At 56.0% G+C, this 112892-nt stretch carries 110 protein-coding genes, 1 tRNA gene and 1 rRNA gene (2 of these 112 running past the window's edge); 63 read left to right on the top strand and 49 right to left on the bottom strand.

Going from position 1 to position 112892, the window contains the following annotated elements; genetic code table 11:
* Positions 1–315, top strand: the 3' end of a protein-coding gene (locus ACZ5AM_RS05185) for an AI-2E family transporter (protein WP_464915789.1). It extends 693 nt beyond the left edge of the window; 315 of the gene's 1008 nt are visible here — the last part of the coding sequence; its start codon lies off the left edge, out of view; it ends in the stop codon at positions 313–315.
* On the opposite strand, the gene folP is transcribed toward ACZ5AM_RS05185, so the two are convergent.
* Positions 296–1114 (bottom strand): dihydropteroate synthase, encoded by an 819-nt coding sequence (gene folP / locus ACZ5AM_RS05180; protein ID WP_464915788.1) that lies wholly within the window; start codon positions 1112–1114, stop codon positions 296–298. The two genes, ACZ5AM_RS05185 and folP, sit on opposite strands and share 20 nt — an antisense overlap.
* Before the next feature lie 77 nt (positions 1115–1191).
* On the opposite strand from folP, the gene ACZ5AM_RS05175 reads away from it, so the two are divergent.
* The 5 genes from ACZ5AM_RS05175 to ACZ5AM_RS05155 all read left to right on the top strand — a co-directional run bounded on the left by ACZ5AM_RS05175 (position 1192) and on the right by ACZ5AM_RS05155 (position 5769).
* Positions 1192–2163, top strand: coding sequence for a beta-ribofuranosylaminobenzene 5'-phosphate synthase family protein (locus ACZ5AM_RS05175; protein ID WP_464915985.1), 972 nt, complete (start codon positions 1192–1194; stop codon positions 2161–2163).
* A 5-nt stretch (positions 2164–2168) separates the two neighbouring features.
* On the top strand, positions 2169–2963 hold the full coding sequence (locus ACZ5AM_RS05170; protein ID WP_464915787.1) for an N-glycosylase/DNA lyase: 795 nt from the start codon (positions 2169–2171) through the stop codon (positions 2961–2963).
* A 6-nt stretch (positions 2964–2969) separates the two neighbouring features.
* Complete coding sequence (locus ACZ5AM_RS05165) at positions 2970–3791, top strand: ABC-2 transporter permease (RefSeq protein ID WP_464915786.1); 822 nt, start codon at positions 2970–2972, stop codon at positions 3789–3791.
* 89 nt (positions 3792–3880) lie between these two features.
* Positions 3881–4843: an ABC transporter permease subunit gene (locus tag ACZ5AM_RS05160; RefSeq protein WP_464915785.1), complete on the top strand. Its 963-nt coding sequence runs from the start codon at positions 3881–3883 to the stop codon at positions 4841–4843.
* A 5-nt stretch (positions 4844–4848) separates the two neighbouring features.
* Complete coding sequence (locus ACZ5AM_RS05155; protein WP_464915984.1) at positions 4849–5769, top strand: ABC transporter ATP-binding protein; 921 nt, start codon at positions 4849–4851, stop codon at positions 5767–5769.
* On the opposite strand, the gene ACZ5AM_RS05150 is transcribed toward ACZ5AM_RS05155, so the two are convergent.
* Complete coding sequence (locus ACZ5AM_RS05150; RefSeq protein WP_464915784.1) at positions 5766–7034, bottom strand: UbiD family decarboxylase; 1269 nt, start codon at positions 7032–7034, stop codon at positions 5766–5768. The two genes, ACZ5AM_RS05155 and ACZ5AM_RS05150, sit on opposite strands and share 4 nt — an antisense overlap.
* Before the next feature lie 74 nt (positions 7035–7108).
* Here ACZ5AM_RS05150 and ACZ5AM_RS05145 point away from each other — a divergent pair, with 74 nt between their 5' ends.
* Positions 7109–8497: a DEAD/DEAH box helicase gene (locus tag ACZ5AM_RS05145; RefSeq protein WP_464915983.1), complete on the top strand. Its 1389-nt coding sequence runs from the start codon at positions 7109–7111 to the stop codon at positions 8495–8497.
* On the opposite strand, the gene truA is transcribed toward ACZ5AM_RS05145, so the two are convergent.
* A complete protein-coding gene (truA, locus tag ACZ5AM_RS05140) occupies positions 8446–9252 on the bottom strand; it encodes a tRNA pseudouridine(38-40) synthase TruA (RefSeq protein WP_464915783.1) in 807 nt (268 codons plus the stop codon). The two genes, ACZ5AM_RS05145 and truA, sit on opposite strands and share 52 nt — an antisense overlap.
* Before the next feature lie 18 nt (positions 9253–9270).
* A tRNA-Pro gene (locus ACZ5AM_RS05135) sits at positions 9271–9348 on the bottom strand.
* 73 nt (positions 9349–9421) lie between these two features.
* Here ACZ5AM_RS05135 and ACZ5AM_RS05130 point away from each other — a divergent pair.
* Complete coding sequence (locus ACZ5AM_RS05130; RefSeq protein WP_464915782.1) at positions 9422–10507, top strand: glycosyltransferase; 1086 nt, start codon at positions 9422–9424, stop codon at positions 10505–10507.
* Between the two features lie 10 nt (positions 10508–10517).
* Here the strand turns inward: ACZ5AM_RS05130 and pyrG are convergent, their stop codons facing one another.
* From pyrG to ACZ5AM_RS05115, 3 genes are all read right to left on the bottom strand, one after another.
* Complete coding sequence (gene pyrG / locus ACZ5AM_RS05125) at positions 10518–12119, bottom strand: glutamine hydrolyzing CTP synthase (protein WP_464915982.1); 1602 nt, start codon at positions 12117–12119, stop codon at positions 10518–10520.
* A 90-nt stretch (positions 12120–12209) separates the two neighbouring features.
* Positions 12210–12590, bottom strand: a complete 381-nt coding sequence (locus ACZ5AM_RS05120) for a DUF555 domain-containing protein (protein ID WP_464915781.1) — start codon at positions 12588–12590, stop codon at positions 12210–12212.
* 10 nt (positions 12591–12600) lie between these two features.
* Positions 12601–12888 (bottom strand): DUF357 domain-containing protein, encoded by a 288-nt coding sequence (locus ACZ5AM_RS05115; RefSeq protein ID WP_464915780.1) that lies wholly within the window; start codon positions 12886–12888, stop codon positions 12601–12603.
* A gap of 96 nt (positions 12889–12984) precedes the next feature.
* On the opposite strand from ACZ5AM_RS05115, the gene ACZ5AM_RS05110 reads away from it, so the two are divergent.
* From ACZ5AM_RS05110 to ACZ5AM_RS05090, 5 genes are all read left to right on the top strand, one after another.
* On the top strand, positions 12985–13716 hold the full coding sequence (locus ACZ5AM_RS05110; protein ID WP_464915779.1) for a TIGR02253 family HAD-type hydrolase: 732 nt from the start codon (positions 12985–12987) through the stop codon (positions 13714–13716).
* Positions 13670–14254 carry an ASCH domain-containing protein gene (locus tag ACZ5AM_RS05105; RefSeq protein ID WP_464915778.1) on the top strand — a complete coding sequence of 195 codons (585 nt, stop codon included), beginning with the start codon at positions 13670–13672 and terminating at the stop codon, positions 14252–14254. The genes ACZ5AM_RS05110 and ACZ5AM_RS05105 overlap by 47 nt, the downstream gene beginning before the upstream one ends.
* 74 nt (positions 14255–14328) lie before the next feature.
* Positions 14329–14901, top strand: a complete 573-nt coding sequence (locus ACZ5AM_RS05100; RefSeq protein ID WP_464915777.1) for a phosphatase PAP2 family protein — start codon at positions 14329–14331, stop codon at positions 14899–14901.
* Positions 14898–15359, top strand: coding sequence for a COG2426 family protein (locus ACZ5AM_RS05095; RefSeq protein ID WP_464915776.1), 462 nt, complete (start codon positions 14898–14900; stop codon positions 15357–15359). The genes ACZ5AM_RS05100 and ACZ5AM_RS05095 overlap by 4 nt, the downstream gene beginning before the upstream one ends.
* 19 nt (positions 15360–15378) lie before the next feature.
* A complete protein-coding gene (locus ACZ5AM_RS05090) occupies positions 15379–17271 on the top strand; it encodes a molybdopterin-dependent oxidoreductase (protein ID WP_464915775.1) in 1893 nt (630 codons plus the stop codon).
* 73 nt (positions 17272–17344) lie between these two features.
* On the opposite strand, the gene ACZ5AM_RS05085 is transcribed toward ACZ5AM_RS05090, so the two are convergent.
* The 4 genes from ACZ5AM_RS05085 to ACZ5AM_RS05070 all read right to left on the bottom strand — a co-directional run bounded on the left by ACZ5AM_RS05085 (position 17345) and on the right by ACZ5AM_RS05070 (position 21779).
* Positions 17345–17494, bottom strand: a complete 150-nt coding sequence (locus ACZ5AM_RS05085; RefSeq protein WP_464915774.1) for a DUF835 domain-containing protein — start codon at positions 17492–17494, stop codon at positions 17345–17347.
* 147 nt (positions 17495–17641) lie between these two features.
* Positions 17642–18922 (bottom strand): MFS transporter, encoded by a 1281-nt coding sequence (locus ACZ5AM_RS05080; RefSeq protein WP_464915773.1) that lies wholly within the window; start codon positions 18920–18922, stop codon positions 17642–17644.
* Positions 18923–19027: 105 nt separating this feature from the next.
* Positions 19028–20350, bottom strand: a complete 1323-nt coding sequence (locus ACZ5AM_RS05075; RefSeq protein ID WP_464915981.1) for a TldD/PmbA family protein — start codon at positions 20348–20350, stop codon at positions 19028–19030.
* Between the two features lie 10 nt (positions 20351–20360).
* On the bottom strand, positions 20361–21779 hold the full coding sequence (locus tag ACZ5AM_RS05070) for a TldD/PmbA family protein (protein WP_464915772.1): 1419 nt from the start codon (positions 21777–21779) through the stop codon (positions 20361–20363).
* Positions 21780–21956: 177 nt separating this feature from the next.
* Here ACZ5AM_RS05070 and ACZ5AM_RS05065 point away from each other — a divergent pair, with 177 nt between their 5' ends.
* Positions 21957–22472, top strand: coding sequence for a cob(I)yrinic acid a,c-diamide adenosyltransferase (locus ACZ5AM_RS05065; RefSeq protein ID WP_464915980.1), 516 nt, complete (start codon positions 21957–21959; stop codon positions 22470–22472).
* On the opposite strand, the gene ACZ5AM_RS05060 is transcribed toward ACZ5AM_RS05065, so the two are convergent.
* From ACZ5AM_RS05060 to ACZ5AM_RS05030, 7 genes are all read right to left on the bottom strand, one after another.
* Positions 22465–23727 (bottom strand): MFS transporter, encoded by a 1263-nt coding sequence (locus tag ACZ5AM_RS05060; protein WP_464915771.1) that lies wholly within the window; start codon positions 23725–23727, stop codon positions 22465–22467. The two genes, ACZ5AM_RS05065 and ACZ5AM_RS05060, sit on opposite strands and share 8 nt — an antisense overlap.
* The gene (locus tag ACZ5AM_RS05055) at positions 23724–24971 is read right to left on the bottom strand and encodes an MFS transporter (protein WP_464915770.1); all 1248 of its coding nucleotides are present in this window, start codon (positions 24969–24971) and stop codon (positions 23724–23726) included. The genes ACZ5AM_RS05060 and ACZ5AM_RS05055 overlap by 4 nt, the downstream gene beginning before the upstream one ends.
* A gap of 65 nt (positions 24972–25036) precedes the next feature.
* A complete protein-coding gene (locus tag ACZ5AM_RS05050; RefSeq protein WP_464915769.1) occupies positions 25037–25690 on the bottom strand; it encodes a DUF4097 family beta strand repeat-containing protein in 654 nt (217 codons plus the stop codon).
* The gene (locus ACZ5AM_RS05045; RefSeq protein ID WP_464915768.1) at positions 25680–26357 is read right to left on the bottom strand and encodes a DUF4097 family beta strand repeat-containing protein; all 678 of its coding nucleotides are present in this window, start codon (positions 26355–26357) and stop codon (positions 25680–25682) included. The genes ACZ5AM_RS05050 and ACZ5AM_RS05045 overlap by 11 nt, the downstream gene beginning before the upstream one ends.
* 106 nt (positions 26358–26463) lie before the next feature.
* Positions 26464–27792 (bottom strand): hypothetical protein, encoded by a 1329-nt coding sequence (locus ACZ5AM_RS05040; protein WP_464915767.1) that lies wholly within the window; start codon positions 27790–27792, stop codon positions 26464–26466.
* Positions 27789–28199, bottom strand: a complete 411-nt coding sequence (locus tag ACZ5AM_RS05035) for an ArsR/SmtB family transcription factor (protein ID WP_464915766.1) — start codon at positions 28197–28199, stop codon at positions 27789–27791. Before ACZ5AM_RS05035 ends, ACZ5AM_RS05040 begins: the two co-directional genes overlap by 4 nt.
* 168 nt (positions 28200–28367) lie before the next feature.
* Entirely contained in the window at positions 28368–28847 is a 480-nt protein-coding gene (locus tag ACZ5AM_RS05030) for a helix-turn-helix transcriptional regulator (RefSeq protein WP_464915765.1), read from the bottom strand.
* A gap of 118 nt (positions 28848–28965) precedes the next feature.
* Between ACZ5AM_RS05030 and ACZ5AM_RS05025 the strand changes: the two genes are divergently transcribed.
* From ACZ5AM_RS05025 to ACZ5AM_RS04965, 13 genes are all read left to right on the top strand, one after another.
* Positions 28966–33009 (top strand): MMPL family transporter, encoded by a 4044-nt coding sequence (locus ACZ5AM_RS05025; protein ID WP_464915764.1) that lies wholly within the window; start codon positions 28966–28968, stop codon positions 33007–33009.
* Between the two features lie 98 nt (positions 33010–33107).
* Positions 33108–33281: a hypothetical protein gene (locus ACZ5AM_RS05020; protein WP_464915763.1), complete on the top strand. Its 174-nt coding sequence runs from the start codon at positions 33108–33110 to the stop codon at positions 33279–33281.
* Positions 33269–33721: a PIN domain-containing protein gene (locus ACZ5AM_RS05015; protein WP_464915762.1), complete on the top strand. Its 453-nt coding sequence runs from the start codon at positions 33269–33271 to the stop codon at positions 33719–33721. The genes ACZ5AM_RS05020 and ACZ5AM_RS05015 overlap by 13 nt, the downstream gene beginning before the upstream one ends.
* 89 nt (positions 33722–33810) lie before the next feature.
* Positions 33811–34692: an AEC family transporter gene (locus tag ACZ5AM_RS05010; RefSeq protein WP_464915761.1), complete on the top strand. Its 882-nt coding sequence runs from the start codon at positions 33811–33813 to the stop codon at positions 34690–34692.
* Positions 34693–34774: 82 nt separating this feature from the next.
* Entirely contained in the window at positions 34775–35143 is a 369-nt protein-coding gene (locus ACZ5AM_RS05005; RefSeq protein ID WP_464915760.1) for a hypothetical protein, read from the top strand.
* Positions 35144–35158: 15 nt separating this feature from the next.
* The gene (locus tag ACZ5AM_RS05000) at positions 35159–37618 is read left to right on the top strand and encodes a hypothetical protein (RefSeq protein WP_464915759.1); all 2460 of its coding nucleotides are present in this window, start codon (positions 35159–35161) and stop codon (positions 37616–37618) included.
* Between the two features lie 63 nt (positions 37619–37681).
* Positions 37682–38269: a hypothetical protein gene (locus ACZ5AM_RS04995; RefSeq protein WP_464915758.1), complete on the top strand. Its 588-nt coding sequence runs from the start codon at positions 37682–37684 to the stop codon at positions 38267–38269.
* Positions 38266–40932, top strand: a complete 2667-nt coding sequence (locus tag ACZ5AM_RS04990) for a calcium-binding protein (protein WP_464915757.1) — start codon at positions 38266–38268, stop codon at positions 40930–40932. Before ACZ5AM_RS04995 ends, ACZ5AM_RS04990 begins: the two co-directional genes overlap by 4 nt.
* Before the next feature lie 39 nt (positions 40933–40971).
* Positions 40972–41988, top strand: a complete 1017-nt coding sequence (locus ACZ5AM_RS04985) for a M42 family metallopeptidase (RefSeq protein ID WP_464915756.1) — start codon at positions 40972–40974, stop codon at positions 41986–41988.
* Between the two features lie 264 nt (positions 41989–42252).
* A complete protein-coding gene (locus ACZ5AM_RS04980; protein ID WP_464915755.1) occupies positions 42253–42561 on the top strand; it encodes a hypothetical protein in 309 nt (102 codons plus the stop codon).
* A complete protein-coding gene (locus ACZ5AM_RS04975) occupies positions 42558–43352 on the top strand; it encodes a hypothetical protein (RefSeq protein WP_464915754.1) in 795 nt (264 codons plus the stop codon). The genes ACZ5AM_RS04980 and ACZ5AM_RS04975 overlap by 4 nt, the downstream gene beginning before the upstream one ends.
* Positions 43353–44126 carry an oxygen-binding di-iron domain-containing protein gene (locus ACZ5AM_RS04970; RefSeq protein ID WP_464915753.1) on the top strand — a complete coding sequence of 258 codons (774 nt, stop codon included), beginning with the start codon at positions 43353–43355 and terminating at the stop codon, positions 44124–44126. It abuts the gene before it with no gap.
* A 40-nt stretch (positions 44127–44166) separates the two neighbouring features.
* Positions 44167–45426: an ATP-binding protein gene (locus tag ACZ5AM_RS04965; protein WP_464915752.1), complete on the top strand. Its 1260-nt coding sequence runs from the start codon at positions 44167–44169 to the stop codon at positions 45424–45426.
* On the opposite strand, the gene ACZ5AM_RS04960 is transcribed toward ACZ5AM_RS04965, so the two are convergent.
* Genes ACZ5AM_RS04960 through ACZ5AM_RS04950 form a run of 3 tightly spaced genes read right to left on the bottom strand, consistent with a single transcriptional unit; the run spans position 45413 to position 48025 of the window.
* Complete coding sequence (locus tag ACZ5AM_RS04960; protein ID WP_464915751.1) at positions 45413–46069, bottom strand: HAD family hydrolase; 657 nt, start codon at positions 46067–46069, stop codon at positions 45413–45415. The genes ACZ5AM_RS04965 and ACZ5AM_RS04960 overlap by 14 nt on opposite strands.
* Entirely contained in the window at positions 46063–46719 is a 657-nt protein-coding gene (tsaA, locus tag ACZ5AM_RS04955; protein ID WP_464915750.1) for a tRNA (N6-threonylcarbamoyladenosine(37)-N6)-methyltransferase TrmO, read from the bottom strand. The genes ACZ5AM_RS04960 and tsaA overlap by 7 nt, the downstream gene beginning before the upstream one ends.
* Before the next feature lie 40 nt (positions 46720–46759).
* A complete protein-coding gene (locus ACZ5AM_RS04950) occupies positions 46760–48025 on the bottom strand; it encodes an adenosylhomocysteinase (protein ID WP_464915979.1) in 1266 nt (421 codons plus the stop codon).
* Positions 48026–48124: 99 nt separating this feature from the next.
* Here ACZ5AM_RS04950 and ACZ5AM_RS04945 point away from each other — a divergent pair, with 99 nt between their 5' ends.
* Positions 48125–48691, top strand: coding sequence for a cyclase family protein (locus tag ACZ5AM_RS04945; RefSeq protein ID WP_464915749.1), 567 nt, complete (start codon positions 48125–48127; stop codon positions 48689–48691).
* Here ACZ5AM_RS04945 and ACZ5AM_RS04940 read toward each other — a convergent pair.
* Positions 48688–49689, bottom strand: coding sequence for a hypothetical protein (locus ACZ5AM_RS04940; RefSeq protein ID WP_464915748.1), 1002 nt, complete (start codon positions 49687–49689; stop codon positions 48688–48690). The genes ACZ5AM_RS04945 and ACZ5AM_RS04940 overlap by 4 nt on opposite strands.
* Positions 49690–49799: 110 nt before the next feature.
* Positions 49800–49921, bottom strand: a 5S ribosomal RNA gene (rrf, locus tag ACZ5AM_RS04935).
* Between the two features lie 86 nt (positions 49922–50007).
* Here rrf and ACZ5AM_RS04930 point away from each other — a divergent pair.
* Together ACZ5AM_RS04930 and ACZ5AM_RS04925 are read left to right on the top strand one after the other, a co-directional pair.
* Complete coding sequence (locus tag ACZ5AM_RS04930) at positions 50008–51534, top strand: hypothetical protein (protein WP_464915747.1); 1527 nt, start codon at positions 50008–50010, stop codon at positions 51532–51534.
* Between the two features lie 5 nt (positions 51535–51539).
* Positions 51540–51899: a ribonuclease P protein component 4 gene (locus ACZ5AM_RS04925; RefSeq protein ID WP_464915746.1), complete on the top strand. Its 360-nt coding sequence runs from the start codon at positions 51540–51542 to the stop codon at positions 51897–51899.
* Here the strand turns inward: ACZ5AM_RS04925 and ACZ5AM_RS04920 are convergent.
* From ACZ5AM_RS04920 to ACZ5AM_RS04885, 8 genes are all read right to left on the bottom strand, one after another.
* Positions 51896–52615: a PH0542 domain-containing protein gene (locus ACZ5AM_RS04920; protein WP_464915978.1), complete on the bottom strand. Its 720-nt coding sequence runs from the start codon at positions 52613–52615 to the stop codon at positions 51896–51898. The two genes, ACZ5AM_RS04925 and ACZ5AM_RS04920, sit on opposite strands and share 4 nt — an antisense overlap.
* A 55-nt stretch (positions 52616–52670) precedes the next feature.
* Entirely contained in the window at positions 52671–53972 is a 1302-nt protein-coding gene (locus ACZ5AM_RS04915; RefSeq protein ID WP_464915745.1) for an outer membrane protein assembly factor BamB family protein, read from the bottom strand.
* Positions 53969–54877, bottom strand: coding sequence for a hypothetical protein (locus tag ACZ5AM_RS04910; protein ID WP_464915744.1), 909 nt, complete (start codon positions 54875–54877; stop codon positions 53969–53971). Before ACZ5AM_RS04910 ends, ACZ5AM_RS04915 begins: the two co-directional genes overlap by 4 nt.
* Positions 54867–55484, bottom strand: a complete 618-nt coding sequence (locus ACZ5AM_RS04905) for a chemotaxis protein CheC (RefSeq protein ID WP_464915743.1) — start codon at positions 55482–55484, stop codon at positions 54867–54869. Before ACZ5AM_RS04905 ends, ACZ5AM_RS04910 begins: the two co-directional genes overlap by 11 nt.
* Positions 55462–57621, bottom strand: a complete 2160-nt coding sequence (locus tag ACZ5AM_RS04900) for an ATP-binding protein (RefSeq protein ID WP_464915742.1) — start codon at positions 57619–57621, stop codon at positions 55462–55464. Before ACZ5AM_RS04900 ends, ACZ5AM_RS04905 begins: the two co-directional genes overlap by 23 nt.
* 160 nt (positions 57622–57781) lie before the next feature.
* A complete protein-coding gene (locus tag ACZ5AM_RS04895) occupies positions 57782–58153 on the bottom strand; it encodes a response regulator (RefSeq protein ID WP_464915741.1) in 372 nt (123 codons plus the stop codon).
* Between the two features lie 154 nt (positions 58154–58307).
* Positions 58308–59282, bottom strand: a complete 975-nt coding sequence (locus ACZ5AM_RS04890) for a class I SAM-dependent methyltransferase (RefSeq protein ID WP_464915740.1) — start codon at positions 59280–59282, stop codon at positions 58308–58310.
* Between the two features lie 10 nt (positions 59283–59292).
* On the bottom strand, positions 59293–59628 hold the full coding sequence (locus ACZ5AM_RS04885; protein ID WP_464915739.1) for a helix-turn-helix domain-containing protein: 336 nt from the start codon (positions 59626–59628) through the stop codon (positions 59293–59295).
* A 337-nt stretch (positions 59629–59965) separates the two neighbouring features.
* Between ACZ5AM_RS04885 and ACZ5AM_RS04880 the strand changes: the two genes are divergently transcribed.
* The 13 genes from ACZ5AM_RS04880 (at position 59966) to ACZ5AM_RS04820 (ending at position 71815) form a co-directional block, all read left to right on the top strand.
* Positions 59966–60610 carry a flagellin gene (locus tag ACZ5AM_RS04880; RefSeq protein WP_464915738.1) on the top strand — a complete coding sequence of 215 codons (645 nt, stop codon included), beginning with the start codon at positions 59966–59968 and terminating at the stop codon, positions 60608–60610.
* Positions 60611–60623: 13 nt separating this feature from the next.
* On the top strand, positions 60624–61247 hold the full coding sequence (locus ACZ5AM_RS04875) for a flagellin (RefSeq protein WP_464915737.1): 624 nt from the start codon (positions 60624–60626) through the stop codon (positions 61245–61247).
* A gap of 57 nt (positions 61248–61304) precedes the next feature.
* On the top strand, positions 61305–61961 hold the full coding sequence (locus tag ACZ5AM_RS04870; RefSeq protein ID WP_464915736.1) for a flagellin: 657 nt from the start codon (positions 61305–61307) through the stop codon (positions 61959–61961).
* A gap of 11 nt (positions 61962–61972) precedes the next feature.
* Entirely contained in the window at positions 61973–62620 is a 648-nt protein-coding gene (locus ACZ5AM_RS04865; protein ID WP_464915735.1) for a flagellin, read from the top strand.
* Positions 62621–62633: 13 nt separating this feature from the next.
* The gene (locus ACZ5AM_RS04860) at positions 62634–63113 is read left to right on the top strand and encodes a flagella accessory protein C (protein WP_464915734.1); all 480 of its coding nucleotides are present in this window, start codon (positions 62634–62636) and stop codon (positions 63111–63113) included.
* Positions 63114–63116: 3 nt separating this feature from the next.
* Positions 63117–64502 carry a FlaD/FlaE family flagellar protein gene (locus tag ACZ5AM_RS04855; protein WP_464915733.1) on the top strand — a complete coding sequence of 462 codons (1386 nt, stop codon included), beginning with the start codon at positions 63117–63119 and terminating at the stop codon, positions 64500–64502.
* 35 nt (positions 64503–64537) lie between these two features.
* A complete protein-coding gene (locus ACZ5AM_RS04850) occupies positions 64538–65029 on the top strand; it encodes a flagellar protein (RefSeq protein WP_464915732.1) in 492 nt (163 codons plus the stop codon).
* Complete coding sequence (gene arlG / locus ACZ5AM_RS04845; RefSeq protein WP_464915731.1) at positions 65029–65502, top strand: archaellum stator protein ArlG; 474 nt, start codon at positions 65029–65031, stop codon at positions 65500–65502. Before ACZ5AM_RS04850 ends, arlG begins: the two co-directional genes overlap by 1 nt.
* 41 nt (positions 65503–65543) lie before the next feature.
* Positions 65544–66242, top strand: a complete 699-nt coding sequence (arlH, locus tag ACZ5AM_RS04840; protein ID WP_464915977.1) for an archaellum protein ArlH — start codon at positions 65544–65546, stop codon at positions 66240–66242.
* Position 66243: 1 nt separating this feature from the next.
* A complete protein-coding gene (locus ACZ5AM_RS04835) occupies positions 66244–67884 on the top strand; it encodes a type II/IV secretion system ATPase subunit (protein WP_464915730.1) in 1641 nt (546 codons plus the stop codon).
* Positions 67885–67896: 12 nt separating this feature from the next.
* Entirely contained in the window at positions 67897–69633 is a 1737-nt protein-coding gene (flaJ, locus tag ACZ5AM_RS04830; protein WP_464915729.1) for an archaellar assembly protein FlaJ, read from the top strand.
* A gap of 45 nt (positions 69634–69678) precedes the next feature.
* Positions 69679–70338 (top strand): protein-L-isoaspartate(D-aspartate) O-methyltransferase, encoded by a 660-nt coding sequence (locus ACZ5AM_RS04825; RefSeq protein ID WP_464915728.1) that lies wholly within the window; start codon positions 69679–69681, stop codon positions 70336–70338.
* Positions 70339–70492: 154 nt separating this feature from the next.
* Positions 70493–71815: a RuvB-like helicase gene (locus ACZ5AM_RS04820; protein ID WP_464915727.1), complete on the top strand. Its 1323-nt coding sequence runs from the start codon at positions 70493–70495 to the stop codon at positions 71813–71815.
* A 22-nt stretch (positions 71816–71837) separates the two neighbouring features.
* Here ACZ5AM_RS04820 and mrtA read toward each other — a convergent pair whose 3' ends face one another.
* From mrtA to ACZ5AM_RS04805, 3 genes are all read right to left on the bottom strand, one after another.
* Positions 71838–72461, bottom strand: coding sequence for a CPBP family archaeomyxosortase MrtA (gene mrtA / locus ACZ5AM_RS04815; RefSeq protein ID WP_464915726.1), 624 nt, complete (start codon positions 72459–72461; stop codon positions 71838–71840).
* A gap of 3 nt (positions 72462–72464) precedes the next feature.
* Positions 72465–73379, bottom strand: coding sequence for a hypothetical protein (locus tag ACZ5AM_RS04810; protein WP_464915725.1), 915 nt, complete (start codon positions 73377–73379; stop codon positions 72465–72467).
* Positions 73380–73460: 81 nt separating this feature from the next.
* Positions 73461–74303, bottom strand: coding sequence for an FKBP-type peptidyl-prolyl cis-trans isomerase (locus tag ACZ5AM_RS04805; protein ID WP_464915976.1), 843 nt, complete (start codon positions 74301–74303; stop codon positions 73461–73463).
* Between the two features lie 153 nt (positions 74304–74456).
* Here ACZ5AM_RS04805 and cysS point away from each other — a divergent pair, with 153 nt between their 5' ends.
* Positions 74457–75887, top strand: a complete 1431-nt coding sequence (gene cysS, locus ACZ5AM_RS04800) for a cysteine--tRNA ligase (protein ID WP_464915724.1) — start codon at positions 74457–74459, stop codon at positions 75885–75887.
* A gap of 48 nt (positions 75888–75935) precedes the next feature.
* Here the strand turns inward: cysS and pyk are convergent, their stop codons facing one another.
* Both pyk and purB read right to left on the bottom strand, forming a co-directional pair.
* On the bottom strand, positions 75936–77360 hold the full coding sequence (gene pyk / locus ACZ5AM_RS04795; RefSeq protein ID WP_464915723.1) for a pyruvate kinase: 1425 nt from the start codon (positions 77358–77360) through the stop codon (positions 75936–75938).
* A 1690-nt stretch (positions 77361–79050) separates the two neighbouring features.
* On the bottom strand, positions 79051–80406 hold the full coding sequence (gene purB / locus ACZ5AM_RS04790) for an adenylosuccinate lyase (RefSeq protein ID WP_464915722.1): 1356 nt from the start codon (positions 80404–80406) through the stop codon (positions 79051–79053).
* Positions 80407–80599: 193 nt separating this feature from the next.
* Here purB and albA point away from each other — a divergent pair, with 193 nt between their 5' ends.
* The 3 genes from albA to ACZ5AM_RS04775 all read left to right on the top strand — a co-directional run bounded on the left by albA (position 80600) and on the right by ACZ5AM_RS04775 (position 82243).
* Positions 80600–80875 carry a DNA-binding protein Alba gene (gene albA / locus ACZ5AM_RS04785; RefSeq protein WP_010477671.1) on the top strand — a complete coding sequence of 92 codons (276 nt, stop codon included), beginning with the start codon at positions 80600–80602 and terminating at the stop codon, positions 80873–80875.
* A 99-nt stretch (positions 80876–80974) separates the two neighbouring features.
* The gene (locus ACZ5AM_RS04780) at positions 80975–81688 is read left to right on the top strand and encodes an ArsR/SmtB family transcription factor (protein WP_464915721.1); all 714 of its coding nucleotides are present in this window, start codon (positions 80975–80977) and stop codon (positions 81686–81688) included.
* A gap of 24 nt (positions 81689–81712) precedes the next feature.
* On the top strand, positions 81713–82243 hold the full coding sequence (locus ACZ5AM_RS04775) for a CBS domain-containing protein (protein ID WP_464915975.1): 531 nt from the start codon (positions 81713–81715) through the stop codon (positions 82241–82243).
* Here the strand turns inward: ACZ5AM_RS04775 and ACZ5AM_RS04770 are convergent.
* Positions 82240–82773, bottom strand: coding sequence for an NTPase (locus ACZ5AM_RS04770; protein WP_464915974.1), 534 nt, complete (start codon positions 82771–82773; stop codon positions 82240–82242). The genes ACZ5AM_RS04775 and ACZ5AM_RS04770 overlap by 4 nt on opposite strands.
* A gap of 55 nt (positions 82774–82828) precedes the next feature.
* Here ACZ5AM_RS04770 and mtnA point away from each other — a divergent pair, with 55 nt between their 5' ends.
* Entirely contained in the window at positions 82829–83899 is a 1071-nt protein-coding gene (gene mtnA, locus ACZ5AM_RS04765) for an S-methyl-5-thioribose-1-phosphate isomerase (RefSeq protein ID WP_464915720.1), read from the top strand.
* On the opposite strand, the gene ACZ5AM_RS04760 is transcribed toward mtnA, so the two are convergent.
* Positions 83839–84147 carry a hypothetical protein gene (locus ACZ5AM_RS04760; protein ID WP_464915719.1) on the bottom strand — a complete coding sequence of 103 codons (309 nt, stop codon included), beginning with the start codon at positions 84145–84147 and terminating at the stop codon, positions 83839–83841. The genes mtnA and ACZ5AM_RS04760 overlap by 61 nt on opposite strands.
* Positions 84148–84266: 119 nt before the next feature.
* On the opposite strand from ACZ5AM_RS04760, the gene ACZ5AM_RS04755 reads away from it, so the two are divergent.
* Positions 84267–85406 carry an iron-containing alcohol dehydrogenase gene (locus tag ACZ5AM_RS04755; protein ID WP_464915973.1) on the top strand — a complete coding sequence of 380 codons (1140 nt, stop codon included), beginning with the start codon at positions 84267–84269 and terminating at the stop codon, positions 85404–85406.
* Between the two features lie 38 nt (positions 85407–85444).
* Here ACZ5AM_RS04755 and ACZ5AM_RS04750 read toward each other — a convergent pair whose 3' ends face one another.
* Complete coding sequence (locus tag ACZ5AM_RS04750) at positions 85445–86929, bottom strand: MFS transporter (protein ID WP_464915972.1); 1485 nt, start codon at positions 86927–86929, stop codon at positions 85445–85447.
* Positions 86930–87022: 93 nt separating this feature from the next.
* Between ACZ5AM_RS04750 and ACZ5AM_RS04745 the strand changes: the two genes are divergently transcribed.
* The 3 genes from ACZ5AM_RS04745 to ACZ5AM_RS04735 are packed head-to-tail and all read left to right on the top strand — an operon-like array spanning position 87023 to position 90446.
* Complete coding sequence (locus ACZ5AM_RS04745) at positions 87023–87226, top strand: antitoxin family protein (protein ID WP_464915718.1); 204 nt, start codon at positions 87023–87025, stop codon at positions 87224–87226.
* A complete protein-coding gene (locus ACZ5AM_RS04740) occupies positions 87210–87659 on the top strand; it encodes a PIN domain-containing protein (RefSeq protein ID WP_464915717.1) in 450 nt (149 codons plus the stop codon). The genes ACZ5AM_RS04745 and ACZ5AM_RS04740 overlap by 17 nt, the downstream gene beginning before the upstream one ends.
* Before the next feature lie 3 nt (positions 87660–87662).
* The gene (locus ACZ5AM_RS04735; RefSeq protein ID WP_464915716.1) at positions 87663–90446 is read left to right on the top strand and encodes a DEAD/DEAH box helicase; all 2784 of its coding nucleotides are present in this window, start codon (positions 87663–87665) and stop codon (positions 90444–90446) included.
* A gap of 38 nt (positions 90447–90484) precedes the next feature.
* Here ACZ5AM_RS04735 and ACZ5AM_RS04730 read toward each other — a convergent pair whose 3' ends face one another.
* Complete coding sequence (locus ACZ5AM_RS04730) at positions 90485–91549, bottom strand: AAA family ATPase (RefSeq protein WP_464915971.1); 1065 nt, start codon at positions 91547–91549, stop codon at positions 90485–90487.
* A gap of 48 nt (positions 91550–91597) precedes the next feature.
* Complete coding sequence (locus ACZ5AM_RS04725) at positions 91598–92650, bottom strand: M20/M25/M40 family metallo-hydrolase (protein WP_464915715.1); 1053 nt, start codon at positions 92648–92650, stop codon at positions 91598–91600.
* A 91-nt stretch (positions 92651–92741) separates the two neighbouring features.
* Between ACZ5AM_RS04725 and rqcH the strand changes: the two genes are divergently transcribed.
* The 4 genes from rqcH (at position 92742) to ACZ5AM_RS04705 (ending at position 97818) form a co-directional block, all read left to right on the top strand.
* Positions 92742–94700: a ribosome rescue protein RqcH gene (gene rqcH, locus ACZ5AM_RS04720; protein WP_464915714.1), complete on the top strand. Its 1959-nt coding sequence runs from the start codon at positions 92742–92744 to the stop codon at positions 94698–94700.
* A complete protein-coding gene (locus ACZ5AM_RS04715; protein WP_464915713.1) occupies positions 94701–95606 on the top strand; it encodes a pantoate kinase in 906 nt (301 codons plus the stop codon).
* Positions 95607–95611: 5 nt separating this feature from the next.
* Positions 95612–95824, top strand: a complete 213-nt coding sequence (locus ACZ5AM_RS04710; RefSeq protein WP_464915712.1) for a hypothetical protein — start codon at positions 95612–95614, stop codon at positions 95822–95824.
* 314 nt (positions 95825–96138) lie between these two features.
* Positions 96139–97818 carry an ATP-dependent DNA ligase gene (locus ACZ5AM_RS04705; RefSeq protein ID WP_464915970.1) on the top strand — a complete coding sequence of 560 codons (1680 nt, stop codon included), beginning with the start codon at positions 96139–96141 and terminating at the stop codon, positions 97816–97818.
* Between the two features lie 2 nt (positions 97819–97820).
* Here ACZ5AM_RS04705 and ACZ5AM_RS04700 read toward each other — a convergent pair whose 3' ends face one another.
* From ACZ5AM_RS04700 to ACZ5AM_RS04675, 6 genes are all read right to left on the bottom strand, one after another.
* Positions 97821–99314: a hypothetical protein gene (locus tag ACZ5AM_RS04700; protein WP_464915711.1), complete on the bottom strand. Its 1494-nt coding sequence runs from the start codon at positions 99312–99314 to the stop codon at positions 97821–97823.
* 96 nt (positions 99315–99410) lie between these two features.
* Positions 99411–100148 (bottom strand): hypothetical protein, encoded by a 738-nt coding sequence (locus ACZ5AM_RS04695; RefSeq protein ID WP_464915710.1) that lies wholly within the window; start codon positions 100146–100148, stop codon positions 99411–99413.
* Between the two features lie 47 nt (positions 100149–100195).
* Positions 100196–102142 (bottom strand): beta-CASP ribonuclease aCPSF1, encoded by a 1947-nt coding sequence (locus ACZ5AM_RS04690; protein WP_464915709.1) that lies wholly within the window; start codon positions 102140–102142, stop codon positions 100196–100198.
* 10 nt (positions 102143–102152) lie between these two features.
* Complete coding sequence (gene psmB / locus ACZ5AM_RS04685; RefSeq protein ID WP_464915708.1) at positions 102153–102773, bottom strand: archaeal proteasome endopeptidase complex subunit beta; 621 nt, start codon at positions 102771–102773, stop codon at positions 102153–102155.
* A 91-nt stretch (positions 102774–102864) separates the two neighbouring features.
* The gene (locus ACZ5AM_RS04680; protein WP_464915707.1) at positions 102865–105381 is read right to left on the bottom strand and encodes a CDC48 family AAA ATPase; all 2517 of its coding nucleotides are present in this window, start codon (positions 105379–105381) and stop codon (positions 102865–102867) included.
* Between the two features lie 66 nt (positions 105382–105447).
* The gene (locus ACZ5AM_RS04675) at positions 105448–106209 is read right to left on the bottom strand and encodes a hypothetical protein (RefSeq protein WP_464915706.1); all 762 of its coding nucleotides are present in this window, start codon (positions 106207–106209) and stop codon (positions 105448–105450) included.
* Between the two features lie 88 nt (positions 106210–106297).
* On the opposite strand from ACZ5AM_RS04675, the gene ACZ5AM_RS04670 reads away from it, so the two are divergent.
* Positions 106298–106447 (top strand): hypothetical protein, encoded by a 150-nt coding sequence (locus ACZ5AM_RS04670; RefSeq protein WP_464915705.1) that lies wholly within the window; start codon positions 106298–106300, stop codon positions 106445–106447.
* Here the strand turns inward: ACZ5AM_RS04670 and ACZ5AM_RS04665 are convergent, their stop codons facing one another.
* Entirely contained in the window at positions 106448–107542 is a 1095-nt protein-coding gene (locus ACZ5AM_RS04665; RefSeq protein WP_464915704.1) for a hypothetical protein, read from the bottom strand.
* A gap of 5 nt (positions 107543–107547) precedes the next feature.
* On the bottom strand, positions 107548–108393 hold the full coding sequence (gene udp / locus ACZ5AM_RS04660; RefSeq protein WP_464915703.1) for a uridine phosphorylase: 846 nt from the start codon (positions 108391–108393) through the stop codon (positions 107548–107550).
* Positions 108394–108463: 70 nt separating this feature from the next.
* On the opposite strand from udp, the gene ACZ5AM_RS04655 reads away from it, so the two are divergent.
* The 6 genes in view from ACZ5AM_RS04655 to ACZ5AM_RS04630 are tightly spaced (at most 37 nt apart) and all read left to right on the top strand, a layout consistent with a single transcriptional unit that may run on beyond the window.
* A complete protein-coding gene (locus tag ACZ5AM_RS04655; protein WP_464915702.1) occupies positions 108464–109528 on the top strand; it encodes a pyridoxal-phosphate dependent enzyme in 1065 nt (354 codons plus the stop codon).
* A gap of 36 nt (positions 109529–109564) precedes the next feature.
* A complete protein-coding gene (locus ACZ5AM_RS04650) occupies positions 109565–110440 on the top strand; it encodes an MEMO1 family protein (RefSeq protein ID WP_464915701.1) in 876 nt (291 codons plus the stop codon).
* Between the two features lie 37 nt (positions 110441–110477).
* A complete protein-coding gene (mntA, locus tag ACZ5AM_RS04645) occupies positions 110478–110852 on the top strand; it encodes a type VII toxin-antitoxin system MntA family adenylyltransferase antitoxin (protein WP_464915700.1) in 375 nt (124 codons plus the stop codon).
* Complete coding sequence (gene hepT / locus ACZ5AM_RS04640; RefSeq protein ID WP_464915699.1) at positions 110849–111271, top strand: type VII toxin-antitoxin system HepT family RNase toxin; 423 nt, start codon at positions 110849–110851, stop codon at positions 111269–111271. The genes mntA and hepT overlap by 4 nt, the downstream gene beginning before the upstream one ends.
* Positions 111268–112272, top strand: coding sequence for a mevalonate kinase (locus ACZ5AM_RS04635; protein WP_464915698.1), 1005 nt, complete (start codon positions 111268–111270; stop codon positions 112270–112272). The genes hepT and ACZ5AM_RS04635 overlap by 4 nt, the downstream gene beginning before the upstream one ends.
* Positions 112269–112892, top strand: the 5' portion of a protein-coding gene (locus ACZ5AM_RS04630; protein ID WP_464915697.1) for an isopentenyl phosphate kinase. Its footprint extends 168 nt past the window's final position; 624 of the gene's 792 nt are visible here — the first part of the coding sequence; its start codon is at positions 112269–112271; the stop codon falls past the right edge of the window. Before ACZ5AM_RS04635 ends, ACZ5AM_RS04630 begins: the two co-directional genes overlap by 4 nt.

Raw genomic sequence — 112892 nt, 5'->3', positions numbered from 1 at the left:
TTTCTCGGAGGCTGGATGGTGTGGGTCCCAGGGGTCGTGTACCTGGTTCACACGTCACACTGGGGGATGGCCCTTTTCTTCGCGATCTACTCGGTGACCTTCATCTCGCCCCTCCCCGACTTCTTCCTCGCCCCGAGGATGACCCTGCGGAGGAGGGGGCTGAACGCGCTTATATCGCTCCTCGGGATTTTTGGAGGACTGTGGGCCTTCGGCCTCGTCGGCATAATAGTGGGGCCCGTCTCGCTTGGCCTCCTGGCTACGGTAATCGAGGAGTGGAAGAACGCGATAGAAAAGACTAAGGCCGAAAACGCCTGATGAAAGATGCCATCTTCACGGCGTCGAGGGTCTCCCTAACGTCGTGGGTTCTGATGATGTGAGCGCCGTTGAAGACCGCTATTGCTGTAGCCGAGAGACTCCCTGGCAGTCTTTCAGCGGGATCCTTTCTCCCGGTTATCGCGCCGATGAAGGACTTCCGCGAGACGCCTACTAGGATCGGCCTCCCGAGGATCTTGAGGACGTTGAGGTTCGCTAAGATCTTGGAGTCCCACTCGTACCAAGGCGGCCACTCCGGCCGGAGGAAGCCGATGGCAGGGTCAACGGCGAGCTCTTCGATACCGTGCTCCCCGGCGATGACGAGGCTCTCCTGGAGGAGGTCGATGACGGTGTGAACCGGGTCGCTGAAGTCCCCCACTTCGCCGTGGGCGCAGACGACGACGGGGGCACCGTACTCTGAAGCCACCTTTGCCATGTCCACGTCTCCCTTGAGGCCGGTGACGTCGTTTATGATGTCGGCTCCGGCTTTCAGAGCCTCCTCCGCAACTTTTGCGCTAGTGGTGTCGATGCTTATGGGAACGTCAACCTGTTCCCGTATCGCCCTTACCGCCCAGACCGCCCTCCTAACCTCCTCCTCGACCGGGATCTGGGTCTCGAGGTAAGGGGCCGTTGATTTGGCGCCGATGTCGATGAAGGAGGCACCTTCCTCCACCATCTTAACGGCCGTCTCAACGAGCCTCTCCTCGTCGTTCCTGACGCTCCCCTTGTAGAAGCTCTCTGGAGAGACGTTGATGACGCCCATTATCCTTGGCTCGTTTAAGTCAACTCCGGCGAACTTCATTCTTCCACCTCCCTGCGGTGAAGGGTACACCGCCAACCGTTAAAAAGGGAGATGCCCACCTACAGGGGGTGAGCGCTGTGATAATCCGGACACCGAAGAGGCTTCACCTGGGACTCATAGACCCATCCGGGGAACTGGGAAGGCGCTTTGGGGCTATAGGTGTTGCGCTGGAGGAAGGGTACGAGATAAAGATCTCCCCAGCCGATGAGCTCAAGATAAGGGCCAGCGGTGAGGACGTTGAGACCATAAGGGAGGCAGTCATCAGAATGAACCACGCCTTCGAGACGGGCACGGGCTACTCGATCGAGGTCGTGAAAGCCGTTCCAAGGCACGTCGGGCTGGGCTCAACTACCCAGCTCAGCCTGGCAGTTGGAACCGCGATAGCAAAGCTGAACGGCCTCAACACCAGCGTTGAGGAGCTCGCGAGGGTCCTGGGTAGGGGGAAGAACAGCGGGGCTGGGATATACACCTTCAAGCTTGGGGGCCTGGTCGTGGACGGGGGCGTTAGGGACGGCATCCCACCGCTCGTGGTCAGGCACGAGTTCCCGGAGAGCTGGGCCTTCCTCCTGATAACCCCGGACCTTAAGCCCGGCCTCGACGAGAGGGAGGAGGGGCCGGTGATGGAATCAACCCGGGGTGATCCGAAAGCCGCGAGAGAGATAAGCCACCACCTGATTCTCGGCCTCCTGCCAGCATTAGCCGAGAGGAACGTGGTGGAGTTCGGGAGGCACCTCACCGCGATCCAGAGGCTCGTTGGACGGCACTTCGGGGGCCAGCAGGGAGGAGAGTTCAGGGAGGACGTAAGGACAATAATCGACTTTCTGGCTGAGAAAACCTACGGCTACGGCCAGAGCAGCTGGGGGCCAACTGTCTACGGGCTAATCCTCAGGGATGAGGGTGAAAGGCTCATCGGGGAGGCGGAGGACTACCTCAGGGAGCACGGACTGAGGGGAAAGGTCGAATTGGGGATACCAAGGAACAGCGGGGCTGAGGTCGTTAACGAGAACGCCTTCCTCGAAAGACTGATAAAGTCGGTCTCCTCGGGGTGATTCACTTGACCCTCGACCGCTTCATCAACTTCACACCCAAGGAGAACGCGGAGAAGGTCTCCCGATTGATTGGGATACTCTCCGAGCTGGGCATAGAATGCGCGAGAACTGTGGAGGAGCGCGTTGACCTACAGTTCGATGCACTCAGGAGCCTCCAGGAGAGCCTGGGGGACGACGAGACGTTCCTCAAACTCGTCACGGCAAACGCGGTGGTCAGCTACCAGCTGAGCGGAAAGGGCGAGGACTGGTGGTGGGAGTTCTCGAGGTACTTCTCAGCCAACCCTCCATCCGGGGAAATCTGGAGGGCCTACGAAGCGTTCCTACCGGCGTCTAGGACGAACCGAAGGCTCGCCGGCGGCAAAATCGCCAGACTCAAAAAGCTTGAACCCTTTCTCAGAGCCCTGACCCCGAGGGATCTGGAGAGATACTACTTCGGGGGCATGGTGGAGCTGAGGAACGACCTCGCAGGGGCCCTCGGGTCGAGCAAGACCGCCAAGACGATCGTCTTCGCCGTCAAGATGTTCGGCTACGCCGGGAGGATAACGTTCGGTGAGTTCGTTCCGTACCCGATGGAAATAGAGATCCCGGAGGACGTCAGGATAAAAGCCTACACGAAGGTGTTCACCTCCGAGAAGCCCTCCCTGTTCTGGAACAGGGTAGCGGAGAAAACCGGAATCTCTCCCCTCCACATAGACTCGATCCTGTGGCCCGTCCTTGGGGGGAAGGCGGAGGTGCTCGAGAGGCTGAAGAAGCACTGCGGTGAAAGGGCCGAGAAGATATTGGAGCTGAGGGATCTCTGAGGGGTGGTGGCATTGCTTTCCAGCTTTGCCCTCGGGTTTAAGAGGAGCATTAGGAGGAGAAAGATCCTCCCGATGGTGGCGTTTCTTGCTCCAAACGCGTCCGTCTTTGCCATGGGGAAAGGGCTTCCGCTCTGGGATCCCGGGGAGGTCGTGAAGATAATCCACGGGGCCGTAAACCCCGTAGTCCCCACGGAACCACGGGACGTACTCGGTCTCCTGCCGCTCTTCCTCGCCCTCCTCATCGGAGCGTACGCCCTCGGGAACAAACCAGCGAACGTCCCCTCCCGCTTCGCCTACCTGCTGGGCAATTTCACGGGACACGCCGTCATAATCTCGACGGCTTCGTTCGTCTCGGTCATCCTCGGGTTCCTGATCCTCGTACACCTCGGGGCCCCGCTCAATGGAGGCCTGTTCAGGACGGTTCTAATGATTGGGGCGCTCTTTTCCCTGGTTGCGGTTCAGTTCCTAGCCCTCGGCTACCTAATCTTCACCCTTATCGAGGACAAGTCCGACCGTCTAGCGCTTGTGGTGTTCGCCGGCTCGGCGCTCCTGGTAGCTATACCCATGGTGGCCGCGTTCATGTTCATGCTGGCGTACGCGCCGATGGGGGAGCTCGTGAAGGATCCGGCGGTAATCAGGGAGGAAACGTGGAGGTACATGACCTTCTCGCTCCCCTTCGAGCCAACGCTGCAGATGAGCGGGACGCTCATTGAGAGGGGCACGCAGAAAAGCCTGCTGAACGTTTTAAACTTGGTCGCTTTCTCGATGGCTTACCTCTTTCTTGCCGCCATCCGTTTTTCTAGGGCCGGACGTTTCCGCTCCCCTTAACTCACTGAGTTCCTTTCAAACCACTACTTTGAAGGCAAAGATTTTTATACCTTCAGTGATAGTTCAAGGTGAAACAGGGGGTGTTGGCGTTGCTGTGGGGGTTCAAGCTGGAGTTCAAACAGAGCTTCAGAAGTAAGAAGTTCATAGCCACGATCGTCATAATGATGCTCCTCTACGTCCCCTTCTTCTACATCCTAAAGCAGGAGGAGGACCTAGCCCACATCAGCATGGGGGAGTTCATGGGGGGACTCGTACAGTTCCTCGGCGGGATGGCGACGTTCTTCATAGCAATCCTGGCCCTGCTCATGGGTGCCACCGCGATAAACTCGGAGATAGAGAAGGGAACGCTGAGGGTGGCGATGAGCAAACCAGTTTCTAGGCTAGGCTACATAGGCGGCAAAATGCTGGCGCAGATAACAGTCATCCTAGTCGCGCTCCTGATCTCGGCGCTCGTGGCGATCGTGGGGTTCCTGTGGCTCGGTGCCCCGGTTAACGGCACCGTTGTCAAGGAGGTGGTGCTCCTCAACCTCCTGCTCCTCGTCGGGCTCAGCCAGCTCCTGCTCCTGGGCTACCTCATCTCAACGGTCGTGAAGTCATCCACCAACGCCCTCGGCCTAGCGCTGGTTCTCTTCTTCGTCATGACCCTCATAGTCCCCGCGGTGGTGCAGTACATGGCCTTTACGGCCGCCGAGCAGCCCGGAAAGGACTACGAGAGCGTTTACAAGGAATACGCGACCAAGTACCTCTTCTTCGAACCGACGACCCAGCTGAAGCTGACCCTCACCAACGTTGAGGAGAGGGAATGCTACCTGGTGGCCAGGAAGTACGACCCCCAAACTGGGGAGATGAAGGTCGTCAACAAGACCAAGACCGAGGACTGTAGCTACGTATCGCATGGAAACACCTACTACGACTGTGACTGCGACTCAACCTACGCCGGAATAACCCACTCCGTGGGCAAGAACATGAAGAACTTCCTGATAATAGTGGGACTGGCCGTCTTCTACACCGGTGCGGCCATTCTGCGCTTCCTCCGTATGGACCTGAGGTGATGGTGATGATCGAGGTTGAGAACCTTGTGAAGAGGTACGGGGACGTAACGGCCCTGGACGGACTCACTCTCACCGTGAAGGAGGGGCAGGTTTACGGCTTCCTCGGCCCAAACGGCGCTGGGAAGAGCACGACGATACTCAGCACCCTAGGCCTCATCCGCCCCCAGAAAGGTAGGATAAAGCTCTTCGGAGAGGAGGTCTTCAGGGACGGGAAGTACATGGAAGGGGCCCTCGTCAGGGCCAAGGCGAAGATAGGCTACATGCCAGAGCACGCCACGCTCTGGGACTTCCTGACCCCGATGCAGACCCTCGACATAGTCGGCGAGTCCTTCGGGCTCTCCAAAGCTGAAAGGGCGAAGCGCGCCAGGGAGCTCCTGGAGCTCGTCAACCTCTGGGAGGTCAGGGACAAGAAGGTAGGGAAGTTCTCCAAGGGAATGAGGCAGAGGCTCCTCCTGGCTCAGGCACTCATAAACGACCCCGACCTCCTCATCTTGGACGAGCCCATGACGGGCCTTGATCCAAGGGGCATAGCGGAGTTCAAGGACATCATCCGGGAGCAGAGGAAGGCCGGGAAGACCGTTTTCTTCTCCAGCCACATACTGGCCCACGTTGAGGAGGTCTGTGACACCGTCGGGGTCATAGTCAGGGGCAAGCTCCGCGTTGAGGACAGCATAGAGAACATAAAGAACGACTTCCTAAGGAGGGCCGGCTACCTGATCCTCCTTGAGACGGACAGGCCCGTGAGCTTCGACTCAGTCGACTGGCATGTTGAGAGGGTCAGCCCGACGAAGTACAAGATAAAGGCCCCAGGGGACGTTAGGCCTGAGATAAACGAGATCGTCTGGGGGCAGGGGGCGAAGATCCTGCAGCTGATGGTCAGGGTGCCCAGTTTGGAGGAGATCTTCCTAAAAATGGTGGAGGACTAAAGCTTTGCCCTCTCGAACTCCTCCTTTCTTTCGAGCGGCTTTGTTGCGTCTATCCCCCACTTGGCGGTTAAGCTTTTCGTCGCCGAGGGGTCAAGGGAGCTTCCCCTCGCGTTGGGGACAACGACGAGGTCTCTGTCGGCCTGGAAGCGCGTCGCTATCGCCCACTCCACATCACGGTCGTCGTAGATGTCGATGTCCTCATCAACCACAACGACGTGCTTTAGGCTCGGGTGGCCTGCAAAAGCGGCTAGAATCGCGTTCTTGCCGTCTCCATCGTGCTGTTTTGTTATTGAAACGACCGCATGGAGCCACATGGCTCCGCCCTCGGTCAGCCTTACGCCGTGAACCTTCGGAACGACGCGTTTCACACTAGCGTATATCTGCGGCTCCTTGGGCAGGCCCATCAGCATGAAGTGCTCGTAGCCGCCCGGCAGGAGCGCGTGGAAAATCGGCTCGTCGACGTGGTACATCCTCTCGAAGACCACCAGCGGCTGCTTCCTCACGTAGTCGTAGGTGCCGGTTATGTCCACGAAGGGCCCCTCATCCACCAGCTCAGGCGTTATCTTCGCCTCGAAGACGAACTCCGTCTCCACCGGAACGGGGATGCCCTTAAGGTAGACCACCTCTAGCGGTTTCCCAAAGGCCCTCTCGCTCATCCTGCTGGCTATCTCGAGCTCGCTGATCCCGTAGGCGGTGCTCGTCGCCCCAGCTAAAAGAAGGTGGACCGGGTTGCCGATGACGATCCTGACGTCAAGCTCTTCCCCGCGATCGGCCTTGTCCTTCCACATCGAGTAGAGGTGCCTCGGAACGAGCCTTATCGCGGCTGTTTTCTCGTCGCGTACCATTATTCTGTGGAACGAAACGTTGACGAACCCCGTTTCGTCTTTGGCTATAACCATCGCCGAGGTGAAGTACTGGCCGCCGTCCTTGGGGTAGTACTTAGGAACCGGCAGCTCCGGGAGGGAGAAGTCGGAGGTGGAGTTCTTCAGGAACGGGGCACTCTCGACCGTTCTGTACGGCGAGGGGTTCTCCATCGCGTCGGCCATGAAGTGGAGTATCTCCTCCTTTCCGATGCCGAGGTAGCCCGCTATCCTCTCGCGGGTGCTCCAGACGTTCCCTGCAACGCGCCAGCCGTTGACGTCCTCAAAGAGGATCGGCCTGCCCCTGTACTTCAGGAGGTAGCGGGTTATCTCGAGCTCCTTGTCAACGGGCTCATAAACCACAACGAGTTCATCTTCAAACGACCTCAGGATCTCCTCGAGCATCTCATCACCGCTCTAACTATCCAAAAAGCCTATAAATCCCTTTTTATCTACCTCCAGTTTGACTGGCCATGTCCATGGTAACCGTGAGGATCCCAAAGGGCTCCACGAGGGCCTACGTTGAAAAAGCCGAGCCTAAGGTTTACTTCAAAATCTACGACCTCCTGACCTACAAAAAGGACTACGGAAAATGGGAGAAGCCCGAAAGCCTCTACGACCCCTACACTAACAGCTTTCCGGTCGGCCTCGTCCCCAGAGTGAAGAAGTTCCTGAACTCAAAGGGCTACCGAGTGAGGGTGAAGGACGAGAGAGAACCTGGGGGGGAGAAACTGGAGGTCAGCTGGAACCCCAGTTACAAGCTCAGGAGGTACCAGCAGAGGGCAATCAACAAGGCGCTGAAGGAGAAAATGGGGGTTCTGGCCCTTCCCGTCGGCAGCGGGAAGACCATAGTTGGCCTGGGGATAATAGGGAAGCTGGGCCTCTCGGCCATAATAGTCGTCCACACGAAGGAACTGCTCTACCAGTGGGCGGACAAAGTTAGGGAAGTCCTGGGTGTCGATGCAGGCATCATCGGGGACAACAAGTGGAGGGAAGGCCCAGTAACCGTGGCCATGATACAGACCCTCCTGTCGAGGGGCACGGAGAAGCTCCAGCGCGAGTACGGGATAGTCATCTTCGACGAGTGCCACAGGACTTCAGCCGCCGAGAAGTTCTACAAGCTCGGGCTGAGCCTTCCGCAGGTCTATCGCTTCGGGCTCTCGGCCACGCCCTGGAGGCGCGTCAGGGGGGAGGAGATAAAGATAGAGGCCGTTGTGGGGCCCATAATCTACGAAGTCCGCGCCGAGGACTTAATAAAGGAAAAGTTCCTCTCAAAGCCCCGCTTCGAGGTGATAAAGTACAACTCCGAGATGCCCTCCTTCAGCGAGCGCTACAAGGAGCTCTATGAGGACATGGTCATGAACAACGACGCGAGGAACAGGGCGATAGTCGAGAAGGCCGTAGAGCTAGCCAGAAAAGGCCACAGGGTCCTCATAGACGTTAAGAGGCTTGAACACGGCAAGATACTGAAGGAGATGCTTGAGAAGAGGGGCGTAAGAGCTGAGTTCCTGAGTTCGCAGAGCCCAAACAGGTGGGAGATCCTAGAGGAGTTCAGGGAAGGCAGGATCCCCGTACTCGTCTCAACGCTCCTAAAGGAAGGAGTAGACATACCCGAGATCTCGGCCATAATCCTGGCAGGCGGAGGGAAGAGCGACATAATGACGATACAGACCATAGGGAGAGCATTGAGACCAAAGAAGGGCATGAAGGCCGTCATAGTCGACGTTCAGGACGATGACCCGCTGCTCTTCACGCACTTCATCGAGCGCCAGAAGGCCCTGAAGCAGTACTACGGCAAATACTACGACAGCGAAGTTTACACTGAGATCAGCCAGTCCCCGAGGAGAGCCGCCCGGGCTAGGGCGTAGGAATAGCGGGAGAAAACCGCTTTTTTGAACCCTTTTACGGCGTTCTCATCGACCTTAAATTCAACCCCCTCGTAGTCTATACGCCACAGGACGAGGTTCTCAGGCGGGGCGGGTGGGATCTTCTTCCGGAAGCTGCCTGAGAGTATCTCCGAAACCTCATCCGGCGTGAGCAGGTTGAGGCCGCACGAGACGAGGGCGTTCACCATCCTGCGGACCATCTCCCAGAGGAAGGACTTCCCCCTGACTTCGATTACGAAGTACCCAGTCCTCGCGATTATCTCGACCGATTCCACCTCCCTGAAGGGATCCTTCCCGGGTTCGAGCTTTGAAAAAGCGGAGAAGTCGTGGACTCCCTCAAACCTTTCCGCGCACTCCCTCATCGACTCGACGTTGAAGCCCCTGTCAACGAGGTAGTAGCGGTAGGTCTTCCCCCGGGCCCAAAACCTTGGGTGGAAGTCGTCGGGAATCTCTGCCCAGCCGAGGGCCCAGACGTCGCGCAGGTGGTGGTTGAGGATCTCGGGTCGGGCGAGGTAGGCCTTCTCGGGGACGGGGTCAAAGGAGACGACGTTGAAGAACGCCGAAACACCCCTGTCCGTCCTTGAGGCACCTTTAAAGTTGGAAGAGGCTGGATCCTCGATTATACCGAGCCTCTCAAGAACCCTTATCAGTTCGCCCTCGACAGTTCTCAGGCCGGGCTGTCTCTGGAAGCCGTAGAAGGCGGTGCCGTCGTAGGCTATGCGGAGGGCAAGCCTCATCCTACCACCCGCAGAAGCTGGTGGGGCCGCCGGGATTTGAACCCGGGTCACGGGCTCCCAAAGCCCGCAGGATGGACCAAGCTACCCCACGGCCCCATGTCCGGGGATAAGGGCCCTGCAAAGCTTATAAAGTTTGCGGGTTTTAATTTCCTGGCCGGGAGGGAATGGAATGCGGGAGAAAGCCTTCAAACCAAAGGTGTCGGTTATAATCCCAACCTACAACGAGCGGGACAACCTGGAGGAGCTCTTTGAGAGGATCTCAAATTCCATGAGCAAAGCCGGCTACGAGTTCGAGATTGTTATAGTTGACGATGATTCCCCGGACAGGACGTGGGAGCGCGCGATGGAGCTCGGCGAGAGGTACCCCGTGAAGGTCATCAGGAGGACTGACGAGAAGGGCCTGTCCTCAGCCGTCATCAGAGGCTTTAAGGAGGCCTCCGGGGACGTCCTCGTGGTCATGGACGCGGATTTACAGCACCCGCCCGAGAAGATCCCGGAGCTCGTTGAAGCGATAGAGAACGGGGCGGACATAGCGGTGGCCAGCAGGTACATCCCGGGCGGGGCGGTTAAGAACTGGTACTGGTACAGGAAGCTCATCTCGAAGGGCGCCATAATGATAGGCCGCCTGGCCCTCCCGAGGATAAGGAACGTCAAAGACCCCGTGAGCGGCTTCTTCGCCCTCAAGAGGGAGGTCGTGGAGGGTACCGAGCTCAACCCGATAGGCTTCAAGATCCTCATGGAGATCCTCATAAAGGGGCGCTATAGCAAGGTCGTTGAAGTACCCTTCACCTTCGGCCTCAGGAAGGCCGGGGAGAGCAAGCTCAGCGGGAAGACGATGGTGAAGTACCTAAAGCACGTCTACAGGCTCATGCGCTGGGAGGGCGAACTGGACAGGATAATAAAGTTCAGCATCGTGGGGGCCTCGGGCATCGTTGTCAACGAGGGCTTCCTCTGGTTCTTTGTGTCCGAACTCGGGATGAGCAAGTACATCGCCAACATCCCGGCCACGGAGCTCGCAATCCTCAACAACTTCACATGGAACGACCTCTGGACCTTCAGGGATCTGCGGAGGTACCCCTTCTGGAGGAGGCTCTTCAGCTTCCACGTCGCGGCACTTATGGGGGCCATCGTGCAGTGGCTGGTCTACGCACCCCTGGTGTACATGGGGATGCACTACCTCCTCGCGAACCTCTTCGGCATAGGCGTCTCGTTCGTGGTGAGGTTCCTCTTCAACAGAAACGTGACTTGGGGATAAAGAAGAGAAGTCACTCCCCGTACTTCCTCTCTTTTGCGGCCTTTACAAGTCCCCTGAAGACCGGCGCGGGGTTCATGGGCCTGGACTTGAACTCCGGATGGAACTGGGTCGCTATGAAGTAGCTGTGCTCCGGGAGCTCAAGTATCTCCATCCTCCTGCTGTCGTCGCCGGCTATGCCGCTGAAAACCAGTCCGGCCTTCTCGAACTGCTCAATGTAGTCCGGATTAACCTCCCAGCGGTGCCTGTGGCGCTCGTAGACTATCTCCCTGCCGTAGAGCTTCCTCGCGAGGGTGTTGGGCTTTATGTGGACTGGATAGGCACCGAGACGCATCGTTCCGCCGAGCCTGTCCAGATCGCGCTGCTCCGGCATGAGGTCGACGACGGGATAAGGAGTCTGCGGGTCTATCTCGGTTGAGTGGGCCCCTTTGAGTCCGAGGACGTTGCGGGCGAACTCGACGACGGTTAGCTGGAAGCCGAAGCAGATCCCGAGGAACGGGATGTCGTTCTCGCGGGCGTAGCGAGCGGCAAGCATCTTGCCCTCAGTACCGCGCGCACCGAAGCCGCCCGGGACGATGATTCCATCGACGCCCTCGAGGAGCTTTGTTCCAGCTTTCTCAAGGTCCTCGGCTTCTATCCATCTGATCTTGACCTTAACGCCGTTGGCGACGCTGGAGTGTTTGAGAGCCTCCTTTATGCTCAGGTAGGAGTCAGCCAACTTGACGTACTTGCCAACGATGGCTATCTCTACCGTCTCCTCGAGGGACTTGTAAGTTTCAACCATCTCGCGCCATGCTTCGAGCTCAGGCTCCCTTTCCGGAAGGCCGAGCCTCTTGGTGAGGTACCTGGCGAGGCCCTCCTTCTCCAGCATCAGCGGAACCTCGTAGGTGTCCTCGACGTCGTAGGCGCTTATTACCGCCTCGTCCGGGACGTTCGTGAAGAGGCTTATCTTGAGCCTCGCGGACTCTTCAAGCGGCTCTTCCGAGCGCGCTACTATCGCATCGGGCTGGATTCCAAGGGAGCGGAGCTCCTTCACGCTGTGCTGGGTCGGCTTGGTCTTCTGCTCGCCGACAACGCGGAGCTTGGGCACGTAGGTGACGTGGACGAAGGCGACGTTCTCTCTCCCTTCCTCTATCTGCATCTGCCTCGCCGCCTCGAGGAAGGGCATGCTCTCGATATCTCCTACCGTTCCGCCTATCTCTACGATGACGACGTCGTAGTCCCTAGCGATACGCCTTATGCGCTCCTTTATCTCGTTGGTGATGTGGGGGATGACCTGGACGGTTGCTCCAAGGTATTCACCCTTCCTCTCCTTCTCTATGACGGCCGAGTAGACCTTGCCAGTGGTTATGTTGTGGTCGAAGCTGAGGCTCGTGTCGAGGAAGCGCTCGTAGTTCCCGAGGTCGAGGTCAACTTCTCCCCCGTCGTCGAGCACAAAAACTTCCCCGTGCTGGTAGGGGTTCATCGTCCCAGCGTCGTAGTTGAGGTAGGGGTCGATCTTGATGTTCGTCGTTCTGAATCCCCTCGCCTTCATGAGCATTCCGAGGGAGGCGCTCGTTATTCCCTTTCCAAGGCCGCTGACGACACCACCCGTGACGAATATGAACTTTGTCATGGCAAAACCTCCATCTGTTATGTCGTCCATTGATTGGTGGATGTTTAAAAGCTTTGCCGGGAAAGAAGTTCAGGGGTAAGAAAGAAGTCCTCACTCCTCCAGCTCGACCCCGTCTCCCTCTTCCTCCTCGGTCAGCTCGCGGATCTCGTAGACCTTGAGGGGAACCTTCTTCAGGGCCTTTCCAACGACGGCCTTCGCTATCCTCTCGGCGTGCTCAACGCTCTGGGCGTTGAAGACCTTGAGTGTGAGGTACATCCCGACAAGTCCAACGGAGCCTATGACGAAGGCGCTCTCGAAGTGGGCCCCGCAGACGGGACACTGGGAGTAGCCTATCTCGACCCTCACGAAATCGAGGTTCTCCTTGTTGAGCGCCTTAGCAACCTTGCTCACCGCGACGTTTATCGCGTCCTCACTCGTCTCGACGTCCCTAACAATAATCGGAGCCTCAAGAACCACGACGTAGTCCCCCATCGTCCTCACCTCAGCCGAAGGCGAACAGCCTGTCGTCCTCACCCCTGAAAACCCCGAGCCTTACGCCGGCGTCGATAAAACCGTGCGCGTAGTTCAGGGCGGCAAACGCTGTGACGTAGTCGCCCCTCTCGTAGTAGTATTTAGCGTCCTCAAAATAGCTCTTCGCCATTGTCAGAAAATCGTCCGCAACGGCTTTCAGGAGGCTCTTTTCGTGGACAACAACTTCGAGGGTTTTAAGGGCCTCCTCAGTTATTCTAAAATACTTCTGGAGCTTCTCCTCCGTTATCTCCCGCCCCACCTGTCTCGCCTCGGAAAGGGTTGAGCCCCGGTTTTATAAATCTTGCCCACCATCACCATTAAATACCATCCCGCCCAAGATCAGGCGGTGGAGAAAATGATAAAGGTCGTCCTCTTCGACCTTGACGACACCCTCATCGACACGACGAAGCTCGCGGAGATAGCGAGGCGGAACGCGATAGAGGGCATGATACGGGCCGGAATGCCCGTTGACTTCGGGATAGCCTATCACGAGCTCATCGAGCTGATAAACGAGTACGGGAGCAACTTCTCCCACCACTTCGACTACCTCCTGAGGCGCCTCGACCTCCCGTACAACCCGAAGTGGGTGGCCGCTGGGGTCATCAACTACCACAACACGAAGATTTCCCACCTCAAGACGGTGAAGGGCGCGAAGAGAACCCTCCTCCGCCTCAAGGAGATGGGGCTCAAACTCGGCGTGATCACAGACGGGAACCCGATAAAGCAGTGGGAGAAGATCCTGAGAACGGAGATCGAGGACTACTTCGACGACGTCCTCATATCTGACTTCGTCGGGGTCAAAAAGCCCCACAGAAAGATATTCGAGAAGGCCCTGGCGCGGTTCGGGGTGAGGCCAGAGGAGGCGGTGATGGTTGGGGACAGGCTGTACTCTGACATCTACGGCGCGAAGCAGGTCGGGATGAGGACGGTCTGGTTTAAATACGGCAAGTACGCCAGCAGGGAGCTGGACTACCTTGAATACGCGGACTTCGTAATCAGGTCTCTTGAGGAAGTGGTGGAGGTAATCAGGGGGATCGAGAGTGAGGAGAGGGAAGAGCGTTCAGATAAGGAAGTTCATCCTGATTGATTCCGCCTACAAGTCGAGGATCCTGCGCGGCGATAAGGTCACGACGATACGCTACGGAGACTACGAAGCAAAGCCTGGGAGCGAGGTCTACCTAGTCGTGACCCCAAGCGACACCGCCATAGCAAAGGTCAGGATAACCCGCGTGGAGAGGAAAAAGGTCAGAGAGCTCACCAACGAGGACGCTAAGCTAGACGGATTCTCCGACGTCAGGGAACTCCTCAGGGAGCTCGGCAAGATCTACGGCGAGCTCTACGGGGACGACGAAGTTACCATCATCGGCTTCGAAGTCATAAAGCGCTTCGACGACGGGATACCGCTCAAATGGCTCAAAGGCCTCAACTACCGCGAGCCGGCCGAGATAGCGAGGCTCTACCTAGAGAATCAGGAAAAGCTGAACCTCAACCGCGAAACGGACTTCATAATGCGCCGCATTTACAACGAGGGGCTCGGAAGGGTCGTCAGGACGTTCGGGCCAAAGAGGGTCCAGCAGGCACTCCTAAAGACCTACCACGCCCTCTACGCAGCAGGTGTCATCTAACCCGTTTTAATCCCTATTGTACCCTCTCCCCCACGGAAAAGCTTTTTACCGCTCGCGCTTTTCCATGGAGTGCCATGAAGCGGTTCAAACTTGGAAACGATTTCATCGCCCTCACAGTGATCCTCTTTATGATCCTTTCCCTCCAAGCACTCGGGACCTTCAGGGGAATAAACGAGTGGGTCAACTCGACCCTCCCGCTGATAGACGCCCCCCTTATGCACTTCCTGACGGCGTTCGGAGGGGATCTATTCCTGATACCTTTCATCATCACCATCCTCTACCTTGACTGGAGAGGGGGCTCGATCTCTCGGAGAACGGTGGCCTTCATTCTCGCCACTACCCTCGGCCTTGCCGCCGTTGGTGCGCTTAAGTTTCTCTTTGCAGAAACCCGTCCTAGGCCATACGGATCCGGGATAGGCGGCTATGCCTTTCCATCTGGCCACACCTTCAGGGCGGCAATAGTAGCAACCTATGTCTCAGACCGCTGGAAGAAGTACGCATTCTTCGCCTGGATCTACGCCGTAGGCATAGCCCTCACGAGGCTATTCCTTCACTACCACTGGCTTAGTGACGTGCTCTTCAGTCTGGCCTTCGCTCCATGGCTCTACCTCCTGCTAAAATCGCTACTCGGGGTGGGGAAAGAATGAACGGCTTTCTCGAAGTCCTAACCATATCCCTACTCCCAACTCTGGAGGGGCGATACGCGGTAGTTTACGGCGTTGGAAGGGGTTACCCCCTCTGGGAGACGTTGATAGCCTCCAGCTTGGGTGTTTTAGCCCTGTCCGTGGTCCTTCCCCTCCTCCTGCCCTACATAGACCGGCTCATGCTCTGGCTTGAGAAAACCCCTCTGGAGAGGATAGTGCGCCTCTACCTCCACTACATCGAGAGGGTGAGGAAGAAAGCCCACCCGTACGTGGAAAGGTGGGGCTTCTGGGGCCTCCTCGTCTTCGTCGCGATCCCCCTCCCCGGAACCGGCATCTGGACCGGTGCCCTAGCGGCCTACCTCCTCGGCATCGAAAAGAGGAGATCCTTCCCGGCGCTCCTCCTCGGGGGCTTCATGAGCATGGCCATAACCCTGCCCCCAAGCCTCGGCATCTGGGGGTGATACCATCTTCTCGGTCTGCATGAGGGACTGCTACGACACGTGCTCCATGATAAGCGAGTTCAAGAACGGAAGGCTGACCGTCAGGGGTAACCCAGAACATCCAGTGACTGCTGGTTTTCTCTGTCCGAAGGGGGCGCTTTTGCCAAGGTGGTTCCACTCCAAGGACAGGCTCAAAAACCCGCTCGTGAGAGCCGGCGACAGGGGAAGCGGTGAGTTTAAAGAGGTGAGCTGGGAGGAGGCGATAAAGCTAGTCGCAGATAAGCTGAGGGAGACTATTGAAGAGTACGGAAGCGAGAGCGTTCTCGTTTATCAATACGCCGGTGACAGGGGAGTAGTGAACTACGCCTTCCCGCTGAGGCTCTTCCACTACCTCAACGCGGCAATGCTCGACTACGGCATCTGCGACAGGGCCGGGCAGGAGGCTTTGAAGGACGTTTATGGAACAGCGGTTGGCATGGATCCCGAGGAGCTCAGAAATCACCGCTTGCTCGTCTACTGGGGGATAAACGCCTTTTGGACGAATCTACACGGCTTCATACTGGCCGAGAGGAACAACCTCGAGATCTGGACGGTTGACGTTGTGAGAACTGAAACTGCTAAGAGGAGCGACAAGTTCTTTCAGATAAGGCCCGACACGGACGTTCTCTTCGCTTTAGGAATTGCCAAGGTCATCATTGAGGAGAACCTCTACGACAAGGCCTTTGTTAGGGAGAACGTTTACGGCTTTGAAGAATTCAAGAATTATGTAAAAACGTTATCGCTTGATTATGTGAGCCAAGAGACGGGCCTGAGCGTTGGAGAGATTGAGGAGTTCGCGGGAGAATACGCCGAGAAGAGAGGAATAATCCACATCGGCTACGGCTTCCAGCGTTCCTTAGCTGGGGGCGAGGCGGTGAGGACGATAGCGATTCTCCCGGCTTTGGTCGGCCACCGCTTCGGCTTCATCTACGACATGAAGGCGATAGACAAGTCCTACGCCGAGGGAGCCTTTCTGCGAACCAAGCCGGCCAAGAGGGTTCCGCAGATGAAGCTCGCCGAGTACATCGAGAGGGGCGAGATTAAGTTCATCTACGTCTACAACTCCAACCCGCTCGCGAGCCTGCCGAACCAGAACCGACTGAGGAAAGCGCTGATCGAAAGTGATGTCTTCGTAGTTACGCACGATATCTTCCTCACAGATACGGCGCTCTACTCGGACGTCGTTCTCCCGGCCAATACCTTCTTCGAGCGGTTGGATATAGCGGACAGCTACTACCACCGCTACGTTGCCCTAAACGAGCCTGTTGCAAAGCTCTACGGGAAGAGCAACAGCGAGGTTACGCGTCTGCTCGCGAAGGCCCTGGGAATAGAGAGCCCATACCTCTATGAGAGTGACGAGGAAGTGATAAGGAAAGTTCTCGAGCTTAACGGCCTGAGCTGGGAGGAACTTAAGGGGAAGGGCTTCGTCAAAGTGCCGGAAGGGCCGAGAAGATGGGAAACACCGAGCGGAAAGATAGAGTTCTACTCCCAAAGGGCCTTGGAGCGCGGTCTGAGCCCGTTCCCTGAGTACAGGAAGTTCGAGGGCAAATACCCCCTAAGGCTCCTCACGCCGACCCACAGGATGACGATAACGAGTCAGTACCACAACACGCACGGCATGGTAGACCCGAGCCTATACATCAACCCATCCGACGCACGCGAGAGGGGGATTAACGAGGGCGACGCCGTTGAGGTCTTCAACGACTACGGAAGGATAAGAACCCATGCAAGGATCAGCGACGACATCCCTAGGGGCGTCGTCCTCCTCTACAAGGCCTTCTGGCCCAGACTGCTCGGCTGGAACGCCAACTTCCTGACCACCGACGAAACCGTCGAGGACTACGGGAACGGCTCGGCTTACCATTCAACCTGGGTGGATGTACGCAAGGCCTGACCTCCCCCTCCAAAAGAACGGAGCTCAGTCAGCGCTTCATCTCGAGCTTTGCCAGCTCCCTTACGATCAGTGTTCACTGGGTCTCGGAGTGCACCGAGAAATCCGTGGCCACGATGAGCGTGCCGCTGAAGCTCACGACGTTGTCTTTGAGGGAGAGCAGAAACTTAAAGGCGTTCTCAAAACCGTTCTCAACGACAAGGTACTCGAAGCCGTCAACGACCACCAGGGAGTGCCCTTTCTCAAACAGCTGAGAAGGAAGTCGATCATAACAGACTGTTACCGAGGGAACATACTCTATTTAGTGGCCGTTTGAACCTCTAGACGGAGAGATTAGCCAGGGAGAGGAAAAGTGACCGCAGGATTATGAGTTTTAGGCGAGCTCCTTTCCCATCGTCTCCTCTCCCAGCGCCAGGACGTCCAGAGCGCCGATTATCGCAACAACCGCTATAACCAGAACCGCCAGGGCGGCGCTCCCGACTTCCATTATCCTTCCCGCGAGTATCGGCGCTATTCCGCCGCCTATCCTGGCCATCGCCCCGGCCCAGCCCGTGCCGGTGCCCCTGACGGCCGTCGGATATAGCTCCGGCGTGTAGGCGTATATCGCCCCCCAGGCTCCAAGGTTGAAGAAGCTGAATGCTATAGCGCTCGCGATTATCGCCGTCTCGTTGCCTGAGTTGGCCGCGAAGTAGAAGCCGACACCCGCTATTCCAGAGAGGAGCAGGTAGTATGAGAGCGTCTTCTTCCTGCCTATCCTTTCGAGTAGGTAGGCGGCGCTCCAGTAACCCGGGAGCTGGGCTATTGCCGTTACTATGAAGTACTGGAAGCTCCTGAAGACCGTTATGCCAAGCGTCGCGGAGAGGAACCTCGGCAGCCAGATGAAGAAGCCGTAGTAGGCGAAGGCTATGCTGAACCACGCGATGGTGAGCATGAGCGTCGTTTTACCGTAGCGCCTCCAGAGGTCCCCAACCGATACCTTCCCGGCCGCTCTGGGCATTTCGAGCTTTACGCTCACTCCGAATATCTTCCTGAGGGTCTCCTCCGCCTCTTTAACGCGCCCCTTAGTTAGGAGGAAGCGCGGCGACTCGGGGAGGGTGAGAAGGAGCGGCAGGATCAGGATTACCGCCCCGCCGAAGAGGAGTATGCTCCTCCAGTCCGCCTTCACCAGCAGGGCCACGATTCCGATTATTATCGTCCCAACAGCCCAGAAGCTCTCGAGGATTGAGATCATAGCCCCCCTTATCGAGCGGGGCATGAACTCGGCGAAGTAGGAGCTGGCGACCGGCAATGAGCCGCCGAGGCCGAGGCCGACGATGAAGCGCAGGACTATGAGCTGGTCGAGGTTGCCGGCGAACGAGCTTATTATCGAGCCGAGAGAGAAGGTCGAGACCGCCAGGACCAGCGTCCTCTTCCTCCCAATCCTGTCCGCTAGATAGCCGAAGAGCCACGCTCCAAAGAGCATTCCAAAGAGCGCCGCTGAGCCGAGAGAGCCGAGCTTCGTCAGGCTGCCCTGGAAGGCCGGGTCGTTCTTGAGCAGGGCTATGACGAACCCCGCCGAGATGGTGTTCACCGCTATGAAGGCCCATACGGTTCCAAGAATGGCCAAAAGCCTGTAGTGGAACTTATTCAAGCGGGAGTTTTCGATGGCCTCCACTCTCCCACCTCCATGGAGGAATAAGTATGAAGGAAGTTTTAAGTGTTTTTCAGGGTCTATTCCACAACATCTGGCCGGGAAAACAGATTAAAAAAAGGGTAAGGCTCACTTCGTCGCCCTCGTTATTCCAACATCCTTGACGAGCACGTAGGGCGTTGAAACCGGTGTATTGACCTCCCACCAGTGGATGTGATAGGAGTCCTTTCCGAGGGCAGCTATGCTCTCGAGTATGTGCTGGAGGTTATCGCTGACGCGGATGTTCCTTATTGGCTTCAGCTCGCCGTTCTCAACGAGGAATATTCCGTCACGCGGTATCGTGGAGAAGTCGCCGGCGACGTAGTTCTGGAAGCGGGTGTACCAGACGTTTGTTATGTAGATTCCACGCTTGACCTCGCCGAAGAGCTCCTCCCTGGAGTAGTCGCCCGGCTCGAGGACGATGTTCCACGCGTGCGGCATTATTAGACCCGCGTTGGCCGTCGTCTCAACCCCATACTTCCTCGCCATGCTCGTGTTGAGGAGGAAGGTCTTGAAGGTTCCGTTTTCTATGATGGTAGTTTCCCTCGTGGGAACACCCTCGTCGTCGAACTTCCTGCTTCCGTAGCCGTTCGGCATGTTGCCGACGTCCTTTATCGTTACTATCTCGTTCGCGACTTTCTGGCCGAGTTTATTAACTAAGAAGCTGAATCCGGCCTCGGCGGCATAGGCGGAGGTCATGAAGCTCATGTAGCTGAGCAGGTTGGCAAATGCCAGAGGGTCAAAGATGACGTCGAACTTCCCTTCCGGCCCCTGCTCTGGGTTCTGAGCAAGCTTTGCGATTTCTCCAGCCTTTCTCCCCGCACTCTCGGGGTCGAACTTCTTGAGAACGCGAACCGAGTTCGTCCCGTGGCCGCTCTCGAGGTCGCCGATGAAGGCTCTAACGCTTATCTCTATCCCCGTTCCCTCGTCGAAGGCCTCCACACCGTTGCTCGTGGTGAGGTAAATCCTGTCGTGGTCGGTGTAGAGAACTCCCGCTACCCTCTTCGCACCCTCCTCAAGGGTCGCGTTTATGGCCCTCTCGACGTACTCGTTCGGCTCGTTGAGCTCGACGATGGCTTTATCGAAGGTCTCCGGGATGTCCTTGTACTCAAACGGACCCTCAGCGATGCCGTAGTAGTCCTCCTTCGGCGCCATGCCCTTCATGTTGCTCAGGAGCGCCTTCAGAGTGCGCTCGATGTTCTCCTCGCTCAGCTCGGTTATCGTCGTTCCGGCAACGCGCTTCTCCAGCTCGACGAAGAGCTCGACCTTCCTCTCGTGCCAGTTTTTAGCCACGGTAATCTCGTTGTTCGCGAATCTAACCTGCCTCCTGTCCCTCTCGTAGCCGAGGACGACGACGTCGCCGAAGCCGAGCTCTTTAGCCTTCTTCAAAATGAACTCATTAACGTCAAACATCTCCATCACCTCAGTACCTCAGCGGTATGTCCCTGAGCCTTGCATGTGCTCCACCCATCCAGACAGGGACGCCCTGACCGGGTTCGCCCTTGCCGCAGGTTCCGGGGAACATCTCGACCTCTCTTCCTACTGCATCTACACTGCTCCATAGCGCTCTCGTCGTTATCTCAAGGATCGGCCTCCTGACCGGGTGCTTAATCTCGCCGTTCTCGATGAGATATGCCTCCCTGCCTATGTACCTTTGCTGGTATCTGCGGTCATCGATGTTCCACTCGTTGAAGCTCACCATGTAGACGCCGAGTTTCACATCTTCGATCAGTTCCTCGAAGGAGTAGTCGCCGGGTGCCAGGTAGGTGTTGGCCATTCTCACTATTGGCTCGCGGTTGTAGTTGATGGCACGAGCTGCTGCGTTCGACTTCTGGCCGAGCTTGGCCGCATATTCGCGGTTCGTGAGGAACTCGGTGATGATTCCGTCCTTGATGAGGTACCTCGGCCTCGCCTTCACTCCCTCGTCGTCGTAGAGGTAGAAGCCCCAGCTGTTCGGCAGGGTTGGATCCTCGATGACGGTGACAGCTTCGCTCCCTATCCTCTCGCCGAGCATGTCCGGCTTGACGAAGCTCTCTCCGGCCTGGGCCGCTTCCCTTCCGAATATCCTGTCGGACTCGTAGGGGTGCCCCACGCTCTCGTGGACGGCTATTCCCGCTACCTCAGGGCTTATGACCAGGTCAACTTTCCCTTCAGGCGGCTTCTTGCCTTCGTAGATGAGTTTTTTCAGTGCCTGAACGTCCTTGACCGCCCAGTTCCAGGGCTCGTCCTTTTCGATTAGCTCCAGGCCGCCGGAAAAGGCCCTTTGGACGAAGGGGGCCTGCTCCATCTGGCCGTTCTCGAAGACGACGAGGTTGTAGGTGGTGGAGACGCGCGGAATAACGCTCTCGATGAACGCTCCATCGCTGTTGGCTATTATCTTGTGCCACACCTGGTCGGAATATCTCAGGAAGCGCATCGGCACGTTCACGCCAGTTCCTTTTACCTCCTCCTCGATTTTCTTCAGGAGCTCAAGCTTTTCCTCTGGCGAAACATCGCGGAAGTCCTTGCGCATTTTGACCTCATAGTAGACCTCGTGGAAGTCCTCGTCGGAAAAGCGAATCGGCTCGTTCCTCACCTTCGATGCCGCCTTTGCGAGCTTTACTGCCTTCTTAACGGCCTCGACGACGCTCTCCTTTGTGAGAACGTTGGTGCTTGCGAAGCCCATTCCCCCGTCCACGAGGACGCGAATGCCAATGCCCTTATCTGCCAGAATCTCAAGCCCCTCTGGGTTTCCGTTCTTCATCGCCAGAGAAGTGCCGTTCTTCTCCTCGAACCGCGCCTCGGCGTAGGAAGCCCCCAGTTCGAGGGCCTTCTCGACGGCGAACTCTACAAGTTCATGCATGCACACCACCTCGGTTTACTGCATAGAATGGTGCCTGCCAAAGTATAAAAATCTTTTCGTTTAGATGGTGGTCGAAAAAGAACGCGGAGTTTAGCGCGGAAAAGTGTACAGTGATCTCACAACGTTGCCCCACAAACCCTAAAAAACAGGGGGCACGTGTTATAGGTGGTGGTCAAAATGTCCATTACTACCAAAACTGGAGACAAGGGTTTGACGGGCCTCTTCACCGGCGACCGCGTCGCGAAGTATTCGCCGATAATGGAAGCGAATGGGACGATAGACGAGCTCGACAGCTTTCTGGGGGAAGCCAAGCACTACGTTCCGGAGGAGATGGCTGAGATACTGGAGAGGGTACAGGTCCAGCTCTACGGCATCATGGGCGAGCTGGCGAGCAAGGGGAAGTACGTGAAGGTCGGTGAGGAGGAAGTCAGGTGGATGGAGGAGCTGATAGCTAAGTACGAGGAAGAGTTCCAGATGAGGGCCTTTGTTCTTCCGGGTTCGACGATAGCGAGCGCAAAGCTTGACGTCTGCAGGACAGTCGCGAGAAGGGCCGAGAGGAAAGTGGCCAAACTCGTCCTCGACTACGGCTTCGGCAAGAACGCCCTCGTCTACCTCAACAGGCTCAGCGATTTACTCTTCATAATGGCGCGCGTTATAGAGAAGAGGGAGGGAAAGGTCAAGGAGGTCAAGTGATCTTCATTCCGTTTCCCTTATTTCCCATTGCATCAGTTTCGCCCTCCCCCACAAGGGTCTCCCGATGTTTGGCCCAGTAGTAGAGCACCACCGCCCCCATCCCAGCCCAGAGACTGAGAGAGACTATCCACGCGGGAAACCTGTCGAGGAGCGGACCAACCGCGAGGAGGCCGAACGGCCCGGCGGCATGCATCAGAACTGCCATGGCTGAGAAGACCCTTCCTCGAACCTCGCTGGGAACGGCGCGCTGTATTTTGGCGTTTATCGGCACGTTGAGGAAGGCCTCAACCGCGCCCCAAAGAACGTTAACGCCAGCCAGGAGAAGGAACGCTGAGCTTGTTGAGAGTTGGGAGAACGGGCTTATAAGCCACGTGAAGATTAGTATCATAACGCCGTCGAAGAGGAGGGCGTGGAAGAGGTATCTTCCGGCCTTCTTGCCAAACTTCGCCGCTATCAGCGCGTTTCCAATCAAGGCTCCAACCATGAAAGCGCTCTCCTGAAGGCCGAACTGGTAGCTTGAGAACTTCAGGATTTCCCTCATGGCGTAGGGCATCAGAACGGCCCCAAATGGCTGTGCAAAGGCTATCATGAATATGGCAAAGCCGAGGAGCGTTTTAAGATAGCGGTTCGAGCGGATGAAGGTCAGACCCTCCCTTATATCGGAAACGACCTGACCGAGACTCTCAAGCTCTTTGGCCTTCCATTCGTATTTGATGAGAATCTCAAAGAGGCCGGAGCCGAAGAAGCTCACCGCATTGACAAGGAGAGCCAAGGCGATGCCCCCGACCGCGTAGATAAAGCCGCCGAGGGCAGGACCGACGAGGCGGGCGAAGATGTTGAAGGAGCTCGTTATGGAGTTGGCCCTCTCAAGCTCGTCCGGGTCAACGAGGTCTGGAAACATCGCGCTCGTTGATGCCCCAAAGAACGCCCCCATCGTGGCCATAACAACCTGGACGACGAGGAGTTGCTTGATTGAGAGCAGGTTGAAGGCCAGAACGCCGAAGAGCAGGATTCCACGCGCGAGATCAAAACCGACCATGAGATGCTTCCTGTTGTAGCGGTCCCCTATCACACCGGCGAAGGGCATGACGAGTAAAGCAGGTACCATCTCCGCAAGGATGAACGCCGTCATCGCCGAGCCGCTGTGAGTCTTGTCCAGAACGTAGAGCGGCAGAGCTACGTCCTGAACAGCCCAGCCGAGCTGGGAGACGAACCTTCCAACAGCGAAAAGCCAGAAGTTCCTGCTGAAGGTCAACCTACCACCTCCGGAACCTTCTTACCGACCCTCATAATGGTTTCGCCGAACCTCAGGTAGAAAGCGAGCGCTATGGCGAAGCTCACAGCCAGAAGAACCCCCACCAGCTCGTAAACCGGAACGACGTTGAGGATTGGGCCGACGATGGCCATTCCGAGCGGGGTCGTCGCCATGACAGCGGTCTCAAACGCCGTGAAGAAGCGGGAGCGCACCTCCCCCGGCACCGCCTTCTGGAGCTTCGTGAAGAGCGGGACGTTCACGAGGGTGTTGAAGGCCCCGAAGAGGACGAAGGTGACTACGAGAAGCGGATAGGCCACGTCCCTGAAAGCTGGATGGGCCGCGAGGACGAGGAGGAAGAGGATGCCGAGCTGTACGAAGGCGGCTTTGAAGAAGACCCCCTCCGAGTTCTCTTTGAGCTTCCCGGCTATCAGGAGGTTTCCAGCCAAGGCCCCGAGGGTTGCGGCCGTCTCAATGCTCCCGAATTTGACGGAGGAAAGGCCCAGCGTTACCCTGGCAAGGTACGGAAGCACAACGGCAAAAACGGGGTTGAGGAGGGTGTTCAGTATTACGGCAAGGCTGACGAGAATCAGCAGGGGCTTTGAGTCCCCAATAAAACGGAAGCCCTCGACCATGTCCTCCCAGACTTCCCTAACCGAGCTCAGCTTTCTCGTCTCCCACTCGTACTCGATGAGTATCTCAAAGAGGCCCGAACCGAAGAAGCTGACCGCGTTTATGAGTATCGCCAGCCTTATCCCACCCAGCGCGTATATCAGCCCTCCGAGAACCGGGCCGACTATCCTGATAACCTGCCCGCCCATTTGGAGTATCGAGTTTGCCTGGGCAAGACGCTCTTTATCCACCAAGTCCGGGAACATCCCGCTTATCCCCGCGGAGAAGAACGTCCCGAGGACGCTCATTAACACCTGCACGATGAGGAGTTCCCTGATTCCAAGGAGGTTGAATGCCAGAACGCCGAAGAGCAAAACGCCCCGCGCGATATCGAGGCCGTACATGAGCTTCTTCCTGTTGTAGCGGTCGCCTATGACGCCGGCTATTGGATTCAGGAGCAACCTCGGAATCAGCTCGGCCATCACGAAGGCGCTCATCATCGCGCCGCTTCCCGTCTTGTCCAGCACGTAGAGAGGAACCGCAACGTCCTGAACCACCCAGCCGGCCTGCGAGATCCACCTACCAGCGGTGTAGAGCCAGTAGTTCCTTCCCAGGTTCTTCAGCTCGTCGAGCATCCCGGCTAACCCCCTCAGCTTGGCCAAATAATTCAACAATCATGTAATTCTGCAAAAATTGAAAATCAGACCAGCTCCACCCTCACGCTCCCGTTCACTGTGCTCACCTTGACCTCGTAGTCGCCGGTTCCGACCACAGGGTTTCCGGGATCGATCCCAACGAAGTGGACTCCACCGTTTACTGCCTTTGCCGTTATCCTAGCATCGCAGAAGTCGGTGAGGCGGAGTGTTATGCTCCCGTTGACGGTACTCAGCTCAACGTCATCTTCGAGCTCATCTATGGCAACGGTCAGTCTCCCGTTCACCGTCGAAGCTTTCATTGGGCCTGCAATCCTCAGATGCGCCCTTATCGTCCCGTTAACCGAGGACAGCTTCTGGGCCTCGCAGTCCTCAATATCAATTCGTCCGTTAACCGTCGTTATCTCATCAAAGCGCACGTTCCTGGCTCTAAGCTCGCCGTTGACGTTCTTGGCGTTTATAACGACGCCCTTCGGCACCTTCAGGTTTATCTCGGCCCAGCCGCTCTCCCCCAGCAGGTTGAGGAACCTCTTCTTCGGCTCCTCCTTTATGACGAGCTTGTCCCCGTTCTGCTCGATCTTGACGTCCACCTCACCGTGTTTGGTGTAGTCAACCTCCACGTGGCTTTGCTCCCAGCCCTCGATATCCAAATGGCCGTTAACGGCCTTTATCTCGACTTCCCTAATGCCTTCAAACTCCATCCCCTTCACCCTCACAAATGTTTAACTCCACCACACCGCCCATGTCCGCCCTGAGCGTCACGGTGTTTCTTCCGTCGCCGAGGAAGCCTTCCGAACCGACCCCCTTCATCCTAACTACCCCGCCGTTGTTCTCGGTCGTTATCGAGGCATCGCAGTCCCTGGGAAGGCAGACCTTAACGAGCCCCATGTTGCTCGCGATTTTCAGATCTCCGTCAAGCCTCTCAACCGCAAGCTCGACTGTCCCGGCCATTGCCATTACCGAGGCCCTCTCCTCCACCGCGACCGAGCCTCGAACGGTTGAAACCGCCGAGACGAGCTCGCCAATGGTGCATCCCTTCAGTGAAACCCTGCACTCACCAACGGAGAGGTTCCCAAAGTGCACCCCATCGGCCGTAATATGACCCCTCTTAATGCCAACGGAGACCGGAACTTCGGCAGGAACGCGCAGTTCCAGCGGCTCCAGGGTCCTGTCGCGCTTTATCGCCTTCCCGAGCTTCCACAGGGCCTTGTAGTCCACGGAAAGCCTGCCGTCCCCGGCCCGGATCTTTATGCCCCTTTCCGAGCCTGGAATGAGCTCCACGTAGGACCTCCTCCAGGAACTCACCTTCAGATCAACGTCGACGAGCTTCATCCAGACCTCCTCGATGCCCTCGAACCTCACAGCCATCCCTCCGGGAGGAAATCGAAAAGGGGCCGCTCGTGCCCACCGCTCCTCGCTTCGGCGACGGAATTCTCGACGGGGCTTTTTGGTTGGGCCATCGCTTCCATTTCCCTCACCCGAGGTAGGCCATCAGCTCGTCTATCAGCTCCTTGACGCGGGCGCTGAGGGTGGACTTGTTAACGCCGAAGCCCTCGATCAGCTCGGCGCTCTGCTCCTCAACGATCTCCTTCGCCTTCCTTATGACCAGCTGGCAGGCTTCTTGGTCTGTTATCGTGTAGCTCTTATCGCCGACCCTTATCCTGACCTTCCCCTCGGAGGCTGTGATAACGGTGTCGTCTATCCTGAGCTTCGCCCTCTTTTTGCCAACGGTTATCGAGATCCTGCCAGACCTGAGGGAGACGTGGTCTCTGGAGAGCCTCAGCGTGTCTTCCCCGCTCCTGTAGGTGACTGACTCTCCTACCACCTCAATGCTGTACTCCTCCGTCTCTATTGCCAGCCTGTCACCGGTTTTTGTGAGCTGGAAACCGTTTCCCAGTTCCCTGACGGTCACCATCTCCTCCAGAGCCACAGGTTTGCCATCGTGGACGTGGATCGGGCCGACCTTCACCCTCTCGCCGTGGGGCGTCTCAACGACCTCTACGAAAGGCAACTTGACGTACTGGAAGCCGTCCCCCTCGTAGACCTTGATGATGCCCAGGTCAACGATCTTGGTCCGCTCCTTGTTCCTGTAGAGTCTGTCCGGGTCGAGCATGGCCTGAACCCTTCCGACGAAGGCAGGATCTGCCTTCTCCTTCGCACCGCCGAGCTTTCTCGAAGTCCACACCACGACCGGCGGGCTTAGGAGCTTCCGGACCCTTCCGAGGGGAGTTTCGGCCTCGACCTCAACCTCCCCGTCCACGACCCAGCCGACGGTCTTCCTTCCAACCTTGACGGGGTAGACCTTCCCGCTCCCGCTAAGCCGGACGTCCCCGAAGTCGGCCCCGCCGAAGGAGTAGGCCTTCTTCTCGACCGTGAACCACCTCTTCGAGCCCAGCCTTCGGAAGGGGCCGGTGCCGATGAGCAGACCGGCTATGGCCAGGACTATCGAGTAGGCGAAGGCCGTGCCGGCGGTAAGGCGCGCCCCCTCACCGCTCAGGCTCTCGGGCAATCCTATCCACCTGCCGACGAAGAGCAGGATAGAAACCCAGAAGAAGGCCTTGGCAAGGGCGAAGATGACCCCCGACACGGTAACACCAATCCACTTCCCGACGCTCAGCAGTTCGTAGGCGAATATCAGCCCTATTATCCCCCAGACCACGTACCCAGTGTAGGGCTCAAGCCTGAGGGGACCCTTAAAGATCCACAGGATTATCAGCACCGCGGCTACCTTCTTAAGGGCCTCCGCCAGCCTAAACCTGAGGTCTTCCTCCCCGGGAAAGCCGTAACCCCACCAGTAGCTCATTCTTCCACCTCCTCAAGGGCAGTGATTATCTCGAGCAAACGCAAAAACAAACGTCCGTTGGGCGAGATCTCGTACTTGTTGCCCTTCCTGACCATGCCCGTCCGGGTTAGGAGCTTCAAATGATGAGAGACGGTTGGGCTCTCAACGCCGAGGGCCTCTTTTATCTCCTTGAAGCCCAGGGGCCCGTTGGACAGCATTTTCATGATCCTAATCCTGTCCGGATTAGCCAAGGCCTTGAGGGTTTTCGCAGCTTTCTCCTCGTCCAGTTCGGGAAGAGGACCGCCCTCAAGCTTCCTCCTCAGGCGGGCTTTTATCGACAGCATTATCTCGTCCACGGGATCTATGCTCTCCTCAAGGAGTTCCAGCCTCTTCTTCAGCTCTTCGAGCTGGGCTTTGAGATCCTCCATGCTACCACCAGGTACAGATTTTTGTAGTACAATTTTCTGTACCTAACTTGGGCTGTAGGTATATATAAGTTTATCGGCTGTGCTCGGAAGAAGATGGCCGAGCACCGACCAGAGCCGAAGTCCCGGAAAGAGAAAACAAGGGCAAACGCGATCAAAGCGAGTACAAAATCAGGAAAGTTCAGCCTCTATGGTCTTTATCTCCTCGTCCAGGATGTCCCGTATCCTCTTCAGAAGCTCCAGGTACTCCCTGACGGCCTCCCTGTCCATCTCCCTCCTCTCGCCCAGGGTCTCAAGCTTCTTCTTCAGCGCCTCGTGGTAGTTCGCGGCGGTGTAGAGGACGCGCAAGGCTAAGTCGTTCGAGATCTTGAGGTACTCTATTCCCTTCGGCGTCAGCCTGTACTTCACCCTCCGAACCCTTCCGCGGTACTCCTCCCTCGGCTCGAGGAGGCCCTCCTCGACCATCTTGTTGAGGAGTGTATAGAGGTTGCTGTGGCTCGGCTTCCAGAGGCCTATGGCGAGCTTCTCCAGCTCCTTGAGTATCTCGTAGCCGTGGGCTTCGCCTTTAAGTCCGACTATGACCAGGATTATGTCCTTCAGGGGGACTGTGAAGAGTCCCTTGATTATCCTCCGCTCTACGTCTTCGCTCATCACTCATCACCTTTGTTCCATATTTTGGGCAAAATGTTTATAAAGGCTTCTCCAAACGACATGTCGAAATCAGACATGTCTTAAAATTTCATGTTGAGGAGCGGAATAGGTGATGGCTATGGCCTGGAACGATTGGATTGTGAAGCACGCGAAGGGCATCGTAATCGCGTGGATAATCGTGATACTGCTCGCAACGCCCCTAGCGATAAAGCTCAAAGAAGTTACCAACTACAGCATGGACCAGTTCCTCCCAAAGGACGTTGAGTCGGTCAAGGTGCAGGACACTCTCGAGAAGGAGTTCCCGAGCTTCGCCAACAGCACGAACCAGACGTACATGATAATCAGCGGCATCGACGTGAACAGCCCGGAGGCGAGAAAAGCCTACGAGCGGCTGAAAGAGGGAGCAAAGCCCTACGGAAGCAACTTCGTTTCTTACTACGACGCTATCAGCTTGCTCCAGAACAAGTCCGATGACATAGCGCTCAACCTGACCAAAACCGCGGCAAACCTCACGGGGATTCTCTACGAAACGGCCCTGAACTCGAGCGAAGCCTACGGCGAGGCCTTGGTAGGAATCGAACGCCTCGACAACCAGGTTGGGGAGCTTAACTCAACCCTGCCCCAGCTTGCGAGGGCCTACATCGAGCTTAACGAGAACCTCACCGAGCTTTACAACCAGAGCATGGCACTCAGCGCGGCCCTCAACGAGACCGACGGCTCATATGTAGTTCTCCACAAAAACCTCACAGAGGCCTCCAAAAAACTCAGGGCGCTCAACTCGACGCTCTCGTCACTCAACACGGAACTCTACAACCTGAGCGACGGCTACGAGAAAGCTTATCTCGGCGTCATGGGCACCTACGGGGCGCTTCTCAAGGCAGGGGCCTACACGAAGGGAAGCCTTGATAGCACTACCGCGGAAGCGGTATCAGGGGCACTCGGAGTCCCGGTCGATTTCGTCTACGCGACCTTCAACGCCACCTACCCGGTTTACGCCGCCAAAGGTCCGGCCGGAATCACGGATACCCTTCTCGCCAACGTCACAGAGGGCATAGTTTTGGGAAGCGCCAAGAACCCACTGGAGGAGTCATTCATCAGGGCCTACGGGATAGCCTTCTACCGCGGCGTTGAGGCCTTCGACGGGAAGGCCGGAAGCGACTACGCCCTCCTCAACCTCGGTGAGAACGCGGCAAAACCGGTCCACGAGATAGCGGAAGGGACACTCTCGGCCCTTCCCGACGTTATAAAGGCCGCAGGCGGAACCTTCGAGGTTCCCGGCTTCGGCAGGGTTCCCGCTGAGACCCTTTCGGAGGTAGTTAAGGCCGCCATAAGCCTTGGAAGGAATCCATCTCCAGCCGAAGTTGAGAACGCCACGGTGAGCACGGCGGAACAACTCTTCGGCGGAAGCTACCCGAGGAGCCTTCTCACCGCCCTCCTCAAAGAGGGACCGACGGAGAAGCTCGAGAAGAGCATTCTGACGGAGGGTCTCGAAAAGAGGCTCCCGGCGGAGCAGAAGGGCCTCGCGCCGACAATAGCCGGAACCGTAATCAAATTCGACCCCCACGCCGGGGGAACCCTATCAAAGAACCCAGCCCTCCTCGAAAACGCGACCGTCGAGGTTCTCTCTGGACTCCTCAAGAGCAGGGGCGTTGAGCTTCCGGAGGACGTTATCAAGAAGGTCTACGAATCGGGCGGAAACGTTGAGCCAATAGCGGTCGAGATACTGACTGAGAAGACGGCGGAGAAAGTCAAGGACGAGAAGACCGCCGAGATGATCGTGGACGCTGTCAGAAAGAACGCTGAGGAGCTTGCCGAGGGCAGGGGCGTCAAGGACGCGGTCAAGGAGACCGTCACGAACCTCGCGGGGGAGACGGAGTTCGACCTAAGCAGGGTCATTGACGAACTCTACTCCGGAAAGACGCCGCGGGAGATAGCCCTTGAACTGTTCAGGGAGGGGATAGACGAGAAGCTCTCAAACGTCTCCGCTCCCGGGGATGTTAAGGAAGCGATAAGAAAGGTTGCCCTCACGGCCGCCGAGAAGTACCCGATGGGCGAGGTGGAGATGGAAAAGCTGGCCAAGAGCGAGGCAGCGGAAATCATAGCGAAACACCTGAACGACAACGACCTCGGCGTGGAGCTTCACATCGACACGGCCAAACTCGTTGACATAGCCTTCAAGTTCAGGGAAGATCCAGACACGATAACGAAGGACGACGTGAAGCCCATCTCGGCAGAAATCTACCCGACCCTCTACGATACGGCCAAAGACTACATCGAGATGCTCAAGGGCAGGGACAACAGGACCATGCTCGTCCTCTTCACCCCAAAGGGCCTGGAGGGCGTGAGCGACCTCGAAAAGCAGAGCAGAGCACAGTATGAGAACTCACTGAAGGTCAAGGAGCTGGCCCTTAAAGAGTTCGGGAAGTCATTCAAAGGTGTTGAAGCCTACATCACCGGAACGCCGGTGCAGACCTACGAGATGATAAAGTACGGCAAAGAAGACAACGACAAGACGACGAAGTTCAGCATCATCGGTGCTCTGATAGTGCTCCTCATCCTCATGGGAGTTGCCTTACTGGCAACCCTCCTGCCATTCACCGGCGTCGCGACGGCAACGCTGACGGCCTTGGGGATACTCTACCTCCTCGCCAAGGGGGACGTCGTTAACGTCGGCAGCTGGGCGCAGATGCTCACCGTTACAACCGCCTTAGGCCTCGGTATCGACTACTCCACCTACTACCTGCACCGCTTTAGAGAGTACCTCGCGGAAGGCTACGACCACGACGGGGCGGCGAGCGAGGCTCTGAAGAGGGCGAAGGACGCCGTTCTAGCCAGTGCATCAACCGACATCATAGCCTTTGCCAGCTTCATCCTCGCCTGGGAGTTCCCGATATTCAAGACGATGGGCATAATCGCTCCCTTAGCGGTAATCACGGTACTGGTAGCTAGCCTCACCTTCATCCCGGCAATAACCGTCTTAATCGGCGACAAGCCTATATTCTGGTGGCCGAGACACATCGAGCACCACCTCAGGGGCGTTGACCTCCACGAGAGGAGCAGAATCGCTGAATGGGCCGTCAGGCACGCGAAGGTCGCCGTGCTGATAGCGCTCCTCGTGGCGGTTCCCGCTGCCTACAACTTCGCAAACTTCCACGGAACGCACGACATCAAGCTCTTCATCCCGAAGGACAGCGAGACCTACCACTTCCTCCAGCTCAGCGATAAGACCGTTGGAGCAGGCGTCAGTTCACCGACTTACGTGATCATAGACCTCGGACACAAGGTTACACCCGCTGACCTCGCCAGGATAAACGCGATAGCGGGGGAGATAAGCAGGGTAAATGGTGTAGAGCACGTCTACACCCTGACCCAGCCCTACGGAAAGAGGGTGAACACCAACGACATCGACGTTCTTAAATCCCTTGGAGGCGACCGCTACCTCTCGAAGGACAGCAGGAAGGTGCTCATCCAGGTCACCGGGAAGTACGAAGCAACGGATGAGCGCTCCAAGAGGATGGTCAGGGAAATAAGAAGCATCGTGAAGAGCGAGGAGAAGAAGGGCACCATCGAGAGCGGAATGGTCGGAGGGAACACAGCTCTAGCGCTCGACCTCAGCAACCTCATCAACGACGTCTTCTGGCACAGGATCTTCCCGGTCGCTTTAGTGCTGATGTTCCTCTCACTCATACCGACGCTCAAGGGAATTCCAGCGGTCATAGCGACGATGGGCACAATAGCGGTCGGAGTTCTGCTCAGCATCAGCGTCTCCAGCTGGCTCTTCGAGAGGGTCTTCGGGCAGGAGGTCATGTGGTTCCTGCCGCTGATGGTGTTCATCGTGCTCATGGGAGTCGGCATAGACTACAACAGCTTCTACCTCGTCAAAGCCAGGGACGAGTTCGAGAGAAGAAAACCGGAGGACGCATTGGTGGTCGCGGCAGGGACGATGGACAAGCTGGTCGTTGGCTTAGCTGCTGTACTCGCGGCCACCTACGGGTCGCTGATGACTGGAGCAACGTGGGGCATAAGGGAGATAGGCTTTGCCCTCGCCCTCGGTGTGCTCCTGACGGCGACGCTGGCAGTCTACTTCATAGGCCCATCCACCATGGCCCTCTTCGGCGAGAAGGCCTGGTGGCCACTGCACAGGGTGGAAAAGAAGAAGTGATACCCCAACCCCTTTCCTTACTCTTAATTTTTTCGGAGTGAGGCTTTTGGCGAGATTCCCTCGAAAGGTTTATTATTATCTGGGAACTACTCCCTCACATGAGTGAGATAGTTGTGAAAGTTCCCGACGGGGTAGACGAAAGGCTCGCAAGGCTCGTTATAGAACGGGCGCTCAAAAGGCTGAAGGTGGCCAGCGAGACCTTTGGGACGCTCAAGCCGAAGAAGAACGTCGATGAGCTTATCGCCGAGGCCGATGAGGCATGGACCGCGTGATGCTCGATTCAAACGTTATACTGAAGCACCTCTTCGGTGAGTGGGACATCTCCGAGCTTCTCGCCCTCACGGAGCCGTACTACAACGACATCGTTTATTCCGAGGTTCTGTACGTGATCATCCGGAATGAAACCGGCGAAGGGTCGTTCACCCTCAAGAAGAAGCCAAAACTCGTTGTTAAGTCCTCGAACGCCCTAAGGCCTGCCCTTAAACTGTTTGAGGTCCTCAATTACTCGCCAGTAAGCGAACACACGTTGTGGGAAGCGGAAAAGCTGATTGAGCTCAACGGCCTTCTTCCGGGCGATGCCATAATACTAGCCAACTGCATTGAAACCGAACTGAATGCACTTTTGACCTGGGACTCGGATCTCCTCCGGCTGAAGGACGCTATCCCCAAATGCAGGATAAGCACTCCCTCCAAATACCTTCAGCTTCTGTAGGAGGGATTTAAGGCCATTGCATATCCCGTCAAGGATCTCTGGGAACTTTCCTCGACACACTTTTAAACGCTGAGACCATTAGTTAAACCATGAACATCGCCGAAATGCTCGCGCTCATAGCCATTGGCTACGTTCTAAAGCTGGCCCTAAAGGACGATAAACCCTTCGACTACCTCCGGATTCTCGTGAACGATGTCCTTCTCGCCCTGTTTATCTTCGGAAACGTCGCGAGCAAGGATTTAGCTTACCTGCTCAGCATAAAGACCGTTTTCCTCTACGTCTTTCTGATAATCGGCATAAGCCTGGGCTTTTCCTATCTCTACGGCAGGTTCGTCCTCAAGAACGACCCCTGGGCCGGGGCTCTGATGGTCCTCTCGGTCTATCCAAACACAGCAGCACTCGGCTTTCCGATAGCGAGCCTCTTCCTGAACGACATAACGCCGGCGATACTCTACTCAACGACCAACTCGATGATAGTCATTCCGATAGTTACTTTTATTGCCGCCCACTACTCGAGCGGCGGCGCGAGCATCAAGGAGAGCTTTCTCAAGGCTCTAAAGTTCCCACCGACACTGGCGAACCTCCTCGCGCTTGGCCTCGTCGTCGCGGGAATTCAGCTTCCGGGCTGGTTCATTGGGCCGATTAAAACCATCGGCTGGCTCAGCATTCCGCTCCTCCTGATCTACTTCGGCTCGAGGATAACGCTGAGGGCTTTCGAGCTTAGAAAGCTCCTCGAGGTTGGAGCCTTTAGGATAGCAATCCCCTTCGTTTTCGTCTTCCTCACCCTTCGATGGGCAGGCAGGGATGTGTTCTACTCCGTCTTGGTGGAGGCAAGCATGCCGCCGGCCATAGCGGCCAACGCGATTTTAGCGCAGTACAGGCTCAAAGCAGATGAAGCCATAAGCGTCACCTTCGTGCTTACCCTGCTCGTCATCGGGCTTTTCGTGGCCCTGAGAACTTTTTGGGCTTGATAAATTCTTTAGACTTTCCAAAAGAAAAGGTAATAAGGCTCCACGCCCTATTCTATGGTTAACACTCCCGCGGGGTGTTGGCATGGGGCTGTTTGGAAAGCTGAAGTCCGGACTTAGTTCAGCTTCAAAACACCTCAAAAAGAGGCACTTCAAGATGACCGCGGCGGAGCTTGCGGACAACTGGGATAAGCTAAAGGACGCTGGAAGTGTGTACTTCAGCTTCAAACGGGAAAGCCAGGCGTACGAGATCGACAAAGTCCGCAGGGACGGCGAGGGGAAGTGGGAGAAGATTGAAATCTGGTACTACGAGGAGAGAGGAGACGAGGGGGTCTACGAGAGGGAAAAGGAACGGGTTGACCCAACGTTTGAGGTGTGGATCCACCTGAGCGAGGCGCAGTACGAGAAGCTGGTCGAGAAGCACGGTGATTTTCTCAGGAAGTTCGAGAGGTAGGCAAAGGTGTTGCGTATGGGAAAAAGGGTGGTAACCTTCCTCGTGGTCTTCGCCATAGCATTCATGGTGGTGACCGGTGGGTGTATAGGGCAAACTGAGAGCAACAGCCCAACTTCCTCCCAATCAGAGGAGAGCTCCTCAGTCGGGAGTTACACAACATCATCCGAAAGTCGTCCAACACAGTCGACGTCTCCCGGAAACGGAGTCGGGGGAATCGAGGGACTGTACGGACTCACCCACGTGAAGTACTCGTCTGATGGAACAAAATGGATCTCTGTATGGGTTGATAATGCTCAATGGAGGTCTAATTCACCGGAATTCCACTTCATAACGCCGGAGTCGTCGTGGTTCTACTCCTCTGGGCATCTCTATGCATTTGATTACGGTGGAGAAACCCTCTACAGATACTCAAAAGAAGGCAACCAAACACCATACCCCTGGTTCCTTCTGAAGATGCCTTACGACGGCATTGCCTTCCACAGGGCAGGCCCCGAGGGCGCCATACTGGTTCTCGACAGGGAGGGAAAGCTCCACCTGATAGTTTACGACCAGGATAAGACCGAGAAATGGCCATCCAATGGGTATCCCAAGGTCATCTACTATCCAGAGATCAAACAAGAATTTTCGTGGGATGTTGGTGGCAACCATCTAGCGGCCGGCTGGAACTACGATGAGAACTACATCTACTACGTCACATGGGGTGGAAATAAGGTCTGGATGGTCAGTTTCACCAACTCGGAGCTGGCGGATCTTCTGGATGGGACGGGTGAAAAACCGAAGCTGAAAGCATTTACCTTTGACTCCAATGTAAATGGAGTCATCGTCGGCAATCACGGCATCTACGTATGGGCAGGGGGGAAGCTCCACGCCTTTGATATGGAGGCTGGAAAAGAAGTCTCAGCAACAGATGTTCCCGGTGATGGGAAATACTACCTCGACATCGAACCCAACGAGGATGTCCTCTGCTTCTACGACGGGACTAATGCTGTCATACTCTACCTCTCGAACGGAGAGCTGAACGGCAAGGAAACTGTTAGCATTTCCGGCTACGACTTCGTTGGATACGATAAATACGGAGGGATTATCTTCGCCTTTAAGGGGGTCCAGGTGGACTTCTACGACTATGATCCGGGCCTCTCCGATCTTGAGTATAGGGGGAGCCTGGCCCTTCCGGCAGTAGTTGATACTGGAGATGCTTTCATCTCAACCGATGGAGACGCCTACGCCTACTTCTGGGGCACCGACGGGAGGTATTACGCCGTAAACGGGGAGCTAAGGGAGATAACCGAAACCCAGACGTCCACCCAAACTCCAGGTACGGAGACCAAAACCCAGACTTCTACGAGCACGACTACTCCAGGAACCGGGTCGAGCGTTCTGGAAAATCCCTTCAACGCGGAGGGAATCAACTTCACAAAGAACGGTTACCAGTACTTTGGACTCAAAATGACTCCAAAAGAAGGATACTTTGAGTATTTCCCCTACGGGGATGAGGCCTATCTGTATCAAGTAATCGGGAAGTACGTGCTCAGGATATACCCCTGGGATTCAAACTACTGGGGCGGGCGTTCCTCGACTCCGGAAATAAAGGTCCCCACACCTGACCTTCTTCCGGTGGAGCCAAAAGCATTCTACGGCGTTCCAAACGGGGACGACTACCTGCTCGCCGGTAAGGACGGGAAGCTTCATGTTCTCGTTGGTTACGGGGGCGAGACTGGGGTCAACGGGGTAACCGTTGATACTTTCAAAGCTCACATAGCCTACGATTTCGATGCCGATGGCGTTGTCATCGACAAGACCTATAATGAGTACATAGCCTGGAAAGGCAAAACGCTCAGGGTCTACGCCTATACGGACGATGAACACTATGCCATGGTGGACGAGGGCAAAGAAATCTACGTTACTCCAGCTGTGTACGAACTCCCCGAGAGCATCGTTGAGGTCAACCCATACCTGGACGATGACTTTCTCGTCGTCAGAACGGAGGGAGGGCTCTACCTAATCCCCAAGCCCAACGGTCGCTACGGAGACGATACCCACATTTACCGCATCATGAAGGGTTATGTGGACTTTGTGGGGGGAATACACTACTGGAGAATCTGGGACTTAATAGCCTACAAAGATGGAACGGTTTACCACCTGGAGGTGGACTACGACTCCGATGAGTTCAGCATGAAAGTCACGATTGATGCCAAGGTAGACGTTCCGGGCGTTGTAGGTCTCTACGGTCTGGATTCCCAGGAGCCTTACTTCGCGGTTTTCACCTCAGATGGAAGGCTACTGGTCTACGATTACGTCTGGGACGATGCGGAGAAAGGCTACGTTTTCAAGCTCGTCAAAAGCTACGACTTTGACGTTCCTCTGGTGAGGTTTTACGCGGACTACAGGCCGGAGTGGGGAAGGATTGAGGTACGGGGCACCGACAGGGACGGAACGTTCTACATCATACGGATAAGCGAGCCAAACGCCGGTTAGGCGTTTTCTTTTTGTTTTTAATCCTAGGCACTCATGTTATGATGCCCACTGGAGGTATGGGACTTGAAGCGGGAAAAAACCCTCATGATAATTCTGATAGTTTTCCTCGTTCTGGCCAGCGGATGCACCAGCCCGAACACGGGGACTTCAACGCACTCAGGTTCAGCAATTGAGGGTTCTCATTCCTCGGGAATAGAGACGACTTCCACAGGGACGGGTGAGACTCCAACCACTGCCAGACATCCAACGGGAGTCCAGACGCACAAATTGCTCAACCGAACGGTCGCGATAAACGCCTCACTCGTTCCGGATTCTGTGTGGGAATGCTCCGATAAAGCACCATCAATCATTGAAGGCTATTACAGTGCCGTCAAAAACGAGGAGAACGTTTCGGGCTTCTTCGACCTCTCAGTCGTTGACGAAAGCTCACTAACAGAACTCCACCAAGCCCTCTACAAGGCAGTTGACTTCAAAGATTTGAAGGTTGAGAACGTGGAATGCTTTCCCGTGAGTACAAAGCTTGTGGCGTGCAAGTACCACTATTCAGCGGTCATCACCAAGGAAAATCAGCAGATGAGCATCGAGAGGGACTACGTCACGTTCCTCTCCGGAGATGAGTGCAAGATAGTCTGGACGGAGGCGGAAGGATGAGGCTCGCTCCACTTCTGCTCATGGGACTTTTAGTGCTCTCAATAATCTCAGCACCCATGGCCTACTCAAACAACGGCGGAACTGACCCGGAGAACCTCGACTCCGACGGCGACGGTTTAAGCGACGCCTTCGAGATTGCCCACGGGAGTTTGCCCAATGACCCTGACGGCGACGGCGACGGTTTGAGCGATAAGCTTGAGTTCCTCTATGGGAGCGACCCGATGAGGCCGGACAGCGACGTTGACCGCTTAACGGACGGCGAAGAGGTTCTCAAGTATGGAACGAGTCCCACAAGCTCGGACACGGATGGAGACGGCTTCAAGGACTACGATGAGCTAACGGGAAGGTATCTAGTTCCGGGCGTTGAGAAAGGAGCCCCCAGCGACCCCACAACACCGGACACCGACGGAGACGGATTGGATGACTACTATGAAGCCAGGGTTCTCACGTACCTCTACGGCAAGGATAAGCCGTTTTACACAAACCCTGACTGGGATCATGACGGTATTCTTGACGGAGAGGAGCTGTACCTCTTCGACGGTAGGTATCCAGTAGATGCCCCCTTCTACAACGCCGTGGAACTGCCTTCGCCAAGCTCCCTCTTTAACACCCCCTACTACCTCTGTTTCCTCAGCGAAGACTGCGACGGCGACGGCTTAAGCGACAGGGAAGAGCTGGAACTTGGGACGCTCGTCTACGCGAGGGATACAGATGGAGACGGCCTCTGGGACGGCTGGGAGGCCAAGCTCGGCACAGACCCCTTCAACGAAGATACCGACGGCGATGGGCTGAGCGACCTGGAGGAGGTTATGCCCCGGCTGGTGAATATGGAGCTAACGGGTCAGGTTCCTTTCTGGCTTCCGCAGAATCCCGACGAAGTGAAGGTCTGGGACGGAGCGAGTGAAACGGAGATAAGCCTCTCAAGGTACATTGACTACTACCTCGTTAACTCGGCTGAGTGGAAATACCTCCTCTGCTCACCCGATGAGAAAAGCCTAACCGTCCAGCACGGCCTTCCGGTGGACGTTTTCAGGGGAAAGACCTTCGAGCACGATGGTCAGGTATGCTTCCTCCTCCCCAGCACGGACCCAACAAATCCGGACACCGATGGTGACGGGCTGAGTGACTACGATGAGCTTCACTTTGAATACGTTTACACCACCTACAACAGAAACGACAACTCCACCTCCATCTTTGAGGGAAACCCCATAATCCTCGACCCGACTAATCCCGACACAGACGGCGACGGAATTCCCGACGGAAGCGACCCGGTTCCGGCCCATTACGACTTTGACGGAGATGGCCTGATAGAGGAGAACGCCTGTGCCTTTGCTTTAGACTGTGACAGGGACGGCATGGGTGACAATATTGAAAACCGTTCCAAGACCGACCCAGCCAATCCCGACACAGATGGAGACGGCCTTACCGACTGGGAAGAACAGTTCTGGTACAGCACAAATCCGCTCGTGCAGGACACCGACGGGGACGGCTTCACTGACTTCCAGGAGGTCAAAGCGGGAAGCGACCCCAACAATCCAGACTCAAAGCCCCCTGCACCGCCGTCCGTCAAGAAGCCCGAGTACAAGAAGGTGGACACAGCAATCAAGGAAACGCCGAGGCCAAAGGTCCACAGGCACATCGAGTTCTTCCTTGATGGAAAGAGGATTGAACCCGATGTCTTTATCACGGTGGTTGTGGATAGCGACTCGGCCAGCTTTGAAATAAGGGCCGAACCGATAACGGTGACCCTGCCCAACGGGAACGAAACGGAATACAAGCTCACGAGGGTATCAATAGGCGGAGATGACGGGGACAGGTTGGAAAAAATGAGCGATACGGCATATACACTTAGCTTTTCCAACATCACGGAGATAGGCTTTGCTTTTGTCTCGTTCACCGTGGAGCTTCGCTTCTCCAGCGGGAACGACGAGAAAGTTTACACCTACGAGTTCAACATCGAGGCGAAGTATAAAGCAAAACCCGAAGTCAAGCTCGTGAGTTCCCAGTGGCTCAACAGCACGGACGTTGGGCTTCTCTACTTCGAGTGTCACCACTGCAAGAACGTCACGATAAGCGCGCCGGGAGCACTAATCAACGGAAAACCAAAGAGAACCATTGACTTCGGCTCGACGAGACCGCTGAAGTACTTCTATGCAAGACTCGTTCCAAAGCGCTACGAACTGCCAGGAGAGCAAGATGTTGGTACTATCTACACTAAGTATGAGAACAGCGTCGAGGTTCTCAAAACTGGCAAGGACATAGGTGTCCTCACGGCCAAGATGGTCGAGGCGAGGAGTCTAGGCGCGAAGATAACCTACGGCATGGTGGCTCTGGCGAAGGGTGTGAAAACCATCGTTGGGGGCGTTGAGGCCTTCATTCCAGAGGACGAGAAGATGCTGGAGACGGAAGGGCTTGAAACTCCGGACTCGGTGCGCTTTGACAGGGAAGCATTCGAGGAGGGCCTCCTCGACTGGGTGAAGGAACAGCTCGTTGACAAGACCTTCGACTACGTTACCGAAAAAGCCGTTCAGTACGCCAACGAGGCGGAGATGGAAGCGAGAAGGGAGAAGACGACCTACCACGTAACAGTGAAGGCCTGCAACGAATACTACTGCGAGGTTTACGCCTTCACCGTTCAGGGCTACGGCTACGAGTTCGGGTGAGGTTTTTAACCTCCCCACCTATTCTATTTTGGTGATAACATGGAGAGGGTTGTCGAAATCCTTCGCGAAATACTCGAGATACCCTCGCCAACGGGCTACACGAAGGAAGTTCTTGCCCACATCGAGAAGAAGCTCAACGATGCCGGAATAAAGGCTTACTACACCAACAAAGGCGCCCTAATAGCGGGCAACCATCCAAAGCCCGAGCTTGTCATAGCGGGCCACGTCGACACGCTCGGGGCAATGGTTAAGGGCATTCTTCCGGACGGGCACCTGAGCTTCACAAAAATCGGTGGACTCCTCCTTCCGACCTTCGAGGGCGAGTACTGCACGATTATAACCCGCTCCGGGAAGCGCTATAGGGGAACGCTACTCCTCAAGAACCCGAGCTTTCACGTGAATCGGGAAGCCGGAAAGAAAGAGCGCAAGGAGGAGAACATGTACATCCGCCTCGATGAGCCCGTTGAGAAGAAAGAAGATACAGAGAAGCTCGGAATTAAACCCGGGGACTTCGTAGCCTTCGACCCGAAGTTCGAGTACGTCAACGGCTTCGTCAAGGCGCACTTTTTAGATGACAAGGCGAGCGTCGCGGTCATGATTGACCTCCTCATTGATTTGGCTGATGAGCTTGAAAAACTGCCAGTTGCTTTCTTCTTCTCGCCCTACGAGGAGGTCGGCCACGGCGGTTCAGCTGGCTACCCATCGAGCACTAAAGAACTCCTCGTCGTTGACATGGGCGTCGTTGGTGAAGGCGTTGCCGGAAAGGAGACGGCCGTTTCCATAGCGGCGAAGGACTCAACCGGACCCTATGACTACGAGATGACGACCAAACTGATAGAGCTGGCCGAGAAGAGGGACATACCGCACGTGGTGGATGTGTTCCCCTACTACGGCTCCGATGGAAGCGCCGCCCTCAGGGCCGGCTGGGACTTCAGGGTTGCCTTGATAGGGCCAGGGGTTCACGCCAGCCACGGCATGGAGAGGACGCACGTCAAAGGCCTGATTGCAACGAAGGAACTGATAAAAGCCTACATCGAGGAGAAGTTCGGGCTCTGAGCCGTTGTTTACTTTTCATTCATTTTTAAATCCCCTACAGATTTCCCCAGACACCCAGGAAACGTTAGCATGGCATTTGTTCTGCCGTTTGTCATTCGAATCAAATCACATTCCGGAATTCAAACCAAAATCCGGAGATTGACCATATCTGGGCGTTAAGGTAGCAGATTTGGTTCATTCTACAAACCAAAGGGTTATAATACACACCTTACATAAGCCGGTTATACAAACCCAAGGTCGATAATCGAAAAGCTGGTGGATATTATGCGCACCGAAAGCGGCAATTTTTCAAGGTTTGAAGGATGGAACCTCGACCCCTTTGGGGAGCTTCAGAGGCTCTGGAAGGCCATAACCGATGGGGTCAACCTGGGCGTGCCCCACGTAGTCGGAAGGGCCGCCATTCGGGATGGAAAGATATCGGGCCTCGAGATGGACGTGATACTCCACAGTGAGGAGAAGGAGTACTCCTTCAGGGACGGGAACGACGTGTACTTCATGGTTCCTGCTAAACCAGAGGAAGGGATCGAGGGAATCTACGTTAGAATCCATAGGCTCCTGAGTGATGCGAAATGAAGAGGAAGAGCACCAGCGTGGAGATAGAGGCCCCAAAGGAGGCCGTTGAGGCCGTCCTGAAGGACGCACCCGGGTTCATAACCAACTGGCCCTACGTCGTGAGGGTCAGCATGAAGAACGGCCTGACCGCGGAGATAATGCTTCCCAGGTTCGTTTTCAAGTTCAGAGACCTCTACCGGTTCGATTATCACAGCGACTACAACAGCCACATATACGAAGGTAGCGGCAATAAAAGCCACGTAACCCTTGTAGTAACGCTGAAGGAGTGGCAGAAGAGCGTAAACGCGGTTCTTGAGCTCTCGTATAAAGGAAAAGGCGAGTTCTGGCTTGGGAAGACGCTCCAGGATTTCGTTGACAGAATCGGAAACGTCCTCAAGGAGCTCTCCGAAAACAGGCCGCCGGAGCAGGTACCGGTGGAGCACAGAGAGATCGCGGAGCACGTGGACTTCTCAGATCCAATGAGCGTTGCCAACTTCCTGGCCAAGTCGAGAATGGTTCACAGCGGCCTTCACGTCGTCAGCAGGGGCGGGTTCTTCGATCTCATAGCGGAGCTCAGGGCGGAAGTGAGCGAGAGGGTGATCTACATCTCGGGGATAACCGGGGATGGACTCAAGGCCTTCAAAGTTCTCCTCAGCGGGAGCAGGATAATGGCCATCGAGTACAGGGATCCGGAGGGCGTCCGGGCCGTGAAGGTAAACGGGGAGAACGACGCCAAGCTCGCCGGGGAGATAGCTTCCCGGATAGACGGGGCCTTCACGGTCAACGTCTGGGTTCCAGTTGGGGGTGTCTGAATGATAAGGAACATGAACAGCTACCCGCTCTACGACGACGGGGAGCACAAAGTTTTCTGGCTCGGGATAGAGGAGAGCGAGGACGAGAAGGGGATTCTCACGAACCAGTATCTGGTTGTCGACGGAGGAGAGGCCGCTCTAATAGAGCCCGGAGGCTTCTTCGTCTTTTCCCGCGTACTTAAGAACGTCTCATCGATAGTTCCGCCGACCCAGATAAAGTACCTGCTCTACTCTCACCAGGACCCCGATGTTGTTGCCGGATTGAACCTCTGGTTCGAATACGCCCCGCTGGCGAAGCTCGTAATTTCGGACCTTTGGGTCCGCTTCATTCCGCACCTCGCCGTTCTGAGCGCGGGGAGAACGGTCGGGATCCCGGATAAAGGAGCGGAGTTTAAACTCGGGAATTCCACTATAAGGGCCGTTCCGAGCCACTACCTGCACAGCCCCGGCAACTTCAGCTTCTACGACGAGAAGAGCGGGATCCTCTTCAGCTCGGACATTGGGGCGGCCGCGTTCTCAAAGGACGAGTGGTACCTCTTCGTGGAAGACTTTGACGAACACGTCAGGCACATGGAGGGCTTCCACAGGCGCTACATGAGCTCCACGAAGGCTTTGAAGGCCTGGGTTAGGCACGTCAGGAAGCTGAAGCCGAAGGTCATAGCGCCGCAGCACGGGGCGATCTTCAGGGACGAGAACGTCGGGAAATTCCTCTACTGGCTGGAAAGCCTTGAGGTTGGGATAGACGTTTTCGAGGGGGAGTTCTACGGGGAGTGAATCCCAAAACTTTAAATTTATTTTCGCACAAATTATTTCCATGAGAATAATTCGGAGAAAAATTGAGTTGGAGAGCATTGAAGGACCCGGCTGGAAGATGCTCTATGGAAGGAGAAAAACGGGAAAAACGTTCCTCGTCCAGAACTTCCTGGATTACGACGAGTTCTTCTTCGTCGGAAGGGACGGAACTGTCTACGACAGGGTAAACGGCGGAACCCTAACAGAGGGCGAATTCATTAACCTGTTCCCCAGACTTTTGAAGGGCGGAAACGTGGTTGTGGACGAGTTCCACCGCCTTCCGGATAGGTTCCTCGACCTCCTCCACGCCCACACAGGCACAGGGGAGCTAACACTCATAACCTCAACCCTCTGGCTCGCGCAGAGAACCCTCTTGAGCAGTGAAAGCCCCCTCTTAGGGATAGTCAGGCCGGTTCAGGTTGGATTAATAGACGAGCGCGAAATCATTGTGGAGCTTTCGAGGGAAGTTTCCGGGAAGGAGCTTGTTGAAGCCTCAACCTACCTCAGGGAGCCGCTGCTCGTTCAGATCTACAAAAAACCCATCAGGGAGTTCCTAACGGACTACCTCCACTCCTCTGGAGTCATGGTGAAGGAGCTGATAGGCGAGGCCTTCACCGAAGAGGAGAGGGAGCTGACGGCCATCTACGAGGCTGTAATGAAGGGAGTGGCCGACGGAAAAGAAACCAGCACGGAGCTGTCCTCTCTCCTGTTCTCCCGCGGCCTAATCGAGAAGGACAATCCTGGAGTTCTCCAGAGGTACCTGTCGATTTTGACGGGCATGGGAATACTCCGGAAGATCCCCGTCATCGGAAGGAAGAGGAAGAAGTTCGTCTATCGGCACGCCTCGCCGCTCCTCGACCTCCACTTCTACCTCGAGGCGAAGTACGCCTACACTGAACTCGAGACCCCGGAAGAGTTCGTCAGAAAAGCCGTCAACGAAAAGGTTCCAAGGCACGTGGAAGACTTCATCGAGAGCCTGCTCGCTAAAGTCTACGGCCTCAGGCCGGTTAGGATTGAAAAACCACAGCTTGAGCTCGACGTTGCCCTGGAGGGCTTCAAGAAGCTCGAAATCGTTGGGGAAGTCAAGTGGAAGAACCGCGTTAGGAGGGAGGAGGTGAAAAAGATAGAGGATAAGTTGAGGGAATTCAGCTGCAGAAAGGTTCTAATCGTGCCGAGCGTTGAAGTCCTCGAGAGGGAACCTGAAGGGATCGAGGTTCTAACGCCGGAAGACCTGCTAAAACTGGCAGAGGAGAGCCTTGAAAGAACGTTCAAACCCCAATAGCCCGGACTAGATCAACTAGCTCCCACAGGTTTTCAACGTAGTAGTCGGCCCCATCAACCTTTCCGAAGCGGGTTACGTTGACGGTCCTCAAACCGGCCCTCCTTCCTGCTAGAACGTCGTGGGCGCTGTCCCCCACCATCAAAGCCTCATCCGGCCCCAGGTTGAGCGCCTTCAGGGCCTTCTCGACGAGGTAGGGGCTTGGTTTGACCCCATCGAGGTTGGAGTAGTCCTTGCCGATCACAGCCTCAAAGTACCTTTCCAGCTCGAAGGCGCCGAGTACGAGCCTCGCGTTCTCCTCTGTGGCGTTGCTCACCGCGGCGAGCTTTAGACCCAGTCCCAGGAGCTCTTCGAGGGCATCTACGTCCGGAAAGGGCTTTATCCTGCCCAGCTCGAGCATCTCCTTCCTGTACCTGTGGTTCACGGCGTCTATTATCCTCCACATTTCAACCGGGTCTATTCCAAGGTTCCTCACGTAGGTTCTCGGCAGCTCCCCGGATACCGTCTTCCTGTAGGTCTCGTAGTCTATGGAGATCCCAGCCTTCTCCAGTTCGGGCCTCACCAGTCCCTCAAACCACTCCCTGTGGTCGTACCCCTCGTAGTAGACCAGGGTCTCGTCGACATCGAAGATAAGGCCCCTCAGCATGGGCTCCACCCAAGTCTATCCTTTATCTCCACAGGAAGGCTCTCGTAAATCTCCTTAAGGGCTTTGATAAGCTCAACGAGCTCTTCAGCAGTCAGCGTCGTCGTCTTCGGCCCTATCTCAAGGATCACCGCATCGTACTCCCCCGGCGAGACCTCCTCAAGCTCATCGAGGTGCTCGCTTTTCCTCGGGATGACGTTCACCTCACCTATCATCCGGCTTCCTCTGATGTGAGCCTCCCGCTCCTCGATCAGAATCTCCTTGGGGCAGTCGTACCTCTCGACGAAGATTTTGATGTCAACAACCGGAGTCCCGTCCATCGCGTCTATCCAGTCGATGTAAAGCCTGCTTCCCTCTATGTGGTGGATTCTGACGGTGTAGAGTGCCACCGGGTTCGGTCTGTATGGTGAGCGCGTCGCGAAGACTCCGGTCAAAGGGTTTTTAGGATTGCCGTAGGGGTGGACCTTAAGGACTCTTCTCCTGGCGGGTGTATCGCTCCCGTGGAACCAGAGGATTAGCTTTACCCAATCACCCTCTCGTAGGCCCTCCATTGCCTCCCGAAACTCGGGAAGGATTTCGATGAACGTCTCCTGGAGTTCCTCGTTCTTTCTGATGTATCCAACCGGGACGATCTTGAAGGGCTCGAACTCCATACCGGTACCCCCTGGAAACCCAAAAAGAAGATTGGAAAACTCACGTCCCGTGCTCCCAGCTCTCAAGGTATTTCCTCTGTTCCTCGGTGAGTTCTTCGATTTCAATCCCCATCGAGGCGAGCTTTATCCTCGCGACCATCTCGTCTATCTCCCTCGGCAGGACGTAGACTTTGGGCTCGAGCCTCTCGTGGTTGTCCTTGATGTACTCGGCCGCTTTTGCCTGCAGAGCAAAGCTCATGTCCATTATCTCCGCCGGATGGCCATCGGCCGCCGCTAAGTTTACGAGCCTTCCATCCGCTAAGAGGTAGAGCCTCCTTCCGTCGGCCATCCTGTACTCTCTGATGTTCGGCCTGACCTCGTTTATCTCTACCGCTAAAGCCTCAAGGTCGGGCTTGCTTATCTCGACGTCGAAGTGGCCGGCATTTGCCAAGATAACTCCGTCCTTCATGACCTTGAAGTGCTCTCCCCTTATGCAGTTGATGTCGCCCGTCGAGGTGACGAAGATGTCCCCTATTTTGGCCGCCTCCATCATGTTCATGACGAGGAAGCCGTCCATTCTGGCCTCCAATGCCCTAATCGGATCGACCTCGACGACTATCACCGTAGCGCCGAGGCCCCTCGCGCGCATCGCTATTCCGCGACCGCACCAGCCGTAGCCGACCACAACGACGTTCTTTCCGGCAACGAGCAGATTGGTCGTCCTTATTATGCCGTCCCAGGTTGATTGTCCCGTCCCGTAGCGGTTGTCGAAGAGGTATTTGGTGTAGGAGTCGTTGACCGCTATTATCGGGAACTTGAGCACGCCGTCCTTCTCCATCGCGCGGAGCCTTATAACGCCGGTGGTGGTTTCCTCGCTCGCGCCCCAGATTCCGTCTATGAGTTCCTGCCTCTCACGGTGGACGGTGCTTATCATGTCCGCTCCGTCGTCTATGATTATGTTCGGCCTTATGTCCAAAGCCCTGTGCATGTTCTCGTAGTACTCCTCCCTGCTCTCGCCCCTTACCGCGTAGACCTTGACGCCGGCCTTTGCCAAGGCTGCGACAACGTCGTCCTGCGTGCTTAACGGGTTGCTGGCGGCGGCCGAAACTTCAGCACCCGCGGCCTTAAGCGTCAGAAGGAGGAAGGCCGTCTTCATCTCGAGGTGGAGCGTCGTTGCTATTCTGATACCTTTAAAGGGCTCCCTCTCCTCGAAGTCCTTCCTTATGCTCTGGAGAACCGGCATGAAGCGCGAGACCCAGTCTATCTTCCTCTCGCCGCTGGGGGCGAGGCTCAGATCCTTAACGCAGTAGTCCCTCGTGCAGTCCATCACAATCACCAGAGGCACTAGGGCCCGGGAGGTTAAAAAGTATTTGAACCGACGGAGGAAGGTTTTTATGCTGTTTGGCGTAGCCCCACCGGTGAGGCCATGATAGTGGACCTTTCCCTTCCTTTGGGGGAGGAGACCGAGCTCTACCCCGGGGATCCCCCCGTGAGCATCAAGCCATGGGCCCTGATATGGAGGGACGGCTACTACATGAACGTGATCAAGATGGGGGAGCACACGGGGACTCACGTCGATGCGCCGGCCCACTTCATCCCCAACGGAAAGACCGTCGACGAGATGCCCCTCGAACGGTTCATGGGGAGGGGGATCGTCATAGACGTCAGGGGTGGAGAAGGGGAGGTCAAGCTGGGCGAGATCCCCGATTCCGGCTACTACAACAGGATCGTGCTCTTTCTGACGGGAGGAAGGGAGCTCTCCCCGGAGGTTGCATTATTCCTAGCTGCCGAGGGCGTGAAAGCCGTTGGAACAGACGCCATGAGCATTGGCGATGAGGCCGTCCACACGATACTCCTGAGTGAGGAAGTGCCGATCTTCGAGAACCTGACAAACCTTGAGGCGCTTTTGGGGAAGGAGTTCACGTTTATAGCGTTTCCGCTGAGGATAAAGAACGGCTCCGGCAGTCCGGTGAGGGCAGTAGCGGTTCTTTAGCCCTCTTCGCCCTCCTCCCTCTCAAGGAGCATCTTGAGGGCCTGGGATAGCTTCTCGTTCTTCTCGCGGAGGGAGCGGTTTTCATCCTCAAGCTCAGCCACCTGAGCCTTGAGGCGTTTTATCTCGTTGAGAAGAGGAGTAAGCTTTGACCTGGGAACGTACTCGGCCTTCATCCTTTTGACGATTGCGAGGGCACCTTCCGGAGTGGGTGCGCCCGTTATCTCCATGAGTTCCCTCTCTATCGACGAGAGCGCCCCGGCCTTCTCCTCGTACTCCTTAACCCTCCGCTGAAGCTCGTCTATCTTCCTGTTCAGCTCGTTGCAGCGGGAGAGCTTCTTCTTTAGCTCCTCTATCTCCCTTTCCCTGGCTTTGAGGGCAGCTTTTAGGGGCTCCACCTCCCTTTTGAGCCTGTAGTTCTCGATAACCAGGGATTCGTGCCTCTCCTGCAGCTCCTTAAGGGTCTTCGCCAGGTCGCCGCTTATACCGAGGATAGAGCTCTCGAACTCCCTGAGGCGCTGGTTGACCATCTCCTCAACCCTCTCCTCGATGAGCTGGGCGTAGCGTTTCTCAAGCCTCGCTAGGAGCTCCGCCTGGTTGGCCTCTATCTTCTCCTCGATCTCGTTGATGCGGGGCACGAGGTTGCTTACGCCCTCAACGAAGAGCATCTTCCTCTGGAGGTCGCCGATTGAGTCCTCAAGGGCCTTTATGCGCTTTTCAAGGGCGGCGTTCTTCTCCCTCATCTCGGTCCTGGTGTCCTCTATCTTCCCCTCGAGGATCTCGATCCTCTCCCCGAGAAGGTTCCTCTCGATGTGGAACTCCCTTACAAAAGAGGCGAGGGCCTGGAGGGCCAGGAGGGAGTAATCGTTGAGCTTCTCGGATTCGGGGATTATAGCCTTTACAGTATCCCACTCACGCAGCGTTTTTAACTCCGAGAGTATCTCGGGGTGCCTCTCCCTCAAGTAGTCCCACGTAAGGCTGGATTTTCCCTTGTCGAACATAGTCCCTCGGAGAACTAAAGGGATCCAAAATTTAAATAGGTTTTGTGTAGGCGCTTACCTACGTGTCCAGTAAACGGGAGACAAAGGTTTACGGCAGTTGAGAAGATAGTGGCCGGCGGCGTCCCCGGTTTCCCGCCCCCTCTCGGAGGGCAGTACACCCGGGATCGCTGGCGGGCTTAACTTCCGGGGTCGAAACGAGACCGGGTGTAACCCCGCCGCTATGACCGCCGTACCGATACATACCTGCCGGAGAGGGTTTATAAATTTTGCGGTCGAGGCCACCAAAGCTTTATCAGCCCCGCCGACTACTCCAACCGTATGACGGACCCATACCTAGAGCTCATCGACCTCCTCAGGGAAGAGCTGGAACCCCTCACGCCCGAGAGAAGGGTGAGGGACTTTCAGGTCAGGCTCCAGAGAGCGCCCAACGGTGACGAGATAGAGATCTCTGGCTTTTTGATCCTGAGGAAGCCCCCAAACGCCCCAAACGATGCCGCCTACTACCTCCTCTCCCCCATCAGCCCCGGCGAGCTCAAGGCCCTTCCTCCAAACGCCCCCAGATCCTACGCCGTCCTGAGGATAGACGAGAAGAGCCGCGTCTCCGATGGGTTCCTGTCCGGCTCTTACGTTGAGGTCAAAGGTCTCGTCGACGCGTACCCGTGGGGAAACCTCCGGATGATCAGGGTGCTCTCACTGGAGACAAAGGACTACTCGGAGTACTGGAAGGAGTACCGGGAGATGGCCCTAAAGCCCAGCGAGGTGGAGGAGCTTATATCGACGACCGTCTACACTAACCAGGACTTTCAGCTCGCCCTGACCTACGCCCTCTACGGGAGCCCTCCGGTTCTGGAATCCCCGAGGCAGTGGGGTGAGGGCTACGAGTTCTCGGTGCTCGGGTACAAGGGCAGGGAAAGCGGAGTCACGACCCTCTGGCGCATCCTCAAGTTCATACACTCGGTTCTCCCCCAGGAGCTCAGGTTCAGGAGGGAGAGGAAGGAGAGCATCGCCGATGAGTTCCTCGATCTGGACTTCGTGGCCTTCAACCCCAACAACACCCCCATAAGCTACTACGTGCCCCGCTCCCCTGCCAGGGTTTCAAAGGCCGCCGAAAGGGCCATCCTAGCCAAGAGAACCGTGGGATTGCTCTCACTCCCCAGAAGGGCCCACCCCCTGGACGGGATCATCGGAAAGGCTGAAACCCCGTTCGTCTTCATCCCCGAGGAGGACGAGAGGCCCTACCTCCAGGAAAGCGAAAGGCTCAGGAGGTACGTCCAGAACCTTATCGTGACGATCTTCGTGGAGAGGGAAAGGGTCTCCGCGATATCGGCGTCTGGAGGAGTGGGTGAGTCCTTCAGGGAGAGCTTCGAGGAGTGGCTCATGGAAAAGAGGAGCGAGTACGGGTGGAAGTTTGACGTTCTGACGATTCCTGGAGGGGTTTTTGACGTTGGAACCCGCTACGAGCTCAGCCTGCGCCTCTTTGGGTCGATAGCGAGGCTCGAGGGAAAGGCCAAGAAGGCCCATATCCGGACCGTCAAGCTGATGAACGACGAGATCCTCAACGACTGGATGGCTGTGCTGTCTTCCCTCCCCCAGAGCGAGGTGCAGAGGCTGTTGAGGAACTACAGGGGCTACATGCCCTCCGATAAAAGGGCCGCGAAGGCCCTTGAGATCTTCAGGGATCTCGAATCGACTACGCTCAAGGGGAACGTCAGCAGGGCCGAGTTCGAGGGGGCCCTCGTTAGGGCCGGCTTCGGCAGGGGTGCTGCCTCAGAGATCGTGGATCGCCTTATCAGGGAGGGCTACATCTACGAACCCACCGCGGGAAGGTTGAGGCTTGTAAGGTGAGGCCCATGGGGAGGAAGAGGTTCCTTAGGGAGAGGGAGCAGAGGGAGAAGAAGAGAATAGCCAGGGAGAGGGTTGACACGCTCTTCACGCTGGCGGAGAGGGTCTTCCCCTACGACAGGGATCTGGCCAACAGGTACGTCGAGATAGCGCTGGCGGTTCAGCAGAAGGCCAAGATAAAGCTGCCAAAGAGTTGGAAGAGGAGGTACTGCAAGAGGTGCCACTCCTTCCTGGTTCCGGGAGTCAACGCGAGGGTGAGGCTGAGGAGCAGGCCCTACCCACACGTTGTTATCAAGTGCCTCGAATGCGGCCACATAATGCGCTACCCCTACCTGAGGGAGCAGAAACGGAGGAGGAAGGGACTTTAGTCCTCAACCTCTTCGGCCTTCTCCCTGGCCTCCGCGAGGGCTATCCTCTTGAGGCCCTCCCTGACCTTGGATGTAACGAGCTCGCTTCTGTCATCCAGCTCGGTCAGCTTGACCTTGATGATCTTCCTGAACTTCGGGCTGTGGATGGCTATCTCCGTGAGGGTCTCGACAACGCTGGCCCTCACTATCTCGTCCCTGTCGTACAGGAGGGCAAGGAGCCTCGGAAGGAAAGGAGTTATGTACCTCGAGCTGTTCTCGCCCAGGGCGGATATGAAGTTCAGCGCCGCCAACCTATCAGTCTGATCCGGGGAGTTGAGGAGTGCCACTATGTCCCTGAGCATGTTCCCGAGGAGAACGGGGTTCTGGCGCATGATCTCCTCGAGGACGTAGGCCATGTTTATCTTGATCTTAGGATCGCCTATGCGGTAGTTGGCGAAGAGAACAGGAACGGCGTTCTTAACGAGGTTGGGCTTCAGTTTGGAGAGCGCCCCGATGGCCCTCGCTATCTCCATCGTCAAAGGGACTGCCTCGCTCTTCCTTATCATGACGAGGAGCTTTCTGAGAAGGGGGTCAAAGAGCTCCTCGTACTCCTCAGCCGAGTCCTCAACGGCGTTCATGATGACTATCAGGGAGTTCTTCTGGACTATCCAGAGGTCGTCGTCTAGGTACTTTATGAGCTCCTCGAGGAACTCGCGGTCATAGGAGGCCCTAACCATGAGCTCGTCGAGTCCCTCCCCCGTCGCGAGGGCCTCCCTAAGGTCGATCTCACCCTCAGGAGGCACCCTTACCACCCCCCGCAACAAAGGCTACCAGAATCAGGGCGAAGATCATAAAGATCCCCGGCCCGCAGATGCCGGAGGATGCCTCAACCTTTCCGAGGTCGACGACGTAGAAGTAGGAGCTCCCAGTACCAACCGCCAGAAGGTTCCCGCTGACGGCAAGGCTCCTGACGTAGCCCAGTTCCATGTCCTTCCACAGTGTCTTCCCGCTCTTCGGGTCGAGCACGTAGAGGCCGCCTTCGCTGTAAACTTTTGTAACGTTGCCATCTTTCCTGGTCTCAAACTTTCCAACGCCTACTGCCAGCTTGTCTGACCCATAAGCTAGAATCTTCGCCCTGTATGGGAGCCTCACGTCCCAGAGCTTCTTCCTCTCCTTCAGATCGTAGGCGGCAACCCTACCCCCTTCTTCATCCACCCCCGAGGCGTAGAGGGTGTTCCCTTCAACAAGGAGATCCTCAACGAAGAAAGTGCTCTCGTTCCAGAGAACCTTTCCATCCCTATCTATCATCAGGATGTAACCATCGCTGTTGTTAAAGCCCGTACCAGCTATCGCCTTCCCATTCCAGACCTCGAGATCCCTGACCCACCATCCGGTGTCCACCTTCCACAGGAGCTTTCCGTCCTCGGACACACCGTAGACGGCGCCGAACTGGTAGCCAGCAGAGTAGCCCGACGGCATGCCCGAGCCGACGTATATCACACCGTCGCCGAACCTGATTCTGCTCGGCATCGAGGTGAGGTTCAGGGCCCAGCCGTCGGAACCGTAAACCCCAACGCTCCCGTTGTCGTACAGCCTCGCCTTGAAAACCTCGCCGGAACTGCTGAAGTTTCCGTTCGAGTACCAGATGTCGCCATCGACGCCGTAGACGTAGCCGTCTCTGATAAGGAAATCGTAGAGCTTGTTCCTGACTGGGCTGGTGGCCTTTATGTGGCCGTCCCCGTCAAAGAAGACGAAGCCCGCCAGAGTGCCCGCTAGGACACCGTTTTCTAGGGGGGCGATCTTAACGACGTAGCCTGAATCGTTAACCCAGAGCTTTGAGCCGTTGGTCGAGTACGCGCCCATGAGGCCGAGGTAGTAGACACCTATGAGCTCCTTACCGGCCACCATCCTGTAGTCGCAGGCGGCATAGACGGTCCCGTTCCCAAAGGCAATAGCCTCTATGCTCTTCTGGTACTTCACGTCCTCTCCGATGGAGCCCCTGAAGACAACGGGATCCGTCCCGGCGTAAATGGATGACAGTACAACCGAGAGCACCAGCATTACAACCGCAAGCATTCCAACCTTCCTCATCATTCATCGCTCCCTCCCTCGAGCTTTAGCGACATCTCAGCCAGGGGGGTCGGCTCGACCACCTTCCTTATGCCCACGAGACGTAGGAGACCTTTCCTTATCAACCTGTCGTATATCTCCTCCACCCTCCTAGGATCCATCCTCAGGAGGCCCGGGAGCTCAAGGGGATCCATGCCCGACATCAGGGCCATCAGGACCTCTCTTTCCTCGGCCGAGATCTCCGGAGGAACCAGACCCTTCAAAACCTCCGGGAACTCCCCGGCGATTCCCGGCAGGTAGCCAGCGCCCCCCAGGAAACGGGCCAGGTACCTCAGGACGAAGAGCCTCGTCTTTTTCTCCGGCAGGTGGAGGTAAACCCCCGTTATCCCGAGGGGTGTGTAGCGCTCCAGGAACCACGCCCTCCTCTCCCCCACCGCCTCGACCCTGGCCCGAACGACGGACGGAAAACTGACGACAGGAGAGCCATCGGGACCCACGACTACGAGCCTGCCCCTGCCGACAACCCTGAGGTAACCCCTGCTCCAGAGGGGGGTTCCCCTTCCCCCGTCCCAGAAAAACGCGGGCCGTCCCCGGAGGAGAACCTCGAAGACGGCGTGAACGAAGTCCTCAAACCCCTCCCTGCTGTAGATCAGGGGGTTTCTGCCGGGGGCCATTACGAGAACCTTGCTCTCCTCGAACCTGACGGCGAAGGCCTCCTTAACCCCCAGGTACGACGGAACCCTAAAGCCCAAGTCGCTCACGGACGAGAGCGAGAAGAAGTCCTCCCCCCCGGGGGAGCCGGGCTTCAGGTACCTCACCCTGATGCCGCCGTCGATGGAAAGTTCCGCCTCCCTCCAGCCCCTTTCTCCAGCCGGCGCCTCAGCGGAGAGAAGCATGACCCTAGCGCGGACCCTCCGCTCAGCCCCCAAGGTCAGCCCTCCTGCGCCTTTTCCTAATATACCCCCGCGCCCTCTTAGCCACCCGGGGGTCTGTGGTGAGTTCGCGGAGGAGGCGCTTTGATGGGACGATGTAGACATCTATTGAACCGATGTGCCCGTCGCTTATCGTTCCCCTGAACACCGGCAGGGTCCCCTCACCCATCAGGCCAAGGAGCTTCTCCAGATCACTGACGTTGTCGATGACGAAGGGAACGCTCGGAAGAACCTCCCTCCCGAGAACCCGGGAGAGCCTGGTTGAGAGGGGCCCCACGATGATGTTCCCCATCTCCTTCAGGAGGGAGTTTATGAACGCCCTAGGGTCAGCGGAGTAAAGAAGGTTGAGACCCTTGCTACCTTTGAGGATGTCCTCCCACGCCCGGGAAGAACCTTCGAACTGGAAGGCCACCACCGCCTCGGGGGGGTTACCGAGGGTGAAGCACACGGCGTTGACACCCTCCAGGAGTCCCTCGCGTATGAGAAGGACTGATGGCACAACTCTCACGGAGGAAAGCTTCAGCCTCCCGCTCGGGTCTACGTGGTTAAGGACGTCCTCGAACACGCTCCTGAAAAGAATGTCAAGGCTCCTCCCCAAGCCCATAACCGAGCACCTCCAGAATCTTCAGCGGATCCACAACGGGCACCACCTGCCTCCCTCCGAGCAGGGCCACGCCGCTGTAGATAGTACCTCCCCGGACGAAAGAAGGAGGGAGCACCTTCCTGAGGGGCCTTACAACGATCTCCCTCTTACCCTCCACACCATCGGCGAGTATCAGAACCCGGGCCTTCCCTGCGTCGAATATTACCCCGGCGAGCCTCTCTCCAGGAAAGGCCGTGAAATCCACCAGGTCGTGGAGCATCAGCGCGGGGAGCACCTCACCCCCAACAACTGTTAGGTAGCCGTTTCCGACCTTCCTGACCAGGGCCCTCTCAACCTCGACCTCACCGACAACACCCGGCGAAGGCAGGGCGTAGAGGTTACCCCCAACGTTCAGGAGGTAGGCGAAGAGGACGGACATCTCAAACGGAACGCGGATCGTGAAGGTCGTCCCCACTTCCCTCTCGGTGTCCACCGTGATGCTCCCGTGAACCGACCTCACAGCTTCCCAGACAACGTTTAAGCCTATCCCCCTGCCGGCGTTCTCCGAGACAACCCTCTCACTGCTCATACCCGGAAGGAAGAGCAGGTTCAGAGCTTCTTTTTCCGAAAGCCTCTCGGCAACCTCCGGCGTTACAAGACCCCTCTCAACGGCCCTCTCCTTTATCCGCTCAAGGTCTATCCCCCTGCCGTCGTCGCTTACCGAGACCTCCACGTGGTCGTGGTGCTGTGAGATCGCAATCCTAACGACCCCCCTGCGGGGTTTCCCCTTCCTGATCCTCTCCTCGGGGAGCTCTATTCCATGAACAACGGCGTTCTTAAGTATGTGAACTAGGGCCTCCAGGAGAACCCCAACGACGCCCCTGTCTACCTTCACGTCCTCCCCCTCGACTACGACCTCGACCTCCTTTCCGAGATCCTCGGCGAGCCTCTCCACCGCGGGAATCAGGGGTTCGACGGTTTCCCGCAGGGAGACCATTCTCATGCCCAGGACGGTCGTTCTAAGCTTGGAGAAGGATTCGTCCAGCTTGGAGCTTATCTCCTTGAGCTCCCTGGAATCCGCAACTTCCCTGAGCCAGTCCCTGATCACCATGAGATCCTCGATGGCCGAGAGCAACCTGTCAAGTGCCTCCGGCTTCACCCTAATGGAGTCCTCCCCTTTCGAGGGGGCTATGGTGAGATGCTTCCCCTGGAGTTCCCCCTCTTTAAGGCCCCTCTCAACGCGGGCCTTTACTTCCCCGGGCTCCAGATCCTCCATTATCTCAACCTTCTCGACCTCCACGTGGGCCCGAATCGTTTCCTCCACTTTCCGAGGTTCTTCAGACGTCTCCACGAGAACCTCAAAGGCCCTGCCGTCCAAGAGGATACCGCTCTTAATGTCGCCCTCCGGAGGGTTCACCGAGACGATCCTCCCGAGTTCTTTGATGTCGTCAAGTATAAGGAGAGCCCGTGCAGCCTTAAGAGGAGCCTCCTCCTTGAGGTAAACCCTGACGAGGAGAACCTTCCCCTTCCCTTCACCCTCAGTCACCTCCACGTTCCTGACCCCATCCGAACCCAGGAGAAGGTCCCTGATCCTTACGGGGTCGATGGTTGTACGCACCTTGAATTCAAAGGTCTCGCGGGGTTCTTTTGACCCATCCATTATTTCATCAACGTCCTCCGGCAGCTCAACGATCTCGCCCAGGCTTTGGAGCCTAGAAACTACCGAGAAAAGCCAGGACGGTATCTTGTCCTTAACCCTATCGAAGGTGACGGTCACGAGGTAGACCCTTGGGCCCTCCCCCCGGAGAGAGGAGAAAACCGACCTACCTCCCCTAGACCTCTTGAGGAGGAGCGTGGCCCTGGTCACAAGGTAGTTAAGGTTCGTTTTGCCTTCGTTCCCGGAAGTCTCAATCGAGCGCAGGATGTCCCCGATAATCGCGACGAAACCCTCGAGAACGTCAAGAAAATCCCCCGTTGGCTCAAGCCTCCCATCGGCGGCCATTCCCAAGAGGGTCTCAAGCCAGTGGGCTGCCTTGTTGAGGGTTGAGAAACCAGCCAGGGACGCGAGCCCCTTTATCGTATGCGCCTGACGGAGCATCCCCTCGATGACCGCTCCAACGTCCTCACCAGAAGTCACGCCTTCCCTAAGCTCCCTCATCAATCTCTTGAGCTCTTCAAGCTTGGCGTTCGCCTCCGAGAGGAACTCCTCGAGGTACGGCTGGGAGATGCTTTCACCCCCAAACGCTGTTGGCCGGCCGGGTTCCGGATCCAGGTCTCGTAGCTTCTTTGCAACTAAGCCCTCCTTCCCCGGCCGGCCTCTAGGCGCTGCGCTTAGACAGCACTCTGTTTATTTCACTGAGGACCTGTGAGGGTTCAAAGGGCTTGATTATATAACCCAGAGCTCCAGCCTCTATGCACTCGACCACCTTTTTCTCGCTGTCAACCGAGGTGATCATAACGACCCTGGCGTTCGGGTCTATCTCCTTTATCTTTCTGAGGGCCTCGATCCCGTCCATATCGGGCATTATTATATCGAGCGTAACAACGTCCGGCCTCAGCTCGGCGTACTTCTCAACCGCCTCCCGTCCCGTTGACGCCTCACCAATAACCTCGTGGCCGCCGTCGGTGAATATCTTCCTCAGCAGAATCCTGGCGAACAATGCATCGTCGGCTATGAGCACCCTTGCCATCAACGTCCCTCCCCTGTTATTATCCCCGCGGGGAACTAAAACCCTTGTGTGTAGGTAGTTATGTAGCTACACCACCATCCCAGAATACCGAAAAATTGGAAAACGTCCAATTTATGGTCGCTCCCTCCCAAAGCTATTTGTAAAAAATCCAAAATCAGGGCATGAGGTTGACAACCAGCATGCTCCTACCGGGTCCCTCGATGGAGGCGTCGAACCCCTCGGCCTCTATGGCCTCTACGACGTCCCTGGCAAAGGGAAATCCCTTAAAGTCCTTGTTGAGCCTCTCGAAGAACTCCAAAGCCTCAAGGTGCTTGAACCTGTCCTTGAAGGGCTCGAGGATAACGAGCTTCCCCCCAGGCTTCAAGGCCTCAAGGGTCCTGCTGAGGACCCTCCTGTAGTCCTCTGGCTCAAGGTACTCCAGGAGGAAGCTTATCACGGCGGTATCGTACTCGTTGACGGGCCTTATCAGCCTCACGTCGAGCTCCTTCAGCTCGACGGGGAGGTTGCTCTCCTCAGCCCTCATCCTAGCTATCTCCAGGATGGCCGACGAGTAGTCGACGCCCGTGTAGAAGCCGCCGTAGCCCACTTTTCTCCCGAAGTCGTACGGGGCGGCTGAACCACAGCCGAGGTCTAGAACACTGCCCCCCTGCTTGATCTCACCGGCGAGTGCTATGACATCCCTGTACAGGTTTGCGAAGTCCGTCGTCATCCGTATGTCCCAGAAGTCGGCGTCTTTGTCGAAGTCCATGAGAACGTGAGGATGGGTTGGGGTTATGAACGCGTAGTCAACCATCTTGTAGATCTCCTCAAGAACCGAAACCCACCCCGGCAGGAGCGCGTCGTAGTGCTCCTGCGGAACCCGTAAGGTGTACGAAAAGCCGTTGAGCTTTAGGTGGTTGCCGTGCTCTTCAACTATGCCTATGGCCTTCAGGGTGTTCAGGAACTCCTGGAGGAGCTTCCTGTTGGGCAGGTCGATGCTATCCAGAACTTCCCTCTGGCTCGGTTCCCTTGAGAGAACTTTAAAAACCCCGTGCTTGGTACCGAGCTGGATTATGTGGAGTATGGCCATCCTGACCATCTGCTCGATGTTGGTGTCAACCACTGCAACCCTCTTGGAAATCCCTTCCATCCCCCTCACCTCACATGAACTTTCTGTAATACCGGTAGTACTCCCTCAGGTACTCCACGACCTGCCTCCCGTACTCGGTGAGCCGGTAGTACTTGAAGCCGTTGTTCTTGATCTCCTCGACAAGGCCCAGGTACACAAGGGAGCTCTCACCATTGTAGCGGTTTCCAAGACCAACGAGAGCACCGCGGACATTGGAGGGATCAGAACCGACAACCCTTGCGATCTCCGAGAGGTAGGTTGCAGAAGGGTAGATCTCGTTGAGGTACAGGAGGATCCTTTTCCGAAGCTCGCTCCTGTGTATCGACCTGAGCACCTGAGGGTCTATTATCATGGTCCTCACCGCCATCCCCCTTCACCCCTGCTATTTCTGGCTGAGTTTACTGAACCTTAAGCCCCGCTGATTTTACTGGGCCCCAATGATACCCCATCGTAGTTATTACTCGGTTGTATGCTATATAACGTTTTTGGTCATCATCTGTATCCATTCCAACATAAAAATGCCTCTGTGAAGATTTCTCCAGAACCACTAAATATAGTTTGGCAAAACCACACACAGTTTGAAATCGGAAGGGGATACCTACATATGCACCTACATAGCCACCTACACTACTAAGAACAAAAAAGGGCTTTATATTCACCCAGCGTAAACCCTAACGCAAACAACCCTAGGGGGTGCATGGCTGATGAAGGCCAGGAACAGGAGAGGTGCGGTTGGTATTGGAACCCTGATAGTGTTCATTGCCATGGTTCTAGTGGCTGCAGTGGCTGCGGCAGTGCTCATCAACACCAGCGGCTTCCTCCAGCAGAAAGCCTCCAGCACCGGCAGGGAGAGCACCGAGCAGGTCGCCAGCGGCATACAGGTCATGCAGGTCACCGGCTACTACAACAGCGCTTCAACTCCCGCAGGAATAACCAAGCTTGCCATCTACGTTACTCCGAACGCTGGCAGCGCCGGAATCGACCTCAGCAACACCAAGATAATTATCAGCAACGGAAGCGCTCAGGCCGTTCTGGAGTACAACAGCGCCTACTATGACAGCACAGGCAACGACATATTTGGCTCCACCACCGCTTGGCCGACCAGCACTGACAAGACCAGCTTCGGAATAATCGTCGTTCAGGACTACGACACCAGCGTCCAGAAGAACTCACCGACCATGAACGCAGGGGACATCGTTGTTCTTACAGTTAATGTCGGAGACCTCTTCAGCCCGATTCCGGTCAGGACCCACATAACCGGCCAGGTCGTTCCGGAGTTCGGTGCGCCGGGCGTTATAGACTTCACCACACCCAGCACCTACACGACAGCTATAGTCAGCCTGCAGTGAGGAGGTGAGGCAGATGAGGCTCGTTAAGAAGAGGGGTGCCGTTGGCATCGGTACCCTGATAGTGTTCATTGCCATGGTTCTAGTGGCTGCAGTGGCTGCGGCAGTACTCATCAACACCAGCGGCTTCCTCCAGCAGAAAGCCTCCAGCACCGGCAGGGCCAGCACCGAGCAGGTAGCAAGCGGCATACAGGTTATGAAGGTCACCGGACACTACGACGGAACTGGTATTGACAGGCTCGCTATCTACGTTACTCCGAACGCTGGCAGCGCCGGAATCGACCTCAACAACACCAAGGTTCTCCTTGCCGACAAGGACAAGCAGGTTTACCTCAAGTACAGCAACAGCCTAGACGGAAGGAACACTGCTGATGTGTTCTCCGTCGACTGGACTAACGCCACTAGCAGCCAGTACGTTGCCCTCGTCGTTCAGGACTACGACGAATCCGCTATCAAAGGAACTACCCTTAACAAGGGCGACATAGCAGCCCTACTCGTAAATGCCACGGCGGTTTTCGGTAACCAGATCCCCGTCAGGACCCACATAACCGGCCAGGTTATCCCGGAGTTCGGTGCGCCGGGCGTTATAGACTTCACCACACCCAGCACCTACACCACGGAAGTCGTTGATCTCCAGTGATTTCCTTTGCTTCTCAACTTTCCTTTCGTTCTTTAAGGGTTCTCAGGAGGTGGTGCTATGCGTAGGGGAGCAATAGGCATCGGCACGCTCATCGTCTTCATCGCGATGGTGCTAGTGGCTGCAGTGGCTGCAGGAGTCATCATAGGGACAGCGGGCTACCTCCAGCAGAAGGCCCAGGCCACGGGGAGACAGACGACGCAGGAGGTGGCCAGTGGCCTCAAGATAGTCAACATCTACGGATACACCCCAGCGAATCCCCCCAGCAGCGGCGTCATAGAGAGAATGGCGATATTCATAACCCCAAACGCCGGCAGCGAGGGTATTGACTTGAGCAATGTGAAAATAGTGCTGAGCGACGGCAAGAGGCTGGTGGTGTACAACTACTCCTCTCAGTTTGACAACCCCGGCAATGTAAAGGATCTCTTCAACGATACTGAAGTTCCAGTGTGGACACCTATCCAAGACAAGGCCAGCTTTGGCATAGTGGTCATCAACGACATAGGAAGCGAGATGCAGGACAACCACCCAACGCTCGAGTTCGGCGACACCGTTGCCCTCTGCATATGGACAACTATGTTCGAGTACGAGGGCAAGAACGGAATAGGGCCAAGCACCAAGATGACAGGCAAGGTCATACCGGAGAGGGGATCTGCCGGAGTTATCGACTTCACCACCCCAGCGACCTTCGGCGAGAACGTGATGCAGCTCCAGTGAGGTGATGGATAATGAAGAAGAAGGGTGCGGTTGGTATTGGAACCCTCATCGTGTTCATCGCGATGGTCCTAGTGGCTGCAGTGGCCGCTGGAGTGCTCATAGCCACCAGCGGCTACCTCCAGCAGAAGGCTATGAGCACAGGCAGGCAGACGACGCAGGAGGTAGCAAGTGGGATAAGGGTCATGAACGTCTACGGCTACGTTAACTCGGCGACGCCAACTTCCGGAAACATAACTCGGCTGGTCATCTACGTTACTCCAAACGCAGGAAGCGGTGGAATAGACCTCAGCAACGTCAAAGTCGTGTTAACCGATGGGGCAAAGATGACGGTGTTCAACTACGACTCAACGGCGTTTTACACGGGGGACATCGACAACATCTTCAGTCTGACCACGTGGAACGACGTAAGCGGAACTAACTTCGGAATAGCCGTCGTCCAAGACACCGACAAGAGCATGATAGACAGTCCCAACAGCCCCGTCCTGAACTGGGGAGACATTGCGGGAATACTCATAGACACAACGGGCTTTGGAAAGGGTAGCGGCCTACCCCCCGCCACCCACGTAACCGGTAAGGTGATACCCGAGAACGGTGCCGCAGGGGTAATAGACTTCACGACTCCCCACTCCTACACCCAGCAGATACTAGAGCTCCAGTGACGGGGGTGGTACCGTGGCTCTCACGTTCCTTTCATCTTTATTCGGAGGGAAAAAGAAAAGGGAAGAGGTTGCCACCCCCGAGGAAGAGATAGCTATTGAGGAGCTCGAGGAGAGGGTCGAGAGCAGGGAGGAGAACGAGCAGCTAACCCAGCTCCAGGAGCGCATCAACGAGATTGAGAACGACATACCGAGGATGAAGATAAGCATCGACACGCTGAAGAAGCAGATCCAGGAGCTCAGGGACGACATCGAGAGGCTCGACAAGACGATCAAGGACGTCATGATGCTCTACGAGGTCATAAGCCAGGAGATAAACCCCTTCAAGGAGCAGATGGGGCAGGAGAACCCGCTCAGCAATGAGATCCAGGAGCTCAGGAAGGAACTGGAAGACCTCAAGATGGAGCTGGCCCAGGTCAAAAACGACATTAAGGTGCTCGCCGGATATGGTGTTGACCTCGACTCGATAATCTACGAGGTGCTCGCGGAGGTGTGAAGCATGGAGATAGCAGGGTTCGTCACGGAGGCAGACATTAACTCCAAGCTTTCAGAACTAAAAGGCAAGGTACCCACAGTGGTCATCAACGACCTCCGTGAGAAGCTGATAGCCAGAAAGGACCAGCTCACACCTGAGCAGCTGGACAAGATAATCCAGAAGGTGCTGGAGACCTACGGCAACCAGGCGACGAAGTACGAGCAGCTCAACAGGCGCGTCGACGAGCTCGGAAAGAGGCTCAGCGAGCTGGGGATGCAGCTCAGTAGGCTCATAGAGAGCCTCGAGGAAACCAAGTTCAAGGTTCATGAGAAGAGGGCCGAGGAGGTTAGCGAGAAGGTCGAGGAAGTCCACGAGAGGATAGGAAAGCTCGAGGAGCTACTTGAAAAAGGCGAGGAAGAGGCCATCCCAGAAGAAGCCAAGAAGAAGCTTGAGGAGCTTCGCGAGAGGATTGACAGCCTCGAGGCCAAGCTCACAGGAAAAGCGGCCACTGAGATGATCGAAGAGGCAAAGGCCAAGGTTGAAGAACTTGAGAAGAAGCTCGAGAGCGGGGAGGAGGTCACGGAGGAGGAGCTTGCAGAGGCAGTTGAAAGCGTTGAAGCCGCGGAAGCAGGCGCAGAGGCGCCGGAGGAGCTCGTTGAAGAAGTCGAAGAGGTAGCCCCTGAGGTTCCGGAAGTCGAGGAAGTCCAAGAAGAGGTCGTAGAGGTTCCGGCAGAGGTACAGGAGGTCCCGGAGATTGAAGAGGTGAGTGCCCCCGAGGAGGTCGCCGAAGAGGAAGTTGAGAAAGCCGAGGAAGTTGAGGCTATCGAGGAAGCCCCGGTTGAAGTTGTTGAGGAAGTTCCCGCTCACGAGGAGGTAGCTCCTGAAGAGGTGGAAATCCCCTCCGAAGAAGAGGTTGTTGAGGAGGTTGCACCTTCCCCCGAGGTGGAGGAAGAAAAAGTTGAAGAAGGTGGTGTTGAGATGGCCGAAGGAAAACTTCAGATTCCCGAGGATATTGCCAGCCTCCTGTTCGAGGAAGAGCCCAGGAAGGCAAGGCTTGAGAAGCTTCCCGAGGACGTCGTTTCAACGATGATAGCCCTCAAGTGGCTTGGATTCCTCATCGACAGGGTCGGCATACAGAACCTCGAGAGGGTCCTCGAGTTCTACTACGAGATAGGCTGGATAAGCGAGGAAGTGCTCAACCAGCTCCTCCGCTACGCTAAAGGTACTAGACCGCACCACAGGGACCCAGAGTGGAAGCCGGCCGATAAGCTCACCGTTCAGGACCACCTCATAAGCCTGCTCTTCATCGAGAGGCTTAGGGGACTCAGGATCAACAGGGACGTGCTGGACAAGCTGGAAAGGGAAATCAAGATGCTGGAAAAGACCCTCGATGAGTTCTACGGGATCTGAAGGGCAGAGGCACAACAGCAAGTGGGGGAAGGCCGATGGGGTTCAGCGTGTCAGCGAGCGCAGCGATAATCTTCATTTCATTTTTAGTGGCCGCCAGCACCCTTTACAGCGCATGGGACAACAGCTACAGCAAGGTTCAGGCCGCAAGGGAGGATTGGTATAGTTTGAGGCTTTCACAACTTCACTTTGGAGTCAAAGTTCAGTCACTTGCTAGGGTTGACTCCGATGGAGACGGTAATTCGGATGATCTTGAGGTAGTGTTACTAAACAATGGAACCACAGTCAGGGCTCTGATAGATGTCATTGACGATGGAGTATATCTAGGTAGTCTCGATGAGGGATACCTCCTTCCAGGTGGGAACATCACATACTATGTTACCAATGCGTTAGTGGATACAAATACCCACACCCAGCTTGTGGTATTTCCCAACGGCTGTTCAGTCTGGTTTAAGTATCAATACCAGTCTACAGCACCAGGAGTATCGCTATTGGCATCCGCAACATACTGTCCAACGGAGGTGAGCTGATGGCAGCCGGAGGTCCAGCGAGTGAGCTGATAATGTTCATCGTCGCAGTCATCGTCGCGGGCAGCGTTGCCGGGGCCCTAGCTTACGTCACCAACGACATAGCCCACGGTATGAACGACAGGGGAGCCATGCTGGCGGAGCAACTAAGAACGGACTTCGCGATAATCAACGACCCGAACAACATTCCCGTAAGCGGAACCGGGCCCTATACGTACACGTTTTACATCAAGAACATAGGGAAGAACTCCTTCGCGTTTTCATCCGACGCAGTCCAGGTCTTCATAGACGGGAACATCGTACCCCCCGCCAACCTCACCTTCACCGACACATCGGGAAACGCGATAACATCCCTGGATCCCTACGCGGTTGGTGAGATACAGGTGACACTTGGAACCCAGCTCTCAACCGGGACTCACACAATCACCGTCGTGCTTGAGAACGGCAAGAGGCGGTCGCTGGTATTCCAGGTGTGAGAGCTAACCCGCTAAAATCAACGCTGCCGGTGGTGATCATCGTGGTCGAGGAACTCCTAAAGATGGAGCTCAAGGGCGATGAGCTTCACCGCCGTCTCGGCGGTGGCATTCCAGCCGGGACAATAATGCTCCTGGAAGGGGACAGGGGTAGCGGTAAGTCCATATTCGTCCAGAGGCTCCTCTACGGGTTCCTCATGAACGGCTACACAGCGAGCTACATCTCGAGCCAGTACACCACCGTCGAGTACATAAAGCAGATGGGTTCCCTCGGCTACGACATAATCCCTTTTCTAATCAGGAAGAAGCTCGTGTTCGTTTCTCTCTACCCACTTCTGAGCGGGATAAGTGAGAAGAGGAAGTTCCTAAGTAGGCTTCTGGGTGAGCCCCGCCTCTGGGAGCCCAACGTCATGATAATCGATTCATTCTCATCCCTCCTCTCGAGGGAGCAGGACCCGAACGCCGTGAGGGACTTCCTGCTCTACGTGAAGAAGCTGGCCTCCCTTGACAAGGTCATCATTCTAACTGCTAACACTGAGGAGATAGACAGGGACTCCCTCTTCGTCCTAGAAGAGGCCGCCACGATGCTCCTCAGGCTCAACGTCAAGGTGTTCGGTGGGGACCTCAAGAACTCGGCCACGATAGTCAAGTACAACAACGCCAAGGGGATCTTCCAGAAGATAATCCCCTTCCGCGTCGAGCCCAAGGTCGGTCTGATAGTAGAGATAGCGGCGGTGGTGTGATATGGCCGCGCAGGTGATCAGGAGCGACACCCTCGAGGACGCGATGCAGAGGAACCCCCACCTCAGGAGGTACGTGGAGGGGTTCAGAAAGAAGTACGGCAAGATGCCGGAGTTTCACGCCCAGCTCAGCAGGGATATGAAGGACATAATGTACCCCAACATCCTCTACCCGGTAGGCGACCCGATATTCATCCACATATACGGGGATCCAAGGACCGACAAGAAGTACATAGTCATCGAGCCCAGGATCGAGAACATAACCGAGGAAAAAAAGTACGAGATGGTGAAGGACAAGATCCTGGAGATAGCGCCGACCAGGGACATCCCAGAGGATCAGGAAGAGTTCGAGAGGTTCTTAGATTCCCTCTTCGACGAGGCGGTCTTGTCCCTAGTCAAGAGCAAGCAGAAGATCCCGGGCACAAAGGAGAGCTTCACCCTGACCAAGGAGGAGATGGAGAAGTTCCGCTACCTCATAAAGCGAGACATCATTGGAATCGGTCCCCTTGAGCCCCTGGCGAGGGACCCGTACATCGAGGATATCCACATAATCGGCGCGAACTATGTCTCTCTAGTCCACAAAATATTCGAGGCCCTGCCTACCAACATAACCTTCGGCGACAACGTCAAGCTGGCGGACTACTTTAAGAACATCTCGGAGCGCATAGGAAGGCCCGTCAGCGACAGGAATCCGATAGTTGACGGCGCCCTACCAGACGGTTCGCGTATCAACATCATCTACTCCCCGGACATCTCCCTCAAGGGACCGAGCGCCACGATCCGTAAGTTCACCGCTACACCCATAAGCATCGTCCAGCTCATAGCGTGGGGAACCCTCAGCGCGGAAGTTGCCGCCTACCTCTGGATAGCCCTCGAGTACGGCATGAGCGTCTTCGTATGTGGTGAGACTGCATCGGGTAAGACTACCCTCCTGAACTCGATCATCCCCTTCATCAAGCCCGGTTCAAAGATCTACACGGCCGAGGACACTCCAGAGGTTCAGGTGCCCCATCCAACATGGCAGAGGCTCATCACCCGTGAGAGGGGCCCAGAGGAGAGCAGGGTTACCCTCTTCGACCTGTTGAAGGCGGCTCTACGTTCGAGGCCGAACTACATCATCGTCGGTGAGATCCGTGGTGCCGAGGGTGCCATAGCGTTCCAGGCAATGCAGACCGGCCACCCAGTCATGAGCACCTTCCACGCCGGTGACATCAAGAAGATGATACAGCGTTTCACCGGCCACCCGATAAACGTGCCAATAACCTTCATCGACAACCTCAACATAGCGGTCTTCCAGCAGGCGGTGTACCTGAGGGGTAAGTTCCTCAGGAGAACCATCAACGTCGTCGAGATTGAAGGTTACTACGAGGAGCTGGGCGGTGTTGCAACGAGGAACGTATTTGAGTGGGATCCGGTGAACGACAAGCACATCTTCCGCGGTTTCAACAACTCCTACATCCTGGAGAGGAAGATAGCGGAGATAGCCGGTTACGAGGATCCGAAGGAGATATACAACGAGCTCTTCCTGCGCGCGAGGATTCTGCAGAGGATGGTCGAGCTGGGCATAACGAACTACTGGGACGTCTACAGGGAGATCAAGGCTTTCTACCAGCGCGGCATTGAGGGCCTCAGCTTTAGGATCTGAGGGGGGTTCACCATGAGCGACGGAAAGATCAGCATCTTCACCAAGGCAGACCTCGACATGAAGACGTACATACGCAAGGTCCTAGTGCCCTACGCCGGGATCTCCGCTGTTCTCTTCGTCGTTGCATCCATATTCTCCAACTTCTTCATGCTTTCCACTGCCCTTTCCCTCCTCCTGTACTCGATACCCGTCATCCTTTTGATCTACGCCGCGGCTTACCCATACATAGTCGCCGACTCAAAGAAGATTTCGATAAACTCCCACATACCGTACTTCATCACATACTTCGCGGTCCTCTCGACGAGTGAGATGGGCAGGTCCGAGCTCATAAAGGTTCTCGCCAGCGACCCCAAGCTCGGCGCTATCGCATCTGAGCTGAGGAAGGTCTACATCATAGTCGAGAAGCTCCACCGCTCGATGCCCGAGGCCTTCCGCTTTCTCGCGAGGAGGACGCCGAGCAGGGTTTTCGCCGACTTCCTCGACAGGCTAGCCTACTCCCTCGACAGCGGTGTTGACCTCAAGGAGTACCTCTTCCAGGAGCAGAAAACAGTCATGGACGACTATGAGACGTTCTACGAGGGGGCCCTCTACGATCTGGACGTCTTCAAGGAGATATACGAGTCGATAATCATCTCCGTCGTCTTCATGGCGAGCTTCATAATCATCGGACCGCTCATCACGGGGCAGGACATAGGGAAGCTGGCCCTCTACACCCTCGCCATAATCCTCGCGGCCGAGATAGGCATTTTTTTCGTCATAAAGTTCAGAATGCCGGAGGATCCTATCTGGGCCGACACCAAGGGCATAGAGACAGAGAGGATAAGGAAACTCAAGCGCGCCGGCCAGATCTCTGTCCTCGGCATCGTGATCATAGGGCTGGTCTACTACCTCTTCCTCGCCCCACGGTTCAACATTCCAGAACCGTTTGTGGTTGCGCTGATACTCTCGCCCCTCTACTACGTTGGCCATCTAGCAGCGAAGGAGGAGGAGTCGATATTCAGAAAGGACGAGAACTTCGCCGCTTTCATAAGGAGCCTGAGCTCTTCACTGGCCGCCAGCGGAAGCTCCCTCGTCCTGGTGCTCAAGTACCTAAGCGCCCACGACTTTGGAAGCCTGACGGAGGACATAAAAGCCCTCTACCGCAGGCTGGCGGTTAGAATAGACCGCGAGAGGGCGTGGGACTTCTTCATAGCTGGAACCGGGAGCTGGCTCATCGGAATCTTCTCAGAGATATTCAGGGAAGCGATAAGAATGGGTGCGGAGCCGGACTACGTCGGCCTGGTCATCAGCAGGAACTTCGAGAGGCTCGTGAGGCTCAGGAGGAAGAGGCAGCAGAGCATGGCCAGCTTCATAGGCATCATCTACGGACTAACGGCCTCGTTCGCCTTCGCCCTGGCGGCTTCCTTCCAGGTGGCGGCGTCGATAAACCTCCTCTTCAGCCAGCTCCAGATACCAACGGAGTACGTAGGTGACATCATCCACGTGATCCCACCCGCGGGCATGACCTTCGTCATGTACGTGATGCTCACGATCATGGTCATCCACTCCCTCCTCTCGGCCCTGGCGATAAAGACCGCCGACGGCGGCCACTGGATAGTTGCCCTAAAATACTTCGTCATACTCCTCTGGATATTTGCGGCCGGCATGTACGCGGGCCAGGTGCTGATGGAGAGGATGATGGGTATCTCCAGTGGGGGAAGCGGAACGACCCAGCTACTCGGAGTTCTGGCCAAGGCCGTACTCGGCTGAGTTAACCTTAAGTCCCCTTTAACCCCAATTTCTTATGGTGTTTGCATGGACGAGGTAGAGCTCAGCAGGCTCTGGGAGGGGACGGTAAGGCGACTCGAAATTGAGGGGGTTCTAAAGAGCAAGCGGGTAAAAGATGCGTTTCTCAAACTCCCCCGTTACCTCTTTGTCGAGGAGCGGTACCGCGCTTATGCCCACGTGGACGAGCCCCTCCCAATTCCCGCCGGCCAGACGATCTCCGCCCCCCACATGGTGGCGATAATGCTCGAGCTGGCGGAGCTCAGGCCCGGCATGAAAGTTCTCGAGGTCGGTACGGGAAGCGGGTGGAATGCGGCCTTAATAGCCGAGCTCGTGAAGACCGACGTCTACACCGTCGAGAGGATTCCTGAGCTAGTAGAGTTCGCCCGCAGAAACCTTCAACGGGCTGGAGTTGAGAAAGTCCACGTATTCCTCGGCGACGGGAGCAGGGGCTTCCCTTCCAAGGCCCCCTACGACAGGATAATAGTCACCGCAGGGGCACCTGAGATCCCGGAACCACTGATAGAGCAGCTTAAACCCGGTGGGAGGTTGATAATCCCTGTGGGAAGCTATCACCTCTGGCAGGACCTCTACGTTGTAGAAAAAGAAGAGGACGGAAGGGTCAGGAAGAAGCGCTGGGGTGGGGTCGCGTTCGTGCCCCTCATCGGGGAGTACGGGTGGAGGGAGTAGGGTTTTAAACCAATCCTCCAATCATCCCACGCGATGATGAGATTGGCCTTTGGGGTTACCGATGCCCGGGATCGACGGCCTGAGCCACTCCGTCAAATTTTTAAATCCCCACTCTTTTAGTAACCCTCGGGAAGATTAAGCCGGGGGTGGTGAGATGCCAGTGATCGAGGAGGTGACCAGGAGAAGCTTTGAGAGGACGGGAATGCACTCCCACATAAGGGGTCTGGGCCTCGACGAGAACGGAAAGGCGAAGTTCATGGCCGACGGGATGGTCGGACAGGTCAAGGCCAGGGAAGCGGCTGGAATAGCGGTCGAGCTCATAAAGCGGGGCAAGCTCGCCGGAAAGGGTATTCTCCTGGCCGGGCCAACGGGAAGCGGTAAGACTGCCATAGCAATGGGCATAGCCAGGGAACTAGGCGAGGACGTGCCCTTCGTCCAGATTGCTGGTAGCGAGATCTACTCCTCGGAGATCAACAAGACCGAGTTCCTGAAGCAGGCCATGAGGAGGGCCATAGGCGTTAGAATAAGCGAGGAGAGGAAGGTCTACGAGGGCGAGGTGAGGGAGATAAAGATCAACAAGACCAAGCACCCCTTCAACCCCTACGTCGAGATCCCGGAGAGCGTCCTGATAACCCTCCGCACGAAGGACGACGAGAAGACGATAAGGGCGGGAAGGGAGATAGCGTACCAGCTCATGGAGATGGGCGTTGAGGAGGGCGACGTCATACAGATCGACGCCGAGAGCGGCAGGATCTCAAAGGTCGGCACGACCAAAGAGGAAGAGGGGCTGTTCTTCAAGAGGAAGGTCAACCTGCCGAGCGGGCCTGTGCTCAAGATAAAGGAGTTCACATACACGGTCACACTCCACGACCTGGATGTTGCCAACGCCCGCGGCAACATATTCGGCCTTCTCTTCAGCACCGGCGCCGAGATAAGCGACGAGATAAGGAGCAGGGTTGACGAGACAGTCAAGAAGTGGATCGAGGAGGGCAGGGCAACCCTCGTTCCGGGCGTCCTCTTCATAGACGAGTGCCACATGCTGGACATAGAGGCCTTCTCCTTCCTCGCGAGGGCCATGGAGAGCGAGCTAGCCCCGATCCTAATCCTCGCCACGAACAGGGGCATGACGACCATAAGGGGCACCGACATAAAGGCCCCGCACGGAATCCCGATAGACATGCTCGACAGGCTCTTGATAATCAACACCGAGCCGTACAAGAGGGACGAGATAAGGGAGATAGTCAAGATCCGCGCGAGGGAGGAGAAGATAGAGATAAGCGAGGAGGCAGTAGAATACCTGGCGGAGCTCGGCGAGAAGACCAGTCTGCGCTATGCAGTCCAGCTCTTGGCACCGGCTAGCGTCCTGGCCAGGGGCAAGAGGGTTGAGAGGGAGCACGTCGATAGGGCCAGGCAGTACTTCGCCGACCTGAGGAGGAGCATCAGCTTCGTGGAGAAGCTCGAGGGCATGCTCCAGTAAATTCCGACCCTTTTCTCCCCCTTTAACCAATTGGAATAACCCCCACCTTAGACAGAGCGCATAGGACGTCAAAAAACGCCGAACCAGTCCAATGGAGGAGAAAGCTCTGGACGAAGCTCTTCCCCCTTAAGTCCATCCACGCAAAAATCAGACCCGCGAAAAAGGAGTACGGGATCTCGGGAAGGGGCTTTCCTACGTGGACGAGGGTGTAGGGAACGTCCTGGGCAAGCATGGCCAGCCACTCGTTCTCCCTCGCGAGCGGGAAGAGGAGAAACCCCCTGAAGAACGCCTCGTGGGCCAGCATCACAACACCAATCACGAGCTCTTTTCTCAGAAAACCAATCCAGCTAGAGTAGACAAAGTGCGGATAATAATTCCGCATCGACGGAACCAACAGGCCTCCCAAGCTCGCAACAGCAGCTATAGCCATCAGGACGCCAAAAGTCCCCCAGTTGTCCTCTGGGAACCTCAAACCCAGTTCCCCCGGCTTAAAGCCGAGTGACAGGGAAATAAAGAGGGGCACGAGAAGATACCACACCAGAAGCCAGCCGGCCCACTGCTCCAGGGTACCGGCGAAAAAACGAGGGGCAAAAGAGAGGGGGAGCAGGAGCAGAAAAAGCACGTAGGGGTTCCTTCTGAGGCCCATCGATCACACCATGAAGCTTATCGTGGCCGTGCTCGGGTACCTCCTGACCTCGATGCCCCTGTTGGTAAAGGCTATGCCTATCTCAAGCGGCCTGTTGGGGTTGGCCCTCCTGACGACTCTTATACCTATCTCGTCGCCGATGCGGTCCTTGTTGAGCCTTGAGACGTAGGTGTAGAGGAGGCGGAGGAAATTGCGGTAGTCGTGCATGTCGTTCAAAAACTCCCTCTGCTCCGGGTTAAGGCGGGGCATTATGTAGCGGTGGAAGAACCAGTCAAAGCTTCCCGCGGTTTCTGAGGCGTAGACGAAGAGCAGCTTATAGAACTCCGGGTTCTTGTTCCCGAACACCGAGTCCATGTGGGGTATGGCCCTTCCGAGAACCCTGCTGGCCTCGGTGAAGTTCAGGTTGACGAGCCTTAGAACCAGGTCGCTACCCCTGATCTCAAGGTGGATGAAGCGGTTGTTCCCAAAGTCCATGTAGATGTGGTTGTAGAACATGACGAAGTTCCTGGGCCTAAAGCTCATCTGCTGGAGGATCCTGAGCACGGAGTCCCTGAGCCTGGAGACGAGGGATGGATCCCCAATGAGGAGGGCCTCTATGCCACCCACCATCTCCTTCAGAACCACGTCCCTGTCGAGGCGGAACTCCACTTCACGCCTCCATCCGGGCATGTTGTACCTGTTGAGGATCCTAAGATCAACAAGCGAAACCCGGGCCTCTTTCTCTATACTCCCAAAACGCTTCTTGAAGACCACGACCGGGTGATATCTGGAGGAGGGGTTCAAGTACGAGACGGGGATCTCAGTAACCTTGGCGAAAGCGAGTACAGCTTCCCTTATCTTGGCCTCGTCGGTCCTGGAAAACCTGCTCAAGAGGTCCTGGACCAGGATCTCGAACCTCTCCCTGCCCACCGCAGGCATGCTCTCACCCTAGATGAAAACTTCGCCCCGAGAATTATAAACCTCTCGGAGGACGATGTGGATTAAAAAGGAGAAGAGACCTCACTCTGCGGACTCCTCAACGCTCTCCTCCGCGTTGTTTGGCTCTTCCGGGCCCTCTTTGCCTTCCTCACCTTCGGTCGGGTTCTCCGTTTCTTCTGCAGTTTCTCCAGCTTCCTCAGTCTCCGCCTCCGGTGGCCTGAGGAGCTCCTCAACGTTTGGCTTGAACTTGACCTCCTCGTAGCCGATGAACTTGAGGTCGCTCTCCAAGAGTATCTCGCCGAGAACCAGGGTATTCTTGTCGACCTCTTCCAGAACGGGGCTGAAGTTAACGGTGACCTCCTTCTCCCCGACCTCTATGATGACCTTCTCCCTGTCGACCATTGGCATGCGGAGCTCTATAAGGGCCTTTACCTTCTCTATCGGGTCCTCTATCCGCTCAAGGATTTCCACCTCGTAGACGAGGTGCTTTCCAGCGTAGGGGTGGTTGAAGTCGACCCTGACCCTGCCGCTAGAGACGCTGATGATGCGGCCCCTTATCTTCTTCCCATCGCTTCCTTCAAGCTCGATCTCCATGCCCGGGATCGGGTACATGCCCCTCCTCCTGAACTGGCCGAGGGTGAAGGTCTTTATGAGCTTGGGGTCGCGCTTTCCAAAGCCCTTCTCGGGCGGGACTATTATCTCGTACTTCTTTCCAACCTCGAGACCCTCGAGCTGCTCGTCGAGGCCCTTGAGAACGTGGCCTGCCCCAACGGCTATCGGAACCGGGCCGTAGATGCCCTTCTCATTGTAAATGCCGGCCTCCTTGGCGACCTCCTCATAAGTCGTGTCGAAGATCTCGCCGGTCTCATTGACCTTTCCGGTGTAGTGAAGCCTTATGACGTCTCCCCTCTGAACCTTCGTCATGATCATTACCTCCTTAGAGTCCTGAGTGGCATTCAAGGCCACCACTTTTAAGCTTTTGCCGGCGCGAGTGAAGTTCCAAGTACACAGAATTGATCAAAGCAACGGCGATAACCTAATAAAACGCCCCCGTGAAGTTTCCCCGGTGGTGAGAAGATGGCCATAAGGATATACAACACCCTGACGAGGCAGAAGGAGGAGTTCAGGCCGCTCAGAGAGGGCGAGGTCAGGATGTACGTCTGCGGTCCGACGGTTTACGATTACACCCACATAGGTCACGCCAGAACCTACATAGCCTTCGACGTGGTTAGGCGCTACCTGGAGCACCGCGGCTACACGGTCTTGATGGTCATGAACTTCACGGATATAGACGATAAAATCATCAAGAGGGCGAACGAGACCGGCGAAGACCCGAAGGAGCTTGCCGAGAAGTTCCTGAGGTACTTCCTTGAGGACATGGCCGCCCTCAAGGTCAAGCCGGCCGACATATATCCGCGCGTCACCGAGCACATTGATGACATCATTGACTTCGTGAAAAAGCTTCAGGAGAAGGGCTACGCCTACGAGGGGAGCGATGGGGTCTACTTCGAGGTTCGCAAGTTCAAGGACTATGGCAAGCTGAGCAAGATAAAGGTGGAGGACCTCGTTAAGGGAGCACGCGTCGAGCCCGGTGAGGGCAAGAAGAACCCCGAGGACTTTGCCCTCTGGAAGAAGGCGAAGCCCGGAGAGCCAAAGTGGGAAAGCCCTTGGGGTGAGGGAAGACCAGGCTGGCATATAGAATGCTCCACGATGAGTACCAAATACCTCGGCGAGAGCTTCGACATCCACGGCGGCGGAAACGACCTCATCTTCCCGCACCACGAGAATGAGATTGCTCAGACGGAAGCGTGCACCGGCCACGAGTGGGTCCGCTACTGGATGCACACGGGCTTTCTCATGGTCAACGGCGAGAAGATGAGCAAGAGCCTTGGAAACTTCATAACCATCAGGGAAGCCCTGAAGCGCTACGACCCCGAGGTGATAAGGCTCTTCGTGCTCCAGAGGCACTACAGATCGCCGCTCGACTACACGGAGGAGGGCATGAAGCACGCCAAGAACAACCTTGAGAGGCTCTACAACACCCTCGAGAACATCCGTGTATCGATGGAGAGGGCTGAGATCTCCTTCCGCTGGGAGAAGCCCGAGTTCGAGGCCTACGAGGCGATAAGGAACGCGAGGGAGAAGTTCTATGAGGCAATGGACGACGACTTCAACACTGCCGAGGCCCTGAAGGCCGTCTTTGAAGTATCAAACGCCGTAAACCGCTATTTAACTCAGGTGAAGACGCCAAAGGAGAGCATACTGAGGAAGGCCTGGGAGTTCTTCAAGATCGTGAGCGAGGTCTTCGGCATCTTCGAGGAGTACTTCAGGGAGCAGAAAGCTGGAGAGGAGGAGGAACTCATAAAGCTCCTCATAGAGGTGCGCGCCCAGCTCAGAAAGGAGAGGAACTTCGCGCTGGCGGACAAGATAAGGGCCGAGCTGAGGGAGCTTGGGATTCAGCTCGAGGATACTCCGCAGGGCACGGTGTGGAAACGGATAAAGGTGTGAAGGGTTTCTTTTTGGCCCCCTTTTAACCTTTAGAAGAGAAGATAAAAATCACGGGATCTGGAAAATTCTTACGGTGTTCGTTCCCACTGTCTTCCCAACCGGCGCTCCCTTGGTCAGGAGCACGGTGTCATCCTCCTTGGCAAGGCCCAGGCCCTTTATCAGGCGGATGATCTCGTTCTCATCGTGGCTCTCCACGACGAAGGGATAGACACCATAGCTGAACATCAGCCCGTTGGCCACTTTCTCATCGCTCGTGAACGCGAGTATCCACTGCTTCGGCCTGAAGCGGGAGATCAGACGGGCGGTGTACCCGTTTTTAGTGGGAGTCAAGATGTATTTGGCATCAACAACCTGCAGGGCCTCTATGATGCTCCTCGTAATGGCGTCCTTTATGGTACCTCTCTTGGGGATCTTCTCCTTCCACTCTAGCATCCTGACGTTTCCAAAACTCTCCCTGTACGCCTCTGTGGCCCGGGCTATCTTGGCCATCATCCTGACCGCGTCAACAGGGTATTTCCCTATCGCGGTTTCCTCCGAGAGCATAACCGCGTCGGCTCCATCGAGTATAGCGTTTGCAACATCGGTGACTTCCGCCCGAGTGGGAAGCTTCTCGGTCGTCATACTTTCGAGCATCTGTGTGGCCACTATAGCGGGCTTTCCCGCCATCATGGCCTTCCCAATGAGCCGTTTCTGGAGGATGGGGAGCTTCTCAATGGGCATTTCAACACCGAGGTCTCCCCTCGCTATCATGACGCCGTCCGAAGCTGATAGGATCTCATCGAAGTTCCTGATGGCGTCGGGTCTCTCTATCTTCGAAATGACGAACATCCTGGAATCCCTCTGCTCAAGGAAATGTCTGATCTTAAGGACGTCGTAGGCAGAACCCACGAAGCTTATACCGACCGCATCAACCCCGTTTTCCACCATGAACTCCAGGATCTCAAAGTCCCTCCTCGTCACTGCCTCCAAGGGGATCCTCGCGTTGGGGATGTTGATGCCCTTGTGGGAGTAGAGTGTTCCCCCCGCAATCACTTTACATACAACGTCTGTATCCGAGACCTTCACGACTTTGAGAACTATGAAGCCGTCGCTGAGGTATATCACGTCCCCTGGAGAGACCAGTTTTGGAAAGTTCTTGAATTCCACGGGGATCAGGCCCTCCATCCCCTCAACGTCCTTAACGGTCAAAGTTACCGTCTGATTGCGGCGGAGTTCAACCTTCCCACCAAGGATCTCCCCAACTCTTATCTTGACTCCTGGCAGGTCTCCCAGAAGCGCTACCCTCCTGCCAACCCTTTCAGCAGCTCTTCTTATTCTTTCGATTCTCTTTTGGTGCTCCTCGAACGTGCCGTGCGAGAAGTTTATCCTCGCAACGCTCATGCCTACCTTTATGAGGGACTCTAGAGTTTTTCTGTCGTCAGAGGCCGGACCTATCGTTGCCACGATCTTTGTTTTGTGGGTAGGGAGTCTCATAGTGCTCTCACCAAGGGGTATTCGCAGTTATTCGATTTAACCTTTTCCAGATATTTTTTTGTAAATTTTACAAAAAATAATAGAATTTACAACCAACTTATTCTTACGGAATTTTACGTACATCTCTTGGAAAATGCAGAGAATTGATACTTAGTATAAAAGTAATTTTAAGTTTTATTTTGTTCTTCTAATTTATACTATTTTAAATAGTTATTATGAAACACGTTTTATACAACATACTAATTTAAAAATAAAATTTTAATTAAAACTAGAATCTAAATAGTAAAAAATCACCATTTTTAACTATTTTAAGTAGGATATTTAAAACCCCGAACAAAGTAACACACCATGTGCGCGGGACCAGAGAGACATGATTCCTAAATAGAACAAAGCCCCAAATATGCCCCGACCATTAGAGCCAAAATTTGTTTACGACTAAAGGTAGTTATAAAGCAAAGAAGAAATACTTCAAAACACAATTAGGACCCGAAAGCAATTATACGCCTATTAACAAGTTTAGAGTTCTACTACCGTGTTACCTAGCAACTCGTTCCCCGAATTTCTTATAACCCCTGAAGGCCGATATATCTGACACAAGCTTTGGAATGGGCTAGTCCAAGGGTGAACGAGAATCCACGAATCCTCAACACTCACGCAACCACTGGGATCTCACTATAACTCATGTAAATAGTAAAGGGAGCCCGACCTTGCTATACCCTTTGCCACTCTTATGCACATATCTATACCTTAAATTTAGATATAAGGTACATTATATCTAATTCATGTGGACATAAAAGTGCATTGAGCGGGTCGGCAGGGGGCACAATCCCAGAGAGACCGATTAACGAACTGACACATAGTCAATCGACACGGATCGACCAAAAACCATCATGCAACGTTACTTGAGATGCATCTTGAAGCTGAGAATCCCACCGGCATCAGCCCGTTCCAAGTGTATACACTGTTCAACCGGCACGCTAAGACGTATAGTGTGACCGGCGAGGGCACAAGACCTAACGGATGAAGACCATTTGCGTCGAGGAGAAGATAACAATTTGACTGCACAAGCTGGAATAATGGTAAAATAGCTCTCACTAACAAACCAGCTACACAGATGCCGTCAGTTCAGTCGACAGGTAGAAGATCAAAAGGTTGCCTCCAGGAACTCAGGTATCGTATGACACCATACCCGCCTCTGCTTATGATGTATCCTTATCATGATGTATCGAGACAGGCGCTCACGAACTTATCCCCCAGAAGCAACTTTGCAGATGTCACCCGCATTATAACCACCTTAAATCGTAACCAAATTTGGCAATAAAGATGCCGGCTCTCACAACTCAAAAGACCGCATTTTTGAACCGGGAGGGGACCTTGATACCTTCTCCAAGCAGCTCTGCTATAGACAACGTGTACATTGTGCAAATTTTACTTTATAGAATAGTTCAAAATCCAAAAATTCTAATATTTTTATTCGTAAATTTAACATCGCATTAATTGTGTGATAATATCAGAGCTTATAAATTTTATTTAAATAACTTGACTAAAACGTATAAAAATAAGATTTCTAAAAGTATTTTTATGAAGATTTCCAAAAGTCAAAATTAACAGAAAAATTTGAGAGTCAATCCGCACAGGAGAATGAGATACACGAAAGAAAGAAGAAAGCCAGAAAAAAGCATTAGAGCTCTCAACTGCCCTCTTCGCGCTCTTTCTCCTCTATAAAGGCTATTACGTTGTCCACTATCTGCGGTGCCAGCCCAATGTAGTTCTCGGGCTTTAGGGAAGCTATATCCCCATCGCTGAGGAACTTTCTAACCTCTTCGTTCTCTTTTACGACCTCGAGGAGATCCCTTCCCTCGCGGAAGGCTTCCATAGCGAGCCTCCTCACGAGTTCGTGCGCCTCCTGCCTCCCCATGCCCTTCTCGGCGAGCTTGAGCATCAACGGTTCGGCCATTATCAGGTTGTTGGTCAGGTAGAGGTTGCGCTCTATGTTCTCAGGGAAGAACTCGAGGCCGCTCAGGATCTTTATGGTGTTCTTCAGCATCTCGTCAATGAGAACGAAGCTCTCCGGTAGGATGACCCTTTCCACCGAGGAGTTGGTTAAATCTCTCTCGTGCCAGAGCGGGTTGTTTAGCAAGGCCGGAATCACGTTGGAGTAGAGAACCCTTGCCAGACCGCTCACCTTCTCGCTCCTTATGGGGTTCCTCTTGTGGGGCATAGTTGAAGAACCGACCTGCTTCTTTCCAAAGGGCTCGCTGACCTCTAAGATTTCAGTTCTCTGGAGGTTTCTTATCTCGAGGGTGATCTTGTCGAGGGTTGACGCGACGAGTGCAAGGAACATCGTCAACTCTGCGTAAATGTCCCTCTGAATTATCTGGTTACTTATCCTCACGGACTTTAGTCCAAGGTCTTCCATGACTAGCCTCTGTATCTCAAATCCCTTCTCTCCAAAACTCGCCATCGTCCCAACGGCCCCGCTCATCTGGCCGACGAGAACCCTCTCCTTGAGTTCGTTAAGCCTGTCGATGTGCCTCTGAACCTCGTCGAGCCATATTGCGAACTTCATGCCGTACGTTGTTGGAACCGCGTGCTGTCCGTGAGTCCTTCCTATGCAGACGGTGTACTTGTGCTCCTCCGCGAGTTTCTTCAGAACGGAGCGGAGTTTCTTTAGATCATTCTCCATTATAGCTAGGCTCTCCTTTATCAGGAGCGCGTTGGCGGTGTCTATTATGTCGTTAGAAGTTGCACCGAGGTGGATGTACTTCCCGTGCTCGCCACAGACCTCGCTTAAAGCTTTGACAACGGCCATTATGTCGTGGTGTATCTCGGCCTCTATCTCCTTAACACGGTCAAGTTTAACCCACTTCGTGTTGGCCCTCTCGGAGATCACGCGTGCGCTTTCCTCCGGTATGTTTCCAACCTTTGCGTGAGCCCTTGCCAAAGCCGCCTCAACGTCAAGCAACTTTTGAAGCTTGTTCTCCTCGTCCCATATACGGCGCATCTTCTCGCTCCCGTATCTGTAGTCTATCGGATGAACGGCCATCTCATCACCGTGTGGATGTCAATAGTAAGGATATTAAAACGTTTCTTCAACATAAGTGTGCTAAATCCGGAATCGCCACAGGGGGTTTGAATGCACCTGCCAGGGGTACGACTTCGGGGGAATAAAGAAACCGAAAAGTATTTAACCACATCCCGGCGATAGCCTAACGACAAAACTTCCGGAGGTGCCAGAAATGGCTGAGGAGCACGTCGTCTACATCGGAAAGAAGCCGGTTATGAACTACGTCCTGGCCGTTATAACCCAGTTCAACGAGGGCGCCAAGGAGGTCACCGTGAAGGCTCGCGGTAGGGCTATCAGCAGGGCCGTTGACGTCGCCGAGATCGTCAGGAACAGGTTCCTCCCAGAGGTCAGGGTCAAGGAGATCAAGATCGGCACCGAGGAGCTTCCGACCGCCGACGGCAGGACCGCCAACACCTCGACCATCGAGATCGTTCTCGAGAAGCCGTGAGTTGATTAAATCCCTTTCCTTTTACTCTCATGCCCTTTTGCTTCAAGTCCTTTTGAAGCTGTGGAAAGTTTTAATACCCCCTAGCCCTAACCTCTCAGGGTGGCTTTGGTGGGGGACGGAAAGGTCATTGACATCAACGACGAAACGGCGAAGCTTCTGGCCCAGATCATAACTAACGAGAAGGCCCTGGCAATTCTCCATGCGATTGAGGACGAACCCAAGTCGATAACCCAGCTCTCGGAGGAACTGGGCTTTCCCCTCTCCACCGTGAGTTACCATATAGACAGGATGCTCCGGGTTGGACTCGTCGAGGTCGCTGGGAAAAAGTACGGAAAGAAGCTCCAGGAGGTAAAGCTGTACCGCGCATCGAACAGGCCCATCCTGATAGTCCCCCGCCGCGACGCCGGCAAGGTGACCAAAAAGCTGGTGACCCTCGAGAGGCTCCACGTCATAAGCCTTGGGTTGGCGTCTTTTCTATCGACGCTGGTTTATATCGCCGCACACAGGCTCCTCGGATCAAGGCCGGCCGGAGAAACGGCCCTGATGAACGTTACCAACGTCTCCTTCGCCGTGGAAAACGCCTCAAAGTTCGTCAACACCGGAAAGGGCCCGTATACCACATCCAGCACGGCCATCTCCACGCCGGTTACAATCACCCTCGACAACGCAACGATGGGCACCCACCAAGTCGGGGGCGGAGGAGGAAATCACTTCCCCCTGTATCTGGCGGTATTAACGTTCGTTATCACTTTCCTGCTGTCATACTGGCTGTTGAGGAGAAAATCCCAAAACGTTTTTAAGACCCAAGAGTAACCCCCCATGAAAGGGGTGATAGGGTTGGCAGAGATCGCGGTGGGCCAGGTGGTCAAGAGGAAGGCAATAATCGTAAAGCCGGGCGATACGGTTCACAGAGTCGCGAGGGTTCTCGCGCGCAACAAGGTTGGAAGCGCCGTCGTCGTCAAAGGGGACGAGATCGTTGGAATAATAACCGACAGGGACATCCTCGACAAGGTGGTTGCCAAGGGCAAGGATCCGAAGAAGGTCAAGGTTGAGGAGGTCATGACGGAGAACCCCATAACGATCGAGGACGACTACAGCATCCAAGACGCCATCGACAGGATGATGGAGAAGGGAATAAGGAGGCTCCTCGTGACCAGACTTGGAAAGCCCGTCGGATTCGTAACTGCAGCGGACCTACTAGCGGCCCTCAACACGTACAACCAGGAAGAAGAGGAGGAAAGCGAGGAGGAGACCGAGGTCTACGGGATATGCGAGATCTGCGGCCAGTACGGGCCCCTCTACAGGGTCTACATCGAGGGCGGCGAAAAGTGGGTGTGCGAGAGCTGCAAGGACAGCCTAAACCTTTAGCCCTTCAGCTCTTTCATAACCTTATCTAAGATTACCCCAAACTCCGCGTTTCTGTTCTCGAAGCTCAATGTATGAACCTCGCCTAATGGGCGGAACCTGTCAACGAAGTGCCTGTGGACGACAGCTAGAAGGGGTTTCTCAGACTTCAGAACTTCCCCAACGGCCCTGGTGAACTCGTCGCTCTTGTACTCCATCGGGCCGATTTCGTCAATGACAATTAAATCGGCCTCGACCAAAGCGCGCTTTATGGCAGGAACGGCGACGCGCTCGATCTCGTCGACGTGGACGACGTACTTCCCGAAGGGAACTCCCGGCAGGTGGGACGTCCCCCTGATGCTTGCAAGGGTTCCTTCCTCGCCGGTGTCGAGGGCGGTGATTCTGAACCCGACGCGCCTTCCGCCCCTGCGCACTTCCCGCGTTATCATTCCGCCGACGATGTAGCCCCAGCGGTCGGCTTCCTTCGCAACCCTCTCCACTAAAGTCGTCTTTCCAACACCGGCGGGGCCGGTCACGAATATTCTCAGCACCATTTCACTCACCGAAGGAGCTTTAAGTTCTTCCCTTAAACCCTTTGGGGTGATAGCGGTGGAGTTGAGGTATAAACCCGAGGAACTCACGAGGCTGCCGAGGAGCGTGGGGTACGAGAAGGGAAAGGTCATCATGATCGACCAGACTCTCCTTCCGAGGGAGTTCAAGACGATAGAGCTGACGACCGTTGACGAGGTCGCCGAGGCAATAGTCACGATGAAGGTCCGCGGGGCACCTGCTATCGGAGCTGCAGCGGCCTTTGGCTTGGCCCTCTACGCGGACACGTCTAAAGCTAAAACGAAAGACGAGTTCATGGACGGATTTTACTCCGCTTACGAGAGGCTCAAGAACACTAGACCCACAGCGGTGAACCTATTCTGGGCGCTCAACAGGATCAAGAGGCTCGTGGAAGAGCACCTTGAGAGCCCGCTGGAGGAGATAAAGGGCCTCATCGTGAGCGAAGCCCAGAAGATAGCGGACGAGGACGTTGAGGCCAACCTGAGAATGGGGCATTATGGGGCGGAGGTTCTGCCCGAGGGGAACGTTCTAACTCACTGCAACGCCGGCAGCCTCGCCACTGTCCAGCTCGGAACGGTTGGAGCGGTTCTCAGGGTCATGCACAAGGATGGAAACCTTAAGCTCCTCTGGGTGGACGAGACGAGGCCCGTCCTTCAGGGCGCCCGCCTGAGTGCATGGGAGTACCACTACGATGGCATTCCGCTGAAGCTTATAACCGACAACATGGCAGGCTTCGTAATGCAGCAGGGCAAGGTGGATGCCATAATAGTCGGCGCCGATAGGATTGTGGCGAACGGCGACTTCGCCAACAAGATAGGAACCTACAGTTTGGCAGTTCTCGCGAGGGAGCACGGGATACCTTTCTTCACAGTGGCACCGCTTTCAACGATAGACATGAGCCTCAAGAGCGGGAAGGAGATACCCATAGAGGAGCGCAAGCCGGAGGAAGTCCTCACCTGCGGCGGCTGCAAGATTGCACCGGACGTTGACGTCTACAACCCTGCCTTCGACGTGACACCGCACAAGTACCTCACGGGAATAATCACGGATCAGGGCGTCGTATGGCCGCCGTTTGAGAGAAACCTCCGCAGGCTCTTTAAGAGGGAATGAAATTTTCCCTCCCCTTCTCTTTTCTCACTGACCTCCTCAACGAAAACGCCTTTTATTTCGCCGACCTCTTCCTCCAGGGCGGGTAGGATGAGGCCGAGGAGCTCAAGGGGTTCGAGGCAGTGGCAGTCGGTTGAATATTCAAAGGGTTCGCCCGGAAGTTCAACCTTCAGAGAGATTCCCTCCCAAGTTTTCAGCACCTCAAAGGGAAAGGCGCCCCTCTCCCCAACTATTCTCCCCCTGACGCGCATAGTTTATTCAATTGCCACCCGAAATTAAAGGATTTTTAAACCGGAAGGTTTTGAACCCGCGGTTAAACCGGCCGGGAACGTTAAAAAGCCCCTCAGTCCAACATTCTTCGGTGGTGCCTATGTTCTGGCTGAAAACCCGGATTATCGAAGGTGAAGGGAGTTTGAAGGCCCTCTCCGAGGAGGTTAGAGGATACGAGCGCGTCCTCATACTCTCCTCAAGGTCGATGAAGAGGCACGGATTCCTGAGCGAGGCCGAGGACTACGTGAGGGAAGCCGGGGCCGAGGTCTTCTCAATAGCGGGCCTGCCTGCGGAGCCGAGCGTCGAGACGGTCGAGGAGCTGCTGCCCAAGTTGAGGGAGGAGTTCCAGCCCGACCTGCTCGTTGCCCTCGGCGGTGGGAGCGTCATCGACACGACCAAAGCTTTAAAGGTCTTCTACGATGCCCCAGAACTGGACTTTGAGGAGATAGCATTCATCGACCGCTTCTCAAGCCCCAAGCCGGTTCCAAAACTCAGGACGCCGCTCATCGCGATACCCTCAACGAGCGGCGCCGGGAGCGAGGTCTCAGCGGCGAGCGTGCTGAAGAAGGGAGACGTCAAGTACAACATAGTAACGCCGGACATAGCGCCGGACGTTGCCATCCTTGACCCGAGACTCCCGAGGACGATGCCGGCGGAGGTTGCCAGGAACTCCGGCCTTGATGTGCTCGTCCACGGGATAGAGGCATACACGACGAAGGTTGCAAACCCCTTCAGCGACGCAATGGCCATTGGGGCGATAAAGACCGTTTACAAGTGGCTCCCGCTCTCGGTCAAGGGAGACGAAGATGCGAGGGCAAGGGTTCACTACGCGGCCACGATGGCGGGAATAGCGTTCCTGAACGCGCGCCTCGGCCTGTGCCATGCGATGAGCCACAAAGCGGCGTGGATAGGACCGCACGGACTGCTCAACGCGATACTGCTACCCTACGTGATGGAGTTCAACGCCGAGAGGAGCGACTACGCCAGAAAGCGCTACGCCGAGATAGCGAGGGAGCTAGGGTTCCAGACGGCCAAAGACCTCATCGAGGTCGTCAGGGAGCTGAACGAGATGCTGGGTGTTCCTTCCCTGAGTGAGCTGGTGGATGAGGAGACCTTCGTCTCGAAGGTCGAGGAAATGGCGGAGCAGGCCTACCGTGACGGGTTAATAGCCTTCAATCCCGTGGAGCCAAAGCCCGAGGAGATACGGGAGCTGTATCTAAAGGCGTTTTACGGGAAGTGAAGGCTGAAAGAGAAGGAGAGAATGAGAGAGAAAGGAAATCATCCGACCGCCACCTCCTTTTCTCCCTCGTCCTCCACCTCCTTTATCTTGCCGCCCTTCATGACCTCGACTATCGCGAGGCTCAGCAGGGCGAGGAACATGAACACGGCCGCCGAAGCCCCGAAGAGCACTTCGTAGGCTGTGGGCGTCGGTATCTTGATGCGAACCCACTCGGGCGCTCCCGGCGGGTGGAAGAGGATGTAGTAGGTGCTCATCACCGTTCCGGCTATTGCCGGTCCCCATGTGGAACCGAAGTTCCTGAAGAGGCTGTTGGAGCCGGTCGCTATCCCCATGACCCTCGGCGGGACGGAGAAGACCAGCACGTTGATGAGGGAGATGTTCATGAGCGTTATCCCCGTCCCGACGATGGTTATCATCGCCACGAACTCCCAGAGGGAGAGCTGGGTGACGTACTTCGCCAGGAACGCCAGGGAGAGCGATGCTGTAAGGGCCCCTGTTATAGCGAGGGGCTTCGCACCGACCTTGGGCATTATCTTGCCCGCGAGCGGCGCGACGACGAGCATCGCCAGCGCCATTGGCGTCATGAGGAGCCCGCTCTGGAGTATCGTCTTCCCGAAGCCGTAGGGAGGCTGCATCTGGAAGATGTAGGTGTTGGCCTGGCTCATCATCGAGATTCCGAAGGCCGCGAACATTATTCCTATGTTGACTATGGCGGGGTTTCTGGCCGAGATTATGTCGAGAGGTATCAGCGGGTTCTCTGCCTTCTTCTCCCAGAGGACAAGGAGAATCGCGCTGACTATGGCCACACCGAAAAGGAGGAGCGTCTGCTCCGCCGTCCAGCCTATGTTCGGGGCTCTGGTCACGCCGACGAGGGCCGGGACGACCGCCGTGGTGAGCAGGAGTGCACCGATCCAGTCTATCTTTCCGGGGTTTATGTAGCGGCTCTCCCTCAGCACCTTCCAGGAGAGGAAGAGCATCAGTATCGCCAGCGGGGCGGCCGAGTGGTATGTCCACCTCCACCCGTAGTTCTGGGTCACCCACGCGCCGAGGGGCAGGGCAATGACCATACCGACCCCGAACATCGCGCTTATCATTCCCTGAACCTGCGGGACCATTTTGGGCGGGAACTCCTCGCGGACGAGGCTGAAGGCCAGCGGGAAGAGGGCCATTCCAAAGCCCTGGATTGCCCTGGTGACGAGGAGCCACTGGAAGCTCGGGGCGAAGCCGTTGAGGATGACGCCGAGCGTGTAGAAGCCGAGCGTGACGAGGAACATCTTTTTCTTGCCGTACATGTCCCCGAGCTTGCCGAAGAGTGCCGCGCTGACCGTTCCAACGAGGAGGTAGATGGTGAGAACCCAGCTCACGTCGTTGGGGTTTATCGCGAACTCCTTCTGGATGGTCGGAAGAGCTGGAGTGAGCATTGCTTCCGTGTACATGACGAGCAGGGGCAGTATGATGACCACCAGCATTGCCCTCTTGGCGTAGGCAAGGTCGTAGGTCTCGCCGTTCTTCGCAACGTTCATCTTTATCACCGACATATCGAGCGATATATTGGTTTATAAGCTTAGCGGTTAGGGTTATAAGAGATGAGTACCAAACGTCCATTGGGGAGCGGTATGGAGAAAGTCGTGAGGGGAGTTTACAGACACGGGGAGATTATACTGCTGGACGATGTTGAACCCAGGGTAGGAGACAAGCTGGTGATAAAGATAACCGGGAGAAATGAGCTAATAAAAAAGCTCGCCGGGAGACTAGGAGAGGCCAAGGCAGACGACGTAGAGAGGTTCATTGGGGAGATGCTCGATGAGGGTTCTCCTTGACACGAACGTTCTCTACAACTACCTCTTTAAGACCTCCCTCACGGAAAAAGCAACGGAAGCCCTTCTAAAGGCAGGAGAGACGTATGTGAGCATCATGGTTCTCAATGAACTCCACTACTCCGTGATCAGGAGAAAGGCCGAGAAAGAGCTCGGCATTACCTCATATCGGAAGCTCAAGGAGTTTCTCGCCAAGGAAGGATATGGCCCATTCCACGAGGATTTCAAAGCAATCGAAGAAACTTTGAACCTGCTCGAGGTTTCAACCCTCCCGGATTCTCAGAACTGGGGATTGATAAAGAGATTGATGTTCAGATACAGCCTTCTCCCAAACGATGCAACCATACTGGCCACTTGCATAGAGCATGGACTTGACGCCCTGGCCACCTTCGACGAAGACTACCGGAAAGTTCAAGAGGTAAAAATACTCCCCTAAACCATGCACCCCCTCCTCAAGAAAGCCATTCGAGAGCGCTTCGGAAGACTCAACAGGCTCCAGCAGGACGCTTTCAGGGAGGTTAGCTCGGGGAAGAGCGTCCTGATCATTGCCCCGACTGGCTCGGGAAAGACCGAGGCTGCTGTCCTGCCCGTGTTCAATGAAATCCTTGAGGGGGGATTGAAACCGATTTCGGCCCTATACATAGCCCCGCTCAAGGCCCTGAACAGGGATCTGCTCGAGAGGCTCGAGTGGTGGGGGAGGAAGCTCGGGATAACTGTCGAGGTTAGGCACGGTGACACTTCAGCGTACAGAAAAGCCAAGCAGACGAAGAACCCACCTCAAATGCTTATCATAACCCCCGAAACCCTCGGCGTCATCCTGACGGTTAAATCACTCAGAAAACACCTTGAGAACGTGGAGTTCGTCATCGTGGATGAAATAGCCGAGCTGGTTGACAACAAGCGCGGGGCGCAGCTTCTCCTCAATCTGGAGAGACTGGCTGAGATAGCGGACTTCAAGCGGATAGGAATGACCGCCACGGTCGGCAACGAGGAGGAGGTAAGGGAGTGGCTTAAAGCCGATACCATAGTAAAGCCTTCCTGGAAGAAGAACTACCGCTTCCACGTCCTCTATCCAAAGCCGGACGAGAAAGACGAAAAACTCGCCCGGGAGCTGAGCCTCTCTCCGGAGATAGCGGCCCGCTTAAGGTTCCTCTGGGAGATAGTTGAGAGGCACGGAAAGGCGCTGGTTTTCACGAACACCAGGCAATTCGCCGAGATTCTGGCCCACAGGCTAAAGGCCTGGGGCAAGCCCGTTGAGGTTCACCACGGCTCCCTCGCCAAGGAGGCGAGGATAAAGGCGGAGAGGGCACTCAAGGAGGGAAAAATCCGCGCTTTAATCTGTACTTCATCGATGGAGCTGGGTATAGACATTGGCGACGTCGACGTTGTGATTCAGTACATGAGCCCTCGCCAGGTGAACCGTTTGGTCCAGCGCGCGGGAAGGGCGAAGCACAGGATTGGAGAAGTCAGCGAGGCCTACGTGATAACCTCCAACGTCGAGGACTACCTCCAGAGTTTGGTGATAGCGAAGCACGCCCTTGAGGGCCGCTTTGAGGCGGTCGAACCGATGGGCGGCCTCGACGTTCTTGCGCACTTCATCGTCGGTCTGCTCGTTGAGTACAGGCATCTGCCGCGCGAGAAGCCCTACGAGATAGCGAGGAGGGCATACGTGTACAGAGATTTGAGCTGGGAAGATTACCTCGATGTCCTTGGAGTTCTTGAGGACGCCCGCTTGATAGGCTACGACGAGGAGAAAAACCTCCTCTACCTCCGCAGGGGGGCGTTCCAGTACTACTACGAGAACCTCTCGACGATCCCGGATGAGGTCTCGTGGAGGGTCTTCGATGCTGGAAGCGGCCACGTCATAGGACGGCTCGACGAGAGGTTCGTGATGGACCTTGAAGAGGGCATGGACTTCGTGATGAACGGGCGGAGCTGGATAGTGCTCAAGATAGACGACGAGGCGCGGCTTTTGAAGGTTCGCGAGAGCAAAAGCCTGGAGAGCGCGATACCGAGCTGGGAAGGGGAAATGATTCCCGTGCCATTCGGAGTTGCCCTCGCGGTCGGCAGGCTGAAGAGGGAGTTAGCTTTTGACTTCGAGAAGGCGAAGGAGCTTTTAGATGGCGTCGACTTCAGGGAGGAGGAGCTGAGGAGAGCCTTCGAGGAGATAAAGAACGAGCCGTTCTCGACCGACAGAGACATCGTCGTCGAGAGCACGACCAAGGCGCTCGTTATACACGCCGACTTTGGCAACAGGGCCAACGAAGCCATTGGAAGGCTTGTGCATTCGTTTTTAATCCTCCGTTACGGCAGGGTGTTCTCGGTCAGGGCGCAGGCCCACGCAGTTGTGTTTAAAACGCCTTTCCAGCTGAACCCGGAGGAGGTAAAGGGCTACATCTATGGGGAGCCTGAGAGCCTGGAGTTCATCGTGGCAAGGGCGCTGAGGGATTCTCACGCTTACCGCTGGCGCATGCTGAACGTCGCGAAGCGCTTTGGTGCTCTGAGAAGGGACGCTAAGATAAGGCGCGTTGAGAGGCTCTTCGAGGGGACGGTGATAGAGAAGGAAACCCTCAACGAACTCTACCACGACAAGGTGGACGTCCGCAAGGGAAAACTCGTGCTGGAGATGCTCAAGAGGGGCACGATGCGGGTAAAGACCGAGCTTAGAAGGGAGCCCTCGACGCTGGCGAGGCTCAACATGACTGTTGGGGGAGAGTTCCTGCTCACGGGTGTGCTCGAGCGGGACGAGATCCTCGAACTGTTCAGGAATAGGTTGCTCGACCATGAGGTCGTTCTGGTCTGCACCAACTGCGGCTGGCACTCGAAGACGAAAGTTTCAAGGCTGAGGAGCATTAGGGACAGGGAGTGCCCGCGCTGCGGCTCGAAGATGCTGGCGGTCGCCCACCCAATAGATGCGGAGGAGTTTCTGCCGGTTTTAGAGAAGGTTCGCCACGGAAAGCCGCTGGAGAGGAAGGAGGAGAGAACCTACAGGAAATTGCTCAAGGCTGCCGACCTTGTGGATTCCTACGGCTTCGAGGCGGTTTTGGCTTTGGCAAGCTACGGAACCGGGCCGGACACGGCCGCGAGAATCTTGGCCCAGTATAGGGGCGACGCGCTTTTAGTGGCCCTCATGGAGCGCGAGAGGCAGTTCATAAGGACGAGGCGCTTCTGGGTGGATAGGAAGGAGAAGGGTGAAGAAGGAGAAAAGAAGGGTGAATCGTAGACTGGCCTTGCTAACCCCCTACCAGTAACTGGTGCTCCTCACTTAAACGCGAGCTCCACGAGGGGATCGGGGATGACGTAGCCCTCCACGGTCTTTTCGAGGTAGCCGTAGCGGACGAGGTTGTTAAGGATGTTGGAAAAGTTCTTGTCGTCGATTTTCTTCCCCTCAAGGAGTTCCACCGCCTCCTTGACATCCTTCCAGCGGTGTCTGCCGTTCGAGACTGCCCGCATGGCCAGTTCGTAGCGGGGAGAGAGCTCTTTCAGCTTTGAGAACTCGCTGAGTATGAGCCTCTTGGCATCCTCCTTGAGCTTTTTGAGAGCTTCCCTGTGGGAAAGGCCGAGGTAACGGTTGTAGCCGTAGAGAGTGAGCCAGCCAACTATCCCGTCGAGTTCGTCAACGGCCTCCTCTAGTTCCTCGTTTCTAACTTCGAGGCCTATCTCCTCAAAGCCTTTCCTGAGGAAATCGAGGCTCTGGTGTCTCTCAAAACGCTTCAGCTTTATCTCCACGTGCGCCCTCCCAAAGAGGGCCGATTCGGGGTCGTGGATACGTAAAAAGTCCTCAAGAAGGCCGATCTCTGAACCGGTGAGGATAAAGCTGACGTTTTCAAGCTCATCGGTTGCCCATGCTATAAGCTCAGCGTACCTAGCGTTGGAGAACCTTAAGTACTGCGCCTCGTCTATGGCAATGATAAACCTCTCACCGAGGGAGTTTATCCGCTCAAGAACTTCGGAAAGGTTCACTCCTTTAGCCACGCTCAGTTCAAGGCCTACCCCAGCAATACGAACGCCCCGGATTCCCTTTAGCACATTCATAATCCTCTCACGGGGGAAGGCCTCGAGGTATCCTTTGAGGATAACTTCAGCGAGTGCGCTCTGGGGAACGCTCCCGAGCTGGGAGTAAACCTTCCTGGCATCGATCTTGACGCTTTTTACTGGACTCTCACTCAGGGCCACGTTAAGGAGCGAACTTTTACCAAGGCGCCTTATGCCGAGGAGAACAACGAGGGGAACCCCTTTTTCAATGGAACGCTCAATAGTGGATAGCTCGTCCTCACGGTCGTAGAGTTCTTCCCTCTTCCTCTTGGGCTTTGGGTTGAAGAGCATACTCCCCACCAGTTACTGGTGGGGGGTCCCACCTAATAAGGCTTGCCCTCACTCGCCGCCGTAGACCTCGTTGAGAACCTTCAGGAACTCGCTCGCGGTAACGACGTCCCTGACGTCGATGTGCTCGTTCTTCGTGTGCGAGATGTCGAGGTTGCCTGGGCCGAAGACTATCGTCTTTGTCCCGTTGTACATGAAGTTTATCGCATCGGTCCAGCTCCTCATGCCGCCGAACTCGTCTACCTCCGTCCTCTCCATCGCCTTCTTGGCGAGTTGAACTATCTCCTCGTCCGGCTCAAGCTCGTAGCCGTCCCATATCTCGGTGTACTCGTACTTCAGCGTGTACTCGTCGAATATCGGGTCGAGAAGGTCGAGTATGTCCTCAACCTCCTGGTCCGGGAGGAGCCTAGCCTCAAGCCTTCCCTTGCAGAGGGCGGGGATTAGATAGACGGGGTTCTCGCAGACGAGCTCCTGTATTCCAATGTGCGGGTCGAAGTACTTGCCCTTCTGCTTGAAGGGCTCGAGCTTCTTCATCTCCTCGAGCATCTTGTAGGTCTCCTCTATCGCGTTAACGCCGCTCTCTGGACATGCCCCGTGGGCTTCTTTGCCATCGACCTCGAAGTAGGCCTCTATGTTGCCCGCGTGGGCAATGTGAACCTCTAAATCGGTCGGCTCCAGGACGACCGCCATCTTGGGCCTGTAGCGCTCCATGAAGAGGGCGGAACCCCTCCCCCCGTGCTCCTCGTCGCTGACGAAAACAACGCCGACGTTGAGGTCCTTTCCCTCTTTCTTCAGGCTCTCCATCATGAGGAGTATTGCCGCCGCTCCCCCTTTTATGTCGCTCGAACCGGTTCCGTAGATTATGTTGCCCCTGACGAATGGTTCGGCCCTTACCGGAATGGTATCGACGTGAACCTCGTAGAAAAGCTCCGCGTCGGGGTTTACAACCAAGTCGATTATCTCGCCGTCGCTCTCGATGTGGACGTCGTAGTCGAGCCTGTGGAGGAACTCCATGATGTGGAGCATTATCCTGTCTTCCCTGCCGGAGGGGGAGGGAATTTTCAAGAGCTGAAGGAGTATCTCCTTCGCGCGTTCGGTCTTCATTTGGGTCACCTAACTATAGTCCGTGGTGGAGCTTATAAAGCCACCTGGGACAACCCTTTAAACTCCGGCCCCAACTCTTCTCGGTGGGAGAATGAAGGAGGAAATGAGCAGTGTTGACATACGTTACGTAGTGAGAGAGCTTCAGTGGCTGGTTGGAGCGCGCGTTGACAAGGTCTACCACGACGGAGACGAGATAAGGATAAAGCTCCGCACGAAGGAGGGGAGGGCGGATTTGATCCTCCAGGCAGGAAAGAGGTTCCACCTCACGAGCTACGTCAAGGAGGCGCCGAAGCAGCCGTCGAGCTTCACGATGCTCCTCAGGAAGCACCTTAGCGGGGGATTCATCGACGCCATAGAGCAGCACGGCTTCGACAGGATAGTGAAGGTAAGAATCGGGGACTACACCCTCATCGGCGAGCTCTTCAGGCGCGGAAACATCATCCTCGTCGATTCTGAGAACAAGATCATTGCAGCCCTCCGCTACGAGGAGTACAAGGACAGGCGGATAATGCCGAAGGCCGAATACCAGTATCCCCCGGCCAGGGAAAACCCGCTCGAGGTCTCGAAGGAGCGCTTCCTGGAGCTGATGAGGGAGGACGAGAACCTGGAACTCGTCCGCGCTTTGGCGAGAAAGCTCAACATGGGCGGCATGTACGCCGAGGAGATTTCCATCCGGGCGGGCTTCGAGAAGACGACTCCGGTTAAAGAGCTGAGTGACGAGGACCTCCTGAGGGTCTACGAGGCGATGCTGAAAACTTTCAACGACGAGCCGAGACCCAACATCGTTTACAAGGACGGCAACATGCACGACGTCGTCCCGATAGAGCTGAGAATCTACGAGGGACTTGAGAAGCGCTACTTCAACACCTTCAGCGAGGCCCTTGATGAATACTTCGGGAGAATAACCCTCGAGAAGGCGAGGATAGAGCAGACGAAGAGGCTCGAGGCAAAGAAGAGGCAGCTCCTCATGACGCTAAAGAAACAGGAGGAGATGCTGAAGGGCTTCGAGGAGGGCGCGAGAGCCAACCAGGAGATAGGCGATTTGATCTACGCAAACTACGCCCTCATCGAGAGACTCCTCGAGGAGTTCAGGAAGGCAACCGAAACCCTCGGCTGGGACGAGTTCAAGCGCAGAATCGAGGAGGGCAAGAAGGCCGGAAACAAAGTCGCGCTGATGGTTAAAGGCATTGACCCCAAGGAGAAGGCGGTAACGATAGAGCTCGAGGGCAGGAAGGTCAGGCTTTACCTCAACAGGAGCATAGGCGAGAACGCGGAGCTCTACTACGAGAAGGCCAAGAAGTTCCGGCACAAGCATGAGGGTGCTTTGAAAGCCTACGAGGATACGAAGAGAAAGCTCGACGAGGTGGAGAAGCTCATCGAGGAGGAGATGAAGAAGGAACTCAACGTCAAGAAAATCGAGAGGAGAAAGAAGAAGTGGTTCGAGAAGTTCCGCTGGTTCGTTTCGAGCGAGGGCTTTCTGGTTTTAGCGGGTAAGGACGCGAGCACCAACGAGATCCTCATAAAGAAGCACATGGCCGAAAACGACCTCTACTGCCACGCCGACGTCTATGGCGCTCCCCACGTCGTCATCAAGGACGGCCAGAAGGCCGGGGAGAAGACGATATTCGAGGCCTGCCAGTTCGCGGTTTCGATGAGCAAGGCCTGGAGCAGGGGAGTTTACAGCGAAGATGCTTACTGGGCCCATCCCAACCAAGTCACCAAGCAGACCCCGAGCGGCGAATACCTCGGAAAGGGCGCCTTCATGGTCTACGGAAAGAGGAACTGGCTCCACGGGCTTCCGCTCAAGCTCGCCATCGGCGTGATAAACTACGAGGGAGAGGACTTCGTCGTCTGCGCTCCGGTAGACGCGATAAAGGTCCACACGGATAAGTACATCGTGGTGAGGCCCGGCTCACTCAAGAAGAGCGAGCTCGTGAAGAAGATACGGCACATCCTGGAGGAGTGGGGCTACAAGGTGAGGGAAGAGGATATAATGTCAGTTCTTCCACCCGGGAACGGCGACGTTGTCGAAGTTGTTGGGGGTGAGTGAATGCTGATCAGGGCCTTCGTTCCAGCCCACATAACGGCCTTCTTCGTTCCTGTCTTCCACAATGACCCGCTTAAAGCCGGCTCGCTCGGTGCCGGGATAAACTTGGACAAAGGAACCAACGTCTTCGCGAGCATCGAAACTGGAACGCTCGAGAGGCACATCCACGTGGCCTTCAACGGCGAGCCTGTGAAGAGGGAAGACGCGATAATAAGCTACTCGGTGGCGGAGGAACTCGTCCCTGGGGATTTTACCGGCGAGGTCGAAATCTGGCAGTATTCCGACTTCCCTAACGGCTACGGCTTCGGCAACAGCGCCGGAGGTGCTCTCGGCACGGCCCTGGCGCTGAGCTACGCGTTTGGCGGGACGTGGCTCTCCGCTTCGAAGCTTGCCCACGAGGCCGAAGTGATCCACAGGGGCGGCCTTGGAGACGTGGTGGGCCAGCTCGCAGGGGGAATCGAGGTTCGCGTCAAAGCCGGGGGACCGGGGGTGGGAGTTGTGGACAACCTGTTCTTTGAGGGCTACCGCGTTCTTGTCGTTCCTCTCGGCCCGCTACACACAAAGGACGTCCTGGACGACGACGTAATCAAGTCGATCGAGGTAGAGGGAGGAAAGGCCCTCGAAGAGCTCCTCCGGGATCCAAGGCCCGAGAGGATGATGGTTCTGGCAAGGGAATTCGCCGAAAGAACCGGTCTGCTGGACGGGGAGCTCCTGGAAACGGCGAGGGAGCTCGATAGGGTTCTCAGCAACCCGAGCTCGATGATAATGCTCGGCAAGGGCCTGTTTGCCCTCGTGAGGGAGGAGGAACTCAAGAGGGCCAAGGATCTATTGGCGGACCTCGGGCTCCCCTACGACGTTGTCGAGGTCTACGACGAGAGACCCAAAGTGGGAAGGTGGATAGAGGGGTGAGTGTGATGAACGCGTACCTCTTGACTTTGGCACTGGCTTTTGTCGTCCTCGCAACGTACGCCAACATGAAGGGGAACCACCGGTGGGGGATAATCCTCTCAGGCCTGGCCGGTGGCTTCGCGCTGTGGCTCCTCTTGGAGGGCAGGCTGAGCCCAGTCGTCTCTTTCGCGGCCGGCTTCCTCCTGACGGTAGCCTTTGAGTGGCTGTTTCGCAGATAGCAACAAATGGAACGTTTGAGTCTTTTTGTTTTGCGTAATTTTTAAATAGTTTTGGAGTGAGTTTTGTAGTGGTGTGGTAGTCTCCGATATGTGGGGTTGTTAAGCCCGAATGGAGACTGCCGAAAGCCTGAAGATGTGGGGAGTAACCGTTCCCCCCGAAAGCCAGCCAATGAGCCGAGGCTGGAAGGTTAGCCGTAATGATGCTTACAAACCTTACACAACTTACGGCTAACCAGAACGGGCGCTTCTCCTCCGTGAGGCGCTGACTTTTTATCCCCCTCCCCTTATTTTATCTGGTGGTGAGCATGGGCGACATGAAGTACTCCGAGCTCGCCGGTCTCTACCGGCGGCTTGAAAAGACGACTTTGAAGACCCTCAAAACTCGGTTCGTGGCAGACTTCCTCAAGAACGTGCCGGATGAGCTCCTAGAGATCGTCCCCTACCTCATCCTCGGAAAGGTGTTCCCTGACTGGGACGAGAGGGAGCTGGGCGTAGGTGAGAAGCTACTCATAAAGGCCGTGTCGATTGCTACCGGAGTACCGGAGGGTGAAATCGAAAACTCAATCAAGGACACCGGTGACCTAGGTGAGAGCATTGCCCTGGCGGTCAAAAAGAAAAAGCAGAAGAGCTTCTTCTCCCAGCCTCTGACGATAAAGCGCGTTTACGATACCTTCGTGAAGGTGGCCGAGAGCCAGGGAGAGGGGAGCCAGGACAGGAAGATGAAGTACCTGGCAAACCTCTTCATGGACGCCCAGCCAGAGGAAGCCAAGTACATAGCGAGGACAGTTCTGGGGACGATGAGAACAGGTGTGGCAGAGGGAATACTCAGGGACGCGATAGCGGAGGCCTTCAAAGTGAAGGCGGAGCTCGTTGAGAGGGCGTACATGCTAACGAGCGACTTCGGCTACGTGACGAAGGTGGCGAAGCTCGAGGGGAACGAGGGGCTCTCCAAAGTGCGGATCCAGGTAGGGAAGCCGGTAAGGCCGATGCTGGCCCAGAACGCGGCGAGCGTTAAAGACGCGCTCCTCGAGATGGGTGGAGAGGCAGCATTCGAGATAAAGTACGACGGGGCCAGGGTTCAGGTCCACAAGGACGGCGATAGGGTGGTCATCTACTCGCGCAGGCTTGAGAACGTCACCCGCTCGATTCCAGAGATCGTTGAGGCCGTGAGGAGCCAGCTGAGGCCCGAGAAGGCCATCGTCGAGGGCGAACTGGTTGCCGTCGGCGACGGCGGAAAACCGAGGCCCTTCCAGTACGTGCTGAGGCGCTTTAGGAGGAAGTACAACATCGAGGAGATGATAGAGAGGATTCCCTTGGAGCTCAACCTCTTCGACGTACTCTACGTCGACGGTGAGAGCCTCGTAGATACGCCGTTCATGGAGAGAAGAAAGAGGCTGGAGGAGGCCGTCGAGGAGAGCGAGAGGATAAAGCTCGCCCAGCAGCTCGTGACGAAGAAGGCCGAGGAGGCCGAGGAGTTCTACAGGAGGGCCCTTGAGCTGGGACACGAGGGTCTGATGGCCAAGAGGCTGGACTCTGTCTACGAGCCCGGCAACCGCGGGAAGAAGTGGCTCAAGATAAAGCCGACGATGGAGGATCTCGACCTCGTCATAATCGGGGCCGAGTGGGGCGAGGGAAGACGCGCACACCTGCTTGGCTCGTTCCTTGTGGCGGCATACGACCAGCACAGGGGCGAGTTCGTCCCGGTCGGGAAGGTGGGCAGTGGCTTCACCGACGAGGACCTAGCCGAGTTCACGAAGATGCTCAAGCCCCTCATAGTCCGTGAGGAGGGCAAATACGTCGAAATAGAGCCCAGGGTCGTCATCCAGGTGACCTACCAGGAGATACAGAAGAGCCCGAAGTACGAGAGCGGCTTCGCCCTGCGCTTCCCGCGCTACGTGGCCCTGAGGGAGGACAAGAGCCCTGAGGAGGCGGACACGATAGAGAGGATCTCGGAGCTCTACGGGCTCCAGGAGAGGTTCAAGGCGAAGAGGTAGGGTCAGGGGACTTCCCCCGACCCGTTTATTGGGCATGCGATGAGTCCGCAGGGGACTCCCGGAACTGTAGGTTGCTCCAGAGGACGGACTTCAACCATCATTATGGGAAGCCTTAGACCCTTCATGTCCTCCGTCCTTAAATCGCTGTACCACTTGTAGATAAGTCCCCCGGAGCGTGGTTTTACCTGAATTTTATAATCCCAGACAGTAACGCCGTAGGAGTTCCATTTATTTGAGAATGAAAGGGAGATACCTTTTAGGAGCTCCAAGAGTCCCTCCTTGGTAGCAGATTTCCCGATGGCCTGGGCCAGCCCAGATGCCCCATCTTCAAGGGCAGAGGCGAGGAGTCCCCCCACAGGGATGCTAAAACCAGTAGAGGAGGGTGAGCTTTTTTCCTTATCCCCCCAGTCGTCTGCGACATAAAACCCATCATGCGAATAAGGGTAGGGCAGCCTCTCAAGTTCAAGGTGTGGCCAGGGTTTGTTGGTATTGTTGGATACGGGAAACGTATACGACAGATAGTTCAGGATTGTCGGGGGATTCTTGCCAGATTTTATATAAAGATCAACGCTTCCGTCCTTTTTGAACGTGTACTGGTACTTTCCCGAATTCAGGATCTTCAGCGGGTAAACAGCCACATATGGAATTTGTGTCCTTTTTTTCTCCACTTTATCGTACGCAGGGATCTCCCCGGCGAGAACTTCATACTGAACATCCAAATAGAGATAATTACTCCAAACTTGGTCAGGAGATAATAGTAGTTCATCTAGACCTGGCTTGGTATTCACATCCAATGAGAATCCATTATAATTAGAACCATTAGCTAAGGTTACTATCGGAACGCCCAGAATTTCTAGAGAAACAGCCCACTGGGCGTAAGTATAACTGTTGATTACTAAACGCCAGTGAATATAGTTGATCTCCTGAACAGCGTCCCCGTCTATGTGAGCCCCCATCACTGGTGTTTTGAGGGTTACAAGGGTACGCTTACCATTCGACAGTAATTGCTGCCTCCAGCCCCTGTAAGGACAAAATCTGCCGCCGAAATCTATGTAGTCCTTTGGGCAGGACCTTGAGAGGACTTCAGGGGTGGCGTTGAAGGGTTTCGAGAAGTCCATGAGTACCGGAGCCTTGTCGAGATCCAAGTAGGGGCGGATAAGTGAGGTCACCCCGAATTTCCCGTCCTTCCGGAGGTAGAAGACTAGGGGAGTTGGTCTGGAGAAAAGCGCTGAGGGTTCCCTGATCTTGTCCCACTCCTTCCTCGGTATCCTGAGTACCGCGGGAATGATGGAGCTGCCGTGTCCCTTTTCAAGCAGTTTGACGTCCCCAGGGGTAGGGTAGACAACGGCGTAGTCCGCGTTGCCGTCGATGTAGTAGAGCTCCCGGCCGAGGAGCGAGATGGGCCTTGTGCTGTCCTCGCTGATGTAGCGAATCGCCCCCACGGTTCCCGCTCCTACCACCAATAGTACTATAACCAATGACATAATCTTTCTCATAATGACACCTCCATTATTAGTATTTGATCAAATTGGCCTTATAAAATTTTCTCCCAATTGTAGTTAGAGCTAATCTAAAAATGCAACAAAATAATATCATTCGAAGGGGTACTCCCCCAAACAATCATCATGGAACACGGGTTCCTCAAAATCTCCGATTAGACAGGTTGGGTCATTGTTCACCGAAAGAACCTCGAGGGCAGTTGCCAAGAGGGCCGCCGTTCCGAGGGCCATGAGGGCGTACAGACCACTCCCACCGTACCCGGCAAAGTTGAGTACGAAGGGGAGGTCATAGAGGGAGTGGTAGAGGGATACCCTCAGGTAGGCGCCCCAGCTTCCTTTGGTTATGAGGGAAGTGGCCGCTATGAGAGTGAAGGCCACGTGGAGGCCCACGACCGTGAACCTGAGGAGAGCTAGTAGAGGTTCTCCAGCTATGAGAAGCTGCACCGAGTAGAGGATCGATTCAATCAGCCCGAAGAAGAAAGCCCCTCCGATGGTCTTCTTCCAGAGAACCCACATCTCCTCGCGGAACATCTTGGCCGGAAGCAGTTTGGAGAACTCCTCAACTGGGCCTATCATAAGTCCCAAGACGGCGAGGCCCCAGAGGGGAAGGCCGTCACTGGAGAGCAGGGGTATCAAAATGGGTATCTCAAGGAGAGAAGCCACGAGAACGGCCATCAGGCCGAGGAGGAAGGATATGGTCTTCCACTTCATGGGAGGGAGCCGATCCCAGATGCCCCGGATTTCCCTGTAGGTTAAAAGCGTGATCAGGGAGTTCAGAAAAAGGGCAACGCAGAGGTAGGGCGTTATGATCCCAAGCCCCAGATCGTGCATTCCTAACCCCAGTGGTTAAAATGGAAGGAGGGATTTAAAGCTTTCCCTCACTTGAGCCTTATGGCGTCCAGGTTGTTGGGGGCGCGGGTTGAGAGGTTGAACTTCTTGTGTATGCTAGACGCTAGGTCGAGGCACTTGTGGGGCTCGCCGTGGACGGTTATTATGCGCTCCGGCCTGGGCCTGAGCCTGGCGACGTAGCTCATGAGCTCCCTCCTGTCCGCGTGACCGGAGAAGCCGTCTATCGTCTGAACCTCCATGTTCACCTGCACGACCTCGGTCCTGCCGTCCTCCCCGACGAGAGGTATCTCCCTTAGACCCCTCTGCACCTGCCTTCCGAGGGTTCCCTCCGCCTGGTAGCTGACGAACACCATCGTGTTCTTCGGATCCGGGGCGAGCTGCTTGAAGTACTCGACACTCGGCCCGCCGACGAGCATGCCCGAGGTGGCTATTATTATAGCGGGTTCTCCGCTGTCTATGATGTCCTGCCTCTCGCGCGAGTTGGCGACGCTCTTGAAGATCGGGTTGAGGAACGGGTTGTAGCCCTCGTGGAAGATCTGCTCCCTAAGTCTCTTGCTGAGGTACTCCGGGTAAGCGGTGTGTATGGCGGTTGCCTCCCATATCATGCCGTCGAGGTAAATCGGCACCTCGAGGCCGCCTATCCTCGCGTACTCCTCGAGAACCATCATTATCTCCTGGGCCCTTCCGACGGCCATAGCAGGGATGAGAACCTTTCCGCCGCGCTTTATGGTCTGGTGGATGACCTCTATCAGGCGCTTCTCAGCTTCTTCACGTGGCATCTGGTAGTCGTTGCTGCCCCCGTAGGTGGACTCCATGACCAGCGTTTCAACGCGCGGGAACCTGCTAACAGCGGGCTCAAGAAGCCTCGTCGGGATGAACTTGAAGTCGCCGGTTACCGCTATGTTGTGGAGGCCGTTTCCTATGTGGAGGTGGACTATCGCGGAACCGAGGATGTGGCCGGCGTTGTGGAGGGTAAGCCTTATGTCAGGCGCTATATCGCGAACCTCACCGTAGTCGAGGGTTATCGTGTGCTTTATGACCTCCTTTATGTCCCTCGGCCTGTAGAGCGGTTCGACGCCGTTCATGTGCTGAATCTCGATGAAGTCCTGCTGGAGGAGGGTCATTAAGTCCCTCGTCGGCGGAGTTGTGTAAATCGGCCCGTCGAAGAGCTTGTAGCGGAAGAGGTAGGGGAGCATTCCACTGTGGTCGAGGTGGGCGTGGGTTATGATTATAGCGTCGAGAAGCCCCTCGTCGAGGACGTAACGGAACTCTGGGGCCTCAAAGTGCGGGAAGGCCTTGGTGGGGTCTCTGAGGGCGGCTATGTTCACACCGAAATCGACCAGAACGTAGCTCTCATCGGTTTGAACAAGGAGGGCGCTCCTTCCAACCTCCCTGAAGCCGCCGAGACCGGTTATCCTTATCCACCTGCTCTTGTACTCGGGCTTGCGGTAGATCGTTCTTCCGACCTGCCTCAGAAACTTCCTCCTGTCCTTGGCCTCTGCCTGAAGGATGCCCCTGATGGAGTAGATGGTCTGGCTCTGTATCGGGGGTGTGCGGATGGCCTTGGGGGCCCAGTGAACCCTCTGGGTTATCTCCCTCAAGGTTTCCCCGTTCTTCCCTATGACGAGACCCGGCTTTCTGGCCTCTATTATGACCTCTCCAACCGACGGGTCGAAGCTTATGTTTGTTATCTCGGCCTCTGGAGGGACTATCTGCTTTATCATCTCCTCAGCCTGCTCCGGCGGTATGAGTATCTCCGGGTCCGGCCTGACGCTGATCCTCTTCTTGAGGACCTTGGCGAGGCTCTTGATCAAGTTGCCGTCGCGCATTATTGCCTCAGGGTTCTTGACGTATATCACCAGCTCCGGCCCCTCGAACTCGACCTCCGTAACCCTGGCCTCCCTGGGGACCATCTGGTCAATCACGGCCTTTATGTCCTTCAGGATGTCCTCAACAAAAGTTTCCCTCCTGATCAAAGGTACCACCTCACTTCAGAATTGCTTCAAGCTCCTCCCTGCTGAGCTCCCTATAACCTTCCTTCGTGATCGTTACGAGGGTTATCCCCTCACCTGTGTAAACGTCCCTCTTTATCGCGGCCTTAACGGCCCTCGCCGCCAGTTTTACGCCCTCCTCAAGGGGCATTTCCTCGGAGAAGTTCTCCTCGAGTATGGCCAGCGCGAACTCCATACCAGAACCAGCGGCTATGAACCTCTCCTTCGTGACGCCCCCGGCGGCGTCTATGGAGTACAGCTCGGGGCCCGAGTCATAGCCCCCAACGAGAAACCACGCGAAGTAGGGCAGGTGCCTCGTGCCGTGGAGCACGTTCGACAGGAGCGTTGAGAGCGCCTTCACCGACATTTCCCTGCCGACCTTTGCCCGGTAGAGCTTTGCCTCGGCCCTGAGAAGCCTGACGAGGCCCAGGATGTCCCCAACCAAACCGGCACCCGCGATGGCCAGGTGGTCGTCTATCTGGAACACCTTGGTTACTCCCTTTGACGTCACCATGTTGCCGAGCGTTGCCCTCCTGTCCGCTGCCAGGACCACTCCGTCCCTACACACTACGCCTACGGTTGTTGTGCCCTTTATGGCGTTTGGACTCCCGTTCAACAGTAACACCCCTGATGGTCTGTGTTAGAACAGAAAAACCACAATGGCGCTTTGGACAAAGGGTATTTAAAGATTTCGCAAGAAAGGGGGATCAGAAGGTGTAGTAGTCCACCCCCTTCCCCTCCTTTTCCGTCCTCCGCTTCCTGCTCTCCTCGAAGTTCCTGTAGTACTCCAGCATGTAGGGCGTTATGCTCGGCTTGACCTTCTTCAGTGCGGTCTCGAAGTCCCTCTTCGATACCCCAAGGCCCTCCAGGAACTCCTCGCTCTGGCTCTCAAAGGCCTCCCTCGAGGAGGACACGGCTCTCCTGAGGGCGGCTAGAGCCGCCTCCCTGACCAGGGCCTCCAAATCGGCCCCGCTGTACCCCTCGGTCTTTTTCGCGATCTCCCTGAGGTCGACGTCATCGGCCAATGGGACGCGCCTAGTGTGAACCTTGAGTATCTCGAGCCTCGCCTTCTCGTCAGGTGCTGGGACGAATATCAACCTGTCAAAGCGCCCTGGCCTGAGCAGGGCAGGGTCGATGATGTCCGGCCTGTTGGTCGCGCCTATGACCACTATACCGCTGTTCTCCTCGATCCCGTCCATCTCCGTCAGCAGCTGGTTGATCAGGGTATCGAGGTGTCTTCCACCCTCATAGCTACCCCTGGCCGGTGCTATCGCGTCGATCTCGTCGATGAAGATGACGGTCGGAGCAGCCTGCCTCGCCTTCCTGAATATCTCCCTTATCCTCTTCTCGGTCTCACCGACCCACTTGCTGAGCACTTCAGGTCCGCGGATGGCTATGAAGTTGGCCTCGCTCTCGTTGGCGACGGCCTTCGCGAGGAGCGTCTTACCGGTTCCGGGCGGGCCGTAGAGGAGTATGCCCTTCGGCGGGTTGACGCCTAGCCTCTCGAAGGCCTTCGGGTATTTGAGCGGCCACTCGACGGCCTCGCGGAGCTCCTGCTTGACGTCCTCCAGACCGCCGACGTCCTCCCAGCGGACGTTCGGGACCTCGATGAGAACCTCCCTCAGGGCCGAGGGTTCCACCATCTTGAGGGCCTCGTAGAAGTCCTCCTCCCTCACGCGGAGCTCCTGGAGAACCTCCGGAGGAATGCGCTCCTGCTCGGGGCTGACCTTGCCCTCCTGGATGAGCCGCCTCAGGACTACCATAGCCGCTTCCCTAGCCAGTGCCGCCAGGTCCGCTCCAACGAAGCCGTGGGTCCTCTCGGCTATTCTGTCGAGCATCCTGTCAACCAACCTGGCCCTGATCTCGGAGTAGACCTCGCTGTTCCTCTTGAGTACCTCCTTGATCTCCTCCTCGCTCTGGGCGTTTTCAACGGGCTTCCTCAGGATCTCGGCGGTCTGGAGGTACTGGCCGCCCCTTGAGGCGAGCTCGTCCAGGACGCGGAGAACCTCGACCTTGTCGAAGGTGGGCTCAAGGGGCATTCCCCTGGTGTGGATCTGGAGTATCTCCTTCCTTCCCTGCTTGTCCGGGACGCCGACCTCTATCTCCCTGTCGAACCTCCCGGGCCTTCTCAAAGCCGGATCGAGGGCGTCGGGCCTGTTCGTGGCGGCTATGACTATGACCTTACCGCGCCCCTTGAGGCCGTCCATCAGCGTGAGCAGCTGGCTCACAACGCGCTTTTCAACTTCCCCAACGACCTCCTCCCTCTTCGGGGCTATCGCGTCTATCTCGTCGATGAAGATTATGCTCGGCGCGTTCTCCTCGGCCTCCTTGAAGATGTCCCTCAGCCTCTCCTCGCTCTCACCGTAGTACTTGCTCATTATCTCCGGCCCGTTTATCGCTATGAAGTGTGCGTTAGCTTCGTTCGCTACCGCTTTGGCAAGCAGAGTCTTACCGGTTCCCGGCGGCCCGTAGAGGAGAACGCCCTTGGGCGGCTCTATCCCCAGGCGCTCGAAGAGCTCCGGGTGCTTGAGCGGCAGCTCGACCATCTCCCTGATCTTCTGGATCGCGTCGCTGAGACCGCCAATGTCCTCGTAGGTCACCTCGGGGATGCTCTCCTCCCTGACCTCAACGGCCTGCGGGAGAACCTCGACCTCGGTGTTGTAGGTTATCTGGACTATGCCCTTGGGGATCGTGTTGACCACCACGAACTTCAGCTCGCCGAAGCCTAGGGGCATCGTCTCGAAGAGGCCCCTTATGAGGTCGTCGAGGGGGCTTCCACCGTAGTAGCCCGTCTCCCCCCTGCTGCTGGCGACGATTATGTCCCCTTTAACTACGGGCCTTCCGAGCAGGTTCCCTTTGACGATGTCGCCCGGTATCTGGAGGATAACCCCCCTCTGGGCCGGTGCCAGGACGACCTTCCTGGCCTCCTGAACCTGGGCCTTCCTCACCGTCACGTAGTCCCCTATACTCACGCCGGCGTTCTTCCTTATGTAACCGTCCATCCTGACTATGTCGAGACCCCTGTCGTCGGGGTGGGCGTTGGCCACTATCGCGGCCGTCGAGCGAGAGCCGACGAGCTCCACTATGTCCCCGGTGCTGACGCCGAGCTTCTTCTGGTATGGCCTGTCAAAGCGCACTATCCCCCTGCCCACGTCAACCTTGAGCGCCTCGGCCACCCTAAGCTTGATCTCGTCGACCTCTTCCTCACTCCTGCCAAAGATCATCGTGATCACCTCCGTCGTTTCTCATAACGTTGTGGGATATGTCCAAAGGGTATAAAACCTCTCCGCTCACGCCTTCTTCTTCCTCTGCCTCTCTATGGCCTCCTCGAGGGTCATGTTGCCAACGGCCACCTCCCTGGCCAGACGCGTCGAGATCGTTATGTTACCGCTCAGTTCCCGGCTCCTCCTCTTTATGTCCTCGATCTCTCGCTTGGAGGGCTCCTTCACCTCGAGGAGCTCCCCTATGGTGGTCTCCCTACCCCTCCTGAGGCCTATGTTTATCGACGCCACTATGTCCTGAACCCCGGGGACCTCGGTGTTGCCAACCCTCGGGGTAGTCCTGGCCTCGTTAACGAGGATTATGGGGTAGTCGTATCCCAGAAGCTGTCCGAGGGCCTTCAACGTCAGAACCCTCTGCCGCTTAGCCCCGTGGCCTATCTTTATCTTGGCCCCAGGGTACCTCTCTAGGAGTTCGAATATGACCCCAACGTCCCTCGGCCCCCTGAGTCTGTGAACCTCGACGACCCTGTTGTCGGCCACGACGCTAACCCCGGGCCTCTCACCAGGGTCTATCGCGATGAACACCTGCCTGAACCTCTCCCGCCCCTCGAGGAGAGCTAGAAGCTCGTCTATAAAGTTCTCGTCCCTCACGAGGATCTTGACCGGGAAGTCCACCTTCCGGAAGCTCAGCTCGTCAGTCAGGACGACCTCAACGTCGAAGGGGATCTTCTCCCCGGGGGTGAGGCTGTGGAAGCCTATCCCATAAGCCTTGAGGATTTTAACGACGAGGTAGTACACCCTAGCGTCCTCTGTTACAACGGCAACCCGCATGGTTGACCCTCCCCGGAAACCTTCAAAAACCTTCCTCCGAGGAAAGTCTTAAATTCCCTTCCGCGGAACCAATGGGGAGGTATGGAGCATGCCCCCGAAGAAAAGGCCCCCCGTTGAGGAGGATGAGGAGTACTTCGAGGAGGAGCTCGAGTTCGAGGAGGACTTTGAGGACGAGCTCGAGGACGAGTACTGGGAGGAATGGGAAGAGGAGGACTGGGAGGACGACGAAGACTGGTGACTAGAGCCTCGAAAAGAGCCTGGCCTCGAACTCCCTCTGGATCTTTATGCCGAGGTCAAAGACCCCCTTCGAAAGCTCCCTCAGCCCGGGGTCGTTCGTCGTCTTCGCCTCCTCGAGGAGCTCAAAGGCAAAGAACTTGAGAACCCTCGCGAGGATGTAGTCGCTCTTGGCACCGAGCACCTTCCTGAGGAGTTCTTCATCGAGGAGGCCCCTTTCCAGCACGGCCCTTACGAGCAGAAGCCTTCTAACGGGATCGTACACCTTCCGGGCGAACCCCGAGGCCTTTTCGACATCACCATCACCAAGCGCGCGGAGGGCCAGGAGGTAGCCAAGCTTACTGGCGTGGGAGGCCATACTGCACAACTCCTCTGCCCTCTCAACGTTCCCAGCCCTCAGGTACACTATCCCAGCCTCCTCGAGAAGGCGGCTCTTCAGGGGCTCGTCAAGCAGGCCGGCCCAGTACTCGATCTCCTCAACGTTGGCGCTCCAGACCGGGATCTCAAAGTACTCGACGAGGTACTCCCTTCCCTCGGGCTCCAGGGTCCCCACAGAGGGCTTTGGGGGAACAGCCCTGGGGACCTCGTTCTGGGGCACCACCGCTTCCCGTACCTCTCCCTTCATGCGGAGCAACTCGGCACCGGGCATGAGCTTGCCGTCCTTGAAGCTTATCCCTGGCGGAAGGGGCTTGAGAACTTCAATGTCCTCCTCATCGAGGCCCAGCTCGCCCAGACTCACCCCCGCGCTGCCCTTCTCGACTATCGCCCTGGCCAGCATTACCGAGACCGCCTTGAGGGCCTTTTTCCGGATGAACTCGCTCTTTATCCTCCTTGCAGCAGTTATGGCCTGTTTGAACATTCCGGCCTTGGAAAAAATATAGGAGACGTCCTTGAGCGCTTCATCGCGGAGCGAATCCGTTGAGATGCCCTCCGCAACTTCGAGGGCCTTCTCCGGCCTCTCCAGGGCGTACGCCTCCGCGATCCACCTGAGGGCGTAGCCCCGCCAGTAGGGATCCTTGATCTTCCCGGCTAGCGCCAGAGCCGCCCCGGGGTTCCTTTCGTTCAGGAGCCTCTTTATCTCGATCAGCCTTTCGTCCAAACCCCTCACCGCGCGCCCTTAAACCTAAGCCCCGGGAACCATACCTTCTTTCCGGCCTTCTCCTTCTCCTCGTCCCACTCGTGGAGTATCTTAACCGCTTCGCTCGCGACCAAAGCGGCTTCCTTTTCCCCGGCCTTGCCGAACTCGTTGGTAACGCGGTTTGCGAAAACAGCACAGACGCAACCGGCCCTTAATCCGTAGATGCTCGCGAGAGTGTAGAGCGTCGCCGCCTCCATCTCGAAGTTCGTAACCCTCGCCTGTCTCAGGTCGTCGAGTATGTTCCTGGCAAAGCTCGGGAAGTAGCCGTTTAGACCGGGCCTTCCCTGGCCGAGGTAGAAGCTGTCGGTTGAAGCGGTAATGCCGAGGTGGTAGCGGACTCCCAGAGTTTCGGCCGCCTCAATCAAAGCCATCGTTACCTCTAAGTCGGCCACCGCAGGATACTCAACGCGAACGTACTGCTTTGAAGTTCCCTCAAGCCTAACGGCCGCTCTCGCTATAATCAGGTCACCTATCTCCATCCCGGGCTGTATCGCTCCGGTTGAGCCGACCCTGATGAAGGTATCCGCTCCAATAGCAGCAAGTTCCTCCACCGCTATGGCTGTGGAGGGCCCGCCTATTCCGGTCGAGGTGACGCTTATTGGAACCCCTTTGTATTTGCCTGTATGAGTCCTGTACTCGCGGTGGAAGGCTATCTCCTTGGCTTCGTCCCACAGGGAGCTTATCTTCGGAACCCTCTCCGGGTCCCCGGGAAGAAGGACGTACCTTGAAACGTCACCCGGTTTGCAGGCTATGTGGTACTGGTAGCCCTCTTCGGTCTGTGGCCTCTCAGCCGAGATGAACTTCTCTCCCATGGCAACCACCTTTTTATGCGTTTGTGCACTATAATCGACGTTAAACTAAAAAGCCTTTGGGGTTGGGAGCATGCTCAGATGCACCCGATGCGGGAAGACCTCTCCAGAGAGCTTCCGTTTGAGATGCGACTGCGGAGGAACGTTGCTCGTTGAGAGGGAGCACTACGACTTCTTCGGGAACCTCTTGAATTATCTGGACATGCGTCGCTATCTCAACTTTCTTCCCGTTGGGGGCAACTACCTCCCTCCGGCTGTTCCAGCCATAACGCCAACCACGCCGCTCGAGGTCGGCGGAGTCTTTGCCCTCTTCAAGCTCGACTACCTCCAGCCGAGCGGTTCCTTCAAGGACAGGGGCACATGGGTAACAGTTGCCAAGCTGATGGAAGAGGGAATCAGGGAAGTTGTCCTCGACAGTTCCGGAAACGCCGCCCTGAGCTTTGCACTCTACTCCCTCCCTGCGGGCATAAAGGCACATATTTTCGTCTCCTACGATGCAATGCCCGGGAAGGTTTCCCTCCTCCAGAGGCTTGGTGCAGTCATTCACTTCGTTGATGGGGACAGGATGACCGTCCATGGCAAAGCCGAGGAGTTCGCGGAGAGGGAGGGCTTAGCTTATGTCTCCCACTGGCTCAACCCCTACTTCATCGAGGGGACCAAGACGGTTGCATTCGAGGTTTACGAGCAGGTTGGCCTTCCCGACTACGTTTTGGCCCCTACGGGGAGCGGAACGCTCTTCCTCGGCCTCTGGAAGGGCTTCAAGGAGCTTGAGAGGATGGGTGAGATAGCGAGGCTTCCCGTCCTCGTTGCGGTTCAAGCGACTGGCTACGAGAGCCTCTGCGAGCGCTCACCGCTGAAGAACAACCTGGCCGACGGCATAGCCATTCCAAATCCACCGCGCTTTGGGGAGATGAAAAGGGTCTTGGAAGAAACCAACGGCCTCTGCGTGAGCGTTGACGATATTGAAACGAGAGAAGCGTTGAGCTGGCTGAAGAGGGCGGGCTTTCTCGTTGAGCCCACCTCGGCGGTTGTTCTAAGTGCCCTCTGGAAGCTGATTGAGACCGGTGAGATACCTTCTGGCTCGAAGGTTCTGCTCCCACTCACGGGTTCGGGCCTTAAACTAACCGAAGGTATTTAAAGTCTCGCGGTAAGTAAAGGGTGGAGGTGAGTGGAGATGGTCAGGTACCCAGCGGTCGCCGGAAGCTTCTATCCGGCTGATGATACGCTCATAGAGATGCTGGAGGAGTTTTTCAGCGACCTCGGTGAAGAGGGAAGCGAGAGGAGGATTACCGCGGGAGTTGCGCCCCACGCTGGTTACGTATTCTCGGGCTATACGGCCAGCAGGACCTACAGGGCGATATTCGAGGACGGTCTGCCCGAGACCTTCGTAATCCTCGGGCCGAACCATACAGGCCTGGGCTCGCCAATAGCGGTCTATCCTGAAGGCGAGTGGCTAACCCCACTGGGGAGCATAGAGGTCGATGCTGAGATGACAAGGGCCATAGCGAAGCTCTCTGGAATAGCCGACCTCGACGAGCTGGCCCACAAATACGAGCACTCCATAGAGGTGCAGGTTCCTTTCATCCAGTATCTGGCTGAGAAAGCCGGAAAGGACGTTAAAATCGTCCCGATAACCCTTGGCATTCAGGACGAGGAAGTTTCGAGGGCACTTGGAAGGGCAATATTCGAAGCCAGTGCGGAACTCGGTAGGGACGTTGTTGTCATAGCCAGCACGGACTTCATGCACTACGGCCCGGTCTATGGCTACGTGCCGTTTAGAGCTAGGGCCGATGAGCTCCCGCACAGAATCAAGGAGTGGGACTTCAGGCTCATCAGGAGAATCCTCGACTTTGACGTTGACGGTCTCTTCAGGGAACTTCGCGAGATGAGGCACACGATGTGCGGGCCCGGTGCCGTTGGAACGGCGATAGTCTACTCGCGCCTCGCTGGAGCGGTTGAGGCCGAGCTCCTGCACTACACGACGAGCTACGAGGTCAGCAGAAGCACCGAGGCGGTAGTTGGCTACGCGAGTATAGTGATGCGGAAGTGAGCGAAAGGGTGATAAGCTTCCCTTCGTATTTCTCCCCATGAACCTCCAAGATGCCGTTGAAAAGATCCTCCGGCTGGGTGGCGAGAGGGTAAAGTTCATCATCCTCTTCGGCTCTAGGGCGAGAGGTGATTATCGGCCGGACAGCGACTTTGACCTCTGCGTTTACTACGACGGCAGCAAGCGGGAGGCCTTCAAGTTTAGAGCCCTGGTTCTCGGTTACCTGCCCGACAAATATGACGTCCAGATTTTTCAGCTTCTCCCGGTTTACGTGAAGAAGGAGTGCCTCAAGGGAAAGGTGCTCTTCTGCAGGGACGAGACGTTCCTCTATGACATCGCCTACGAAACCATCAAGGAGTGGGAGGACTTCAAGCGCTATTACTACGACTACCTCGGCCTGGAGGCGATAGAATGAGGAAGGAGCTAATAAAATCCAAAATTGAGGAAATCCTCGAGAGCCTAAAGCTTGTTGAGGAGAACCTCCCAGAGGATTTCGAGACCTTTCAGTCCCTCGGCCTTATCAAGGACGGGATATACAAAAGGGTCGAGTTTGTCATCCAGAACATCATAGACATCTGTGCCATACTGAACTCCGACCTAAAGCTCAGGATGCCTGAAACGGAAGAAGATGTTTTTGAAGGGCTCGTTAGAGCTGGTATCTTGCCACGTGAAATGACCAATAAGTTGCGCCTTATGAAGGGCTTCCGCAACATTCTTGTGCATCGCTACGGCAGGATAAACGATGAACTCGCTTTCGAGACCCTTCATGAGCACCTGAATGACATCTACGAGTTCGTGGAGCTTGTTGAAAAGTTTTTGGAGGGTCAAAGATGAAGGTTCTAGCTTCAGCTCCGGCTAAAATTATCCTCTTCGGCGAGCACAGTGTGGTTTATGGAAAGCCTGCCATCGCTGCCGCGATAAACCTGAGAACCTATGTGAGTGCAGAGTTCAACGACTCGGGGAGGATAAAGATAGAGGCCCACGACATAAAGACCCCAGGTTTAATAGTGTCCTTTTCCGAGAATGAGATCTACTTCGAGAGCGACTACGGAAAGGCCGCCGAGGTTCTCAGCTACGTCCGACAGGCGATAGAGCTCGTGAAGGAGGAAGCGGACAGAAACGGAAGGGGCATAACGGTCTCGATAACCTCCCAGATTCCCGTTGGAGCCGGTCTCGGCTCATCGGCGGCCGTTGCGGTTGCTACAATAGGCGCGGTTTCAAAACTGCTCGGTCTCGAGCTGACCAACGAGGAGATTGGAAAGCTCGGCCACAGGGTTGAACTCCTCGTTCAGGGAGCATCGAGTGGCATAGACCCGACCGTCTCAGCGATAGGCGGTTTCATACACTACGAGAAGGGCAACTTCGAGCACCTCCCGTTTATGGAACTGCCGATAGTTGTGGGCTACACCGGTTCGAGCGGTTCAACCAAAGAGCTGGTTGCGATGGTCAGGAGGACATACGAGGAGATGCCCGAGATTGTTGAGCCGATACTGGTCTCAATGGGCAAGGTCGTGGAGAAAGCTAGAGAAGTTCTCCTCTCGGATTTGGACGACGAAACGCGCTTCAAGACCCTCGGAAAGCTCATGAACATAAACCACGGCCTCCTCGATGCCCTCGGCGTTTCCACGAAAAAGCTGAGCGAACTCGTCTACGCCGCAAGAACCGCCGGAGCCCTGGGAGCAAAAATAACCGGCGCCGGTGGCGGCGGCTGTATGTACGCGTTAGCTCCAGAGAAGCAGAGCGAAGTGGCAACGGCCATAACAATAGCCGGCGGAACGCCGATGATAACCGAGATAAGCAGGGAAGGGCTTAGAATAGAGGAGGTTCTGCCATGATAATCGTCAAAGTTGGAGGTAGCGTCTTCAGTGACAAGAAAGGTGACCCAGAGAACTTCGACGTTGAGACGGTGAGGGAAATAGCCAGGGAGATAGCGAACTTCTATCCCGGCGAGGACTTCATAATCGTTCACGGCGGAGGGAGCTTCGGGCACCCGGAGGCAAAGAAGTACGGCATAAGGGAGGGCCTTCCCGAGGACTGGGAGTCAGCAAGGATTAAGAGGATAGGTTTTACCCTAACTCACCAAGCCATGCTGAGGGCCAACGCTAAGTTCATAAGCACTTTCGTCGCCGAGAACCTGCCAGCCTTCTCCGTATCGACCTCTTCGGTCTTCATAACCGAGAACGGGGAAGTGGCCTACGGCGACGTTGAGGTCATTAAAAGACTGCTGGAGCTGAAGTTCATCCCGGTTCTCTTCGGCGACGTCTCCATAGACCTGGCGAAGGGGATAGAGATCCTCTCGGGCGACCAGATAATAACTTACCTCGCCAAGATGCTCGAGCCCGAGAAGGTGATCTTCCTCATGGACGTCGACGGGATCTACGACGGAAAGCCCGGCGCGGGAAAGCTTATCCAGAACCTGAGGCCAGATGAAATCGACGGTCTCCTCGAGAGGCTC

The organism is Thermococcus fumicolans, assembly GCF_055386755.1.
This window is presented reverse-complemented; position numbering and strand designations above follow the sequence as displayed.

Bases quoted from the DNA above. Each gene is read 5' to 3' on its own strand.
- folP (WP_464915788.1), bottom strand. From the start codon at position 1,114: ATGAAGTTCGCCGGAGTTGACTTAAACGAGCCAAGGATAATGGGCGTC.
- ACZ5AM_RS05155 (WP_464915984.1), top strand. From the start codon at position 4,849: ATGATCGAGGTTGAGAACCTTGTGAAGAGGTACGGGGACGTAACGGCC.
- ACZ5AM_RS05150 (WP_464915784.1), bottom strand. From the start codon at position 7,034: ATGCTCGAGGAGATCCTGAGGTCGTTTGAAGATGAACTCGTTGTGGTT.
- ACZ5AM_RS05145 (WP_464915983.1), top strand. From the start codon at position 7,109: ATGGTAACCGTGAGGATCCCAAAGGGCTCCACGAGGGCCTACGTTGAA.
- truA (WP_464915783.1), bottom strand. From the start codon at position 9,252: ATGAGGCTTGCCCTCCGCATAGCCTACGACGGCACCGCCTTCTACGGC.
- ACZ5AM_RS05130 (WP_464915782.1), top strand. From the start codon at position 9,422: ATGCGGGAGAAAGCCTTCAAACCAAAGGTGTCGGTTATAATCCCAACC.
- pyrG (WP_464915982.1), bottom strand. From the start codon at position 12,119: ATGACAAAGTTCATATTCGTCACGGGTGGTGTCGTCAGCGGCCTTGGA.
- ACZ5AM_RS05120 (WP_464915781.1), bottom strand. From the start codon at position 12,590: ATGGGGGACTACGTCGTGGTTCTTGAGGCTCCGATTATTGTTAGGGAC.
- ACZ5AM_RS05110 (WP_464915779.1), top strand. From the start codon at position 12,985: ATGATAAAGGTCGTCCTCTTCGACCTTGACGACACCCTCATCGACACG.
- ACZ5AM_RS05100 (WP_464915777.1), top strand. From the start codon at position 14,329: ATGAAGCGGTTCAAACTTGGAAACGATTTCATCGCCCTCACAGTGATC.
- ACZ5AM_RS05095 (WP_464915776.1), top strand. From the start codon at position 14,898: ATGAACGGCTTTCTCGAAGTCCTAACCATATCCCTACTCCCAACTCTG.
- ACZ5AM_RS05090 (WP_464915775.1), top strand. From the start codon at position 15,379: ATGAGGGACTGCTACGACACGTGCTCCATGATAAGCGAGTTCAAGAAC.
- ACZ5AM_RS05075 (WP_464915981.1), bottom strand. From the start codon at position 20,350: ATGTTTGACGTTAATGAGTTCATTTTGAAGAAGGCTAAAGAGCTCGGC.
- ACZ5AM_RS05070 (WP_464915772.1), bottom strand. From the start codon at position 21,779: ATGCATGAACTTGTAGAGTTCGCCGTCGAGAAGGCCCTCGAACTGGGG.
- ACZ5AM_RS05065 (WP_464915980.1), top strand. From the start codon at position 21,957: ATGTCCATTACTACCAAAACTGGAGACAAGGGTTTGACGGGCCTCTTC.
- ACZ5AM_RS05055 (WP_464915770.1), bottom strand. From the start codon at position 24,971: ATGCTCGACGAGCTGAAGAACCTGGGAAGGAACTACTGGCTCTACACC.
- ACZ5AM_RS05050 (WP_464915769.1), bottom strand. From the start codon at position 25,690: ATGGAGTTTGAAGGCATTAGGGAAGTCGAGATAAAGGCCGTTAACGGC.
- ACZ5AM_RS05045 (WP_464915768.1), bottom strand. From the start codon at position 26,357: ATGGCTGTGAGGTTCGAGGGCATCGAGGAGGTCTGGATGAAGCTCGTC.
- ACZ5AM_RS05040 (WP_464915767.1), bottom strand. From the start codon at position 27,792: ATGAGCTACTGGTGGGGTTACGGCTTTCCCGGGGAGGAAGACCTCAGG.
- ACZ5AM_RS05035 (WP_464915766.1), bottom strand. From the start codon at position 28,199: ATGGAGGATCTCAAAGCCCAGCTCGAAGAGCTGAAGAAGAGGCTGGAA.
- ACZ5AM_RS05030 (WP_464915765.1), bottom strand. From the start codon at position 28,847: ATGAGCGAAGACGTAGAGCGGAGGATAATCAAGGGACTCTTCACAGTC.
- ACZ5AM_RS05025 (WP_464915764.1), top strand. From the start codon at position 28,966: ATGGCCTGGAACGATTGGATTGTGAAGCACGCGAAGGGCATCGTAATC.
- ACZ5AM_RS05020 (WP_464915763.1), top strand. From the start codon at position 33,108: ATGAGTGAGATAGTTGTGAAAGTTCCCGACGGGGTAGACGAAAGGCTC.
- ACZ5AM_RS05015 (WP_464915762.1), top strand. From the start codon at position 33,269: ATGGACCGCGTGATGCTCGATTCAAACGTTATACTGAAGCACCTCTTC.
- ACZ5AM_RS05010 (WP_464915761.1), top strand. From the start codon at position 33,811: ATGAACATCGCCGAAATGCTCGCGCTCATAGCCATTGGCTACGTTCTA.
- ACZ5AM_RS05005 (WP_464915760.1), top strand. From the start codon at position 34,775: ATGGGGCTGTTTGGAAAGCTGAAGTCCGGACTTAGTTCAGCTTCAAAA.
- ACZ5AM_RS05000 (WP_464915759.1), top strand. From the start codon at position 35,159: ATGGGAAAAAGGGTGGTAACCTTCCTCGTGGTCTTCGCCATAGCATTC.
- ACZ5AM_RS04990 (WP_464915757.1), top strand. From the start codon at position 38,266: ATGAGGCTCGCTCCACTTCTGCTCATGGGACTTTTAGTGCTCTCAATA.
- ACZ5AM_RS04985 (WP_464915756.1), top strand. From the start codon at position 40,972: ATGGAGAGGGTTGTCGAAATCCTTCGCGAAATACTCGAGATACCCTCG.
- ACZ5AM_RS04980 (WP_464915755.1), top strand. From the start codon at position 42,253: ATGCGCACCGAAAGCGGCAATTTTTCAAGGTTTGAAGGATGGAACCTC.
- ACZ5AM_RS04975 (WP_464915754.1), top strand. From the start codon at position 42,558: ATGAAGAGGAAGAGCACCAGCGTGGAGATAGAGGCCCCAAAGGAGGCC.
- ACZ5AM_RS04970 (WP_464915753.1), top strand. From the start codon at position 43,353: ATGATAAGGAACATGAACAGCTACCCGCTCTACGACGACGGGGAGCAC.
- ACZ5AM_RS04965 (WP_464915752.1), top strand. From the start codon at position 44,167: ATGAGAATAATTCGGAGAAAAATTGAGTTGGAGAGCATTGAAGGACCC.
- ACZ5AM_RS04960 (WP_464915751.1), bottom strand. From the start codon at position 46,069: ATGCTGAGGGGCCTTATCTTCGATGTCGACGAGACCCTGGTCTACTAC.
- tsaA (WP_464915750.1), bottom strand. From the start codon at position 46,719: ATGGAGTTCGAGCCCTTCAAGATCGTCCCGGTTGGATACATCAGAAAG.
- ACZ5AM_RS04950 (WP_464915979.1), bottom strand. From the start codon at position 48,025: ATGGACTGCACGAGGGACTACTGCGTTAAGGATCTGAGCCTCGCCCCC.
- ACZ5AM_RS04945 (WP_464915749.1), top strand. From the start codon at position 48,125: ATGATAGTGGACCTTTCCCTTCCTTTGGGGGAGGAGACCGAGCTCTAC.
- ACZ5AM_RS04940 (WP_464915748.1), bottom strand. From the start codon at position 49,689: ATGTTCGACAAGGGAAAATCCAGCCTTACGTGGGACTACTTGAGGGAG.
- ACZ5AM_RS04930 (WP_464915747.1), top strand. From the start codon at position 50,008: ATGACGGACCCATACCTAGAGCTCATCGACCTCCTCAGGGAAGAGCTG.
- ACZ5AM_RS04925 (WP_464915746.1), top strand. From the start codon at position 51,540: ATGGGGAGGAAGAGGTTCCTTAGGGAGAGGGAGCAGAGGGAGAAGAAG.
- ACZ5AM_RS04920 (WP_464915978.1), bottom strand. From the start codon at position 52,615: ATGGTTAGGGCCTCCTATGACCGCGAGTTCCTCGAGGAGCTCATAAAG.
- ACZ5AM_RS04915 (WP_464915745.1), bottom strand. From the start codon at position 53,972: ATGATGAGGAAGGTTGGAATGCTTGCGGTTGTAATGCTGGTGCTCTCG.
- ACZ5AM_RS04905 (WP_464915743.1), bottom strand. From the start codon at position 55,484: ATGGGCTTGGGGAGGAGCCTTGACATTCTTTTCAGGAGCGTGTTCGAG.
- ACZ5AM_RS04900 (WP_464915742.1), bottom strand. From the start codon at position 57,621: ATGAGGGAGCTTAGGGAAGGCGTGACTTCTGGTGAGGACGTTGGAGCG.
- ACZ5AM_RS04895 (WP_464915741.1), bottom strand. From the start codon at position 58,153: ATGGCAAGGGTGCTCATAGCCGACGATGCATTGTTCGCCAGGATTCTG.
- ACZ5AM_RS04890 (WP_464915740.1), bottom strand. From the start codon at position 59,282: ATGGAAGGGATTTCCAAGAGGGTTGCAGTGGTTGACACCAACATCGAG.
- ACZ5AM_RS04885 (WP_464915739.1), bottom strand. From the start codon at position 59,628: ATGGCGGTGAGGACCATGATAATAGACCCTCAGGTGCTCAGGTCGATA.
- ACZ5AM_RS04880 (WP_464915738.1), top strand. From the start codon at position 59,966: ATGAAGGCCAGGAACAGGAGAGGTGCGGTTGGTATTGGAACCCTGATA.
- ACZ5AM_RS04875 (WP_464915737.1), top strand. From the start codon at position 60,624: ATGAGGCTCGTTAAGAAGAGGGGTGCCGTTGGCATCGGTACCCTGATA.
- ACZ5AM_RS04870 (WP_464915736.1), top strand. From the start codon at position 61,305: ATGCGTAGGGGAGCAATAGGCATCGGCACGCTCATCGTCTTCATCGCG.
- ACZ5AM_RS04865 (WP_464915735.1), top strand. From the start codon at position 61,973: ATGAAGAAGAAGGGTGCGGTTGGTATTGGAACCCTCATCGTGTTCATC.
- ACZ5AM_RS04855 (WP_464915733.1), top strand. From the start codon at position 63,117: ATGGAGATAGCAGGGTTCGTCACGGAGGCAGACATTAACTCCAAGCTT.
- ACZ5AM_RS04850 (WP_464915732.1), top strand. From the start codon at position 64,538: ATGGGGTTCAGCGTGTCAGCGAGCGCAGCGATAATCTTCATTTCATTT.
- arlG (WP_464915731.1), top strand. From the start codon at position 65,029: ATGGCAGCCGGAGGTCCAGCGAGTGAGCTGATAATGTTCATCGTCGCA.
- ACZ5AM_RS04835 (WP_464915730.1), top strand. From the start codon at position 66,244: ATGGCCGCGCAGGTGATCAGGAGCGACACCCTCGAGGACGCGATGCAG.
- flaJ (WP_464915729.1), top strand. From the start codon at position 67,897: ATGAGCGACGGAAAGATCAGCATCTTCACCAAGGCAGACCTCGACATG.
- ACZ5AM_RS04825 (WP_464915728.1), top strand. From the start codon at position 69,679: ATGGACGAGGTAGAGCTCAGCAGGCTCTGGGAGGGGACGGTAAGGCGA.
- ACZ5AM_RS04820 (WP_464915727.1), top strand. From the start codon at position 70,493: ATGCCAGTGATCGAGGAGGTGACCAGGAGAAGCTTTGAGAGGACGGGA.
- mrtA (WP_464915726.1), bottom strand. From the start codon at position 72,461: ATGGGCCTCAGAAGGAACCCCTACGTGCTTTTTCTGCTCCTGCTCCCC.
- ACZ5AM_RS04810 (WP_464915725.1), bottom strand. From the start codon at position 73,379: ATGCCTGCGGTGGGCAGGGAGAGGTTCGAGATCCTGGTCCAGGACCTC.
- ACZ5AM_RS04805 (WP_464915976.1), bottom strand. From the start codon at position 74,303: ATGACGAAGGTTCAGAGGGGAGACGTCATAAGGCTTCACTACACCGGA.
- cysS (WP_464915724.1), top strand. From the start codon at position 74,457: ATGGCCATAAGGATATACAACACCCTGACGAGGCAGAAGGAGGAGTTC.
- pyk (WP_464915723.1), bottom strand. From the start codon at position 77,360: ATGAGACTCCCTACCCACAAAACAAAGATCGTGGCAACGATAGGTCCG.
- purB (WP_464915722.1), bottom strand. From the start codon at position 80,406: ATGGCCGTTCATCCGATAGACTACAGATACGGGAGCGAGAAGATGCGC.
- albA (WP_010477671.1), top strand. From the start codon at position 80,600: ATGGCTGAGGAGCACGTCGTCTACATCGGAAAGAAGCCGGTTATGAAC.
- ACZ5AM_RS04770 (WP_464915974.1), bottom strand. From the start codon at position 82,773: ATGGTGCTGAGAATATTCGTGACCGGCCCCGCCGGTGTTGGAAAGACG.
- ACZ5AM_RS04760 (WP_464915719.1), bottom strand. From the start codon at position 84,147: ATGCGCGTCAGGGGGAGAATAGTTGGGGAGAGGGGCGCCTTTCCCTTT.
- ACZ5AM_RS04755 (WP_464915973.1), top strand. From the start codon at position 84,267: ATGTTCTGGCTGAAAACCCGGATTATCGAAGGTGAAGGGAGTTTGAAG.
- ACZ5AM_RS04750 (WP_464915972.1), bottom strand. From the start codon at position 86,929: ATGAACGTTGCGAAGAACGGCGAGACCTACGACCTTGCCTACGCCAAG.
- ACZ5AM_RS04745 (WP_464915718.1), top strand. From the start codon at position 87,023: ATGGAGAAAGTCGTGAGGGGAGTTTACAGACACGGGGAGATTATACTG.
- ACZ5AM_RS04740 (WP_464915717.1), top strand. From the start codon at position 87,210: ATGAGGGTTCTCCTTGACACGAACGTTCTCTACAACTACCTCTTTAAG.
- ACZ5AM_RS04735 (WP_464915716.1), top strand. From the start codon at position 87,663: ATGCACCCCCTCCTCAAGAAAGCCATTCGAGAGCGCTTCGGAAGACTC.
- ACZ5AM_RS04730 (WP_464915971.1), bottom strand. From the start codon at position 91,549: ATGCTCTTCAACCCAAAGCCCAAGAGGAAGAGGGAAGAACTCTACGAC.
- ACZ5AM_RS04725 (WP_464915715.1), bottom strand. From the start codon at position 92,650: ATGAAGACCGAACGCGCGAAGGAGATACTCCTTCAGCTCTTGAAAATT.
- rqcH (WP_464915714.1), top strand. From the start codon at position 92,742: ATGAAGGAGGAAATGAGCAGTGTTGACATACGTTACGTAGTGAGAGAG.
- ACZ5AM_RS04715 (WP_464915713.1), top strand. From the start codon at position 94,701: ATGCTGATCAGGGCCTTCGTTCCAGCCCACATAACGGCCTTCTTCGTT.
- ACZ5AM_RS04710 (WP_464915712.1), top strand. From the start codon at position 95,612: ATGAACGCGTACCTCTTGACTTTGGCACTGGCTTTTGTCGTCCTCGCA.
- ACZ5AM_RS04705 (WP_464915970.1), top strand. From the start codon at position 96,139: ATGAAGTACTCCGAGCTCGCCGGTCTCTACCGGCGGCTTGAAAAGACG.
- ACZ5AM_RS04700 (WP_464915711.1), bottom strand. From the start codon at position 99,314: ATGAGAAAGATTATGTCATTGGTTATAGTACTATTGGTGGTAGGAGCG.
- ACZ5AM_RS04695 (WP_464915710.1), bottom strand. From the start codon at position 100,148: ATGCACGATCTGGGGCTTGGGATCATAACGCCCTACCTCTGCGTTGCC.
- ACZ5AM_RS04680 (WP_464915707.1), bottom strand. From the start codon at position 105,381: ATGATCTTTGGCAGGAGTGAGGAAGAGGTCGACGAGATCAAGCTTAGG.
- ACZ5AM_RS04675 (WP_464915706.1), bottom strand. From the start codon at position 106,209: ATGCGGGTTGCCGTTGTAACAGAGGACGCTAGGGTGTACTACCTCGTC.
- ACZ5AM_RS04670 (WP_464915705.1), top strand. From the start codon at position 106,298: ATGCCCCCGAAGAAAAGGCCCCCCGTTGAGGAGGATGAGGAGTACTTC.
- udp (WP_464915703.1), bottom strand. From the start codon at position 108,393: ATGGGAGAGAAGTTCATCTCGGCTGAGAGGCCACAGACCGAAGAGGGC.
- ACZ5AM_RS04655 (WP_464915702.1), top strand. From the start codon at position 108,464: ATGCTCAGATGCACCCGATGCGGGAAGACCTCTCCAGAGAGCTTCCGT.
- ACZ5AM_RS04650 (WP_464915701.1), top strand. From the start codon at position 109,565: ATGGTCAGGTACCCAGCGGTCGCCGGAAGCTTCTATCCGGCTGATGAT.
- mntA (WP_464915700.1), top strand. From the start codon at position 110,478: ATGAACCTCCAAGATGCCGTTGAAAAGATCCTCCGGCTGGGTGGCGAG.
- hepT (WP_464915699.1), top strand. From the start codon at position 110,849: ATGAGGAAGGAGCTAATAAAATCCAAAATTGAGGAAATCCTCGAGAGC.
- ACZ5AM_RS04635 (WP_464915698.1), top strand. From the start codon at position 111,268: ATGAAGGTTCTAGCTTCAGCTCCGGCTAAAATTATCCTCTTCGGCGAG.